Origin of the sequence: Streptomyces venezuelae, from assembly GCF_008642375.1 — a bacterium.
Taxonomy (GTDB): domain Bacteria; phylum Actinomycetota; class Actinomycetes; order Streptomycetales; family Streptomycetaceae; genus Streptomyces; species Streptomyces venezuelae_G.
In genome coordinates this window covers 8,451,243-8,558,202 of the sequence record NZ_CP029194.1, presented here as the reverse complement: position 1 = coordinate 8,558,202, position 106,960 = coordinate 8,451,243, and the positions used below count along the sequence as shown (strand labels likewise).

Annotated in this window: 97 protein-coding genes, 1 tRNA gene and 14 pseudogenes (1 of these 112 running past the window's edge); 53 read left to right on the top strand and 59 right to left on the bottom strand. The window is 69.7% G+C overall.

All coding sequences use genetic code 11. The annotated features are described in order from the left end of the window. Nucleotides 1-167: 167 nt before the first annotated feature. Nucleotides 168-260, top strand: a pseudogene (locus tag DEJ46_RS38910) (IS5/IS1182 family transposase); the annotation flags it as partial. A 321-nt stretch (nt 261-581) separates the two neighbouring features. Here the strand turns inward: DEJ46_RS38910 and DEJ46_RS38905 are convergent. Continuing rightward, complete coding sequence (locus DEJ46_RS38905) at nt 582-1,472, bottom strand: hypothetical protein (RefSeq protein WP_150273946.1); 891 nt, start codon at nt 1,470-1,472, stop codon at nt 582-584. A 565-nt stretch (nt 1,473-2,037) separates the two neighbouring features. On the opposite strand from DEJ46_RS38905, the gene DEJ46_RS38895 reads away from it, so the two are divergent. Together DEJ46_RS38895 and DEJ46_RS38890 are read left to right on the top strand one after the other, a co-directional pair. Next, entirely contained in the window at nt 2,038-2,457 is a 420-nt protein-coding gene (locus DEJ46_RS38895; RefSeq protein WP_150273944.1) for a DUF6233 domain-containing protein, read from the top strand. Then, nucleotides 2,443-2,522: transfer RNA gene (locus DEJ46_RS38890), tRNA-OTHER, on the top strand. The genes DEJ46_RS38895 and DEJ46_RS38890 overlap by 15 nt, the downstream gene beginning before the upstream one ends. 5 nt (nt 2,523-2,527) lie before the next feature. On the opposite strand, the gene DEJ46_RS38885 is transcribed toward DEJ46_RS38890, so the two are convergent. Beyond that, complete coding sequence (locus DEJ46_RS38885) at nt 2,528-2,716, bottom strand: hypothetical protein (protein ID WP_150273942.1); 189 nt, start codon at nt 2,714-2,716, stop codon at nt 2,528-2,530. 568 nt (nt 2,717-3,284) lie between these two features. Between DEJ46_RS38885 and DEJ46_RS38880 the strand changes: the two are divergent. After that, nucleotides 3,285-4,147 (top strand): annotated as a pseudogene (locus DEJ46_RS38880) (IS5 family transposase). 15 nt (nt 4,148-4,162) lie between these two features. Here DEJ46_RS38880 and DEJ46_RS38875 read toward each other — a convergent pair. The 3 genes from DEJ46_RS38875 to DEJ46_RS38865 all read right to left on the bottom strand — a co-directional run bounded on the left by DEJ46_RS38875 (nt 4,163) and on the right by DEJ46_RS38865 (nt 5,674). Next, a complete protein-coding gene (locus DEJ46_RS38875; RefSeq protein WP_150273940.1) occupies nt 4,163-4,462 on the bottom strand; it encodes a DUF6506 family protein in 300 nt (99 codons plus the stop codon). Nucleotides 4,463-4,713: 251 nt separating this feature from the next. Next, the gene (locus DEJ46_RS38870; RefSeq protein ID WP_150273938.1) at nt 4,714-5,019 is read right to left on the bottom strand and encodes a hypothetical protein; all 306 of its coding nucleotides are present in this window, start codon (nt 5,017-5,019) and stop codon (nt 4,714-4,716) included. Between the two features lie 247 nt (nt 5,020-5,266). After that, a complete protein-coding gene (locus DEJ46_RS38865) occupies nt 5,267-5,674 on the bottom strand; it encodes a hypothetical protein (protein WP_150273936.1) in 408 nt (135 codons plus the stop codon). A gap of 1,011 nt (nt 5,675-6,685) precedes the next feature. On the opposite strand from DEJ46_RS38865, the gene DEJ46_RS41020 reads away from it, so the two are divergent. The 6 genes and pseudogenes from DEJ46_RS41020 to DEJ46_RS38825 form a co-directional block, all read left to right on the top strand. Next, nucleotides 6,686-6,931: a DUF6188 family protein gene (locus tag DEJ46_RS41020; protein ID WP_223835552.1), complete on the top strand. Its 246-nt coding sequence runs from the start codon at nt 6,686-6,688 to the stop codon at nt 6,929-6,931. An 823-nt stretch (nt 6,932-7,754) separates the two neighbouring features. Then, nucleotides 7,755-8,351, top strand: a complete 597-nt coding sequence (locus DEJ46_RS38850) for a hypothetical protein (RefSeq protein WP_150273934.1) — start codon at nt 7,755-7,757, stop codon at nt 8,349-8,351. Nucleotides 8,352-8,391: 40 nt separating this feature from the next. Then, nucleotides 8,392-9,162 (top strand): transposase, encoded by a 771-nt coding sequence (locus DEJ46_RS38845; protein ID WP_150273932.1) that lies wholly within the window; start codon nt 8,392-8,394, stop codon nt 9,160-9,162. 1,398 nt (nt 9,163-10,560) lie between these two features. Beyond that, nucleotides 10,561-10,758: a hypothetical protein gene (locus DEJ46_RS38835; RefSeq protein WP_150273931.1), complete on the top strand. Its 198-nt coding sequence runs from the start codon at nt 10,561-10,563 to the stop codon at nt 10,756-10,758. Nucleotides 10,759-10,987: 229 nt separating this feature from the next. Next, nucleotides 10,988-11,800, top strand: coding sequence for a universal stress protein (locus tag DEJ46_RS38830; protein ID WP_150273929.1), 813 nt, complete (start codon nt 10,988-10,990; stop codon nt 11,798-11,800). A gap of 134 nt (nt 11,801-11,934) precedes the next feature. After that, nucleotides 11,935-12,560, top strand: a pseudogene (locus DEJ46_RS38825) (IS5 family transposase); the annotation flags it as partial. Here DEJ46_RS38825 and DEJ46_RS38820 read toward each other — a convergent pair. The 3 genes and pseudogenes from DEJ46_RS38820 to DEJ46_RS38810 all read right to left on the bottom strand — a co-directional run. Next, complete coding sequence (locus DEJ46_RS38820) at nt 12,524-12,853, bottom strand: hypothetical protein (RefSeq protein ID WP_150273925.1); 330 nt, start codon at nt 12,851-12,853, stop codon at nt 12,524-12,526. The pseudogene DEJ46_RS38825 and the gene DEJ46_RS38820 sit on opposite strands and share 37 nt — an antisense overlap. A gap of 180 nt (nt 12,854-13,033) precedes the next feature. After that, complete coding sequence (locus DEJ46_RS38815; protein ID WP_150273924.1) at nt 13,034-13,510, bottom strand: SRPBCC family protein; 477 nt, start codon at nt 13,508-13,510, stop codon at nt 13,034-13,036. Nucleotides 13,511-13,841: 331 nt separating this feature from the next. Then, nucleotides 13,842-13,970: pseudogene (locus DEJ46_RS38810) on the bottom strand (IS5/IS1182 family transposase); the annotation flags it as partial. Between the two features lie 95 nt (nt 13,971-14,065). On the opposite strand from DEJ46_RS38810, the gene DEJ46_RS38805 reads away from it, so the two are divergent. The 3 genes from DEJ46_RS38805 (at nt 14,066) to DEJ46_RS38800 (ending at nt 18,726) form a co-directional block, all read left to right on the top strand. Then, entirely contained in the window at nt 14,066-15,655 is a 1,590-nt protein-coding gene (locus tag DEJ46_RS38805) for an MFS transporter (protein ID WP_150273922.1), read from the top strand. A 620-nt stretch (nt 15,656-16,275) separates the two neighbouring features. Beyond that, the gene (locus DEJ46_RS39465; protein ID WP_190623129.1) at nt 16,276-16,434 is read left to right on the top strand and encodes a hypothetical protein; all 159 of its coding nucleotides are present in this window, start codon (nt 16,276-16,278) and stop codon (nt 16,432-16,434) included. Nucleotides 16,435-17,808: 1,374 nt separating this feature from the next. Further along, nucleotides 17,809-18,726 carry an NADP-dependent oxidoreductase gene (locus DEJ46_RS38800; RefSeq protein WP_190623336.1) on the top strand — a complete coding sequence of 306 codons (918 nt, stop codon included), beginning with the start codon at nt 17,809-17,811 and terminating at the stop codon, nt 18,724-18,726. 788 nt (nt 18,727-19,514) lie between these two features. Here DEJ46_RS38800 and DEJ46_RS38795 read toward each other — a convergent pair. The 3 genes from DEJ46_RS38795 to DEJ46_RS38785 form a co-directional block, all read right to left on the bottom strand. Further along, nucleotides 19,515-20,837: a sensor histidine kinase gene (locus DEJ46_RS38795; protein ID WP_150273918.1), complete on the bottom strand. Its 1,323-nt coding sequence runs from the start codon at nt 20,835-20,837 to the stop codon at nt 19,515-19,517. A 16-nt stretch (nt 20,838-20,853) separates the two neighbouring features. After that, nucleotides 20,854-21,612, bottom strand: coding sequence for a two-component system response regulator CseB (cseB, locus tag DEJ46_RS38790; RefSeq protein WP_150273916.1), 759 nt, complete (start codon nt 21,610-21,612; stop codon nt 20,854-20,856). 65 nt (nt 21,613-21,677) lie between these two features. Beyond that, nucleotides 21,678-22,688 carry an endonuclease/exonuclease/phosphatase family protein gene (locus DEJ46_RS38785; protein WP_223835415.1) on the bottom strand — a complete coding sequence of 337 codons (1,011 nt, stop codon included), beginning with the start codon at nt 22,686-22,688 and terminating at the stop codon, nt 21,678-21,680. Between the two features lie 1,256 nt (nt 22,689-23,944). On the opposite strand from DEJ46_RS38785, the gene DEJ46_RS38780 reads away from it, so the two are divergent. After that, on the top strand, nt 23,945-24,478 hold the full coding sequence (locus tag DEJ46_RS38780) for a hypothetical protein (protein ID WP_150273915.1): 534 nt from the start codon (nt 23,945-23,947) through the stop codon (nt 24,476-24,478). 220 nt (nt 24,479-24,698) lie between these two features. Here the strand turns inward: DEJ46_RS38780 and DEJ46_RS38770 are convergent, their stop codons facing one another. From DEJ46_RS38770 to DEJ46_RS38760, 3 genes are all read right to left on the bottom strand, one after another. Further along, nucleotides 24,699-25,019 carry an MmcQ/YjbR family DNA-binding protein gene (locus DEJ46_RS38770; RefSeq protein ID WP_190623127.1) on the bottom strand — a complete coding sequence of 107 codons (321 nt, stop codon included), beginning with the start codon at nt 25,017-25,019 and terminating at the stop codon, nt 24,699-24,701. 515 nt (nt 25,020-25,534) lie between these two features. After that, a complete protein-coding gene (locus DEJ46_RS38765) occupies nt 25,535-25,921 on the bottom strand; it encodes an EF-hand domain-containing protein (protein WP_223835414.1) in 387 nt (128 codons plus the stop codon). Nucleotides 25,922-26,160: 239 nt separating this feature from the next. Continuing rightward, on the bottom strand, nt 26,161-28,458 hold the full coding sequence (locus DEJ46_RS38760; protein ID WP_223835413.1) for a molybdopterin-dependent oxidoreductase: 2,298 nt from the start codon (nt 28,456-28,458) through the stop codon (nt 26,161-26,163). A 221-nt stretch (nt 28,459-28,679) separates the two neighbouring features. On the opposite strand from DEJ46_RS38760, the gene DEJ46_RS38755 reads away from it, so the two are divergent. Further along, nucleotides 28,680-29,066 carry a GNAT family N-acetyltransferase gene (locus DEJ46_RS38755; RefSeq protein WP_150273909.1) on the top strand — a complete coding sequence of 129 codons (387 nt, stop codon included), beginning with the start codon at nt 28,680-28,682 and terminating at the stop codon, nt 29,064-29,066. Between the two features lie 150 nt (nt 29,067-29,216). Continuing rightward, complete coding sequence (locus tag DEJ46_RS39460; RefSeq protein ID WP_190623125.1) at nt 29,217-29,408, top strand: hypothetical protein; 192 nt, start codon at nt 29,217-29,219, stop codon at nt 29,406-29,408. Between the two features lie 28 nt (nt 29,409-29,436). On the opposite strand, the gene DEJ46_RS38745 is transcribed toward DEJ46_RS39460, so the two are convergent. Next, nucleotides 29,437-30,336: an aminoglycoside phosphotransferase family protein gene (locus DEJ46_RS38745; protein WP_150273907.1), complete on the bottom strand. Its 900-nt coding sequence runs from the start codon at nt 30,334-30,336 to the stop codon at nt 29,437-29,439. 378 nt (nt 30,337-30,714) lie between these two features. Between DEJ46_RS38745 and DEJ46_RS38740 the strand changes: the two genes are divergently transcribed. The 5 genes and pseudogenes from DEJ46_RS38740 (at nt 30,715) to DEJ46_RS38725 (ending at nt 35,884) form a co-directional block, all read left to right on the top strand. Further along, nucleotides 30,715-31,836, top strand: a complete 1,122-nt coding sequence (locus DEJ46_RS38740; protein ID WP_150273905.1) for a hypothetical protein — start codon at nt 30,715-30,717, stop codon at nt 31,834-31,836. 142 nt (nt 31,837-31,978) lie between these two features. After that, on the top strand, nt 31,979-32,557 hold the full coding sequence (locus DEJ46_RS38735) for a hypothetical protein (RefSeq protein WP_150273904.1): 579 nt from the start codon (nt 31,979-31,981) through the stop codon (nt 32,555-32,557). Nucleotides 32,558-32,757: 200 nt separating this feature from the next. Further along, the gene (locus DEJ46_RS40820) at nt 32,758-33,168 is read left to right on the top strand and encodes a hypothetical protein (RefSeq protein ID WP_317852213.1); all 411 of its coding nucleotides are present in this window, start codon (nt 32,758-32,760) and stop codon (nt 33,166-33,168) included. Between the two features lie 627 nt (nt 33,169-33,795). Further along, entirely contained in the window at nt 33,796-33,918 is a 123-nt protein-coding gene (locus DEJ46_RS40655; RefSeq protein ID WP_263411775.1) for a hypothetical protein, read from the top strand. Between the two features lie 1,037 nt (nt 33,919-34,955). After that, nucleotides 34,956-35,884 (top strand): annotated as a pseudogene (locus tag DEJ46_RS38725) (IS5 family transposase). Nucleotides 35,885-36,339: 455 nt separating this feature from the next. On the opposite strand, the gene DEJ46_RS38720 reads toward DEJ46_RS38725, so the two are convergent. Further along, nucleotides 36,340-36,855, bottom strand: coding sequence for a hypothetical protein (locus DEJ46_RS38720; RefSeq protein ID WP_223835412.1), 516 nt, complete (start codon nt 36,853-36,855; stop codon nt 36,340-36,342). Between the two features lie 109 nt (nt 36,856-36,964). Further along, the gene (locus DEJ46_RS38715) at nt 36,965-38,554 is read right to left on the bottom strand and encodes an ISL3 family transposase (RefSeq protein WP_223835411.1); all 1,590 of its coding nucleotides are present in this window, start codon (nt 38,552-38,554) and stop codon (nt 36,965-36,967) included. Nucleotides 38,555-38,911: 357 nt separating this feature from the next. Between DEJ46_RS38715 and DEJ46_RS38710 the strand changes: the two genes are divergently transcribed. Together DEJ46_RS38710 and DEJ46_RS38705 are read left to right on the top strand one after the other, a co-directional pair. Beyond that, nucleotides 38,912-40,798, top strand: a complete 1,887-nt coding sequence (locus DEJ46_RS38710) for a hypothetical protein (protein WP_150273900.1) — start codon at nt 38,912-38,914, stop codon at nt 40,796-40,798. Between the two features lie 317 nt (nt 40,799-41,115). Next, nucleotides 41,116-41,598, top strand: a complete 483-nt coding sequence (locus tag DEJ46_RS38705; RefSeq protein ID WP_150273898.1) for an NADAR family protein — start codon at nt 41,116-41,118, stop codon at nt 41,596-41,598. 40 nt (nt 41,599-41,638) lie between these two features. Here the strand turns inward: DEJ46_RS38705 and DEJ46_RS38700 are convergent, their stop codons facing one another. The 3 genes from DEJ46_RS38700 to DEJ46_RS38690 form a co-directional block, all read right to left on the bottom strand. Beyond that, nucleotides 41,639-42,763 carry an IS630 family transposase gene (locus tag DEJ46_RS38700; protein WP_317852226.1) on the bottom strand — a complete coding sequence of 375 codons (1,125 nt, stop codon included), beginning with the start codon at nt 42,761-42,763 and terminating at the stop codon, nt 41,639-41,641. Between the two features lie 83 nt (nt 42,764-42,846). Next, nucleotides 42,847-43,500, bottom strand: coding sequence for a twin-arginine translocation signal domain-containing protein (locus DEJ46_RS38695; protein ID WP_190623123.1), 654 nt, complete (start codon nt 43,498-43,500; stop codon nt 42,847-42,849). A 342-nt stretch (nt 43,501-43,842) separates the two neighbouring features. Continuing rightward, entirely contained in the window at nt 43,843-44,313 is a 471-nt protein-coding gene (locus tag DEJ46_RS38690; protein WP_150273894.1) for a peptidylprolyl isomerase, read from the bottom strand. A 603-nt stretch (nt 44,314-44,916) separates the two neighbouring features. Between DEJ46_RS38690 and DEJ46_RS39455 the strand changes: the two genes are divergently transcribed. The 8 genes from DEJ46_RS39455 to DEJ46_RS38655 all read left to right on the top strand — a co-directional run bounded on the left by DEJ46_RS39455 (nt 44,917) and on the right by DEJ46_RS38655 (nt 48,771). Next, the gene (locus DEJ46_RS39455) at nt 44,917-45,075 is read left to right on the top strand and encodes a hypothetical protein (RefSeq protein ID WP_190623120.1); all 159 of its coding nucleotides are present in this window, start codon (nt 44,917-44,919) and stop codon (nt 45,073-45,075) included. Nucleotides 45,076-45,168: 93 nt separating this feature from the next. After that, nucleotides 45,169-45,429 carry a hypothetical protein gene (locus DEJ46_RS38685; protein ID WP_150273892.1) on the top strand — a complete coding sequence of 87 codons (261 nt, stop codon included), beginning with the start codon at nt 45,169-45,171 and terminating at the stop codon, nt 45,427-45,429. A gap of 402 nt (nt 45,430-45,831) precedes the next feature. Further along, nucleotides 45,832-46,194 carry a hypothetical protein gene (locus DEJ46_RS38680; protein WP_150273890.1) on the top strand — a complete coding sequence of 121 codons (363 nt, stop codon included), beginning with the start codon at nt 45,832-45,834 and terminating at the stop codon, nt 46,192-46,194. 538 nt (nt 46,195-46,732) lie between these two features. After that, on the top strand, nt 46,733-47,095 hold the full coding sequence (locus DEJ46_RS38675) for a helix-turn-helix transcriptional regulator (protein WP_150273888.1): 363 nt from the start codon (nt 46,733-46,735) through the stop codon (nt 47,093-47,095). An 82-nt stretch (nt 47,096-47,177) separates the two neighbouring features. Further along, the gene (locus tag DEJ46_RS38670) at nt 47,178-47,645 is read left to right on the top strand and encodes an STAS domain-containing protein (RefSeq protein WP_190623118.1); all 468 of its coding nucleotides are present in this window, start codon (nt 47,178-47,180) and stop codon (nt 47,643-47,645) included. Nucleotides 47,646-47,722: 77 nt separating this feature from the next. Beyond that, the gene (locus DEJ46_RS38665) at nt 47,723-48,001 is read left to right on the top strand and encodes a hypothetical protein (protein ID WP_150273884.1); all 279 of its coding nucleotides are present in this window, start codon (nt 47,723-47,725) and stop codon (nt 47,999-48,001) included. Nucleotides 48,002-48,026: 25 nt separating this feature from the next. Further along, nucleotides 48,027-48,377, top strand: coding sequence for a hypothetical protein (locus tag DEJ46_RS38660; protein ID WP_150273882.1), 351 nt, complete (start codon nt 48,027-48,029; stop codon nt 48,375-48,377). Between the two features lie 4 nt (nt 48,378-48,381). Continuing rightward, complete coding sequence (locus tag DEJ46_RS38655) at nt 48,382-48,771, top strand: hypothetical protein (RefSeq protein WP_150273880.1); 390 nt, start codon at nt 48,382-48,384, stop codon at nt 48,769-48,771. 410 nt (nt 48,772-49,181) lie between these two features. Here DEJ46_RS38655 and DEJ46_RS38650 read toward each other — a convergent pair whose 3' ends face one another. Together DEJ46_RS38650 and DEJ46_RS39450 are read right to left on the bottom strand one after the other, a co-directional pair. After that, nucleotides 49,182-51,386, bottom strand: a complete 2,205-nt coding sequence (locus DEJ46_RS38650) for an FG-GAP repeat domain-containing protein (protein WP_150273878.1) — start codon at nt 51,384-51,386, stop codon at nt 49,182-49,184. A 152-nt stretch (nt 51,387-51,538) separates the two neighbouring features. Beyond that, on the bottom strand, nt 51,539-51,679 hold the full coding sequence (locus DEJ46_RS39450; protein WP_190623116.1) for a hypothetical protein: 141 nt from the start codon (nt 51,677-51,679) through the stop codon (nt 51,539-51,541). A gap of 631 nt (nt 51,680-52,310) precedes the next feature. Here DEJ46_RS39450 and DEJ46_RS38645 point away from each other — a divergent pair. From DEJ46_RS38645 to DEJ46_RS38635, 3 genes and pseudogenes are all read left to right on the top strand, one after another. Then, a pseudogene (locus DEJ46_RS38645) lies at nt 52,311-52,786 on the top strand (DUF4265 domain-containing protein). An 88-nt stretch (nt 52,787-52,874) separates the two neighbouring features. Then, nucleotides 52,875-53,084: pseudogene (locus DEJ46_RS38640) on the top strand (transposase); the annotation flags it as partial. Nucleotides 53,085-53,096: 12 nt separating this feature from the next. Continuing rightward, nucleotides 53,097-53,495, top strand: coding sequence for a DUF6188 family protein (locus DEJ46_RS38635; RefSeq protein ID WP_223835410.1), 399 nt, complete (start codon nt 53,097-53,099; stop codon nt 53,493-53,495). Nucleotides 53,496-53,759: 264 nt separating this feature from the next. Here DEJ46_RS38635 and DEJ46_RS38630 read toward each other — a convergent pair whose 3' ends face one another. Continuing rightward, nucleotides 53,760-55,022, bottom strand: coding sequence for a PQQ-binding-like beta-propeller repeat protein (locus DEJ46_RS38630; RefSeq protein ID WP_150273876.1), 1,263 nt, complete (start codon nt 55,020-55,022; stop codon nt 53,760-53,762). A 409-nt stretch (nt 55,023-55,431) separates the two neighbouring features. Between DEJ46_RS38630 and DEJ46_RS38625 the strand changes: the two genes are divergently transcribed. Beyond that, complete coding sequence (locus DEJ46_RS38625; protein ID WP_150275173.1) at nt 55,432-55,689, top strand: transposase; 258 nt, start codon at nt 55,432-55,434, stop codon at nt 55,687-55,689. A 71-nt stretch (nt 55,690-55,760) separates the two neighbouring features. On the opposite strand, the gene DEJ46_RS38620 is transcribed toward DEJ46_RS38625, so the two are convergent. The 3 genes and pseudogenes from DEJ46_RS38620 to DEJ46_RS40390 all read right to left on the bottom strand — a co-directional run. Further along, entirely contained in the window at nt 55,761-56,201 is a 441-nt protein-coding gene (locus tag DEJ46_RS38620; protein ID WP_150273874.1) for a DUF6086 family protein, read from the bottom strand. 65 nt (nt 56,202-56,266) lie between these two features. Next, nucleotides 56,267-57,053, bottom strand: a pseudogene (locus DEJ46_RS38615) (IS5 family transposase). Further along, nucleotides 57,025-57,270 (bottom strand): annotated as a pseudogene (locus DEJ46_RS40390) (hypothetical protein); the annotation flags it as partial. The pseudogenes DEJ46_RS38615 and DEJ46_RS40390, both read right to left, overlap by 29 nt. 213 nt (nt 57,271-57,483) lie before the next feature. Here DEJ46_RS40390 and DEJ46_RS38605 point away from each other — a divergent pair. After that, nucleotides 57,484-58,371 (top strand): PhzF family phenazine biosynthesis protein, encoded by an 888-nt coding sequence (locus DEJ46_RS38605; protein WP_150273872.1) that lies wholly within the window; start codon nt 57,484-57,486, stop codon nt 58,369-58,371. 344 nt (nt 58,372-58,715) lie between these two features. Here the strand turns inward: DEJ46_RS38605 and DEJ46_RS38600 are convergent, their stop codons facing one another. From DEJ46_RS38600 to DEJ46_RS38590, 3 genes are all read right to left on the bottom strand, one after another. Then, nucleotides 58,716-60,224, bottom strand: coding sequence for a SulP family inorganic anion transporter (locus DEJ46_RS38600; RefSeq protein ID WP_150273870.1), 1,509 nt, complete (start codon nt 60,222-60,224; stop codon nt 58,716-58,718). A gap of 14 nt (nt 60,225-60,238) precedes the next feature. Further along, the gene (locus DEJ46_RS38595) at nt 60,239-60,820 is read right to left on the bottom strand and encodes a carbonic anhydrase (RefSeq protein WP_150273868.1); all 582 of its coding nucleotides are present in this window, start codon (nt 60,818-60,820) and stop codon (nt 60,239-60,241) included. A 68-nt stretch (nt 60,821-60,888) separates the two neighbouring features. Then, nucleotides 60,889-61,266, bottom strand: a complete 378-nt coding sequence (locus DEJ46_RS38590) for a hypothetical protein (protein ID WP_150273866.1) — start codon at nt 61,264-61,266, stop codon at nt 60,889-60,891. 652 nt (nt 61,267-61,918) lie between these two features. On the opposite strand from DEJ46_RS38590, the gene DEJ46_RS38580 reads away from it, so the two are divergent. Then, nucleotides 61,919-62,260 (top strand): DUF5713 family protein, encoded by a 342-nt coding sequence (locus DEJ46_RS38580; protein ID WP_150273864.1) that lies wholly within the window; start codon nt 61,919-61,921, stop codon nt 62,258-62,260. A 371-nt stretch (nt 62,261-62,631) separates the two neighbouring features. Here the strand turns inward: DEJ46_RS38580 and DEJ46_RS38570 are convergent, their stop codons facing one another. Continuing rightward, complete coding sequence (locus DEJ46_RS38570) at nt 62,632-62,919, bottom strand: hypothetical protein (RefSeq protein WP_150273862.1); 288 nt, start codon at nt 62,917-62,919, stop codon at nt 62,632-62,634. 593 nt (nt 62,920-63,512) lie between these two features. Between DEJ46_RS38570 and DEJ46_RS38565 the strand changes: the two genes are divergently transcribed. After that, the gene (locus tag DEJ46_RS38565; RefSeq protein WP_150273860.1) at nt 63,513-63,812 is read left to right on the top strand and encodes a hypothetical protein; all 300 of its coding nucleotides are present in this window, start codon (nt 63,513-63,515) and stop codon (nt 63,810-63,812) included. An 810-nt stretch (nt 63,813-64,622) separates the two neighbouring features. Here the strand turns inward: DEJ46_RS38565 and DEJ46_RS38560 are convergent. From DEJ46_RS38560 to DEJ46_RS38540, 4 genes and pseudogenes are all read right to left on the bottom strand, one after another. After that, nucleotides 64,623-64,811, bottom strand: a complete 189-nt coding sequence (locus DEJ46_RS38560; protein WP_150273858.1) for a hypothetical protein — start codon at nt 64,809-64,811, stop codon at nt 64,623-64,625. Nucleotides 64,812-65,176: 365 nt separating this feature from the next. Further along, nucleotides 65,177-65,419: a hypothetical protein gene (locus DEJ46_RS38555; protein ID WP_150273857.1), complete on the bottom strand. Its 243-nt coding sequence runs from the start codon at nt 65,417-65,419 to the stop codon at nt 65,177-65,179. A gap of 25 nt (nt 65,420-65,444) precedes the next feature. Further along, complete coding sequence (locus tag DEJ46_RS38550; protein WP_150273855.1) at nt 65,445-65,636, bottom strand: hypothetical protein; 192 nt, start codon at nt 65,634-65,636, stop codon at nt 65,445-65,447. Between the two features lie 861 nt (nt 65,637-66,497). Continuing rightward, nucleotides 66,498-66,753 (bottom strand): annotated as a pseudogene (locus DEJ46_RS38540) (transposase); the annotation flags it as partial. 153 nt (nt 66,754-66,906) lie between these two features. Between DEJ46_RS38540 and DEJ46_RS38535 the strand changes: the two are divergent. The 4 genes and pseudogenes from DEJ46_RS38535 to DEJ46_RS40375 all read left to right on the top strand — a co-directional run. Further along, a pseudogene (locus DEJ46_RS38535) lies at nt 66,907-67,710 on the top strand (IS5 family transposase). Between the two features lie 613 nt (nt 67,711-68,323). Continuing rightward, nucleotides 68,324-68,926, top strand: a complete 603-nt coding sequence (locus DEJ46_RS38530; protein ID WP_150273850.1) for a DUF485 domain-containing protein — start codon at nt 68,324-68,326, stop codon at nt 68,924-68,926. Then, the gene (locus DEJ46_RS38525; protein ID WP_150273848.1) at nt 68,923-70,542 is read left to right on the top strand and encodes a cation acetate symporter; all 1,620 of its coding nucleotides are present in this window, start codon (nt 68,923-68,925) and stop codon (nt 70,540-70,542) included. The genes DEJ46_RS38530 and DEJ46_RS38525 overlap by 4 nt, the downstream gene beginning before the upstream one ends. A 229-nt stretch (nt 70,543-70,771) precedes the next feature. Beyond that, a pseudogene (locus tag DEJ46_RS40375) lies at nt 70,772-71,064 on the top strand (transposase); the annotation flags it as partial. A 12-nt stretch (nt 71,065-71,076) separates the two neighbouring features. On the opposite strand, the gene DEJ46_RS38515 reads toward DEJ46_RS40375, so the two are convergent. Both DEJ46_RS38515 and DEJ46_RS38510 read right to left on the bottom strand, forming a co-directional pair. After that, the gene (locus tag DEJ46_RS38515; RefSeq protein WP_150273846.1) at nt 71,077-71,583 is read right to left on the bottom strand and encodes a hypothetical protein; all 507 of its coding nucleotides are present in this window, start codon (nt 71,581-71,583) and stop codon (nt 71,077-71,079) included. A 358-nt stretch (nt 71,584-71,941) separates the two neighbouring features. Continuing rightward, nucleotides 71,942-72,529: a 3'-5' exonuclease gene (locus DEJ46_RS38510; protein ID WP_150273845.1), complete on the bottom strand. Its 588-nt coding sequence runs from the start codon at nt 72,527-72,529 to the stop codon at nt 71,942-71,944. 517 nt (nt 72,530-73,046) lie between these two features. Between DEJ46_RS38510 and DEJ46_RS38505 the strand changes: the two genes are divergently transcribed. From DEJ46_RS38505 to DEJ46_RS40370, 3 genes and pseudogenes are all read left to right on the top strand, one after another. After that, complete coding sequence (locus DEJ46_RS38505; RefSeq protein ID WP_150273843.1) at nt 73,047-73,421, top strand: hypothetical protein; 375 nt, start codon at nt 73,047-73,049, stop codon at nt 73,419-73,421. A gap of 193 nt (nt 73,422-73,614) precedes the next feature. Further along, nucleotides 73,615-73,974, top strand: a complete 360-nt coding sequence (locus tag DEJ46_RS38500) for an ArsR/SmtB family transcription factor (protein ID WP_150273841.1) — start codon at nt 73,615-73,617, stop codon at nt 73,972-73,974. A 19-nt stretch (nt 73,975-73,993) separates the two neighbouring features. Further along, nucleotides 73,994-74,435: pseudogene (locus tag DEJ46_RS40370) on the top strand (LuxR C-terminal-related transcriptional regulator); the annotation flags it as partial. A gap of 387 nt (nt 74,436-74,822) precedes the next feature. Here the strand turns inward: DEJ46_RS40370 and cimA are convergent. Both cimA and DEJ46_RS38485 read right to left on the bottom strand, forming a co-directional pair. Continuing rightward, nucleotides 74,823-76,391: pseudogene (gene cimA, locus DEJ46_RS38490) on the bottom strand (citramalate synthase); the annotation flags it as partial. A 654-nt stretch (nt 76,392-77,045) separates the two neighbouring features. Next, nucleotides 77,046-78,308, bottom strand: coding sequence for a DUF418 domain-containing protein (locus DEJ46_RS38485; protein WP_190623112.1), 1,263 nt, complete (start codon nt 78,306-78,308; stop codon nt 77,046-77,048). Between the two features lie 360 nt (nt 78,309-78,668). On the opposite strand from DEJ46_RS38485, the gene DEJ46_RS39440 reads away from it, so the two are divergent. The 4 genes from DEJ46_RS39440 to DEJ46_RS38470 all read left to right on the top strand — a co-directional run bounded on the left by DEJ46_RS39440 (nt 78,669) and on the right by DEJ46_RS38470 (nt 81,920). After that, entirely contained in the window at nt 78,669-78,833 is a 165-nt protein-coding gene (locus tag DEJ46_RS39440; protein WP_190623109.1) for a hypothetical protein, read from the top strand. A 172-nt stretch (nt 78,834-79,005) separates the two neighbouring features. Beyond that, nucleotides 79,006-80,790 carry a vWA domain-containing protein gene (locus tag DEJ46_RS38480; RefSeq protein WP_190623106.1) on the top strand — a complete coding sequence of 595 codons (1,785 nt, stop codon included), beginning with the start codon at nt 79,006-79,008 and terminating at the stop codon, nt 80,788-80,790. Between the two features lie 22 nt (nt 80,791-80,812). Beyond that, nucleotides 80,813-81,643 carry a hypothetical protein gene (locus DEJ46_RS38475; RefSeq protein ID WP_150273836.1) on the top strand — a complete coding sequence of 277 codons (831 nt, stop codon included), beginning with the start codon at nt 80,813-80,815 and terminating at the stop codon, nt 81,641-81,643. A gap of 40 nt (nt 81,644-81,683) precedes the next feature. Next, entirely contained in the window at nt 81,684-81,920 is a 237-nt protein-coding gene (locus DEJ46_RS38470; protein ID WP_150273835.1) for a hypothetical protein, read from the top strand. Nucleotides 81,921-81,931: 11 nt separating this feature from the next. Here DEJ46_RS38470 and DEJ46_RS40365 read toward each other — a convergent pair whose 3' ends face one another. From DEJ46_RS40365 to DEJ46_RS38445, 4 genes are all read right to left on the bottom strand, one after another. Further along, nucleotides 81,932-82,216 carry a hypothetical protein gene (locus DEJ46_RS40365; RefSeq protein WP_223835409.1) on the bottom strand — a complete coding sequence of 95 codons (285 nt, stop codon included), beginning with the start codon at nt 82,214-82,216 and terminating at the stop codon, nt 81,932-81,934. After that, nucleotides 82,213-82,512, bottom strand: coding sequence for a hypothetical protein (locus DEJ46_RS38460; RefSeq protein ID WP_150273833.1), 300 nt, complete (start codon nt 82,510-82,512; stop codon nt 82,213-82,215). Before DEJ46_RS38460 ends, DEJ46_RS40365 begins: the two co-directional genes overlap by 4 nt. Nucleotides 82,513-82,597: 85 nt before the next feature. Then, on the bottom strand, nt 82,598-82,867 hold the full coding sequence (locus DEJ46_RS38455) for a hypothetical protein (protein WP_150273832.1): 270 nt from the start codon (nt 82,865-82,867) through the stop codon (nt 82,598-82,600). A gap of 369 nt (nt 82,868-83,236) precedes the next feature. Further along, nucleotides 83,237-83,803 (bottom strand): TetR family transcriptional regulator, encoded by a 567-nt coding sequence (locus tag DEJ46_RS38445; protein WP_150275171.1) that lies wholly within the window; start codon nt 83,801-83,803, stop codon nt 83,237-83,239. 136 nt (nt 83,804-83,939) lie between these two features. On the opposite strand from DEJ46_RS38445, the gene DEJ46_RS38440 reads away from it, so the two are divergent. Both DEJ46_RS38440 and DEJ46_RS38435 read left to right on the top strand, forming a co-directional pair. Then, entirely contained in the window at nt 83,940-85,355 is a 1,416-nt protein-coding gene (locus tag DEJ46_RS38440) for an FAD-dependent monooxygenase (RefSeq protein WP_223835408.1), read from the top strand. A gap of 352 nt (nt 85,356-85,707) precedes the next feature. After that, a complete protein-coding gene (locus DEJ46_RS38435; protein WP_150273828.1) occupies nt 85,708-86,145 on the top strand; it encodes a DUF5959 family protein in 438 nt (145 codons plus the stop codon). Between the two features lie 214 nt (nt 86,146-86,359). Here DEJ46_RS38435 and DEJ46_RS38430 read toward each other — a convergent pair whose 3' ends face one another. After that, nucleotides 86,360-87,106 (bottom strand): phosphotransferase family protein, encoded by a 747-nt coding sequence (locus DEJ46_RS38430; protein WP_150273826.1) that lies wholly within the window; start codon nt 87,104-87,106, stop codon nt 86,360-86,362. A gap of 512 nt (nt 87,107-87,618) precedes the next feature. Beyond that, nucleotides 87,619-89,058 carry an FAD/NAD(P)-binding protein gene (locus DEJ46_RS38425; protein ID WP_150273824.1) on the bottom strand — a complete coding sequence of 480 codons (1,440 nt, stop codon included), beginning with the start codon at nt 89,056-89,058 and terminating at the stop codon, nt 87,619-87,621. Nucleotides 89,059-89,255: 197 nt separating this feature from the next. Here DEJ46_RS38425 and DEJ46_RS38420 point away from each other — a divergent pair, with 197 nt between their 5' ends. After that, the gene (locus tag DEJ46_RS38420; RefSeq protein ID WP_150273822.1) at nt 89,256-90,368 is read left to right on the top strand and encodes a helix-turn-helix domain-containing protein; all 1,113 of its coding nucleotides are present in this window, start codon (nt 89,256-89,258) and stop codon (nt 90,366-90,368) included. Between the two features lie 101 nt (nt 90,369-90,469). Here DEJ46_RS38420 and DEJ46_RS38415 read toward each other — a convergent pair whose 3' ends face one another. The 6 genes from DEJ46_RS38415 to DEJ46_RS38390 form a co-directional block, all read right to left on the bottom strand. Continuing rightward, the gene (locus tag DEJ46_RS38415) at nt 90,470-91,303 is read right to left on the bottom strand and encodes an aldo/keto reductase (RefSeq protein ID WP_150273820.1); all 834 of its coding nucleotides are present in this window, start codon (nt 91,301-91,303) and stop codon (nt 90,470-90,472) included. A gap of 158 nt (nt 91,304-91,461) precedes the next feature. Then, nucleotides 91,462-93,837: a hypothetical protein gene (locus tag DEJ46_RS38410; RefSeq protein WP_150273818.1), complete on the bottom strand. Its 2,376-nt coding sequence runs from the start codon at nt 93,835-93,837 to the stop codon at nt 91,462-91,464. Further along, nucleotides 93,834-97,391 (bottom strand): hypothetical protein, encoded by a 3,558-nt coding sequence (locus tag DEJ46_RS38405; protein WP_150273817.1) that lies wholly within the window; start codon nt 97,389-97,391, stop codon nt 93,834-93,836. The genes DEJ46_RS38410 and DEJ46_RS38405 overlap by 4 nt, the downstream gene beginning before the upstream one ends. 34 nt (nt 97,392-97,425) lie before the next feature. Further along, complete coding sequence (locus tag DEJ46_RS38400; RefSeq protein ID WP_150273815.1) at nt 97,426-98,391, bottom strand: hypothetical protein; 966 nt, start codon at nt 98,389-98,391, stop codon at nt 97,426-97,428. Between the two features lie 11 nt (nt 98,392-98,402). Then, on the bottom strand, nt 98,403-99,020 hold the full coding sequence (locus DEJ46_RS38395; RefSeq protein WP_150273813.1) for a hypothetical protein: 618 nt from the start codon (nt 99,018-99,020) through the stop codon (nt 98,403-98,405). After that, nucleotides 99,017-100,252, bottom strand: coding sequence for a hypothetical protein (locus tag DEJ46_RS38390; RefSeq protein WP_150273812.1), 1,236 nt, complete (start codon nt 100,250-100,252; stop codon nt 99,017-99,019). Before DEJ46_RS38390 ends, DEJ46_RS38395 begins: the two co-directional genes overlap by 4 nt. Nucleotides 100,253-100,386: 134 nt before the next feature. On the opposite strand from DEJ46_RS38390, the gene DEJ46_RS38385 reads away from it, so the two are divergent. Further along, nucleotides 100,387-101,346: a hypothetical protein gene (locus DEJ46_RS38385; RefSeq protein ID WP_150273809.1), complete on the top strand. Its 960-nt coding sequence runs from the start codon at nt 100,387-100,389 to the stop codon at nt 101,344-101,346. Here the strand turns inward: DEJ46_RS38385 and DEJ46_RS38380 are convergent. From DEJ46_RS38380 to DEJ46_RS38340, 9 genes are all read right to left on the bottom strand, one after another. After that, the gene (locus tag DEJ46_RS38380) at nt 101,229-102,539 is read right to left on the bottom strand and encodes a baseplate J/gp47 family protein (protein WP_150273807.1); all 1,311 of its coding nucleotides are present in this window, start codon (nt 102,537-102,539) and stop codon (nt 101,229-101,231) included. The genes DEJ46_RS38385 and DEJ46_RS38380 overlap by 118 nt on opposite strands. 3 nt (nt 102,540-102,542) lie before the next feature. Then, nucleotides 102,543-102,941 (bottom strand): hypothetical protein, encoded by a 399-nt coding sequence (locus DEJ46_RS38375; RefSeq protein ID WP_150273806.1) that lies wholly within the window; start codon nt 102,939-102,941, stop codon nt 102,543-102,545. A gap of 14 nt (nt 102,942-102,955) precedes the next feature. Beyond that, nucleotides 102,956-103,300: a hypothetical protein gene (locus tag DEJ46_RS38370; protein WP_150273804.1), complete on the bottom strand. Its 345-nt coding sequence runs from the start codon at nt 103,298-103,300 to the stop codon at nt 102,956-102,958. Further along, nucleotides 103,300-104,997, bottom strand: coding sequence for a hypothetical protein (locus DEJ46_RS38365; RefSeq protein WP_150273802.1), 1,698 nt, complete (start codon nt 104,995-104,997; stop codon nt 103,300-103,302). The genes DEJ46_RS38370 and DEJ46_RS38365 overlap by 1 nt, the downstream gene beginning before the upstream one ends. Beyond that, nucleotides 104,994-105,356, bottom strand: a complete 363-nt coding sequence (locus DEJ46_RS38360; RefSeq protein ID WP_150273800.1) for a hypothetical protein — start codon at nt 105,354-105,356, stop codon at nt 104,994-104,996. Before DEJ46_RS38360 ends, DEJ46_RS38365 begins: the two co-directional genes overlap by 4 nt. Before the next feature lie 125 nt (nt 105,357-105,481). Further along, nucleotides 105,482-105,982: a hypothetical protein gene (locus tag DEJ46_RS38355; RefSeq protein ID WP_150273798.1), complete on the bottom strand. Its 501-nt coding sequence runs from the start codon at nt 105,980-105,982 to the stop codon at nt 105,482-105,484. A gap of 3 nt (nt 105,983-105,985) precedes the next feature. Continuing rightward, nucleotides 105,986-106,255 (bottom strand): hypothetical protein, encoded by a 270-nt coding sequence (locus DEJ46_RS38350; protein ID WP_150273796.1) that lies wholly within the window; start codon nt 106,253-106,255, stop codon nt 105,986-105,988. 2 nt (nt 106,256-106,257) lie between these two features. Beyond that, nucleotides 106,258-106,650 carry a hypothetical protein gene (locus DEJ46_RS38345; protein WP_055645540.1) on the bottom strand — a complete coding sequence of 131 codons (393 nt, stop codon included), beginning with the start codon at nt 106,648-106,650 and terminating at the stop codon, nt 106,258-106,260. Nucleotides 106,651-106,671: 21 nt separating this feature from the next. Beyond that, on the bottom strand, nt 106,672-106,960 hold the end of the coding sequence (locus DEJ46_RS38340; protein WP_223835407.1) for a hypothetical protein. Its footprint extends 845 nt past the window's final position; 289 of the gene's 1,134 nt are visible here — the last part of the coding sequence; its start codon lies beyond the right edge, outside the window; the stop codon is at nt 106,672-106,674.

Sequence of the window (106,960 nt, the reverse complement as noted above, 5' to 3'; positions counted from 1 at the left end):
GGGAACGACGCGACGACATCCATGAAGCCTTCCTCGGCCTCGCCACATGCCTCATCACCCACCGACACGTCCAACGCCTTTGTTAGGACCTCTAAGAACGCCTAACACAATGAGGTGGATCGGTTCTGGTGGCCGTGTCCGGTCGGCGGGTTCGGTGTTGTCCGGCCATGGGGGCTTCACCGTGGATCGTGTCGGATGACCTGTGGGAGCGGATCGAGCCGCTCCTGCCGAAGCGGGAGAGACGGTTGTCCTGGCGGCACGAAGTCATGCTCGACACGGGCGTCACACCTCGGCCCGGACTCGCCGAAGCCGTCACCAGACTTCAAGCCGCAGGAACCGCTCAGGTCTACATGGCGACCGTCACTGCATCGCAGAGACGCTTCATCCTTGTCCTGTCGGAAGACCTCACCCAGTGCGTCGCCTGCTGGTGACGACAACTCATTGTGTTAGGACCTCTTAGGTCCGGGCGATCATGGCGCTCTCGACGGAGTCGGATCGGGCCAAGCGAGCAGGTTGGCGCGAAACGGCCGGGGTCCGGCAGCGAACTGCGCTGCCGGACCCCGGCCGTGCTCGGTCTGCGGTCAGTAGCAGGTGACGTACAGGTCGACGCCGTGCGGCGTGTTGTTGCCGGTCGCCTGGACCTGCCAGCCGTCACGGCCGCCGCTCTCCGCAGCGGTCAGGGGCCTGCTGGTCACCAGTGTGTCGTCGTACCCGGTGACAGCCGCTCCGCCGCCGACGACCTTCTTGTCAGTGGCGCACTGCAAGACGCCGCCGGCGACGTCGTCGGAGGTCGTGTGGGTGTAGCGGGTCGTCGTCAGACCGGCGATGGGATCGGCGCAGATCGCGTAGCCGTCGACCCGCAACTGCTCCGCATGGACGTCGTAGCCGGAGACGATCCACTGGTTGGGATTGGCGCTCCCGGCCGGGCCGGGGTACGACTGGTTCAGGTTCCGAGTCCCGCCGTAGACCGTTCCGCCGCCGCCGAAAGCAACCTTGCCGGTGGGGCAGGTGGTGACGAGCGGGGCGTTGCGATCGATGGTGAAGTGGTACTGCTCGGCCACCTCGTAGCCGGCCGGGGCGTAGATGCACACCGCGTGGACCGTCACGGTCAGCGGCTTCGGCCCGCTGCGGGCCGACGCGGTCCAGCCGTACGCCCCCTGGGAGTTCTGGGCGGGCATGCTCTCGACGAGGGCCACCATGTTGGAGTACAGCGGCTGGCCGACCGTCGCAAAGGCGCCACCGGAGATGGGGACCTGCCCCGGGGGGCAGCTGACTGTCACCGCCTGGTCGTCGCCCACCGAGGCGGTCTTCTTCGCCATCACCATGCCGCGGAAGGGACCCGACGCCGGCGGTGTACCGTCCGCCACCGTCACCGCGTGCGAGGCAGGAGCACTGGTGACCATCCCCGCCAGCGTGCCGGTCACGACCGCCATCGCCGTGACGGCCGACCTCAGCCTCTTCAAGATGCGCATGGAACGTCCTTCGCGTGTACACAAACACATGACAGAGAGTGATTGTTCCACAGCGCACTGTGCTCGGCCGACGTTTCACAGAAACCATGATCGGCCGGACAGGTCCTAGGCCGACAGATGCTCATCGCAGTCGGCACGGGCCGCGGCCCACTCGACCTCGTCACGGCTCGGCGCGAATAGATGCAGCTCATGCGCGGTGACCAGCCGCTTGAACCGCGGATACCCGGTCCTCTCGATCGCGGTCACAACCCACCCGTCCCGGACGAAACCCAACGTCACCACTAACGACACTGAGCCGTACGGCTGACGGGCGAGGCTGTCAGCACCCCAAGATCATCCCGTGGCGGGCTTCTGGTGTACCTGGCCCATGCCCCCTAACGAGCGATGGCACCACACCTGTTGCATCCGATACCGTCACTCCTACCAGCGCTGAGCTGCGCGAACACGTCTAAGCATGCTCGCACGACACGGACAGCCCGAGAGAACCCGCTCTGCCAGACCCACCACGCCGAGGTCGCCGAGCTACAGAAGCCCAAGCGCGCCCTCGCCGCCCCGGCGTGACCTGATGTCCGAGCTCCCGCCAAACCTGCCACGGCTCCGGGCTCTGGAGCACTGGCTCGTGCTGTCCCTGGACCGGGTCCGGGCCCGGATCGCGGAGGTCGAGATCAGCGAGGCGGCGATGTGCCCGGTGCGCGTCCTGCCGCAGGGGGCCCGGGTGGGTGATGTCCTACCTGCGCCAGGGCGGCCGCCCGGTTGCGGACAGCGTCACATCGGGGACTGCAAGCTCGCCGGCCCCCAGAAGAGGCCGCTCAGCAGCGACGACGCCCGCCGCGCGCTCACCGAGGGCGGGATCCGCGCCTGCGAGATTTGCAGGCCCGACTCCGAGCTCGGCATCCTCGGACGTTCATCGATCCGGCCACCCGATACTCAGGTGCTCCGGCCACTGCTGCTCGGTACGCTCCCGCAGGCAGACGCTGTCGTCTAGTGGCTGAGGACGACGCACACCCGTTCGCCGGATGCGTTACTCGGGTTCGAATCCCGGCGGCGACTGCTCCTCACCACAGAACGCGCGCCCCAGCGTCCAGCGACCAGGAAGCCCGCTTCCGCGCGGCCTCCTTCGCGGCGGTCTTCTTCGTTGGCTTGGGCATCTCGTGCACCGTGGCGTGCCCGCCGTCGCCGCCGGTCTCGCCGCGGGACGCCTTGGCCTTGGCCACCGACTCCTCCAGCGCGGCCAAGAGGTCCATGACCAGCCCGGTCGGCGCGCCCTCGGCTCCAGGGGGCGGCGGGTGCGCGGTGCTCGGCCTTCGCCTCGATGACCTCGACGAGTGCCTCGCGGTACTGGTCGGTGAGCACGGCCTCGCCGACGTCGGCCAGGTGCTCCACGGACATGGCCTCCAGGAGGGCGATCGCCTCGCTGATCTCCTTCTCGGAGAGGTCGACGTCGTCGTGGGCCAGCTCGGTCGGGTCTCGCACTTCGTCGTCCCAGCGCATCGAGTGCAGGAGCAGCGCGTCGCCGTACGGGCGCATGAGGCCGAGGCGCTTCCTGCCCCAGACAGCGAACTTCGCAACCGCCACCTGCTCGTTCCCGTGCCCGCTAAAGGTTGTCCCGTAACTCCTGGGCCCGCTTGCCGGTGCCTGATTCGCCCCCATCTGGAACGTGCTGGTGGAGGTACTGACCGGGACGAACGGGGGTGAGGGGTCCGACAGTGGCGATTCACTGGGCCTCTGATCGAGTTACGGGACACCCCTTAGGGGCCTGTCCGAGGGATCATGTGACCTGTCCCGGGTTCAAGTCGTTGGCATGTTCATGGGGTGGGAGATCTCGCGAATGAGGAATGGTTGCGGCTGAAGCAGCATCTGCCGAAGCGCGGGCAGCGGGGCGGACGTTGGGAGAGTCATCGCAGGGTGATCAACGGGATTCTCTTCCGACAGCGCACCGAGGTGCCGTGGCGGGATCTGCCTGCGCGTTTCGGCAAGTGGAAGGCTGTGTACGAGCGGCACAGGCGCTGGTCTGCGGACGGCATGTGGGACAGGATCTTCAAGGCCGTCCTGGGTCGACACGGACGCGACGGGCTGCATCGACTGGTCGATGGTGAGCGTGGATTCAACGTCCTGCCGTGCTCACCAGAACGCCGCCGGAGCACGCAAGAAGCCACCCCGGGTTCCGGGAAGACGGACGCCCGGCAGCACCTCCCGATGAGGGGCTCGGACGCTCCCAGGGCGGGCTGACCTGCAAGATTCATCTGCGGTGAGGGGGTTGCCGGCCTCTCGCCTTCCTCATCACGCCGGGTCAGTGGGGTGACGCACCGCAGCGCGTTCCCGTGATGGAGCGTGTCCGTGTCGCCCGTCCGGACAGTGGGCGCCCCGGACCCGGCCCGATCATCTCGGCGGTGACAAGGCGTATTCATCCCGGCGGAATCGCCGCCACATCAAGCACACCATCCCCGAACCGAAGAAGCAGCGGGCCAACCGCCAGCACCGCGGCAGCAGGGGCGGCCAGCCCACCGGCTTCGACACGACGATCTACAAGCGCAGGAACGAAGTGGTACGCACGATCAACGCGCTCAAGAACTCCCGGGCGGTCGCGACGAGACACGACAAGAGGGCCTACATCTTTCACGGCACCGTCACCGTCGCAAGCTATTCGGCTCTGGCTCCGGTCCCTATCGAAGTGAAGGAGCCGGCTCCTGTCACGAGAAAATCGCGTGCACCTGATCGACCGCTTCGGGTCCGTAGCCAACCAAGCCGACGGGGACTGCGCCGTTGATCGCCTCGATCACACGCCCGGCCCATACCGGCCCGAATCCCCCGCACAGTTCAATCAGCTGCACGCCCTCGCCCACCAGGCGGCGCGCGGCCTCGATGCCCTCCTCGGGCTTCTCCACCCCGACGAACACACTGCGGCACGCACCCGTGTCCACGACGCTGACATCACCACCTGCCGCGCTGCCGTCCGCCGTGTAGATGAACCCCCAGTGTGTGAGCGCCATACGTATCGACCTCCTGTGATCGTCAGAGCCACCAGCCAAGCAGAGCCAGGGCGGGAATGGCCTGGAACGGAGACAAGCCGTGAGTGATCTACGCCGCACTCCGGATGCCCGCACCGTCCGAGTACAGCAACACGGCCCGCTAGCGCATGATCCGCCGGACAGCTCCCAGTCTCCCGCCATCGCACGGGCGGGAGTCCGAGGCGTGATCAGAAACGCGACGAACGCTCCTGACCAGCAACGATAGGCCTTGTCTAGGGTCCAGGCCGCGCGGACACGGCCGACGACATCGACTGGCTGGTACCGGTCGACTCCACGCCCGCCAGGTTCAAGGCACTGACCGCTTGCTCCCGGTCATCGCTGCCGGCTACATCGGCCAGCCAGGGCAGGGCCGCAAAACTGGCCGAGTACACACTGCCTTGGTGGCACAGAGCCGACCACAGGTTGCTCCAGCGTTCAGCGTTCGGCTCCGATGCGATCCGGTCCAGTAGCGCGGGGATGTCTTCCGCGGAGCCGTAGGCATGACTGAGTTGCGACCAATCCGTCATGCGGGAATCCAACCAGGTCAGTGAATCGGAGCACCTAGCACACCCTCCTTGCACGCAGCTGGGGGAGAGATCAGGTAGACGGGTGCGCTCACAGCCGCCGTCGGGTGAAGACCGGTGCCGCCCGGGATGGACTCATTGGTCAGCATCAGCTGAAGCGGGCCGCGCCTGGTCGGCTGGAGCTTCACCCGTGCGAAAGTCTCAACCAGCTGACTAGCCCACGGCATCGCTCATCAGAGACCAGTTGGTGGCCGCAGGGCGATCAGCCTGTCACCTTCTCGCACTCCTGGTGGGCCTTGAGCGCGACAGCTCCGTGATCCAGCTGCTCCATCTTCTTCATGGCCGCAGCGCGTTCGGCGTCACCGCGAGCCTCGTCGGAGGCAATGGCTGCCTGAACGACGACCTCCTGCATGCCCGTCATGGCGTCGGACAGCTGGTCCCACCGCATATCTTTGCTCGCGGCCAGCGCGGCCTCGTCATCGAACCGAGCCGCCGCCGCCCTGGCCTGTATCTCCTCAGGAGCCTCTGTGTCCGAGTCGTCGCGCTTCTCGCCGTACGCGTCGTAGGCCGCACAGGCCTTGACCGCGTGCTCCCTCGCCTCTTCCTCCGCGGATGTGCAGGAGACCACCAGGCTCCCCATCACCAGCACCGACATGACCAGCCGCTTCATCAAACCCCACCCCAACCGCGATGCTCCATGCATCGCAAAGCGGAAACTGTATCGACGTAGCGGGAAGCTCCGACCAGCGACTCCAGATCTCGGGATGCCGCCGGCCGCGGCACGGGCAGCGGGCCAGGAGTGGGCCCGCTGCTGGCGCACGGGTGCCGGTCTTGTTGTCCGGGGCACGGGTCCGCGGCGTATTGGGTGGCGAAGGAGATGGCGAGCGCTGCCGCGGCGGCCAGGTGGACTCGGATGCCGAGTGTGTGCGGGCTCCGGCGCTGGCGACGATCGCCTGCGTGGCCGTGTAGGTGAGGCAGCGGTGCAGGCGCGCCTCGCGGCCGTCGGCCGTGCCATGAGTGGTCTTCTGCTTCGTGACCGGGACCTCATAGGTGACCTGGTGGTCGTCGGAGGCGCCCTTCACGCGGACGCAGAGGTTGGACTGGATCCAGAAGTTGCCCCTGACGCTTCCGGCACGGGGCAGGCCGAGCAGAGCGGCGAAGCCGGCGGGACGATGCGTCATGCTGGGGTTCTCCTGATCTGGGTGGGGGAGCGGGCGGCCGGCCTTGGCCGGTGCTGCTGCCCCCGGCTGCGCGGGTCCCGTCTCGGCCGGTGTGAGTCGGCGACGGGCGGCTAGCGAGGCCGGGTGGGGGAGCGTCCCTCCTTGAGGGCCTGACTCCTCCAGTTCAAAGCCCGGTTCTGGAAGTTCACGCCACAGACCCGCAGATCCCGTCAAACCCGGTTTTGCTGTCCTGTCTCACGCAATTGAGCCGTTCTCTCAACCAACCCAGTCGATTGAGCTTCTGTCTCAACGAACCCAGTCGCGCGGTTGCGCGCGCCGAGGGTGCTGGCCACAGCTGGGAATCGCATGGCCCTCGGCCTTCGGATCAGTCAAGGTGCAGCAGTGAGTACTGAAGAGAGTCCCCTCGAACACGAGGACCGGCGGATGCTGAACCCCCTTCGCGGAACGAGCGTCACGCAGATCACCGTGGACTTCCGGCCCGTAGTCGTCATCGGCTCGGACTGGGAAGTCGTACTGGAGCACCCGTCGATCTCTCACACGATTCCGTTCGAGCTTTCCCGTCCGTGCGTCTTCACCCGGAGTCCCAGGACGTCGCAGCAGCTCTGACACTCTTCGGAGCGCAGGTCCTGTCAGCGGCAGCGTTCAAGTCCGGCACGCTGAGTCTCGTCTGCGGCAACGGCCGTCACCTGACCTGCTCGCCTGATCCGCCCTTCGAAGGGTGGCAGGCCACGGGCCCGTCTGGATGAAGCCTCGCAGCGCTCCCTGGAGGCGAGCTCGCCGTCTGGTCCGGCTCTGGAACAGGGGAGTCCTAGGTCGTGCCTGACAAATGATCACCGAACGTAGACGTGGAGCTCGGCGCAATGTTCTTGCTGTGCTGACGTCGGCCAGCGATTCTGGGTCGATGCCAGGACAGGGGAAGAGGAAGCGGCGGCAAGAGGCGGGGAGGCAGCGGCTGGCTGCTCGCACTGCGCCGGACGCCGGACAGTGGGAAGTAGCCCTTGAGACAAGGGACCAGGCAGAGGTGCGTACGCACTTGCGGCGACTTCGGGAGGCGGGGACCGACGAAGCGCTCATCCGGATTGACACGCTGTGTCGACGTCCAGTGGAGCAGAGCACCTATCGGCTGAGCCAGTTCGTGGAAAACACCGCTCGCAAGTCGGACCGCGAAGTCTCTGACCATTGATCCCGTGACGGGTCGAGGTGAGTTAGACGCCGTCTCATTTGGTGATGAGCACGAAGCCTGGCGATACGGAACGTGACGCCCGAAACTATGCCTCGCGCGAAGGGGGGCGAGCACACGCGTCCTGGACTCGTGCAGGCAGTGATGGAGGGTGGCCAGGTTCAGGGGGAGATGGAATGCGTCAGCGCCGACGATGGCTGCCTTCGTCAGAGGGCCACCAGCCCGGAGGGGCTCGGTTCGGCCAGAATCGCTGCTGCCTCGACGAGGCGGAGGCAGAGGAGGGGCTCGCCATGCCGGGATCGTCTAAGGGCTGTCCCGCAATGATCGGGAGGCCCCGTCGGGCTCGAAAAGACGCGATGCCGTGCGAGCAGTGTGTGTACGGTGCCGGAGTGATCGACTTTGACGGCGCTCGGTTGGGTGCAGAGGCCGCGCGGCGGTTGGCGGAGGCGGACTGCTGTGAGATAGCTCCAGGGCTCACGGAGGATGAGTTCAGCCGGATCGAGGCGACCTACGGGTTTGAGTTCTCCCCGGAGCATCGTGCCTTCCTGGCCGCCGGGCTGCCGGTCGCCTCACCTCCCGAGGAAGGCGCAACGTGGCAGCAGCCCTGGCCCGACTGGCGTCACGCTGATGAAGACGACCTGCGCCATCGGCTGGAGTGGCCGGCACGAGAAGTGCTGGGCGATGTCGCTTATGGCAGCTGGCATCCGGCCCTGGGGGTGCGTCCCACAGCCACTGAGGAAGCCGTTGAGGTGGCCGGAGCGGTACTTGCACGAGCGCCACGACTCATTCCCGTCTACGCGCACCGCTTCATACCTGCGGGGCGCGACACTCTGAGGCATCCGGTCCTGTCAGTGTGGGGAACCGACATCATCTGCTACGGCCACGATCTCGCCGACTACATCGACCGCGAGTTCGGCGAGGTCGACGAGGACGCGCCTTGGGCTCCGCAGGCATCCGTGCCGTTCTGGAAGGACTTCCTCGGCTGAGATTGCCCACGGCTGCTGCCGGGCACAGATGATCTCTGTCGTGTCTGGTGTGATCACGGCCTCAGAGCCGTCCTGGATAGCCCCGTTTTCCGGGCTGAGCCCGCGTGCCTTCGGGAAGCTGGTGACGGTGCTGCGGCGCGAGGGTGCGGACGTGGTCCGCAGGGGCCGACCCTGGAGCCTGTCTCTGGAGGACAGGACCCTGCTGGTCACGGCCTACTGGCGCACGAACCTGACCATGCGCCAGCTCGCACTGTTGTTTGGGGTGTCGAAGTCGGCGGCGGACCGGATCATCGACCACCTCGGGCCAATGCTTGCCCTCCAGCCCCGCAAACGGTTCGCGAAGGACACCGTGCTCATCGTGGACGGCACTCTGGTCCCCACCCGCGACCACGCCATCGCTGAGCGGTCGAAGAACTACCGGTACTCCACCAACCACCAGGTCGTCATCGACGCCGACACCCGCCTGGTCGTCGTGGTCGGGCGGCCACTGGCCGGCAATCGCAACGACTGCAAAGCGTGGGAGGAGTCCGGCGCCAAGGCCGCTGTCGGCAAGACCCTCACGATCGCCGACGGCGGCTACCCGGGCACCGGACTCGTCATCCCGCACCGCCGGCAGCGCGGCCAGGCCGAACTCCCGGACTGGAAAGAGGAACACAACAAGTTCCACAAGCAGGTCCGAGCCCGTGTCGAGCACGTCTTCGCCCGGATGAAGACCTGGAAGATCCTCCGCGACTGCCGCCTCAAGGGCGACGGGGTCCACTACGCCATGCTCGGCATCGCTCGGATGCACAACCTCGCCCTCGCCAGGTAGAGCAGCGAGCCGCACAGCGGCCAACCGTGCCCAAGGCGATACGAAGATCATTTACGGGACAGCCCTTAGCTGGTCGACCGCCTTGGAAGGGCACGGCAAGCTGACGCGCAAGCGCCTCGGGGTGAACACCGCGGCAGCCCCTCAGTCAGCAGCTGACCACCCCCTGCCTCATCCCTCCGGACAAGACGGAGCAGCAAGCCCTTCCGGTTATCGACCTGCGGCCGTTCCGGACGCTTTGTATGCCACTGCCCGAGTCGTCGAAGGCCAAGTAGGTGAGCTCGAAGAGCAGGAATACCCCCGAACGTTCCACACCGCGTCGATCGTCGATCCCACGAGTGAGAGCGTCATCCTGTGTCGCGCCGATCGCCTCTGGATCGCCTTCGCACAAGAACGCCGGAACTGGTACGCCGAGGAGTTTCTCCCCCCTCCACCGTGGGCCTCCACCTTCGCTGAAGCAGGCTTCATGGTTCTGAGTAGCGAGCAGCTCGCCACGCCTCTCTCCGACGTGGACACATCAGTGCTTGCAAGGAACGAGTGGCGACAAATCCACTCCTACGGCATCACCACTCTGGGCGGAACGCTCTTCAACGCTTGGGCCTCATGACCAAACGGAATCGTTGAACGACAAGCTGAGGCCCACGCTCGTACGTTGAGAGCCCGGGTCAGGTCCCGGTCGGCCGCGCGAGCGGCGTCGAGTTCGGCCTGCCGCACTGCCGGCTGCCGGCACTGCTCGGTGACGGTCTACTCCAGGCGCGTGAACTGCAGTTCGACCACATCAGTCGAAGCTCGAAGGCCCGACTCGCGCCAGGCGCTCTCGCTCAGCTGCCGCGGTACATGTCCCTCCAGTTGCAGCAGGCGGGCGGCCAGACGAGCAGCCCGCGCATTGGCGTAGACAAGGTCCGCCTGGAGCGATGTCCCGCTCGGGGCAGTGCCAACTCCGGTCGACTGGGCGCAGTAGATGCCGCTGGCGTGCAGCTCGGTGGCGGTAAAGGAAGGTCGGGTCGATGCGAGCTGTGCGGGCGATGGCCGATGCAGTCGGGGGTCTGCCGTCGCGAGCAACAGGTTCGATGGGTTCCTGACATGACGTCGGCGGCCTTCTGTGCTTGCCTCGCGGCCGTCGCTCAGGGGAGAGGTGCTGTCCTGTCCCTCGTGGGGCGGATGTCAGGCAGAGGCTGCCGAACACGAGGCATTGCGATCACGACGGTGCGCCCGGGTCGGCACCCCAGGCGCGGGCGGACAGAGGCACCCCGGACTGCCGGTGCGGACGGCGGAGCCGGCATGGGAGTGAAGGTGTTACGCAGGCAGGCACGCCACCGAACCCGCCCCGGAACCCGAGCAGCCTGAGCAGCCGGAGAGGAGTCGGCACGCGATCTCGCTGGCCGAGCTGGCCCACGGGGCGTGACCGTCCGCCCGGGTGCGGTCGCCGACACCATCGAGAGGCACATCCGTACCGTCGCCGGGGTGCTCGGGATCCAGAAGCACTCCGTCTGTTGGTACCTCGACCCGGCCGACCTCGCGGACAGCATCGCCGAGCAGTGGCAGACGGCCGGGAGCAGCAGCGCGCCCGGTCAGGTGCGAGGCGACCGTGGGCTCTGATGTGCGGCGCGGCGAAGCGGCGCATGCCTGCGGCGGCGACCTGGGCGGGATGCCGATGTCGAACCAGATCGTGAGACACATGTGGCGGAGGTCGTAGACGCGGCCAGGCCGTGGGCCGGTCGCCGCCATGAACACGTATCCATGGCGTGGTGCGGTGGCCCGCAGGAGTTGCAGCGACGTGTCGGCGAAGCCAGGCCGGGAAACCCGAGTTGAACGGGAGCAGCCAGCTATGGGCAGACCGGTCGTGGTCGGTGTGGACGGTTCGGCGATGAGCCTCACCGCGGTGGAAGCAGCCACAGCGGCGGCGGCACGACGCGGTGCGGAGCTGCGTGTGGTGCATGCAGAGGCGCCGATCAAGCCCAGGCTCGCGGTGCCGGACCCGGCTTCCAGGACTCTGGTCCACGATGCTGTCGCCCACGCCCGTGCCGTGGCCCCTGGGCTCGTGGTGACCGGGGCCGTGGTGACGGGCGATGTGGTGCACGTGCTGGAAGTCGAGTCGCGATCCGCGCAGCTCATCGTCGTCGCCTCCAGAGGTATGGGAGGCATCGCGGGCCTGATGCTGGGATCCACACCGGTGTCCTTGGCCTCCCGGAGCCACTGCCCGGTGATGACGGTCCGCGAAGCGCACCGGACCTCCGCTGACGCGGGGCCCGTCGTCCTGGGGATCGACGGCTCTGCGGACAGCGACAAGGCTGTCGACGTCGCCTTCGCCGAAGCCGCGCAGCGCCGGGCCCCGCTCATGGCGGTTCACGCACGGCAGCCGGACAAGGCGCCGGTCGGCGCGGCTCCCGAGTCGGCGGAACAGGTGCTGGCCCAGGCGACCGCCGGCCGCGCCGACACCTACCCGGACGTCACCGTCAGACACGACCTGGTGGACGCCACGGCGCGCGAGGCCCTGCTCCACGCGAGCGAGGCGGCTCAGCTGCTGGTTGTCGGTGCTCGCGGGCACAGCCGCCTGGCCGGATTGTTCCTCGGGTCGGTGAGCCAGGCCGTGATGACGCACGCACACTGCCCCGTCGTCACCGTTCGCAGGACGACCTGAGGGCCCACTAAGAACTCCTAACGAAATGATCTTCGAGGTGGTTGGATCACTCCGGGACTGATGATCCGGGGGTGTCGGGTGGCTCGGCCGAAGCCAGGGGATGTCGATGACGAGCTGTGGGCGGTGATCGAGCCGAGTGGACGGAGGCCGGTGTGTGGCCCAGGCTGCACGAGGTCCTCCTGGCCAAGCTCCGCAGCGTGAACGCCCTGGACTTCTCCTGGGCTGCCGTCGACGGCTCTCACATCCGGGCGTTGAAGGGGGCTCCAAGACCGGACGAAGCCCTGTCGACCGGGGTAGAACGGGCAGGAAGCACCACTTGATCACCGATGCCACCGGCATCCCGCTCGCTGTCACCTTGACTGGGGGCAACCGCAACGACGTGACCCAGCTCGTTCCGCTGCTCGAAGCCGTTCCGTCGGTGCGGGGCAAACGCGGCCGGCCCCGGCGCCGCCCGGACGTCGTGCTCGGTGACCGCGGGTACGACCACGACAAGTACCGCCGTCTCGTGTGGGAGCTTGGGGGGAAACCGGTGATCGCCCGCCGCGGGACCGAGCACGGTTCCGGGCTCGGCACCCGCCGCTGGGTCGTGGAGCGCGCATTCGCCCATCTGCACTGGTTCCGCCGCCTCCGAATCCGGTGGGAGATCCGCAACGACATCCATGAAGCCTTCCTCAAGCTCGCCTGCTGCATCATCTGCCGACGGCGCCTGACGAAGCTCATGCCTCAGTCGCCGCGGTCCGAGCTGAAGCCACGGTCCTGAATCACCGGAAACGTCTTCTCCGCAGCGGCAAGCCACGCATCGATCTCGTCGTGGGAGGACCGGATGGCGCTGATCAGCTCCATGAGGGCGTCCAGCTTCTGCCTGCCGACGTTCAGGCGCAGCTCCTCAAGCGAAACTTCCTGGTACGGCATGCTCAGCTGCCACCAGAAGCGCATCAGGTAGCGACACTCCTGCGGCTCCCGGTCATCCGCGAGGCGACTGTGAACGACTGCTTGGACGCACTGCCGCTGGGCATCATCGCGAAAGCCATCCCGCAGGTCAGTCAAAGTCACGGTCGGACAGTACCAACCGCGCTCACCAACAGGCGCTGTGAGGTCATTCCGTTAGGAGTTCTAAGGGGGGACTGATTCTCCGCCGTCGCTCCAGGTCGCTCGGTACCGGACGGGCCGGCCGCCCGCCGAGGTCGGACCGACCCTTGGCCCTGGGCGTCGGATCAGCAGGGGAACGACGCATCACCGGCCGGTGGCCTCCGAGGGCAGATCGGCGATGCTGCCGTGCTGTTCGCGGACGGCGATCCGGGCGAGTTTCGTCAGCATCATGCCGTTGCGAATGGAGACGACGTAGTCGACGGGGAGCCCGTGCATGCGGGTGCCGGGGCCCCGGAGGGGGTGCCATTCGAGGAGGAAGAGCGTGTTCCCGCCCCATGGGATCAAGTTCATGGCGATGCGGGCCGCGCCGAAGGGATCCGCTTTCGCCTCCAGTTCCAGACGGCGACCGGGCTCGCAGATGCGGACGACACAGGTGTCGTCGAGGGTGAGGGGGCCGACTCCCACCCGGACCCGGAGCCGGGCGCCCACCTCTGGCCAGTGCGGGTCGGCTGCGATGACCTCTTGCGTTCCCGAGACCCACTCCCCGTAGCGATGTCCGTTGGACAGCAGGCCCCACACGCGGGACGGCGGGCTGAGGATCAAGCGGCGATTCCGGGACACTGCGACCGCCTTCCTTACTCCGGTGGGGAGCGGTGTGCGCAGCCTCGGCTGACGCTCTCCGCGATGCTCCTTACCAGCCTGCACACTGTGCCTCGCATCGGCCACCGCGCCGCCCACAGGGCGGTGAGGACCTGTCCCCTCCTGCGCCAGGCTGTTGCCGTGACCACTCTCCCGTGGCCATCTGGCCCGGAGGCCGAGATCCCCGGCCCGCACCGTCGGGCGGTCCGCCGCCGGGGCACCCGACCGGCGGTCCGCCGCGCGAGCGGCCCGAGCCGCCCTCTGTCCCCGTGCCCTGCGCGCGATCCTCCACCGCGCCCTGCGGCTAGAACTCGATGCCCTCGAGCACCTGGCGGTGATCCCGCCACCGGCCACGGGCCCGACCGACGGGCGGCAGCAGTGGTTCGATCACCGCCCACGCAGCGTCAGAAATCTCCCCGTCTCTCACAACCGGACCAACGATCCGATGGTCGGAAAGACAACCCAGGCACCACCGCCGCCCCCGGGGCGGAGGTGCCTCGGCATGCACACACGGCACCCCGGGACGATCATCCGAACATGGCAGGTACTTCCCCACCCCCCACGCCGACCTGGGCCGTCCGCAGCGAGGCGCCCCGCCAGAAGCTGGCGCTCACAGCCATGCTCTTCGCGGTGTCGATGACCTTCATCGACCAGACCATCGTCTCGATCGCCGCCCCGAACATCACCGACGAGCTCGACCTGACCGCCTCCGGCATGCAGTGGGTCGTCAACGCGTACCTGCTCTCCCTCGCCGCGTTCTTCGCGCTCGGCGGCCGGCTCTCCGACCTGTTCGGGCACCGCCGCGTCATGCTGATCGGCACCCTGGTCTTCGTCATCTCCTCGGTGCTCTGCGGCTGTGTGCCCTCCGGCGACCTCGCCCAGACCTGGCTGATCGTCTTCCGCGCAACCCAGGGTCTCGGAGCTGCCCTGATGTTCCCGGCAGCGCTGGCCGTCGTCATCGCCGTCTTCCCCGTCGACCGTCGCGGTCGCGCCCTCGCGCTCTTCTTCGGACTCTCCGGCGCCCTCACCGCCGTCGGACCCCTGCTCGGCGGCTGGCTGACCGCGTGGACGTGGCGGGCGATCTTCTGGGTCAACGTACCGGTGGCCGTCGTCGCGATCGTGCTCGCCGTGCTCGCCCGCATCCCCGAGAGCCGCCGCCCCGAGCGCCTGGACATCGTCGGCGCCGCGCTGGTCGCCGTCGGCATGGGCCTGAGTGTGCTGGGCTTCCAGCAGGCCTCGTCCTGGGGCTGGGGCAGCGTCGCGACCTGGGCCTGCATCGTCGGCGGCCTGCTCGTCCTGGTGCTGTTCTTCGGCTACGAGCGGCGCACCGCCCACCCACTGATCGACTTCGACGTCTTCCGGGACCGGGCCTTCACCGTCGACAGTCTCGTGTTGTTCTTCGCGATGCTCGCCTTCGTACCGGTGTTCTTCTTCTCGTCCGTGTACGCCCAGGTGTCGCTCAGCGCCTCTCCGAACCAGGCCGCGCTCTTCCTGCTGTACTTCTTCATCGGCTTCGGCCTCGCATCCCAGTGGGGTGGACGGATCCTCGACAAGCGCGGCGCCCGCCCGGCCATGAAGCTCGGCTGCGCGCTCGGCGCGGTCGGGTTCTACCTCTGGGCGCAGAAGATGACCGATCTGTCGATGCACGACCAGTGGCCTTACGCGGCCATGGCGGGCGCCGGCATCGGATTCCTGCTCGCGCCGGCCTCCACCGACGCCGTCAACCGGGCTATCGACGCCTCGTACGGCGAGGTCACGGGGATCACCCAGACGGTCCGCAACTACGCGGCCGCCATCGGCATGGCCGTATTCAGCACCGTGCTGTCCCATGTCTCCACGGACCGCATCACCGCCACGCTCCAAGACCGCGGGCTGCCGCCGTCCGAAGCCTCGGCCACCGCGGAGAAGGTCGCCGAGGCGGTCACCGGTCACCCGGACGGCCAGGGTCCCGCCGGTGACGGGCCGGTAGCGAAGGCCCTGCAAGGGGCGGGGGACGCGATCCGGATGGATTTCGCGGAGGCCAACCAGTGGGTGTTCTACGGCATGGCGATCGCCCTGACCGTGGCGTTCCTGTGCTCGCTGGCCCACCCCGGGACGCGCGTCACCGTGCGCACTCCGGACAACTGACCCGCCTTCCGCGCTCAGCGCCGACCTCTTCCTCGACAGGAAGCCGTGTGGGCCGCCGCCCGATCGCTCCGTACCGTCCTCCCGCCCCGTCGTCGGACCGTTCTCGCCCCACGCTGCCGGACCGTCCTCGCCGCCACGGTGCTCGCCGCTGTGACGGCGGCCGCGCCCAGACTGCCGTCTCTTCCGGGCACCACCGCCTCCGCGGCCGCGACCCCTGCCCCCGTCACCCCTTCGGCGGCCCTCGCCCCGTCCGAAGCCTTCGATCCGGCTCCCGCCCGAGCGATCCTGAACCGCCTGCTTCCGTCCCGGGCGTCTCAGTTGCCGGGGTGCGGACGCCTGAGGTCAGCACTGCGACGTCGTCGGCGAGGGTCTGCTTCGTCCGGATCGGCGGCTGGCGCCGGGGACGGCGACTCGCCGGTGCGGCGTGGCCGGGTGTGGTCGTCACGGGCGGGGGCCCTTCGGTGGGACGGGGCGGAAGTAACCTCCGACACCGGGCCCTGCACCCCGAGGCCCGCCGACGATTTCGCACCGCACGCCATTGTGGTCACCCGCCGTACGCGCGCACCGTTTGCCCTGCGCCCGCCCCGTCGATCCTGGGCGGACCGGGACCCGCCGAGTGGATGCCGCCACTTCCGGAGGCGCACTGCCGCTACGTCAGCGAGTGGACGGCGCCGAAGCTCCGCCGGGGCCTGTCCGCGGACCAGGCCGAAGTCGACGCGCTGACGGTGTCCCCCGAGGCCTGCGAGACCACCGTCGTCCGCTACACGCCCGCGTCATAGGCCTGCTGGAGGGCTGAACGCCCTAGGCGCGCAGGTGCCCCGCACAAGATGCGGGGGCACAAGGGAGATCGGTCGGTTTGACCGGTTCGACCTACCACGGCTCACCACCGTAGCGTCGCCATAGCCGGGCACCGGCCCGGACCCACTCCCCCGAGGTCGACCCAGGCGCGACACCACGCGGGCGAGCGACAACTTCACGCTGAGGGTGACAGGCTCGTTGACGAGGGGGCTCCCGAAGTGTCCCAGACCTCGGTGACGCCCTGTTCGGTTCGGGTGTCACCCACACCTGAACTTCGTCGCCGCAATCCAACCAACCCACTACAGTCACTCACTGCGACGCGACGCACCCAACGTTGCCCCAGGCGTACACAGCGGCCGCCGCGCGGTGGAGGCCGCGCCGTGGCTGCGCGGGGGGGGGAGCGAGACGAAGAACTTTTCGGCGGTCGACACCGGTGAGATCCGCTGGACCGACAAGACCAAGTACGACCGCCGCGCGAGCACTCCCTGAAGGTCTGGAAGCACTCCGGCTCGAAGATCACGTTCGCGCCGGACGGCGCGCTGACCGTCAACGACCTTGAGTTCCGCGACTACCAGGGCTCCTCCGCCGACGGCGCGCCAGTCGCCTCCTACGCCAATGGCTCCGGTGCCGGCGCCACGGACTACGTCTCCTGCAACACCACGAAGATGGACGGCCAGGGCCGCGACTTCCAGAATGCCGCGGCCGCGAGCGCGAGATCGGCCACGCCTTGGGCCTGCGCCACAAGGCGTGCCGCTACGCCTTCCTGATGAAGGCACTGATCCAGGACCCGCCCATCACCGGCCCCCAGGCCGTCGACAAAGCCAACTACCGGAAGCTGTGGGGCTGAGATGACCAACCGCACTGGATCGTCGCCGGCGCCGCCGCGCTCGCCCTGGGCCTGTCGGGCACCGCGTACTACGTCCTGGCGCCGATGACACGGTGACAACGTCCTCCGTGTGCCTGCCGGCGACGAGCTCACCAAGGACGGGCGCCCTCCGCTTCCCCCAGCAGCTTGAGAGGGTGGTTGGGCCAGTCCAGATCGTCGTCGTTCCGAGAGTCCTGGTGGTCCTGAATCAGCGCCCTGACGATCGTGCCAGTAGCCGTTTGTTCCTCTGCGAGCATCCAGTCCACCGCCGTACCCAGCCGGGTCCTCGCCGGGTCAGCACCCGCACCTACCGCTGGTCCTCCTGAACCACCTCGATCCTCACCAGGCGATGGTCCGCCAGGGCCGCGCACCAGGCTCCCACCCGCCCCTACTTCCTGGCGAGCCTTGCAATGTGTCCGGGGCTCACCGTGCTCAGATGGAGCGGGGACCGAACGGTACGGGAGAGGCGTCGCGGATGTCCGAGGGCACTATGAGGGCGATGACGTATGAGACCTACGGTGGGACGGAGGTGCTCCGTGAGGCCCGGTTGCCGCTGCCGAAGGTCGCCCCTGGCGAGGTTCTCGTCAAGGTCCGATGTGCCGGGGTGAACCCGGTCGATTGGAAGATCATGGCGGGCGGGCTCGACAGCCTGATGGATGTCTGTCACCCGGTGGTTCCGGGTTGGGACGTGAGCGGCACCGTGGAGCGGGTCGGCATCGATGTGCCTGAGTTCGCGGTCGGCGACGAGGTGATGGCCTACGCCCGCAAGGACTGCGTGCACGGCGGTACCTTCGCCGAGTACGTCAGCGTGCCCGTACGCGCTCTCGCCGCCAAGCCGGCCTCGTTGAACTGGGCGCAGGCCGCCGGACTGCCGCTGGCCGGCCTGACTGCCTACCAGCTCCTCACACGTCTGGGGACGACCACCGACGACACCGTTCTCGTGCACGGCGCGGCCGGCGGCGTCGGGTCCCTCGGCGTGCAGCTGGCCCGGGCGCGGGGAGCGAGGGTCATCGGCACCGCCTCCCCGCGCAACCACGATCGGTTGCGAGGGTTCGGCTGCGAGCCCGTCACCTACGGGGACGGACTGACCGAACGCGTTCGTGCCCTGGCTCCGGAGGGGGTCTCGGTTGTCGCCGACTTCGTGGGCGGGGTTCTGGACACCACCCTGGCTGTTCTGGCCGAGGGCGGGCGGCATGCTTCCATCGCCGACCACACCGTCCTCGGCGCCGGCGGCCAGTGGATGTGGGTCCGCCCGGACAGCGAGGACCTCGCGGCTCTGGGCAGGCTCGCGGACCAGGGCAGCCTCACGGTCGATGTCGCCGCGATGTTCCCGCTCTCCGAACTCGCCGCGGCCTTCACCCTCAGCCAGGAAGGCCGCACCTCGGGGAAGATCGTCATCGAGGTCTGACCCCGGACCGAGAACCCGGGTCGACGAGCCCGGAAGCAGACACCCATTCCAGGGCGCGGTGGTCGCGGCCCGGCCCTGGTCGAAGGCTCTGCCAGAACATGACCCTGCAGCTCGTCGCCTACGCCGGGCAGTACCTGATCGCGGTCTCCAACGAGGAGTGACCCACTCCGAGGAGGACAGCGCCTCCTCTGGCAAAGAGTCTCCTTGACGGTCTCCTGGTCGCTCGCGACGGCGCTCCATCCGGTCTGGTCGAGCAGGCGAGCCATCGGCTCCATGGCGTTCGCCGGGCCACGTCATGGTGAGGCGACTGCTGCTCGAAGGGGCCCGGCGTCGGCCGCGCCGCGGGCGTGCGGCTGCCCGGCCCGGTGCTCGCCACTCCGAGCCAGGGGGTGAACCCGACGAGCAGCGGCCCGAGGGCGAGGGCGATGAGAAGAGGGGAACGGCGCAGTGCTCCGGCATGGGCTCTGACACGCCTGGGCTGCAATCGGGCCTCCTGGGCGAACCGTGAACACTTCGGGCCCTGAGAACAAGGGCCAAGGCAGCGCAACTCGACTACGGAAGGGAGGAGTTGTCCGCCATGAAGCGCTCCGGCCCGATGTGAGGAGGCGTGACCAGGAACCACTGACCGGGAATGTGGCGGCCGGACGGTCGACCCCGGCGATCCCGGTCTCCTCCTGGCATCTCAGTGGCTCCGAAGTGGGCCTCGATGGAGTTGACCCAGGACGCGTAGGTCGGTGTGACGTACGCCCGGCCTTGTTGCGCGTCGCCCACCTGCGGCTCGTCCAGTTTCAGGTGGGCGGAGAGGCCGTCGCGGAACGTGCGGTCCGGACGCTCGTGGGGCGCGTACTCGATCCGCTCTGGTCAGGCTGGACCGGGGGCAGGTCGAGGGTGGCGGTCGCGCCTGCGCCGGGAGCGTTGGCGAAGGTCAGTCGGGCCCCGAGGACACCGGCCTGCCCCAGTGCGATGGTGAGTCCGAGGCCGTGGCCGCGTCCCCGTGCGGAGGTTCCCGTGCGGAAGCGCTGTGGTCCTTCCTCGAGGAGCGTGGCGGGAAAGCCTGGCCCGTGGTCCCGTACGGCGATCCGGGTGCCTGTGACGGTGACCTCGACGGGGACTGCTCCGTGCCGGTGGGCGTTGGTCACCAGGTTGACCACGATCCGTTCCACCCTTCGCGGGTCGGTCTCCACCACCTGGGCGTCCCTGGTCGTGACGAGGGTCTGCGTCCCGGTCCGGCGCACGACGTCGGCGACCAGATCCCCCAGTGGTACGACGTCGGTACGGGCCCGTTCGGCCCCGGCGTCGAGCCGGGAGATCTCCAGGAGGTCCTCGACCAGACCCTTCAGTGCCGAGGCCCGGTCGCGTACGAGTTCAGCCGCTTCGTCGTCCTGCGGGAGCAGTTCCGCGGCGGTGGACAGGCCCATCAACGGGGTGCGCAGTTCATGGGCGACGTCTGCGGTGAATCGCCGCTCGTTCTCCAGCTTGCGCTGCAGGGTTTCGGCCATCACGTCCATGGCGGCCGACATCTCGGTGATCTCGTCACGGGCCCGGCCGCGGGGGCCGATCCGCGCGTCGAGGGCACCGTCGGCGATGGCCCGGGCGGTGCGGGAACCGTGGCGCAGCCGGCGGTTCATCGGCTCGGTGGCCAGGGCGGCGAGCGGCACGATGACCGCGAGGGCGGCCAGCACGGCTTTGATGATGCTGCGGTCCAGAAGCTGGAGGCTGCGTACCTCGGTACTCATGTCCGTCCGGGCGACGAGTACGCGGTTGCCCTCGACGGGCATGGCTGCCCATAGCCAGTACCAGTTGGGGGGCTTTTGGTCGTACCAGGTCGCGTACAGATCGTTCGGGTTCTTGGCGGCCAGGGCGTGTGCGAGGGGCGCGTCCAGCTGCTGAGGGGTACGGATCTCGATGTCGATGGGCGCGGTGCCCGTGCGGGCGTATTCGCGCTCTGCGGCGGTCAGGCGGGCGGCGACGCGTTGTTCGCCGGTCCGGTCACCGCGTTCGGATATGGCTTGGTGGACGAGTACGCCGATCACCGCGGCCACCGCGCAGCAGGCGGTCGCGGTCAGGGCTGCGATCTTCCAGCGCAGGGCGCGTGGGTTGAGGAGTGCCATGTGCCGGGTCGGCCTCTCAGTCGCGGACGAGTTTGTAGCCGAAGCCGCGGACGGTCTCGATCCGGCCGGTTCCGATCTTCTTGCGCAGGCGTAGTACGCACAGGTCCACGACCCGGGTGTCGCCTTCCCAGCCGTAGTCCCAGACGTCGCGGAGCAGCCGTCGGCGGTCCAGCACGGTGCCGGGTGCCGCGGCGAACTCGAGGAGGAGGCGCAGTTCGGTGGGGGTCAGCGGCACGGGCCGGCCGTCGCGGTGTACTTCCAGACCGATGGTGTTGACGGTCAGGTCGCCGAAGACCAGCACTCCGGGGGTCACCGCGCCGGCTTGGTCCGTGCGTGCGTGGGTGTCCGTGGGGCGGGTGGGCGGCTTCCCTGCTTGTTGGGGTGGCTGGAAGCTCGCGCGCCGCAGCAGCATGCGGATGCGGGCGACGAGGACGGCGGTGTCGACGGGTTTGACGACGTAGTCGTCGGCGCCCGCTTCCAGGCCTGCGACGACGTCGAGGGCGTCGCCTCGCGCGGACATCATCAGGATCGGTACCGAGCTCTCCTCTCGGATCCGCCGGCACAGCCCGATGCCGTCGAGTTCGGGCAGCATGACGTCCAGGATCAGCAGATCATGAGTGCCGGCCCGGAAGACCTCCAGGCCGGCGAGTCCGTCCGCGGCCACCGTGACCTGATAGCCGTAGCGCTCCAGGAAAAGCTGGACGGCGCGGCGGATGACGGCGTCGTCCTCGACCACGAGGACGCTGACGGGACCTGATACGGGGATGACCGACATGCCACCTGTCTATTCATGCGCGATCATATGTTTCGTCATCTTAGTCACCTGCTCGGGCGGTCCGGTCACAGCCGCAGCGAGGCTGCGACGGGGAGGTGGTCGCTGCCGGTGGCCGGCAGCGACCAGGAGGAGGCGGGGCTCACTCCCCTGACGAGGATCTGGTCGATGCGTACCAGCGGGGTCGATGCCGGCCAGGTGAAGCCGAAGCCGGCACCCGCTTCCCTCTGCGCGGAGCGCAACTGCGAGGTCAGCGGCTTCAGCGCGGTGTCCTCGCTCGTCCCGTTGAAGTCGCCCATCACCACGACGCGGGGTAGCTGCTCCGCAGCCACGGCCTCGGCGAGGTTCCTTCCCGCCTCGTTGCGGCGGGCGGTGGCGAAGCCGGTGGTCGGGGTGACACGTACCGACGCGAGGTGAGCGGCGAATACGGCGACGGGGCCTTTCGGGGTGTCGACCGTGGCCCGTACCGCACGGGTCCAGGGCATGATCGGCACTGGTTCCACACGGTGCAGCGGGTACGTGCTCCACAGTCCGATGCCGAGGTGCACCGAGTGGTACGGGTGACTTGCGGCCAGCTCACGCTCGTACACCGGTGTGGCCTTCGCGGACAGCTCTTCGAGGGCGAGCACGTGCGCCCCGGACCGGGCGAGGGCACGCGCGGTGCGCCCGGGCTCCCGGTTCGCCTCGTCCACGTTGTGCGTGAGCACGATCAGGTCTCCGCCGGCGGAGCTCTTGTCGACGACTGCACCCCCGAAGAGAGAGACCCAGACGACCGCGGGCGCGACGACGGCGACGGCCGCGAGCCGGGAACGTCGAACCGCCGCCAGTGTGAGCAGGACCGGGACGCTCAAGCCTGCCCACGGCAGGAACGTCTGGAACAGGCTGCCGAGCTGGCCGACCTCGTTGGGAATCTGGGCGTGCAGCATCATCAGCAGGGCTCCGCCCAGTGCCGAGGCGGCGATCAGCCGGCCGCGACGGCCCGCGGGGACGCAGCCTGCGCGCGACCGTGCACCGTCCCGGGGCAGGTCGGCGGGCACCGCCCGGGTGGCGGCATCGGGGCGGTGGGGAGTACTCAGCATGACAACGGCCTCCTGCCTCACGTACACCGGCGATCGGGTACGGGCACACAGTCGCGTGACCACGCTTCCAGCCGGTCCGAGCACCGCTTCGAACGCCCCACGGCTGTGTTTCAAGTGGGTATCGACGCAAGCTCGCCCCCGGCCCGGCCACCGGAGGCGGCCCTGGCCCCGGTCCCGGCCCCGGTTCCGGGCACGGTCTGATCCGGCTCCTGGCTGCCGCGTCGAGAGCCCGCTTGCGCGCGGTGCCGGGATCGCGTTCCGCCTGCCCGGCTCCCCCACCGATGCGAACCGGAGACGCTGCTGTCCCTGCGCGAAGCGGTGGATTCGGCTTCGCCCGCACTGGTCGAGGCACTCCTGGACGGCAGGATCCGGAACACGTACAACAGGTCCGAGCTCCTGGACATGAGGGATCTCGCACGCCGTTGGCACGGGAGGGGGGCGAAACCGCATCGCGGCGACTCACGGGCTCCCAGGGCGCTCTTGCACGTACCCGGGTTCAGGACGACGACTACGGCGTCGACGAGTACGTGCTCGGCGGCAGGACCGTTCGCGACGGGCACGCGGAGATCCTCAGTCGCTTGGAGGAACTGCCGGGTGTCCGCACCTCCTCCAAGGAGCTGATGGCTCGTGCCATGAACCACCACTCGGACCACCCGGCATGGGGCAATGCCACCATCCTGCTGGCCGGCCGTCGCAACGGGAGACCTCACGGTCCTCACCGAAGTACTGGTCGCGCTCGGGGAGCACCCCGATCCCCGGGCCGACGCGGCCCTCCTGGCCTATGGCGACCGCTCTGACGCCGGGGTCTGCTTGTACCGATGACGGACGTGGACGCGGTGATACGGCGGAGCGCCTGCCTCACGGTTGCCGAGGGCAGGGACCGCGATGTCGTCTTCGCCGACGCCATGGCCGCGTTGCTGGACGACGCGGACCGACCGCCGAGTCCGGCTCGTCGCCGTGTACGGGCTCGCTCTTCACGACCACGAGCGGTGTGTGGAGGGGGCGCGTCGGCTTCCCCAGGCGCCGCCCGGCACTCCGTACGAGCACGAACTCGACGCGGTGTGTCGATACGAACTGCGCTGCAAGGGCCGTTGACGCCCCCGCCTGGGCGCGGGCCTCATATACGGGGTGGGGAAGCCGGAGCCCGTGCTCGCAGCGTGGCCGTGCAGTTGATGCGGGCTCGGGGAGGCCGGGTGCCGCGCGGGAGGAGTCCGGCGGCGCCGGCGTTGTCGGTCCCCGGTGCTAGCGTCGCGATCATGGCAAACCGTTCGTATCTCTACTCCGCAGACTCGATGCCGGACGATGCAGGCATCCCTCAGCAGATCCGATGCGTATCCGAGCACAACGGGGACATCCCGCTCGCGCACAAGCTCATGGTGGGGCGCGGAACGACCATCGTCCCGTCCATGATCTGGAACCCTCCGATCGGCATCGCCGCGGACTACGCCGGCGGCGCGGGCCTGCTCCGCGACCTCCTGCGCGTGGTCGGCAAGGGTCTCGAGGACGACGCCGACTTCGCCGCATGCGTTGCCCGGACCACGGCGCACCTCGAGAAGCAGCAGGCGAAGTACTTCGTCCTTGAGACCGGGGAGATCGTCTCCATGACGGGCGACGATCCGGCAGCGAGCGTGCGGCATCTGGCGTCCGAGGACATCCCCGACGCCGTCGCCAGGGCGGAGGCCGCGATCGCCGGCCAGAACGACGACTGGCTGGCCTCGGTGCGGGCCGACTGGGAGAGGCACTTCGCGTCCTTCTACAGCGAGGTGCTCTACTTCTCCTTCCCCAACTGACCTCCGACGGCACGGTGCCGGACGGCCCAGGCCACAGGCCGTCCCCGTGCCTGCGTCAGGGTGCGGACGACCTCTCCTGACACGAACCGCCGCACCGGATTCGCAGCGAGGGGCACGCCAGGCAGGTCGACGGAGCCGGCGCGGCGTTCTTGCACGCCGTCGGTGGAGAGCACCGGTCCGTCACCGGGTGGCACGACTCCCCCGCGGCCCGTCAGTTCGGTCAGTCGAGCGGCGGCAGGAGGGGGAGGCGGACGGCGAGGAATTTCGGGGCCATCTCGCGGTAGCTGTCGGTGGCCAGTTCGGTGAGTTCGGTCCAGTCGGTGTGGTCACCGAGGACGGCAACGACGACGTTGTGGCCCCAGTCGGCGCGGCGGAAGGGGATCCCGGGGGCGGTCAGGCCGAGGAGGTCGTCGGCGGGTATCCGAAAGGTCATCACGACCGGGCCCTGATCCGCGGTCGTGTACGCGGCGTAGGCCGGGGAGCGTTCCACGTCCGTGGTGCGGACATGGGCGAACGTGCGTGTGCGGATGCGCCGGCGCATGCCGATCCAGGCCGGTTCCTCGTACGACTCGGGCAGCGGTCTGCATGGGGATTGGCTGCGGTCCGGTCGACCAGCCTTGTCAGCTCGCCGTGGCGCAGTAGAGGAGGCGTTCCATCGTTGCCACCGGCAGTGCGGGGTCCGGGACTGCTGCGTGGACGAGCCTGGGGGTCCGGGTTCGTGAGCAGGCCCTCGATGACGTCCGGTGGTGAGGCCGGGTGGGACGCGATCGGACGGAGCGCCTTGCGCGCGGGTCCGGTGTCCCATGCCATCCGGCGGAGCGGCTGGGCGGGGCAGACAGGGTTGTGAGCGATGGCGCCGTCCACATCCCTCACCTGCCTCTGAACGGACCCGTCACCCTCGTCGTGCGGGTGGAGCGCCGGGACCGGCGAAGGGTGTGACGCCGCCGGAATTCGGATCCGGGATTCCCGCTGGGGCGGACCGGCGGGTGTCCTGGGCCGCCGGCTGACGGCACCACGCTCGCGCGCGGATGCTCCTGCTCCGCGAGCGTGGTTCCGTCAGCCGGTGACCCTGCCGAACAGGTGGTTGGCAGGGGCGTCGGGGTCGTTGCCGTAGAAGAACTCCGTGACCGCTCGGTGGAACTCGGCGCGGTCCAGCGCACCGGAGCCGTCCTGGTCCAGAGCGGCGAAGACCGCGGCGCAGTCCTCGCCGGGGACTCCGGCGACCGCGTCGAACATCTGCTGGAACTCGGCTCGGTCGATCTTGCCGTCTCCGTTGAGGTCGACCAGGTCGAAGAAGCAGTTGGTCACCGGCTCGATCTGCTGCGGGTACAGGGCGGGGTCGGTCAGGACCCGCCTGAACCCTTCGGTCATCTCGCGCAGATCGACCTTCCCGTCGCCGTCCTGGTCCATGGGGGCGATCACGTTGGTCCAGAACCCGTCCATCCCATCAGTGAGCATACGGGCGGTCTCCGAGTCCGGCGCGGCGCCACGGGCGCCGATGTAGCGCTCGCTCCATGCGGACGTCTCGTTGGGTGATGAACCCGTCGCCGTCGACGTCGGCGCCCCTGAACCACTGGCCGTACTTGAGGTCTTGAAGTGCAGTCACGACCACGTACGGTATTCAGTCCGTCACTCAGACACAAACGGGCTTGTGGAGGGCCTCTCGGCGGCCCGGGCCGGTGTCAGTGTTCGAGGTCTGGGGGTGAGAACGCCTGTACCTCGGGAAGGGGGTCGTCGTAGCGCTCGACGTCGACCAGTGCGCTGAGCGCACTCGGGCCCTGGGACAGGCGTGAGCACGGTCGATCGGCCGTGAGAACGTTCGGGTTGCCGTGGCGGTCCAGTGTTCCGCTCAGGCCCGGCCGGACCGGGTCCCACCATGCTCCCGTGGCCAGTTGTACGACGCCCGGCATGACGTCGTCCGACAGAACCGCGCCCGCGAGACAGCTGCCCCGATCGTTGTGGACGCGGACGACCATGCCGTTCTCGATGCCACGCGACGCGGCGTCCGAGGGGTTGATCGTCACGGGTTCACGGTCGCGGATCTTCGAGCTGAGGCTGTGCCCGCCGTTGTCGTACTGGCTGTGCAGGCGTGAGGCGGGCTGGTTGGAGATCAGGTGCAGCGGGAACCGGGCCGACAGGTCGGCATGGAGCCACTCCACCGGCTCGTACCACGTCGGATGCCCGGCGCAGTCGTCGTAGCCGAACGAGTCGATCTTCTCGGAGAAGATCTCGATCCGTCCCGACGGAGTCGGCAGGGGGAATCGCTGTGGATCGGAGCGGAGTGCCTCGAAGCTGCCGGGGAACGGTCCGGTCAACGGCGGCAGCTGTGCGGTGGAGTTCCGCCAGAACTCGTCGAATCCCGGCAGGGCGGCATCGCCGCCGAGCTCGGTCCTCGTCTGCTCGTAGAGGTGCCGGACCCATTCGAGCTCGGAACGCGACTGGGTGAACTCCTGCTCGTATCCGAGCCGGGAGGCCAGGGTGGCGAAGATGTGGTGGTCGGTGCGCGACTCGCCCTCCGGCTCGCGGACTTTCGGCATCGCCACGAGGTGGGGGTCGGAGAATCCGGCGGCGAAGTCGTCGCGCTCCAAGGTGGTGGCGACGGGCAGGACGATGTCGGCGAACTTGGCCGTGGTGTTCCACCAGGCTTCGTGGACCACCACCGTGTCGGGGATCTGCCAGGCGCGGGTCAATCGATGCAGGTCCTGGTGGTGGTGGAACGGGTTGCCTCCGCACCAGTAGATCAGGCGGAGTTCGGGCAGTGCGAGGCGCCGGCCGTCGTAGTCGATGGTCTTCCCCGGGTGCAGCAGGGTGTCGGCGATCCTTGCGACCGGGATGAAGTCCGCGACGGCGTTGGGGGCCTTGGGCACTGCCGCCACGGAGGGGCGGCCCGGGGCGACGCCGGTCGCGTCCATCGTCGCGTAGCCCGCGCCCCAGCCGCAGCCGGGGCGGCCCATGGAGCCCGCCATGGCGGCCAGTACGACGGACATCCAGATCGGTTGTTCGCCGTGGTCCGCCCGTTGCACCGCGTAGTTGACCATGATGAGGGAACGCTGCGTGGCCAGGCGGCGGGCGAGGTCGGTGATCGTGTCGCGGCTGATGCCCGTGATCTCCGCCGCCCAGGCGGCGTCCTTGGGGATGCCGTCGAACTCGCCGCCGAGGTAGGAGGCGAAGCGGTCGAAGCCGACGCAGCACCGGCGGAGGAAGTCCTCGTCGTGCCAACCGTTGACGAGCATCGTGTGGGCGATGCCGAGCATCGCGGCGGTGTCGGTGTTGGGGACGACGGGCAGCCACTCGGCGTCGAGGAAGCCGGCGACGTCGCTGCGGATGGGGCTGACGTTGACGAACCGCACCCCGGCGTCACGGCACCGGCGCTGCAGGTCCCGCGTCTGGTGCCTGGCCAGCCCGCCGGGGTTGATCTGGCTGTTCTTGAGGGCCAGCCCTCCGAACGCCACCACGAGCTCGCAGTTCTCGGCGATCTCGTCCCACATCGGCATCCGGGACTGGTAGCTCCACGGATGCCCGCCGATCACATGGGGAAGGATGACCTCCAAGGCCGCGGTGCTGTACGTGTTGCGGGAGTCGGTGTATCCCCCGCCCAGCGCCAGAAACCGCTGGAGCTGGCTTTGTGCGTTGTGGAAGCCGCCGGCACTTGCCCAGCCGTAGGAGCCGCCGAACACGGCGCTGTCTCCGTGCTGGGAACGAACGCGGTGCAGTTCATCGCTCACCAGTGTGATCGCGTCGTCCCAGCTCACCTCGACGAAGGCGTCCGCGCCTCTGGCCGTGTCGTGGACGCGCGGCAGGCCGTTCAGCCAGCCTTTGCGCACCGCGGGGCGCAGCACGCGGGCGCTGTCGTCGGCGGCTTTCACCATTCCGGGGCCGATGGGTGACGGAGCCGGGTCGTCGCCCCTCGGCTCGATGCGCACCAGCCGGCCGGAATCGACCACCGCGATGAAACTGCCCCAGTGCGTCGCAACCGACATGCGTCGTTCCATGTGCGTCGACTCCGTCCCTGAAGTTCCGCTGCTCCCGGACAACGGACGTCGGTCGGCGGTCCGCGGGACAGACACTTCCCCTGCGGTCTCCCGCTCAACCCCGCCGGTGGGCGCGACGCAGGACTGCGATCATTGAGAACCATGAACTGCTCAGGAAATTCCGAGCGTTCACGGTGCGTCCCGCGAGTGGGGCGGAGGCGGACGCGCTGATGGAGATCGACGCAGTAGCTGCCGGAGGGGACGCCGGGCGGCAAGCGAGTATCCGGAGGTGGTGCGGGCAGGGGCTGGTGGTCGTGGCGGAGGACGCGTCCGGCCTGCTCGGGTCCTGCGTGGTCGAGTACACGTTCTTCGAGTACGGCTTCGTCACGGTGGTGATGGTGGCCCCCTCGGCACGCGGAAGAGGTGTGGGGCTGCGGTTGCCGGACGCCGCGGCGGACTCGTGCATGACCTCGAAGCTGTTCACCTCGGCCAACGTCTCCAACCAGCCGATGCAGCGATTGCTCCGGCGAGCCGGCTGGGACTCGGTCGGCCTCGTCCACGGCCTCGACGAGGGCGACCCCGAGGTGTTCTATCTCCGCCGGACGCCGGCCGGGTAGCCGCTCGGCGCAGAGGCGCCGGCCATTCGTTCGACGTGACCGGGGGTTCCTCGCGTCGTCGTGGATCAGAAGTGGGTGGCGATGCCGAAGGCGCGGCGGAGTTGGGCCATGTCGTGGCGGTCGGTCGCGTTCCGAGGGCTCGTAGCCCTGGTGGAACCTCTGAGGCCACTGCCCGTGGGCCTCGACGGGCTGCGGCAGGACCGCATCCTGGAGGATGCCCTCGCAAGCGGCGCGGCCCCTCTCCACCTCGCACACGTCTTCTCGATCGGCGCCAAGACAAGCCTCCGCTACACAACCGCCGTCGCCACCTCGGCCGCCGAACTCGACCCGCGCACCCCGTGAAACGGCGGTGTGTCTTTGTCCCGCTTGGCTAGCCGATGAGGACCTCGGTGATCTGACGGGTGGTTTGCGCGGCGACCCGGGGGTTGACGGCGGCGTAGTGGGTGTAGGCGTTCAGGGCCGTGGCCAGCGCCCAGCCGCGGCCCCGGATCCAGGTGGCGTCGTCCACGCCGAGCGCGGCGCGGAAAGCGGCCCGGCTCCGGGCCGACATCAGGGTGAAGGCGATCATCAGGTCGCAGGCCGGGTCGCCGATGCCGAGTCCGCCGAAGTCGATGACTGCGCTGAGGCGGCCGGCGACGGTCAGCAGGTTGCCGGTGTGGAAGTCGCCGTGGAACCAGACCGGTGGGCCGTCCCAATCGGGGGCGCTCAGCGCCGCCTCCCACAGCTCGGTCATGGCAGCGGCGTCGAACGGGCCGTCGACCTCCGCGATGGCGGCCCGCGTAGCCCGGTCCCGAGCAACCAGCGGCCGCGCGGTGAGGTCCTCGCGGGCGTTCTGGGCAGAGATCTCCCCGGGCTCGAACCGTTGGAGAGCCGTCAGGAACCCGGCCAGTTCGACAGCGGCCTCGGACGAATCGCCCAGTGCCTCTGCAGTCGCCACCTCGCCGTCCAGCCAGCGGGAGACCGACCAAGGCCACGGATAACCAAAGCCGGGCTCCCCCACCCCCACTGGCACGGGGACGGCCAGTGGCAGGTGCGGGGCGAGCCGTGGCAGCCACTCGGACTCCTTCCGGGCCTGCCTGATGGCACCGGCATGGCGGGGCAGCCGTACGGACAACCCCTCGCCCATCCGGTAGATCACATGGTCCGAGCCGGCCAGGTCCAGCAACTCCAAGGGCAGCTCGGCCCACTGCGGGAACTGCGTATCGACCAGGCGCCTGACCAGCTCGGCATCAAACGCGGGACTGGCGTCTGTGACTCTCCCGGGTGTCAAGAGCAGCTCCTGCAGTCGGCCCGCCCCGTGCGGCAGGCAGTTGGAGCCATCACAGTGCGCCGCGGGGCGCCTGTCGACCGGATTTCCCCATCGTCGTCACCGCTGCGGGACACTCCGCGCGCCGGTTCCTCAAAGCCGGCCCAGCGCGCCCCTATGAACCCACGGATCCATCCCTGGAAACGCCTGCAACGAACGCCCCGGCTCGCGCTTGATGCTTTTCCCTGGCGGGACTTCCCTCATGAGCTGACCCTCGAATTGCACGGGCTCGAATGAGAAGCCTCCGCTGCGGCAGCCGCGCCAGCCCCCACTGCCCTCAACACCCCCCAGGACACGTCATTGGCCGTCATGCTGAAGATCCAGGCCTTGTGAGGGCACACGGTGGTGCTGAGCGACGTGCAGCTCATCGACAGCCATGCGGTACAGGCGCTGTTCGAGACGGAGGACTTCCGGTCCTTCGTGCGCGGCTGCCCGTCGTTCCTGCGCTGCACCACCGCCGCTCCGGCCGGCAGCGACCCCTTCGCTCTGGTCACCACCGGCCTGCACCGTGCCCTGGAGCGCGGGGAGGCGAATCCCGGGCCACTGTTCGCACGGGGTACCGCGCTGGGCGCACGGTACGAGGAGGGCGGGGTGATCCGGCGCAGGCTGGAGGCCGTGGCCCGGACCCTGCATCACTTCTCCCGCGAGGCGGGAGTGCCGCTGGGCACGAGCGCCGTGACGCGCCCCTGCTCGTACCGCGACGTGTTGGAGGAGGTGGCGGAGCTGCCGGGGCTCCCCGGCCACGACTACGCCCCGGTGGAACGCACCCTCGCCTATCTCGACGAGCACGTGGAGCCGTCGAACCGGCACCGCAGGGCGGTGCTCTTCGCCCAGCTCGACGCGACGGACCCGCCACACAGGACGGCGATGTGGAACACCGCGACGCAGGCCTGGAACGCAGCGGTGCAGCGGACGCCGGGCACCGACGGGGCGTCCCCGCGGTCGCTCCCGAAAGCGGCCGACATCGGGCTCTACCTCGGGAGTCCGACGGACGCGCTCGTCGAGCCCGTCGGCCCCCGGGCCACAGCCCCTGCGGAACACGGGATGGCCCCGGGCAACCTGGCGGCGGTCGCCGAACTGGGCTGGCAGGACATCGCGAAGATCCATCAGGACGAGGTCGTGACCCGTCGGCGCGACGCCTTCCAGGCGGCGCTGCGCGCCGGGGACGCGGCGGCGGCCGACGACGCCCTCCCCGCGCTGCTCCGGGCGGTCCGGCGGAAGCTGCCGGCCTCCGGGGAGCGGCCCGGGCGGCTCGCCTGGGCCGCGGCCGAGACCGGCCTCGGGCTCGCCGGCGTGGGGCTGGCGCTCGGCACCGGCGAGACCCTCGGTCTCGTGGGACCTGCGCTGGCGTTCGGCCTGGCGGCCGAGCGGCTGCTTCGGGGCGGCCGCAACCGGTCGCACATCGTCAACACGCTGATGACGGCAGGTGGAAGAGGGACCTGGGCCCGGCGCGGCGAAGCCTGACAGGGCGCTGGGTGCCGGGCGGTCGAGCGGTCGGCGCCTCCGCCCTGAAACACGCCTCAGGCGGCGCTGAACCGGTGGGCGCGGACGCCGCGCTCGTACGAGAGGCAGCGACGCTGTCGGTGGCGGCCGGTACGTTGCGATCATGGGTGTCTATCTGGTGAGTGTCACCGCGCAGGACTGGTCACAACTCGGGGAGGACGGGTACGGGGACGTCGCCGCCGCGCTGAACACCGAGCTGGAGCGGCGCGGGCGGCCCCCTTACGAGCTGCGGCAGGTCGCAGGGGAGGCGCCGGGCTGGTTCGAGGAGAAGGTCAGCCCGTCCATGGACGGCTTCGTGGCACTGTGCAGGACGCGGCTGACCGATGCGGAGGTGTCGGCCCTCCTCGACTGGAGTGTTCTGGTGCCGTTCGCATTGGAGGAGGAGATCGTGCTCCCCGTCGGCACCGCGTACTCCGGCGAAGAGACGGTGGTCGCCGGGGCCCCGCGGGTGCTCGCCCTGGCCGAGCGGCTCGCCGACGCCGTCGAACTGCCCGTGGACGCGATACCGGCGGGCGAGAACCTCACACTGAGCTTGTGGTTCCTGGAGGGCGGGGCGGAGCGGACCGCCCGGGCGCGGCCGGGACCGTGGGCCGAGGACCGGGACGCGGCCTTCTACGTGGCTCTCCACCTGCGCGCCGCGCAGTACTCCATACGGCACGGCTGCCCCATGACCTACTCCTGAGCCACCACGGGGCCGAGGGCCAGGGGCCGTGTCCGCCGCCCGCCCGAACCCGTGCCCTACCGGAGCACCGCCACGTTGCATTGCTCCCGAAAACCCAGTGGCAGGGAACGCGAGGGGCCCCTACGGGCATCGGGAAGGAAGGACACCGCCGGGGCAGTGGGTGGCGGAGCAGCGGCGGGAGTACGGGGGCGGGGAGATGAGTGGGCAGCCGGGCCGGGCGGCTGGAGCGGCTCGGGATGGTGTGGTCGGTGACCGATGAAAGGTTCCAGGAGAACCTGGAAGCCGCGAAGGTGTATGACGAGGAGTACTGGACGCTGTGTGCGCCCCGGTCCGCGGCGATGCTGGACCGGCCGGTGGGGCAGTGGCTCGCGAACCTCCGCCGCCCCGGTGCCTTGGACGGCAAGCCTGAGTGGAGGGCGGTGCTGCGCGAGGTCGATGAGGACTGGAACCCGTCATGGCCGCCGGAATGGCAGCGGCACTACGCGGTGGTGCGGGAGATGCACGCCGAGGAGGCCATCCTCGCGTACGTCGAACCCGGCGTCACCGTCCACGGCAAGGACATCGGGAAGGGCTCGCCAAGCAGCGCCGGCCCGAGGTGTGGGCTGCCCTGACCGACGGACGACGCGAACGCCTGCAGGCCTTCGGTGTTGTCCTTCACACCCCGGCGCCAGAAGCACCGGCACCCGCGAAGCCGTCCACGACCGTGAACGCCTTCGAACGGGGCGTTGCGGCCCTGGCCGCAGTACCTGTCCCGGGGAAGGGCACATGAGGGTCCCAAGGGCCCGCACAGAGCGCCGGGCGCGCCAGCGCCGATGGCGGAACGGATGGCCGCGTCCCGGTCGTTCTCGGCGTCGACCATGCGGCGCGTGGCGTCCTCGACGGCAGTAACCGGCGAAACCCGGAATCTACGACCCGGTGGGACCGGTGCCAAGGAGGCGCGTGCCTTTCACGTCGGCGTGCTCCTGGTGCTCGTCGTCGGACCGGCGCCCAGCGGGTGACGGGTGGTGCTCATGACGACCGTGCCTCGCCGTTCCGTACCGCCGGTGCGGGGTATGGCTCCGGAGCCGTTTGCTCCGCCGGAACGGCGGTATTGCAGAGGCATGGCGAGAAGACTTTCCTTTCCGGTCCCGGTCCTCACCGTCGATAACCCCCAGAGGATGGACCGACCTGTGACTTCCAGGTGGGTCGTTTGGGGCGACCTACAGGTCTTCCCCGGCGAAGCGTTCTCTTCTCTCAGCGTGAGCGCGGCCGAAACCGGGGCCGCCGAGGTCATCGGCGCACGCCTGACGGCCATCCAGAAAGGGAGGGACCCCGGGTCCTGGTACCTGGTGGCCTACGGGACCGCGATCTCGTACGGATAGGTCAGGGCGGGCGGAGCGCGCAGCAGCCGCGCCCGCGCTGACATCTACTCTGCGTAGGACAGATAGGAGTCAGGGCCATCCCCCGGGTGCGGGGAGCAGACTTCGTGATCCGCAGTTCTACCTCAGCCCTGGTCGCGTCTGAACCACTTTCACCGAAACCGGCAAACCGGGCAACGCATCGTGGAGTGGGGCGGCTTCCAGCCGCGGGACAAGTCCCGCACCCACGGCTGCCGGCTCTCCTTGACGATCTGCTCTCTTCGAGTACACGGGGGCCACCCTTGCCTCCACACTGACGCGGTCGGCAAGGCGCTCGATCTCCCAGAGGTAGTCCAGGTCGCTGAGCTCGGGTGAGGTCATGGCCCGAAGCTCCGCACCATGCCTTCGACAGCGACACAAGATATCGATCCGCTATGCAAAACCCTGCGCACAACCCTTCCAAGAGCCCTGTCCTGTGATCGCCGAGACGCGCCCTCCGAACGGGTGGGGTTGGTGGCTCTCATGGCGAAGGTGGAGGCGTCTTCCCTAGGTTCTGTCCCGTCGATCATGGGTTGTGGGAGGATGCCGCCCATGACTTACACCCGAAGGGGCCGTGCCTCGTAGAACACCAGCTTCACTTCGGCTGCGGGAACGCGGCTGGGGTAGACCCTGGGCGCGGTATCGCGATGTCCCAGGTCTGTCGGGAGCGGCGAATGCCGCTGTCCGTGTGCTCGAACGGGAGCGATCGTCTCCGGGCATCGTGGCGGTGGCGCTGCGCGTGTGGTCCGTGCGCGTCTAAGGCACGAGGCGCCGGTGGAGACAATGGGAGGCGGAGTTCACCTGCCTCTGCTGCGGTGAGGGTTGGGCCCGGGACAAGCTGCAAGATGCTCTGTTCATGCTTCTGCCAAGCGCCGCCAGCGAACTTCGGGTGCAGGTCGAGCGCCTGGACGCGGTGCTCCTCGGGCGAACGCATCACGAGCCGATGGAAGACCCGGAGTTGGCGTGGTGGCATCGCAGGTGCTGACCGTACCCATGTCGTCTACTGGTTCGTTGGCTCTTGCGTGACTGGTCGGGGGGATCTGACAGAGGCGGAGTGGCAACGTCTGGAGCCGCTCCTGCCCACGGGCAACAATCGCTGCGGCCGGTGGCGCGATCATCGTCAGGTGGTCAACGGCATCCTGCACCGGGTGCGAACCGGGGTGCAGTGGCGTGACCTGCCACGCTACGGGCCGTGGAAAACCGTCTCCGAGCGCCACCGGCGCTGGTCGGCCGACGGAACCTGGGGACGGCTACTCCAGCAGGTGCAGGCCCAGGCCGATGCCGCCGGTGGGATCGACTGGGACGTCTCGGTTGATTCCACCTCGATCCGTGCCCACCAGCATGCGGCCGGCGCGCGGAAAGCTCCGCCGCCCGCCGCGTCAAAAGGGGCGGCCGCGATGGCACACCAGAGCGGAAGACCGTGGGTGAGACTGTGCGCCCGCCTGGCGGAGGTGGTGCAGGAGGTGAGGCGCTCGGTCGTTCCCGAGGAGGCTTCACCACCAAGATTCACCTGAGCGCGGACGGGCGTTGCCGCGTGCTTTCACTGTTGCTGACGGCAGGCCAGTGGGCGGACTGCACGCAGTTCGAGCCAGTCATGGAACGCATTCGGGTGCCTCGATTCGGGCCGGGCCGTCCGCGCACCACACCGGACAGTGTGAGCGCCGATAAGGCGTACAGCAATCGCCGGACCCGCCGCTACCTGCGGCGACGAGGCATCCGCCAGGTCATCCCTGAGAAGAGCGACCAGGCCGTGAACCGCGTACGCCGGGGCCGGGCAGGAGGGCGCCCACCCGGCTTCGACAAGGAGCGGTACAAGAAGCGCAACACCGTGGAACGGGCGATCAACAAGCTCAAGAACTACCGAGCTGTGTCCACAAGGTACGACAAGCGCGCATACGTCTATCTGGGCACTGTCACCGTCGCAGCAACCGTCATCTGGCTCCGGACATGATCGGCGGGAGAACCTAGGGAGAAGCCGGGCTGTGCGCGTCGCGCGAGAGGGTGGCCGCCAGGCGTTAAGGGCTGTCCGGCCGATCATGTGCGGAGCCAGATGACGGGGGGCGGCTGCGTGCGCGGGTTGTTGATGGCCCGCTCGACGGGGTTCCGGGGCGGCCCCCTACAGCAGGAATTTAGTCACAGACGGTATTGAGCCAATGATCGTGCGTCATTGCTGCGTGGTTGATCTTCCTGCCAGAATGCGGCGGGTCGCACGAGCGCGGCCTTTCACGTTGTTGGCTTTATCGAGCAGTAGCGGGTTCTGGCACAGATCTTGGGGAGCTGTCACGGAGGGTGTCCAGACCGCTTCACGTGCGCTGACTCGTCATCGAACGGGTGAGACTGGCCCCTGCATACTGGCCGGATGGACGCCCGTCAGCCGTGCCTGAGCTGTGGTCACCGCGCGTTCGATCACCCACCAGCAGGCAGTGTGGAACGCAAGCGTCTGATCGTCCGCAGAACCTCGGTCCGGTTCTTCGCGACTTTCAACCAGGTGGGAAGTCGCTCGACCAGACTCATCGGGGCCCAAGGCACAAGCTCTCCGCGCTCACGAAGCTTGGCCCCCACGTAGGCCTCCAGCAGATCGAGATGACGCACGTTATAGGCCCATAGGACGTGTCCGCAGCAGCTCGTCTGCAACCACACCGGTAGCTGGAAGTAAGGATCGACAGGGCTGCCCACGACAGCAGTGTCGACCTTCCGATCCTTGAAGAAGCCGCACTCCGTGCACCGCAGCCGCCGATGGAGATCCAGGCTCCCGTAGCCGGCAGCCTTCTCATCTGCTGGGATCTCGGGGTGGGGCGTGACAGTGGCGCACCCATCACACCGGGGACAGTGCACCAGAACCTCATCGAGGAAGTCGTATCCGTACTTGCGTTCGCGTCGATCTCGAAACCGGTCGTCGGACGCCTCTACATTCCCGCTCACTTGGTCAGCCTGCCAGAACCCGACTCGCTGCCCGGCAGGAACCCATCTCGCTCGTCGTTGGCACCGACGGACTGCTGTCCTCGCAGCAGGGGGCCCTGGACTGAGCGGGTCACTGGAGCAGGATCATCTTGCGGAGTAGTTCGAATCCGGCTCGACCATAGAGCTGCCGCTTGATCTTCTTGATGCGGTTCACGGCGCCTTCGATGCTGCCCGAGCTCCAGTCCAGGGTGAGGCCGGCGGTCACGGCGTCGAGGTCTCGGAGCAGGTGGAGTGCGAAGCCGGTAAGGCCGGGCAGCCGGCTGGCGTCGACCGCGTCGATCCAGGCAGGGAGCGTGGCACCGAGGCGACCGCTGAGGATCTCTCCGAAGTCGCGGACATGTCCGGCGGCCGTGTCCAGTTCGGGACAGCGGGCCAGGACCTCCTTCAGGCCCGCCCGGTCTTCCTCGCTCAGGGCGGCGGGGTGGCGGGTGAGCCAGCCGGTCACCTGCCGCACCGACGGCGGCCGGGGCGGCGCGCTGGCCGGAGCCCCGCGGAGGGTAGCGATGTGGGCGCGGACCATGCCATAGGTGACGGGAGCCTGCTCGGCGACCAGCTCGCCGTGGAGTCGGGTGACGCTGGTGCATCCCTCGGCGAATCGCCGTTCCAGGTAGGGCTTGTAGGGGTCCAGCCGGCTGGGCCGGGGCCGGTTGTCGCGGATGGTGTCCAGCCAGTGTGCGGCGTTCGCGTACCGGAGCACGGTGTTGAGGCCCCAGCCCAGGTGCCGGGCGATCGCGCGGCGTGAGTGACCTTGGGCGAGCATCTCGTGGACCAGGGCATGTGCGGCTTTCTTCCGCTCGGCCCGCCGACCGACCGGCTCCGCGTCTTTCTGCGGACCGGAAGCTGGTCGGGGGTCCTGTGACAGGCGGTTGCTGGGCGTCGGAGCGCGCAGGCAATCGCGGTGGGCGGCGACGCAGGTCTCCACGGCGCGGCCCAGGCCCTGCCATAGATGGAACCGGTCGGCGACCTGCAGAGCCTCTGGGGCACCGCGGCGAGCACCCTCGGCATAGGCGCCAGCCCGGTCCCGGCAGATGATCTCCACGCCGGGATGGCGGATCAGCCACGCGGCCAGCGGCCCCGCTTCACGAGTCGGGAGCACGTCGACCACACGATGGTCTTCGACGCTGGTCAAGACGGTGGAGTAGGTCTGGCCGCGGCGGATCGCGAAGTCGTCCACGCCCCGCACACGCGGAGTACTGAACCGTGGATCGGGCAACGCCATGACCCTGCGTAACAAGGTAATCCTTCCTGCGCCGAAGCCCAGCTGGGCAGCCAGCCGAGCGCCGGCCCGCCCCGCCAGCACGAGTCCCACCCGCTCCAGGGCGTGGTTGAGCCGCGTGGTGAACCGTGCGTACGGCGCGGTGAGTCGCGAGAACGGCTCGGCGAACGTCCGGCGCGGGCAGCCAGTCGACGCGCAGATGAAGCGCCGGACCGTCAGCCGGATCACAAAGCCCTGTTCAGCGAGTGGAAGGTCCTTCAGCCTGCGCTGGTAGCGGTCGTGGACTCGGTCCGAGGAGCGGCCGCAGTCCGGACACGCTGCCGCGGTCGCGCGGCCTCTCGCCGCCACCTCGACTGTGCCGAACGCGGTCGTAGCCGCCTCGACCTCCACCTCGTCGATCCCGTCGAACACCAGCGAATCCCAGAACGGTGCGTCGGTCTGCATGACCAGCACCATCACCGTCCACAGCCAGCCAGAGCAGCGAACGGAATGCACCTGAGGGAGCGGCACTTCCGGCCGTCAGACGCCAAGGCGTACGCCGTCTCGCGCGAGCCAGTCCCTCGCAATCGAACATCGAGGTAACGCTCCGCGACGGCTCCCCAAGATCTGTGCCAGAACCCAAATCTCGTCGACATGTTGAGGCCCGGTGATCACCGATTGCTGCCCAAAGTCATCGACAAACGCTGTCCGTCTTCATGAGCGAAGCCACACGTTGTCAATGGTGAGAGGCGTGGTTAGCGTATGGCCCCGTGGCGGACGGAAGACCTGAGCCCGTACGTGCCGACAGCGGACGAGGAACTCGTGACGCAGTTCGGGATGGACAAGCTGGTGCACGCGGAGGTGGACCCGCGCACCGGGGTGTTCCTCTGCACGATCACACTGCCGGCTGTGATCGGCAACCATCTGGCCGGGCCGACTTTCCAGCCGCGACTGCGGTTCCATCCGTCAGCTGTCGACAGCGGCTTCGGCAACGGGTGGTCGTTGAACCTGACCTGCTTCAACACCACGACGGGCAAGCTGACGCTGCCCTCGGGCCGGAGCTATCTCCTGGATCCCGACCTCTCGGAGCATGACCTTGTCACCGAGGAAGGGCAGGTCCGTGTCACCAAGGACGGGGACCGCTATGTCGTGGCGCACCGTGACGGTGTGCGCGAGGTGCTTGTGGCGGCGGACGACCACAGCGGGCGGGCCCTGCCGGTGGAGATCTGGGACCACGGCCGATGCGTGCGCCTGGAGTACACGTCGCTGCCGTCGAGCGCCATGGCTGCGCTCTCGTCGGTCACGGAAGAGTCCGGCTACCGCCTCATGGAGTTCGATCACTCTTCGAAGGATGAGGTTCACGTCACGGTCGCCCCTGGCGACTACGCCCTGGAAGCCAGGTGGACGCTGAACCTCCGCGACGGCCGTCTGTCGGCCTTGCAGCTGCCGACGGAGGACAAGGCGTCCTTCGCGTTCGACTACGACTCCCGCCCCGGCTGGCTGGTGATCAGCGGGCTGACCACGCCGCTGCGGACCCGCCACTCCGTGCTCTATGGGGGTGCGGGCCACGCCTTCCCGAGTTCGAGCGTCCCGAACCTGCCCCGGGTGACCAGTCACGAGATCAGCGGCACGGAACAGCCCCGCACGACCCTCTACACGTACCCCGACGGTCCGAACTACCTGGGCCACGGGCTGAAGGTGCAGTGGAATGGGCAGGACGATCCGCTCCAGGGCCACGAGGCCCTGCCTCCCGAGACGTACTACAACGGCCCCACCGAGACCGAGACGGTCGAGGGGGCCGAGGGGCGGACCGTCACCCGCACCTACAACGCCTTCCACCTGCTCACCAAGGAGGAGACGGTCCGCGGGGACAAGACGGAGACCAGGGAAGTCGTCTACTACGCCCTGCCGGGGGTGCCGACCAAGAGCCAGCCGCCCCAGTACCGGTCGCCTCGTACCATCACGCGCTCCTGGTCCTCCAAGGGCGACCCGGCGAAGAACCGTCAGGAGAGGGAAGAGTTCGACGTCGACTCCTACGGCAACACGATCTCGGTCACCCATCCGGACGGCAGGCGGGAAACCTGTGAGTTCTACCCGGCCAAGGGCGACACGGGTTGCCCGGCGGACCCGCTGGGGCTGACGCGGTTCCTCAAGGCCACGACCACGTTCCCGGCGTCCGAGCAGTCCGGAGCGGTGCCCGTGACGAGCACCCGCCACACGTACACCTCCGTGCCGACCCCCGCCACAGCGACGGGTGAACAGGCGGCGGTATCGGTGGTTGCCGCTGACGACGTCACGGTCGAACTCGTCGGCGGCCAGGAGGAGAAGGAGCTATCTCGCGTCCGGCGCGATTACCTCACCGGCGGCCCCTTCGCCGGACAGCTCTCACGGGAGACCGTGACCGAGTCCGGGCGGGCGACCAGCACCACCTACGTGTACAAGCAGGAGGAGAACAAACTCCTCGCCACCTCCACCACCACCTCGTATGAGGGCAATATCCGCACCACGGCCATCACCCGCCTTCTGTTCAACGGGCTCCTGCACGCCCGCATCCAGGGCGACGAAGAGGTCCGGTGGGAATACGACGCCCTCGGCCGCGTGATCAGGGAGACCACCGCGCCCTACACCCCACAGGAATACGCCCGACTGTGGCATTACATCCTGCCGAGCGCCGCTGGCGAGGTCGGACAGGTTCGCGAGACGAAGTAGAACTGAATTCCCGCGAGGGGCTGGCTCAAGAGACAGAGCTGGCCCCTGCGGGGCTTGGACATGTTCCGGCTCCTCCTCGCAAGGGACACGCTCACTCTGAGCTACTTGTCCCCCTGCCGTAGCTACCCGAGTACAGGGCCGACGCCGCAGGTGATTCCCCCGACGCGCGCAACATCAGCGGCTAGCTAGTGCTGTGGCCGGGAAGGTTCGCCGGGTCGCTGGTGCGCTGAAGGGCCGGGCCTGGCGAAGAAAACTGGTTGCGGCGGCTGGGGCATGCCTGACACGGTGCGGTTTTCCATAACACCCGTGAGGCTCGCATGACGATTTACTTCTATGGCGCCGATGAAGTCCCTTATGGATGTTTCTCGAACTTCTCCGATCACGGCTTCGACCTCGACGGGGTCTGGTGGCCGACCTCGGAGCACTACTTCCAGGCGCAGAAGTTCAAGGGCACTCGTCACGCGGATCTCGTCCGGCGTGCGCGCACGCCGCTGCGGGCAGCGGAGTTGGGCCGTGACTCGTCCAAGCCTCTGCGGAGGGACTGGGAGCGGGTCAAGGACGACGTGATGCGCCGTGCGGTGGCAGCCAAGTTCCGTACGCATGCCGATATCCGTGACATTCTGCTGTCCACAGGCGACGAAGAGATCGTCGAAGACACCACCACCGATCACTACTGGGGTCGGGGCAGGACCGGGAACGGCAAGAACATGCTCGGGCGGATTCTGGTGCGCACCCGTAGCCAGTTGCGTGCCGAACTCGCCGAAGCCCTCGACGGCGATGGCCGCCGCCCGAGGCGGTGATCCGGGAAGCGTGTGCGGTGTGCCGCATGCGCAGGCTGGCTCAGGCCACGGCCTCGAGGATGGGCCGCCCTCCCCAGCGGATGCCTTTCTCGCTGCGGATGCGGGCGCGTTCTCGGCGTTGTGCGGCGAGTATGTCGGGGTGGCGGGCGTTGGAGTTGCGCCAGCGCAGGTAGGCGTGCAGTGCCCGGGTCTGCACCGTGTGGTTGGGATAGTTCGAGTTGGCGATGGTGAACTGCCGCAGAGGTCCGAAGTGCGCCTCGATCGGGTTGGCCCACGAGGCGTAGGTCGGGGTGAAGCACAACTCGACCTTGTGCTTCTTCGCCCAGCGGCGGATGTCGGCGCCCTTGTGGGCGGACAGGTTGTCCAGGATCACGTAGATCGGGGCGCCGTCGGGACGGGCGGCGCGGATCGACTTCAGCGCGGCCAGCGTGTTCGCGGCACCCTTGCGGCGGCGGTTGACGCCCCACAGACGGCCGTCGCCGACCGAGTAGCAGCCGTGGAAGTAGCGCACTCCGTGCGTGCGGTGGTAGGTGGCGGGCACCCGGTCGGGATGATTCCGTTCGGCCCAGCACGAGCCTGCGGTGGGCCGGATGCCGAGCGGGCCGAACTCGTCGAAGGCGAAAACCCGGTCGGGGAAGCGGTGAAGGACCTCCTCGATCCGGTCCAGCTTCGCCTCGCGGTCCGCGTCGGGGTATTCCTTCCATGTCTTGGTGCGCTGGAAGGTGACACCGCGGCGGGCGAGCAGACCGCGTAACGCCTCGCGGCCGATGCGGATCACCCGGCCGTGGACTTTCCGCAGGTAGACGACGAGTTTGCGCAGCGACCAGCGAGTGAAGGGCTGGCCGAGCTTGGTCGGGCGGGTGGTGGCCGTCTGGATGACGAAGTCCTCGTCGTCACGACTGAGCAGGCGGGGACGGCCTCCCGCCCACTGAGGGTCCAGACAGGCCAGGCTGATCTCGTTGAACCGGTGGATCACATCACGCACGGTGTCCTCGTCGGCCTGCACCAGCTGGGCGATCACCGGCACGCGGTTCCCGCCGACCGAGGCCAGCAGCATCATCGCGCGCCGGTAACGCACCGAGTTGGTACTGCCGCGGCGCACGATCTGCTGCAGCTTCCGCCCCTCCTGGTCAGTCAGTCTGCGCACACGGACAGGCTCGGCCACCGCACCTCCAGCGGTCGGATCGGACGTCACCGCCCATCCAACCGCCACGACGGCCAACCCGGCGAACCTATGTGGTCAGATCACTAGCCGGCCTTGCTCATGATGGCGTTGAAGCCCTCCAACGTGCCGGCCACGTGGCCCTGGGCGTCGTAGAGCTGTACGGGCTCCTGGAGCTTGCACAGCTGGTCGACCGGTGGGAATTCCTTCACGTCGGTTGCCTTGAGCGTGGCGTACGTCGTCGGGTCAGTGGCAAGCATGCTCGTGGTCTGCCCCGTGGCCTTGTCGATGACATCGACGGTGAGGGACAGGTAGATGAGCATCTCGAGTCCGCCAGCCCCGGAGGCGGCCTGGAGGATGCTGAGCGGCGTGGTCGTCATATTCGACATGGCCATGGTGATGAGGGTTCCGGACTTCGGGGTGCTCGGGCTGGTGTCCGCCTCCATCCGGAAGCCCTGGACCTCCATGACAAGGCCGTCGGTTTTGCTCGTCTTGACCTGTAGGTTGATGCCGCCCTTGAAGGCGAGTGTGAGGGCCCCGAGGGTGTTCAGCTTCAACAGCACGTTGGCGGCGTACATGCTGACAGGGACGTCCGTGCCGGGCGGCGGCAACGGGATCGTGCCGTGCTTCTCCGGGGCGTCCGACGCGAGTGCCCTACTCGGTGCGAGGGTGCTGGCGCCGATGGCTGCGGCTGTAGCCGCCGCACCCCTCATGAACCCGCGGCGGTCGATGTCAGTCATGTGCCTCTCGTTCCCTTCTCCGCGACCGCTGCCGGGGCCACCGCTGAGCGTGTGAGCAGAGCCAGAGGCAGGGTCTCCTTGATCACGTGTTGCGTAACGAGGGACGAGTCCGTCGGACACCTGGGAATCAGGGGCGGGCAATCTGGCACATGCCGTACGGCCCGAGATCACGTGCACCAACTCGCCCCGCACACTCGTTACGCGCGGAGAATGCCTTCTGGGCCCCGCTGGCTGATGCAGGCACCCAGCTTCTGGAAGGTAGTCAGGCGCAGCACGTTGAGACCGCATTCGGCCACACCGCGACACGGCCACGGACCCGTCACATGGCCGGCCGGACAAGACCTAGTTGCTGTCCTGGGGGGCGCCGTTGGCGATCTCGTCGGCGGTGGCGTCGCGGATGGCGAGGACCTTCACCTCGAAGCGCACCTTTTGCCCGGCCAGAGGGTGGTTCGCGTCGATGGTTACCTGGTCGCCGTTGATCGCCGTGATGGTGGCGACCTGGGTCTCGCCGTCGGACGTGGAGAACTCGACCTGCGCGCCCACCTCCAACTCCGCTCCGTCGAACGAGTCGCGGCTGACGGTGCTCACAGCCTGGGGGTCGTGATCGCCGAAAGCGTCGGCCGCCGCCAGCGCGATGCTCACCTCGTCGCCGACAGCTTTGCCTGCGAGTCCTCGCTCCAGGCCGGGCATGGCGCTGCCAGCCCCGTGCAGGTAGACCATCGGGGCCTCGCTGTCGGTGCTGTCCTGTGCTGCGCCATGCTCGTCGTACAGCGTGTACTCGATGGAGACCACCTTGTTGGCTTCGATCGTCATGAGGCTAAGTCCTTTCGTGCAGGAAGTTCGGCGGGTAGCACAGCGACGTCGCGCTCAACGAAGGCGCTTCGGCGTCCCGTGCTTTTGCCCGGTAGCGGGCATCGATCCCCAGCCTTGTGGATCACGGTCGGAGCCATCTAAGCGGCACCGGAGGCTGCCTGGGACAAGTAGGCAAGGACACCACTCGATCTGGCTGATCTTCACCGCTCGGTGGCCCGGAACTGGACTACCGAGAGCTGGATGAGCTCGTGCGGCCCGTACCTCGGACGGCGTCATCTCCGCCCCTCGAAGTGGATCAGGGCCCCGTCGCTCAGCGGGTCCTTCTTCTTCCGACACCGCCCGATGCCGTACGCCTGCGGGTAGCGATGCCGTCCGAGTTGACAGCCGGCGGCGAGCTTGCGACTCCAGGAACGCCCAGACTGCCGATCCGTACCACCACCCTGGCACACGAGCGTCGTGGGCCGACCATGCCCTAGACGTGCTGTAGCCCTCCGCCATGCCTCAGCAGCCCACAGCCATGATCGGCCGGACAAGTCCTAGGCTGCAGCGGCACGAGGGGTGGCGACTGGGCACCCCTGTGGCGACAGGTGCTGGAGATCAGGCGTGAGCAGCAACGTCTTGGAAGGCAAGCCTGTACGGGACCGGATTCCGGAGATCATCCGCGACAACGGGGAGGAGCCGGTCACCTACACCGCGGATCGGGCGGAAGCCCAGGACGGCGTCGGCAACGTCGGGGTCGTCCCGGTGAAGCCCGGCAAGTAGCCGCTTGCCTCTCGATCGTTGTCAGTGGTGGCTCGTAGCGTCGCTGGAAGGAGGCCGGGAACCGCCCCGGTCAAGGCGATGCAGGGAGCGGTCATGGGTGAGATCACGGTCGGCGCGCGGGACAGTGACCTTCTTCTGCCGGACCCCAACAGCCCGTACGGCGTCCCGTACCAGCGGGCCTATGCCGAACTCTCCGTCTCGCACCGCGGCCGCCCGGTCGCTGAGATCGTTCCGTTGCTCCGCGCGGCTGCCGACGCCGCGCTCCTCGGATTCACCGGCGCCGACCTCGCCGAGCAGGCGCAGGCGATCAGCAGCGGCGCGCCGTACGGCCTCCGGGTCCGCGTCACCGGGTAAGGCGCGCTGGTGCGGTCAGCTGCGCTGCCGCCCGCCCGGCTTCTCCTCGGTCGGCGCCCGGTAGCCAGGCCGCACCCTGTAGCCGATGGTGAAGTGGTGGCGCATCGAGCGACCTCCCTGAGGGTCAGAACCCGCAGACTGCACTCCCGGCAAAGACGTCCGCACGTCGGCGTAGCGCCGGGGTCGCCCCGGCGGGCACGTCACGTTGGTGACGCCCTGGCGCCCTGGGCAACAGCGCTGACGGCCATTGCGGCAGCGATCGGCCTGTTCTTCAGCGCCCTGGTGGCGTCGTCGAGCGTGGATGCAACACGCCGGCAGCTCGATCAGGACAGGCGGCAGCAGGCGGGACGGGTCGCCCACTGGACAGAGCCGGTAGGCGAACTCTCCGAAACAGTTGTCATCGTGAACCGCTCACTGGATCCAGTGAGCAATGTCGAGATGTTGTTCTACGCACCAGACGCAGGCATTGATCCGGCAGAACACGAATGGCTCTCCCTGGGGCTGGATTCGTGGACCATGCCGCCCTGCACCCAGCTGATCATCGCCCCGGGCCCCATCGACGCCTTTCTGCTGGGCTACGGAATCGAGCAGGGCGGGGCGCCGATCCGGGCAATCCGGTTCGTCGACAGCGATGGGCGGCCGTGGGAGCGCGACGAGGGAGGGCTCCGCACGGCCGAGTACAGCGAGTCGGCTTGGGCTTCCGGCAGCGGCATCCTCTCCAGGGGGGCGGTCCGGCGAGAGCCAGCTGAGCACTGCGACAAATGATCAGATACTCCTGGCAGTGCGTTGTGGACCTGCACCAGGAACGCCTGTGGACGCAGGGGCGTGCGATCACGGACCGCGTCTGCATAGCCTGGGAGCTGCAGGGTCTCGCTGCTCGTGCCATCGAACGCGGGTCGCTGACCCGCAGTTCGTTGCCTGTCTCAGACCGATGGCTAGGCGGCTCCGTCCCACGAATCTGACCGTTCCTCGCAGCGTCGGGCGATCGGACCCGCTGCTTCACGGTGATGGGGATGAGGAGCCGGGCCCGGATACGGCGACGCCGGCGGCGGTCCGTGAGGGCGGGCCGCAGTCGGAGTCGGAGTCGGAGTCGACAACAGGTGACTGCCTCGACGGCCGGCCGTCTGCATGAGACTTCCGGAATGCGCCGGCGGCGGTGTCCCGCACAGTGGAGCAGCCTGTCCGGTACGGCGTGGCCGCGTGGTGGGCGGCTACAGGGCCGGAGGAGGGATACGGAGGGTGCTCACCGGAATGCGGATTCAGGTCTGGTGAAACGCGAGTCGCAAAACCTATAATTTCGGGCATGGAGCCGGTGGAATCACGCACCAGCTGGACGTTCGTCACGAACCACGCCCGGATTCTCGCCATGATCTTTCGCGATCCGGAAATTCGGCTGCGTGACCTGGCCGAAGAATGTCGGCTGACCGAGCGGGCGGCGCAGGCCATCGTCACGGATCTGGAGACGGCCGGATATCTGACGCGGGAGCGTCATGGCCGGCGCAACCACTACGAGGTGACGCCCGGGACCTTGTTTCGCCATCCGGCCGAGGGTCGCCATGAGATTGCGGACCTGCTGCAGCTGCTGGTCGACCTCGACCAGTCGGCCGAGGCCGAACCACGCGCCACTGAGGACGGTGATCACGATGAGCGTCGCGCACCCGGCTGACCCGCGGAGCACGTCGGCATCGGCTGATCGCCTCCGCCCGTACTGCCATTCCTTCCTCTTCGGGGCAGCGAAGGGACAGGCCATGATCACACCTCCCCCGCGTCTGACCGCGACGGCGGCAGAGCGTGTCAGCGTCACTATGTCACCGTCCGTCGTCGCCGTGGTCGTCGAGCCGGGGCCTCAGCGAGTGCTGGCCCGCGTGTGCGGTGAGATCGACATGGAGGACGCCGACGAGCTGCGCCGGGACCTCATCGCGGCCCTGGACTCCAGCGCTTCCGGCCTCGACATCGACCTGTCCGGCGTCACCTTCTTCGACTGCTCAGGCCTGCACATCCTGCTCCGCCTGAACCGGCTGGCCCTGCGCGCCGGGAAAACCCTCGTGCTGACCGCCCTCAGCCCGCGGGTCGCGCGCCTGCTGCAGCTGACCGGAACTCACCACGTGTTCACCGTCCGCGCCCGTCCCGCGCCGGAGGCGGCCGGCACCGGCGCGCCGACGCCACTGGACCACAGGACGCCGGGACTGGGCCGGCCCCCAGGCATCCGCAGGTAGAGCGTGCCGCCCCCTGCCTCGCCCACACCTAGCGTCCTGCGGCAGGGAGCGGCCGGAAGGAAAGCACAGGAGGAAGCATGCTGATGCGGCACGCGATCGAGGACGGCGTCCTGCACTTGGCACTCCTGCACGACCTGGACGTACCCAGCCGGGCGGCAGCCGCGTTGCAGGTCGAAGCGCTCCTGTTCACCCACCGCCCGCGACACGTACGGATCCAGCTGTCCGCACCCGACCCGTCACCCGCCTCCCTCAGCGTGCTCACCCGGGCCCGGCGCCTGTGCGAGGGCCTGGGCATCCCGCTGACCGTCGTCGGCCCCGCAACGCCCCGCCCGCCGCACACCCCGGCAACTGCGTAACAGGCCGACACTGTGGGAGAGCGCCATGGCCCACGAGCTCCTCGACACCGTACGCACAGTGCTCGCCACCGCCGGATATGGCCCCGACAGCGGCCTGCACCTGCACGAACACGCCTACGGCGTCATCGTCACCTGGCCCGCCGGCCACCTCGTCCAGACCACCATCCGCGCACACGCCACGGACACCAACCCTGCCGCTCTGGTCGAGCTCTCCCACGGCCCAGCCGCCGTGGCCACCGCCCTCGGCACGGTCCTGAGACAGGCCGGCCTCAGCGCCGTCCCCCACCCCGACGGCTTCGTCCTCACCACGCGGCCCATCGTGAACACCGCGCGTCCACAGGCCCGGCGTTCTACGGCGAGCGTGGGGAAGAGCTGAGACCTTGGCGGCACTCGAACGAGCGCTCCAGAAGCATGAATCTCAGGAAGGTGGCCAAACGGCGCGACGAGACCGGGCTCTCACCGCAGGTGGGACCCGGGCGTGCATCACGGGCGACGCCCTGGCCAGCGTCAACCCGATCTACGGCCAGGGCCTGACGCTGGCGGCCCTGGCAGCCAACTCGCTCGGCGCCTACCTGCGCACCAATCCCGACCTGCGCAAGCCCACCTGGGACAACGTCCGCCTCGTCGAAGCCGTCGTGGACGGAGCCCGGCAGTTCTCCACAGCCGCCGGCCTCGCCCAGCCCCACGTCGGCCCCTACCCTCGCGGCTATCGCGCGCAGAAGTGGGTCGCCGGCAGGCTCACCGAGGCGCCGTGCTCGACGCCGCCGTGAACACCCGGTACATGCAGGTCGTGAACATGGGCTGCCGCCGAAGGCGCTGACCCACCCTCGTTTCTGGCTCGGGCCGTCCGCGTGCTGCTCAGCCGCTGTGGCGGCGCGGGGGCTGTTCTGTGCGCAGCTCGGCGTGCCGACTGCGCACCGCGCGGGTAGGCCCGAACACGCTGGCTGTCCGAGGCACTCGTCCATCCGCGACGAACGGCGCTTCCGCCAGGCCTGCGACTGTCGAAACGCTGTCGCCGGGGAGTGCGCATCCACACACACTCCTCGGCAGCGTCGGCCAATGCCTTGCGGCTCACGGAGTCGACTTCACCGGTCCACTGCCGCTGCCGGAGTCAGCTCTGCTCGTCCGGCTCCGGTTCGGTGAAGTCGTGCATGCAGTCGCTGCACAACACGGGCCGGCCTCAGAGCACGCTGTTGAACTTGGTGCCCTCGCCCGCGTAGAGGTTCGTCGTCATGCGCGTGAACGGCGCTGTCGCCGAGCCGGTGGACCGGTAGACGTAGGTGCCGCCCGATCCGTACGCGATCAGGTCCGGCCGCCCGTCGCCATTCACGTCGCCGGCGCCCACGAGCTGGGAGAAGGCGCCCCAGCCGGAGCCCACCTTCACACGCGTGGAGAAGCCGGTGCCGTGCCCCTGGTAGAGCCACAGGACACCGGCCGCGTCACGCGCGACGATGTCGCCGTACGCGCTGCCCGCGATGTTGCCGACGGCCGTGAGCTGGTTGTAGATGCCCCAGCCGCCGCCGACCTTTGTGCGGGTGCCGAACGGGGCCGTGGCCGAACCCGTGCCCTTGTAGAACCACAGCACGCCGGCGGCGTCCGTCGCGAGCAGGTCCGCGCGTCCGTCGCCGTTCAGGTCCGAGCCACCGGCGAGCTTGTTGTAGATGCCCCAGCCGCCACCGATCTTCACGCGCGTGGCGAAGGTGCCGTCGCCCTTGCCCTGGTACTGCCACAGCACGCCGGTACCGTCGAGGGCGATGAGGTCGCCGTGCGTGCTGCCGGCGATGTTGCCGACGGCCTCGACCTGCTTGTACGTGTTCCAGCCCGAGCCCACCTTGGTGCGTCCGGCGGTCCTGATCTGGCCGGCCACCGGCCGGTCACGCAGGTCGTCGCGCCACAGCACACCGGAGGCGTCCCGGGCGAGGACGTCGGTGGAGCCGTTGTTCGTGAAGTCGTGCGGGTTGACCGTGCGGACGACGTTCATGAGCCAGCCCTGGTAGACGGGCTCGCCGGTGCCGTCGAGCAGCGTCGCCTCGGCCTCGATCCCGTACGACCCGTTCGGCGCGTCGGCCCCGGCGATGACGCCGTCCCAGTCGAAGGAGAACCGGGTGCCGGACGCGGTCAGGCGCTTTGTGAATGCTCTACCCGTCGCGGTGTGCGTGAGCGTGACGTCCAGGTAGGCGTCGGCACGCGAAAGCGTCCAGCCCAGGGTCACCTTGCCGCCGGTCTGGTCGAGGTTCACCGCGCTGGGGACGTGAACCTCGTCGATCGCCAGACGGGTGCCCGTCTCCGCCACCTTGGTGACCGTCGGGGTGCCGTCCGCACCGGGCTCGACACGGAACAGACCGTCGCCGTCGGCGTCCCGGCTGCCCCGCAGCGCCGCGCTGCCGTCGGCGGAGGGTGCCGACTCCGTCGCTGTGACGTCGAGCTCGCGGGTCTCGCCGGTTGCCAAGTTGACGGCCTTCACGGGCGTCCAGTAGGCGCCGTACACCAGCCAGTCGCCCACCAGCTCGTAGCACCAGTCGTCAATGCTGTCGCCCAGGACGGTCTTCTTCTCCTTGCCCGTCGTGCGGTCAACAGACGTGACGTACGTCTGGTGGCCATCCGTCTCGGCGACCCAGGCCACCTGCGAAGCCGAGAAGGTCAAGTGGCCCCAGTCGCTGTTGTACCCGGCCTCGGCAGAGGAGAAGGTCTCGGTCACCGTCCCGGCCGCCACGTCGATCAGGGCCCGGTGGCCAGTTCGCGCGTCCGGCGGACCCGCCGCGTACCTCACGACAACGGTGCCCCCGAGGACCGTCGAGCCGTCTATCTCGATCGCATCCACCGGCAGACCCGTGATTTCACGAGTGGTCGTCGTGGTCCCCTGCTTGGTCACGACGACCAGTTCCTCCGTGTCGTCCCCCTTTCGGATGCTCGTGAGCACACTGGTCGGGCTCAGCGCGGCGACGTATCTGCCGCCTAGCGCGCCGAGGTCGATGTCCACACCCGGGGCCGCCGGGTCGGCCATGTTCCACAAGGTGATCGACCGCATGGCCGCGGGCCAGCTGTCATCGCCGACGACGGCCACGTCGTTGCCCACTAGGGCGTAACCGCCGTCCTTCGGATGCCGGAGCCGCTTCGATGCTCCTCCGTCGTACGGCGTCCAGACCAGGTCCGTGATGCTGTCGGCCTCGTCATAGTCGTACGTGAAGAACCCGGTGGTGCCCGCGCCCGCGAGGTAGGAGTCCTCGGGGTAGACGGGAAGCGTGGCGTCGGCCTGCCCGGCCGAAGCCGACGTCGTCGCGAAGGCCGCCGGGGCGGTGGCCAGCGTGCCGGCGCTAAGGGCGGTGGCCGCGAGTACGGCCGTGATGGCGGCGGCGAGACGGCTGCTGGTGGAACGGAACCGCAAGGTGGAGCTCCCACAAGTCTGAGTCGGACACGGAGATGCCGTGTCCGACTCAGACTCGTGAGCAGCTCGAATGGTTGTACGGGAGGTTCGGGGTTTCGCACCAGTACCCGGCCGGGCAGGCACGTACTCGGCGCTCAGTTGGAGCCCGGGGTCTACGACTGCCGCAGCAGGCCCTGGATCGTGCCCGTGAGGCGGGTGCGCTTGGTGGGTGTGAGGGCGCGTACCTGCTCGGTGATCTCGCGCAGCTCCCGCTCCTCCGGGTCCGCCTCGGGCTCCGGCATGGGCTTCGCCAAGGGCTCCGGTCTGGAGCGGCCCGGCGATCCTGATGCAGCAGCGTGCAGCAACCGCCAACGGCCTGGGCAGAGCCTTGGCAAGCTGCTGCCAGCGCGCCGGATGCGGGTCTCCCTCGCGGGCCCCGCCGACGGCTGCACGCTCGACGCCGCACTACTGCAGACCATCGCGACCCTGGTGGCATCCTCGTCTGACGTGCCAGTGCCGCGCTCAGTCGGCGGGGAGCCGTCGTGCCAGGCCTGCGGCGAGCTGACCAGCGGCCGCCCACGGGGCGTGAGGTCGAGCGCATCCAGCAGCCGCATGTAGCCGACCGCGTCCCCGGCCTCTGCTGCCGTCAGCAGGGCAGGAGGAGGTCGTCCAGATAGTTCCCGGCCACTGCCTGTTCATCACTCTCCGCACAAGGACCAACTCGCGCTGAGACCTCCAGGACACCACCAAACTGAACCGCCGCGTCTTCGCCTGACACAGCCGCACACGACCTGACGATCAACACCAGCCCCGGCTCCGCGTCAGGGCTGGCTCGCGCTGGCTGCCGTGTCCGCTGGAAACCCCTGGGTCCAGGCCCGTGGACGTGGTGTGGATGATGGCGCGGTGACGAACATCAGTGACCGCCACCTGAAGGTCCACTTCCGAATGGACATAGACGAGGACGGCTGGCCGCCGGCGAGCGTCGAGAGCCTATGGGCAGTGGACCTCGGCGACGGCACGGTGCGGCTCGACAACACTCCGTGGTTCGTCCGCGGCGTCGCCAGCGGGGACATCATCCAGGCGGAGCTCGATGGCGACGGTGTTCTCTGGGCCGGGAAGGCGGTCCAGCCCTCTCAGAACTGCACCATCCGGCTGATCGTGCTCAAGGACAACGGCTCAGCCGCTGCCCGGCAGAGCGTGTTGGAGGTCTTCACCGCCTCGGCACGACCGGCGAGGGGATCGAGCAGTACCGGATGGTTGCCTTGGACGTCCCGCCGGAGACGGACCTACCGCGAATCCGCAAGCTCTTGGAACACGGTGAGGCACAGGGGTGGTGGCACTGGGAGGAAGGTGTGTCACCGCTGCCTGGGAAGCCACGGCTCTCGTTTGAGGAGGCTACGGAGCTGCCTGGGGCCTCATAAGGAGTGGCGGCGCGCCGGGCCACCGGTGGCTGGTTGCCGTGCCCGTGGTTTTCTGAGGGGCAGCCTTGCGGCCCGTCGCGATATCTCCTTCTGCAATCCGGCAGCCCCTGGCAGCGCGGCTCCAACGAGAACACCAACGGCCTGCTCCGACAGTGCTTCCCCAAGGCACTGACCTGAGCGTCCACACACCCGAGCACCTGGAGACAGTGACGCCACCGAACTCAACAGCCGCCCACGCAAGTCGCTCGACAGGGAAACCCCAGCTGAGCGCCTGTCTAGACTGCTCACGACGCGATGAGCCGCTGGAGGTGTGGTGAAAGTTCCCGCAGGGCTGGTCGGTGCCCGTGTCACGTGCACCGCTTTCGACAACCAGGTCCGGATCAGCTTCGCTGATCACGAGCCCGACGGCCGCATCCGCGTCGATGGCGAACTCGTCATCGAGACGCCGATAACCGTCACCGATGCGGCCGGCACCCAGGCCATCCTCTCGCCTGGTACGGGAATGGCTTTGGCACCGCTCCTCGGTCTGTTCACCAGGGCCGTCACCAAAGCCGAGGTCACCGGGCTCGGCACCCTGTCCCTCGGCTTTGACGACGGCACGCGACTCAGCGTCGATCCAGATCCCGGCTACGAGGCTTGGAGCCTCACCGGCTCAGGACTCGAATCAGTCCTGGTAGGCCCAGGCGGCGAAACCGACTGGCAGCACTGACCACTTCACCTGTGTGGCAACGATCCCAGGAATCCGCCAAGGGGTGGGGCACGTGGGAGACGCACCAAAATTTGACCTTCCGGTTTGACCTCCCGCTGCTCACGTCAGCCACACCCGCGCACTGAGGGTGACGGGCTCGTAACGACGGGCCGATCACCCCGCCGGCGTAGGCGATGGCGAGGACCTTGGGTACTGGTGCAATTCCAGGACAACTCCAACGCCGCGCGCCGCCGCCAGGACACTCACTGCCCCGGCGGTACAGGCTCAGCCGCTGGTCTCCCGTGCGGTGGCTGTGGTCTCGTCCGCGCGGCCCGTTCCGCCGGTGTCGATGAAGACCCCGGCGAATCCGTTGAGGAGATCGGGGATCTGCGACGGCGCGCCGGGCCGGTCCTGGCCGGTACGGGCGTCCAGTGTCAGGGAAGTCCCGTTGAGTCCCGCGTAGACGACGCCATGCCAGGCCGCGTGGAATCGAGGAGCGTCACGGTCGCTCGTCGGCAGTTCCCAGAGCTTTGCGCCTGTTCTTGCGTCCAAGCCGAACATTCCGAACTGCCCGAACTCGTACTTCCCGCAGACGATGGTCTCCGACTCGTCATGCGAGCACGTGTCCGGGACCGGACCTACATCGGGTGTGGCCACAGTGCGTCCCGTGGCCACCTCCAGGAGGCGGGTATGGTTCGCCGAAAGATCCTGGCCCTTGGTGGCCAGGACATACCGGGGGCCCGCGGCGACGAACTTCAGGTCAGACTCCGCATCGCTGCTCCATACCTGCCGGCCGCTCGCCACGCTCAGACCGACGATCTGCTCTTCCAGGTACTGCGTCGACAGGACGGTCGCAATCACTCCGTCTGCGACCGCGAGAATGGTGCTGGGGGCGTTCTGCTTGGCCCACAGCGTCGCGCGGGTTGTGAGATCGACGGACCACAGATTGCTGCCGTACATGATGACCGCGATGTTGCGGTCCACGGCGATCACCCGCAGGTCCACCCCGGCCTCGAATCCCCTCTGCGCCGGAATCTCGATGTTCCAGGCCTTTGCCTTCGTCACCGCGTCCGCCGCGACCAATTCGATGGCGAATCTTGTGCGCTGGGTTCCGGTACCCGGTATCTCGATGGCCGTGGCCGTCATCACCAGACGACGGCCGCTGACATCGGCGACGACCGGGGGGCCCAGCTTCGGCTGCGTGCGGGCGCGCGTCCCTTCCGGCCGGGAGACCGTCTCCTTTCCTGAGGCGACATCGACGGCGATCAGCCCGTCCCAGGCCGAGACCCACGCGGTACCCGCGTCCAGCGCGACCGCCCAACCCGGTAGACGTACTTCCCGCTCACCGAAGGCGCTCACCGGATCGTGGCTGCGCAGCGGTATGCGCGAGGGGGTGCTCTCGACCGCCTTCGGCGGTATGGACACCGAGGCCTGACCAGTACCGCGAGGCTCAGGTTCGCCGCCCGGTTTCGAGCAGCCCAGTAAGACGACAAGACCCAGAGCCGTACAGCCTGCCGCGGCAACGCGACTGTTGTACCGCAGACGCATCAGTTCCCCCTCATTCCCTCAACTTGCCTGCAGAGTAGTGAGTTTGGGTCAGGACGTCTGCACGGCCATCGCGAAAGGAGGCGCCCAACCAGGTGCGACCCCATGGCCTGAGGCCGCGCAGACTCGACTCGCAGTCGACTCTCCACGCCACCGGCGCACCACGTCCGGGGCCGAGCAAGGGAGGCACGGCGAAACGGCTGAGCTCAGCCGCCGGCCAGGGCCACCCAGCCACCCCAGCAGGCAGCAGAGGCTCCATGAATGCGGCTCTGACCGGAGTTCCGTGAATTCCCAGGTCAGAAGCCGTGTGGCGGAGGCCGCTCCACTCTCGGGTTGAAGACCTGGCTCCGCCAGGTCGCGGTCGAGCTCGGGGGCCGGGTGGGCGAACGGCTGTGCCGTCGCATGCACCTCGCTGCAGGACGCACTCGACTGCTGGAGCTACTGGTCTCTCCGACGGTGCCGGAACGGTCCCCCGCGGGTTCTCGGTGTCGACGAGTTCACCTTCCGCAAGGGCCACACCTACGGAACCATCCTCGTCGACCCGAAGGCCAGCCCCGTCGTGGACGTCCTGCCCGGCCGCACCTCCGAGACCTTCGCAACCTGGCTGCGCGACCATCCCGGTGCCGAGATCATCTGCCGCGACGGGCCTCGGCCTACACGCGAGCGATGAGGACGTCGTTTCTTATGGCGGGCTGCAGCAGTGAGGGATTGCGATCGGTTCGTCGGACGCGGCTGCTCTGGTCAGCGGGGCATGCGCCGTCCCAGCTCCCGTGCCTTCTCTCGCAGGCCTGCAGCCCAGGCTGCGCCTTCCGCGGGGGCGGACAGCCCAGTGACAGTAGAAACCTGCACGTCTTCGAGTGGTGCTTCCGGGGCGGCTCCGTGCAGTGCCCAGTCCACCTTGATCGCGGCGCGTTCTGCAAGAACGAGCACTGTGGCAGTGAAGCCTTCGGAGAGCGCGAGCCAGATGGCGTGGCTCGTTCTTCGGTGCTTCGCCAGAAGGGCGTTGACGAAGATTTCCAGGGTGTCGGGGATGATCTGGCATTCGTCGTTCTCCATCGGCCCGATGCCTGAGGGGAGTTCCAGCTCCGCTTCGAAGACCGCTACCTGGCGCTGGAACATACGGGAAGCTCCATTGGACGGGTTCCACAGTGTCTCGTCGCCGATGTCGAAGTACTGGCTCATCGCGGCACCTTTCAGCTGGTCATGACAGACCAGCGTATCCAGCCGGATCGTTGCCGTCGTCAGCGTTACGTCTTGGCCGGACGCCGGTGGCAGATGAGGGCCGTGGCTATGCCGACGAAGGCCAGGAAGTGTTCGGGCTTGCGTTCGTATCGGCGGTGGAGGCAACGGCAGCCGGCCATCCAGGACACGGTCCTCTCGACTACCCATCGGTGACGGCCGAGCCGCTGCGAGGATTCGGTTCCTCAGCGGGCGATGCGGGGCCGGATGCCGCGCTTGCGAAGCCATCTGCCCAGGTGGTCGCAGTCGTAGCCGTTGTCCGCGTGCAGTGTCGCCGGGCGTCGCGGTCCGCGCCGGGAACAGATCGGCGGGATACCCCGCGCGAGCGGTTCGGGCCCTGGCCGTCATGCATGTTGGCACCGCCACATGCCTAGTGACAGAGGAAGTCCGTTCCGGTCCGTGATCAGGTGGATCTTCGAGCCCGACTTGCCGAGTCGGTCGGATTCGGTCCTGTCAGAGGCCCCCCTCGCGGACCGGATGCTGACGGAGTCGACAGCGCACCGCGACCAGTCCAGCTTGCCGCGGGCACCGAGTTCGTCGAGAACGACACGGTAGAGCCGGGCCCCAGACGCGGGCTCGGCCCCATTGGGCGAAGCGCCGGTAGACCGACTGCCGGCTCGGACCGAACACCGGTGGGGGCTGCCGCCAGGTGCAGCCCGAGGCAGCCACGCAGATGATCGCCGCCAGGACCTCGCGGTCACCCGCCCGACGCCTGCCCCCACCCTGCGGACGCTTCACCACCGTCGGCGGCACCACCCGCCGAAACAGCACCCAGAACCCTGTCTCCGCCGGCACAGGCCACGTGCTCGCTTCGCCGCGGCGCCGGCCGAAGCACCCCGTCTGTGCCGACGACGAAAGTGAACGGTTCGGCCAGTTCCGCCGCCGATTGCTCCACGATCCCGTCACAGGAGTCAGCTGCCGAGCCAATCCGACGCCCGCCGTCACCCGGCCGGACCGCAGCCTTCAGCTCGATCGGTCCGACATATCGGTAACTCCGCCCCCGCTCACGCACGTCAGCCAACCTAATTCGCTTCCGACACACGCCCTGGGGGCTGTCCGGCCGATCATGGTCGTGGACGGTCCGACATGGTCGTGGACGGTCCGACATGTTCGATGGTGCACCGCCGTCTGAACAGCGCCCGCGTGTAGGTCGCGTCCGGGCACGGGGCTCAGAAACAGTCCCCACCTGGGGAATTACCTCGGAGCTCGGCGTCGTTCTCCCGGCATGAACTCTGTACGGGAAACCCCTGACGTCCTGCGTTACACCGCCTTCTCCGACGATCCCGAGGGAGGCAATCCCGCCGGAATCGTTCTCGACGCCACGGGCCTCAGCGACGAGGAGATGCTGGCGATCGCCGCCGAAGTCGGATACAGCGAGAGCGCGTTCCTGACCGCGCCGTCCGAGGGAGCGGGATCCGGCGTGTCGGACGCCGGGCGCGCTTTCACCATCCGCTACTTCAGTCCCAAGGCGGAGGTGCCCTTCTGCGGTCACGCCACCGTCGCGACGGCCGTGGCTCTCGGCGAGCGCATCGGCCCCGGAGACCTGGTGTTCACCACGCGGGCCGGGACCGTGCCGGTCACCGTGACGCGGGAGGGCGGGGTCTTGCGAGCCACACTCACAAGCGTCGAGCCGCACGTCGAGGAGGTCGCGGCCGATGACCTGGCAGAGGCACTCGCCGCGCTCGACTGGCCGGCCGGCGACCTCGATCCCGCCCTGCCTCCCCGCATCGCCTTCGCGGGTGCCCGCCATCTGGTCCTTGCCGCCGCGAGCCGAGAGCGCCTGGCCCACCTGGCGTACGACTTCGCCCGCCTGGAGGCCCTCATGCACCGGCTCGACCTGGTGACGCTGGAGTTGGTCTGGCGCGCCTCTGCGGAGGTCTTCCACGTCCGCGCCCCGTTCCCGGTGGGGGGTGTGGTCGAGGACCCGGCGACAGGGGCGGCGGCCGCCGCCTTCGGCGCGTACGCCCGTGAGCTCGGACTCGTGCCCGAGGCGACGGTCCTCACCCTCCACCAAGGAGAGGACATGGGCCGCCCCGGCGTCCTGACGGTGGAACTGCGGGCGGGCGACCGGCGGATCAGGGTCGGCGGCGCAGGGACCCGCATCCCGGCCTGATCCACACCGACAGGCCCTCACCGATCAAGTTCGCTGACTACGTGCCTCGCCATGCGAGCACCTCGTTCCTGGCGGCTGCCATGCCGGGAACGAGGCGTGGTCACGGGGTTGCTGGGTCCGGCCTCCGGCAGCCGACATCATCACCGTCCCGGCAGAAGCCGGCCTCTCACCGCGGGAAGCGACCGCCCCAGGTGGACTCCTTGTGCCACCGGGCGGGTTCTGTCCGGATCCGGCCGACGAGGGGCGCATTCCGTGAACCTCTGACGCCTTCTCCAGGGCTCTCGCAGACCCCACGCGAACGGGGGACGACGCGGCGCGCGTCGTCCCCCGTAGGCCCTCCGGTTTCAGTTCCGGGTTCTCACCGAACCCGCGGCGGCACCCATATGCCGGTCCGGCGCGGCCGTGTCGGCGCGGACGGCCTCGGCGTCGGCGCCGCTGTGCCGTTCGGCCCACGACTCCAGCGCCGCCCGGCAGGCGTGGTCGAGGTGATGGACCCCGGCGAGGTCCAGTACCACCCGGCGGTTGCTGGGCAGGGCTTCCAGGCTGTCGAGTATCTGGGGCAGCCGCAGGAAGGTGACCGTGCCCTGGAGCCGCACGAGGACCGCGTCGCGTCCGTCGTCACTGTGCTCGATCCGCAGGTGAGAGGCCTCCCAGGCAGCCTTCGCGACCGACAGCACGAGACCGATCAGGACCCCCTCGAACATGCCGACCACGACGATCGCCGACGCCGTCGAAAGGAGGACGAGGGCCTCGCCCCGGTGGCGGCGCCAGAGCGTCAGGACGCCCTTGAACGGGATGAGCTTCCAGCCGGCATGCACGAGGATCCCGGCCAGTGCGGCCAGCGGGATGTACGCGAGTACGGCGGGCAGCAGAGCGACGAAGAGCAGCAGCCAGACACCGTGGAGGACCCGGGACGCCTTCGTCCGGGCGCCCGCCTCGACGTTGGCCGAGCTGCGCACGATGACCGCGGTGAGCGGCAGGGCGCCGAGCAGGCCGCACAGGGTGTTGCCCGCGCCCTGTGCGACGAGTTCCTTGTCGTAGTCCGTGCGCGTTCCCGTGTGAAGCCGGTCGACCGCCGCCGCACTGAACAGCGACTCGGCGGAGGCGATCAGGGCGAACGCGATGACCGTACCGAGGAGGGCCGGGTCGGCGAGGGAGGAGAGGGATTCGGCTCCCGGCAGGTGGACGGCATCCAGTACGCCGCTCACCCGCACGGTCTGCACCGGAAGGTCGAAGGCGGCGGTCGCGAGGGCGGCCAGGAGGACTGCGACCAGGGCGCCGGGCACCGCTCGGGCCCGGCGCGGCATCCGCCGCCAGCCGACGATGAGGAGGACGGTGCCGGCGCCGAGGGCGAGCGACACGAGGGCCGTGCTGCTGCCCAGGGTGTCGACCAGGGCGCCCGGCAGGCCGGCGAGCTTGTCGAGGCCGGACTCGGGGGCGGTGATGCCCGCCGCGGCGTAGAGCTGTCCGGCGATGATGACCAGGCCGATGCCCGCGAGCATGCCCTCGACGACGGAGAGGGAGATCGCACGGAACCAGCGGCCCCAGCGAAGGAGGCCCATGGCGATCTGCAGCAGGCCGGCCGCCAGCACGATGACGCCGAGCACGGGGAGCCCGAACGTGCGGACCGCCTCGAGGACGAGCACGGTGAGGCCGGCGGCCGGACCGGAGACCTGGAGGCTGCTGCCTCGCATCAGGCCGGTGACGATGCCGCCGACGATGCCGGTGATGAGGCCCAGTTCGGCGGGGACGCCGGAGGCGACGGCTACGCCGATACAGAGCGGGAGGGCGACGAGGAAGACGACGAGCGAGGCGGCGAAGTCCTGCCGTGGGAAAGGGAAGGAGCGCGGCATCCGGACGTCCTTCATCAGAGCGCCTCGAAGGCGTCGGACCCGGGGCGGTACTCCAGGACGGCGCCGGTGTGCACCTCGTAGTACCAGCCGTGCACGCGGAGGAGGCCGTCCGCCAGCCTCCGTTCGACGCACGGATAGGAGCGCAGGCGGAGCAGTTGGGCGAGGACGTGGCCGTGGACGGCGTCGGTGACGGCCGGATCGTCGGGGCGTCCTGGGGCTCCGTCGGGGGCGGCGTGGGCGAGCCAGTCCCGTACGGCGGGCACGGCGCTCAGGTCGTCGCCGCGGACGAGGGCGCCCACCGCGCCGCAGTGGGAGTGACCGCAGACGACGACGTCCTCGACACCGAGGACCTCTACGGCGTACTCGATCGTGGCGGCCTCCCCGCTGGGGTGGCCCGTGCCGTACGGGGGCACGATGCCGCCCGCCGTGCGCAGTTCGAAGAGCTGACCGGGCCGGGCGCCGGTGATCAGGGCGGGTACGACCCTGGAGTCGGAGCAGGTGACGAACAGGACGCCCGGAAACTGGCCCGCGGCATGCGGGGTGAACTCCTCAGGGCGCTGTCCGAATCGGCGGGCATTGTCGATGAGGGGCTGCATGAATGATTCCTCCTGGCGCGCGTGGGGCGCGTCGGGCTGACAGGTCGGCGCAAGGGCGTGCCGCCCTGTCAGCAGAGGAACACCTGGAGGACAGAGGAATCGTGGGCGGCGAGCGGTCTCGGCCGGGTGTCCGGGCCGCCGGCCGGCAGATCCGTGAACGGAGCGGCGCGGCTGACGAGCGGCGGCGGACCGGGAGGGCCCGCGGACGCGGTGACAGCTCGCCGCCGGTCACGGTGGCCGACGGATCCCCTGGGGGCATCGGCCTCGCCTTCCCCGGCGTGCACGGACTCGTACGTCACGACCGACGCGGCATGCTGGACGCGGGGCTGCTGAGGCTGGGAGGCGGGCCCGACAGGGGTGGGCAGGAGGCAGGTGCCAGAGACCAGGGCAAGGACGAGAAGGAGGGTCGCGCGCAGGGCCACCGACGTACGCACGAACGGCACCATGAACACTCTTCCCTCCCGTCACATCATCATCGGGATTTACCAAAGCAAGCCCAAGGGCAAGTCAATGAAGAGTAATGCGCCCATGTGGACAGCACCCTGCAACACCCTTGCCGTACGAGCGTTTTCGAATGGAATCAGCCTGATGTTGACGCGAACGGCAGCGTCGTCATCGGTCCGCGTCCCTGGCGTCCGTCAGGTCGGAGGCCGCCGGCACGCGTTCTTCATGGCCTGTGCGATCGACCACCCAGCGCGCGTCCGTCGGCCAGGACCCCGTATCAACGATCTGCTCCATGAGCCTGAACGCCTCACAGATGGGGACGGTGTCCTCATCCGGGTGCTCGTCGTCCTGCCCGAAGCCGGCGAGCGCCCGGACGAACTGGTCAGCCACGCCTCTGGCCGGCCGCTGTCGACCCTCGACCGAAGAGCCGCCACCACCACCGCGGACGACACAGGCACAGGGCTGCCGTCATCGATCGCCCAGGACTCGATCACGAGCACGACGATCTCACGGACGGATCCAAGAGACAGCACCTACAGTCGAGCCTGCTGTGAAAGTGCTGGTCACGAGCGGTCTGGCGTGCAGGGCGGCGTCGTTGTCAGTGATGTCGTGCATGATCGGCGCGTCAGTTCTTCTACGGGGACGGGAAGCGCCATGCCGATCACAAACCAGCAGGTAGCAGGGCACGCGTTCCTGCGGCAGATGTATGCGGACTCCTACTTCCCCGATCACGTCGTCGACCTGGGCAGGGCGATCCTGTTGCGGCTGTGCGAGCGGATGGAGGATGAGCAACCGTCGGATCTGGAGGCCCTGTATGCGCTCACTCAGGCCGCGACGGAGGAATTCAACCGTCTGGAGGCGGAGTTCGAGGCAGCCGGGAGTGAGATCGAGACGGTTGCGCGCGAGGTGATCGCTGAGGACTTCTGGTTTGTCGCGTCGGCATACGGGTTCACGGACGCCGATGTCGAGGAGCTGATCGCCACCCGGGAGTGGTGAGCGACGGCCGGAGGCGGGCAGAGCCATTCGTTGAGAGCTGCGATCAGGGTCGCCTCGTGGCGGACAGCGAGCTTGTCGTATCTCGTGGCGACCGCGCGGTGGTGCTTGAGGCGGTTGATGCCGCATTCCACGGTGTGGCGCTCCTGATAATCGACCCTGCCGAACTTCGGCGGACGGCCGCCGTGAGAGCCGAGCATCTTGCGGTCGCGCACCTGGTCGGCCTTCTCCGGGATGGTGCAGCCGATGCCGCGTCTGCGCGGGTAGGCACGGTTCCCGCCGTCGGGGTCGGTGTCGACGCCGGCGGGAGGCTCCTTCTGCAGCGCCCCTTTTCGTGCCCGGGGGATCTTCCTGCCGGACAGGTCCCAGAGGCCCTATTTGAGGGTGTGGGCGACCTCGTTGAGGTCGACCCCGCGGGTCAGTGGGGCCGGGCCGGCCGTGTACGTCGCGACGGGCGTGCCCGTCCCGTCCACCAGCAGCAGGCTCTCCGGATACCCGGACGCTCCGGTCAGCAGCAGGGTAGGCGGATTGCCGAGGCCGTCGGCGTACACCACCGACACGACCCCCTGAGCCGGTGGCTTCCCACCACTGTCCCCGGTCACATCCGAGGCGTCCATGATCCTCAACTCCGGGCTCTCCGACCCCGGCTTCTTCTCCGTCACGGCCACTCCTCACCTAGGAAGTAGGCAGTGTCCCGCACGAGCCCCCCTTCCGATCGGATGCAGCGCCACCTTCACCCAATCGGTTCAAGATCCGCCGGACGGGCCCTGTCAGCGCTCGTGTGAAAGTGGCTCCGGCAAGAATTTCGTAGGCGAAGATCATCTCGATGACACGATCGGCCGGTCCGCGTAGCGGCGGCGGAGGTGGGCGCTTCGAGCCACGCCGAAGGGCCAGCACTCCTTGCAGTTCCTCGTAGCCGCTCGTCTCGACTCGACTCGGTGGCGTCACGTCCCGGCATCGGCTCTGGACGGGGCGATCGCCCACGTCTCACAGGGATTGGGCAGCGGCATGGGCTGGGGCTCTTGAGCGGCCGAACCCGGGGGCGTGGCCTATGAGGGCCGAACAAGATCGGCCGCGCTGGGACTGGACACCGCTGCAGAGCGTCGGTCCCCTCCAGTTCGGCATGAATCCGCAGCAGGTGTCGAGCGCGTTGGACGAGGAGCCAACTGCCCGTCTCGGCCGGTGTCCCTTCGGGTCGCCCTGGGAAGGCACCGGGGAGTGGATCCTGCACCACGACCGGTTCGACCAAGCCGGCGTGACCGCTCACTATGCCTGCGGTCAGGGCCGGCTCCCCACCCTGGGCGCCGGCACCGTTGACGGGCTCGCCGGGTCGCAGGCGGAGTTCGAGGGCATCCGGCTGATCGGCATGCCGGTCCAGGCCGGGGACGCGTCCCTGATCGAGCAGTTGGAGGAGAGCGGGCTGGGCGTGGCCTTCGGCTGTGGACGAGATCCCGGTCCGACCGGCCTCAACATGCATGTACGAGCCACGCGAGCCGGCGACACCATGGTCAGCGGGGCGCGGTTCTGCCAAGCGGAGTGGGAGGACCACGGGTGACCCGCATGGCGGACCGTGCGCTCCAGCGCGTGCCACACGGTGCGGCCTACTCACGATCCGGCGCCCTTGAGGACCGCGGCCGTTCCCGGTTGTCGCCATCGGGTGGCCCCGGCACCCTGCTCGGCCGAGGCCGCTGAGGCTGAGCACATAGCCGGGGTCTGCCGCTGGTCTTGTGATGCCGGGCGGTTGATCGGCTTCTGTCCCCGTACTGTCACCGAACCCGATTGCGAACGCCATGCGGCGGCTGCCAGGGATGTTCGTGCACGCGGCTGCGCCACGGTGCTGAGAGCCGACGGCGCCGGCGCGGGAATCACGCGCAGTCGGGGTAGTCGGCGATGTGGCTGGTGTGCAGGGACGGCGCCGTCATCCCCCCGCTGCGTATCCCGTCGACGGCGCCGCGGTCCACGGCGCCACCTGAGTCGGCGCTTGCACCCTGCACCGCGCCGTCACTCACCAGAGCGCCAAGACCTTGTGGGCGGCCTGCGGCGGAGGCGAGGCGACAGTCGCCGACGTGCACGCTGTCCGGGACCACGTCGCCGCCCTTTTGGAGGTACGACAGTACGAGGCCCGGCTCGTCGGGCAGGGGTCGGCGGGCCGGGAGCTCGCGGAGGCACCCCAGTTCGGCGCTGATTCACCGCCCATCCGCTCCAGGTCTTGCAGCTGCACCCGGTGGAGGAACTGCAAATTCTCCAGCTGCGGGGACGACAACTCTCCGCACACGTGCTCGATTTCAAGAGTGGCGGGCTGCCGGGGCACGGTGTGGGTGACCCGCAGCCTCTGATTGGCCCGACGGAATCCGCACTTATCTGCTCAACGCCAACCGGTGTACCCGTCGGGGTGCCCTCCGCCGCCCTCGCCCCGCGTGAGGCCGTAAAGGATCAGCCCCAGCACGATCAGCGCGAGCAGCACGGTCCAGAACTTGTCTGGGAAATCTGGGGAACTCGGACGCCGTGGGGAAACGTCGCCCGGACTCTCGGTGTCGTGTTCCTCGTCGCTCATCCCCGCCCCCGTCCATCCATACTCATGGCACCGCGCCATGCGGCCGGAGTCAAGCCTCCCGGCGCCCCGGGGACCGATGCCGGTCGGTCGGCTGCTGTGTCACTTGCCGCGCGGTGGATCAGTAGTGATCCACGGTGCCGCCCAACGCCCGTCAGGTCATCGAGTTCGACCGCGCCGAGCTCGGCATCGAACTCCTTCGGTGACCAGGAGCCGTACGCGGCCAGCGCCTCACGAGGTTCGGCCAAGGTACGCATGGGCGGTGCAGAACCGACCGGGCTCGCATGCTCGGGTTGAGCGGTCACAAGGACCTCCCCGGGCTTGTCGTCACGTCCACCGCCCCGCGTACGTGGGCCACCGGCAGCGAGTCAGGTGCTCTCGACGGAGTCGTCGACCTCGACGTACGTGACGATCAGGATGCTCCCGAGCACGGTCGCGTAGAAGATCACGCGGATGCCGTCGCGCCGGTAGTCCCGCAGCGCCGACGCTGTGGCGTGCTGCTTCACGTCGGCCAGGGCCTCGGCGATCACACTGAGCGCCGCATCGAGGCGGGCGGCCTGCTCCACCGTCAGAGCACCCGCCTGCGTCTCGGCCGGCTCGATGAACACCATCCTCGGCCGCCGGCCGCGCGGGTGCTCAGGCAACTTCAGAGGCCTCGCTGCTCCGCTCGGGAAGGCCCCTCTCGGCCGGGACCCGGCACCCGTTGAGGTCGATGCCCTCGGCGGCGAGGTTCTCGAGGACGCACGCAAGCGCAGGGTTCCCGGGAAACTCGGCGCGCGCGGCTTCGCGAAGCTCACGCTGCTCGGCCTCGAAGACCAGGTGCGCCATCGGATCCTCCGGCAGTCGGGTACAGCCCGAGGCTAGCGCAGCAGACCGCCGCCGGGGACCAAGTCAGTCGGTCTTGGAGGACTCGCCCTGGGGCGGAACCACGGGCCTAACGGCGCCATCACCGGCAGCCGACTCCCTTCCCGACTGCTGCGCGTAGTACCGCTCCGCGAACCACCGCTCCGCCCTTCCCCGCATGGCTTCCTCGGTGTGCCTGCTCCCTGTGGCGTTTGCCGACAGCCGGCTCCACGGCGACCAACTCCCGCAATGGATCAAGGCGGTCCGCGCCGGCAACGTTCCCAGCCTGCATACCTTCGTCCACGGCCTCGAACGGGACCTCACCACATTCACTGCCGGCCTCACGCTGCCGTGGAGCTCCGGCGTCGTCGAAGGTCACGTCAACCGGATCAGAATGATCAAGCGTCAGATGTACGGCAGGGGGGCTTCGGCCTGCTGTGGAAGCGAGTGCCCCTTGCCTGAGCACAGTCGGAGGCAGAGGCCGCAGAGTCCTGAACCGGCGGACCCGGCCGGTGCCACACCGGCAAGCATCCGTGCGATCGGCCGACCGGGCCGGCCTCGCTCCCCGGCCGTCGGCGGTCCATGACGGGCCGCGGGCCGTCCTGACCGGAAAGCAGGGGACGCCGCGCCCGGAGAGCGTCGGAATGCCCGGGGAACCGGTCGTCTCCCTGCCGATCGTCGACGTGGATGTCCGCACCACCTGGCCCGATCCGCTCAGCGACCTTGTCGACCGGCTCGCCGGCCAGGCCCGTCGCGCAGATCACGCCCCGGAGTCACTCTGCTCACGAGAACGGGTTCTGGCCCCAGCCGGGCGAATCGCGCCGTGCATTCGGCCGGCACCTCTTCGCGAAGACGCTGCCGGACTCCGGCCTTGTGACAGTCCCGCAACCGCCTCCAGCACGTCAGCCGAACCGAATCCGGGGTCCTGAGGCGAGTGTTCCCACTGGATGCCGGTGTGCAGGACGAAGAGGATCCCGCACAGCACCTGCCGGTCCGGGAGCGGCTTGTGGCCTGGGTACCTGAACCGTCGTTCCTTCTTCGGCAGCAGCAGCTCGATCCACTCCCCCAGGTCATCCGACACGATCCAGGGCGAAGACCTCATTCCCGGACAACGTCCGCCGTACCGACCGGACACGGCTACCAGGACCGCTTCGCGGCATTGCGTTAGAGGTCCTAACAGAAGCCATTGATCATGTGACTGTCGGCTTGGTTGTTCGTTGGTCCGTTCGTGGCGAAGCGGAACACCCGGCCGTGGATCGTCTCGGACGAACTATGGCTGCTCATCGAGCCGTTGCTGCCGGTCCCAGCACCGAAGCTGGTGGCGGGACGGCCGCGCGTGCCTGACCGGCAGGCTCTGTGCGGGATCCTGTTCGTGCTGCACACCGGCATCCAGTGGGAGTACCTGCCCCAGGAGCTCGGCTTCGGATCCGGCATGACGTGCTGGCGGCGTCTTGCCGCGTGGAACGAGGCCGGAGTGTGGGACCGACTCCACGCCGTCCTGCTGAAGAAGCTGCGGTCGGCCAAGCAGTTGGACTGGTCCCGGGCGGTGATCGACTCCAGCCACGTCCGGGCCGCCCGCAGGGGCCCAAAAGCGGTCCCAGCCCGGTCGACCGAGCACGGCCGGGCAGCAAGCACCACGTCCTCGTCGACGGGCAGGGCATCCCGCTCGCCGTGTCGCTGACCGGCGGAAACCGCAACGATGTCACCCAGCTGATGCCCCTGCTCGCGAAGATCCCGTCCGTCGGCCTGGTCGGCCGGCCCAGGCGACGACCAGACACGCTGCTGGCCGACCGGGGCTACGACCACGACAAATACCGCCGCCTGGTCTGGGCCCGGGGCATCAAACCGGTGATCGCCCGACGCGGCGTCCCGCACGGCTCCGGCCTCGGCGTCCACCGCTGGGTCGTCGAACGCACGATTGCCTGGCTGCCTGGCTGCCTGGCTGCATGGCTTCAGGCGTCTACGCGTCCGCTGGGAACGACGCGACGACATCCCTGAAGCCTTCCTCGGCCTCGCCACATGCCTCATCACCCACCGACACGTCCAACGCCTTTGTTAGGACCTCTTAGGCCTTCCAAACCGTGAGGACGCCGAGGCCCCGCCGGAATCCTGCGGGGAGGCTCCGGTCGCGGTGGCGAAGAGCAGCATGAAGGCGAGAGCGAAGCCGATGAGGAGGATGCCGGGCAGCCGGTGGTGGCGTAGGGGCCGCCGGCCTCGACGCCGGTCAGGAGCGTAAGGCCGACCGACGCGACCGCCAGGCGCGGCGCGATCAGGCCGCGGGGCGGCGGCCGGTGCTGCAGGCGGGCCGAGACCTGGGCGGAGGCGTTCCTGCCGTCGGCGGCAGGCCGGGCCGATCCGGGCCGGGGCGGGGCGGGGCGGGGCGGGGCGGCCGAGGGCAACCACGCGACCACATCGTCGGCCCGCCCGGCGTACTCGCGGGACCGTTCGCCCCGAGCGGTCTGCCCGGCGCCAGGGCCCGATACTCAGCCGTGACCTGCGGAAAGATCCACGACGGGTTTCCGCCGGTTTCGTCGTCACGCGCACAGGATCGTCACCGAACCGACATACCGAGCGGTCGGAAACCCCCTTACGCAGGAGCTATACCCATGAGTAACGTACGCGGACCACCAGCGCCACCCGCCCGTCCCCCGGGGCGGCAAGGAGCAAGATCGATGTCGTACCACCAGCCTTTCCCCGGCCCACCGCCCGTACCCCAGCACCACAATGCCGGGCGGCACCGCCAAGAGGCGGCGTCGCAGTCCTGGGAGGGTGGATCGCCGTCCTGGGACACCGATCCACAGGCAGCCTGGGACTCGCCCCCGCGAGCGTGGGACTCCTCGCCGCAGGGCTGGGACTCCGCGCAGCAGCCCTGGAGCGCGTCCCCGCAGCCGCAGCAGCCCGCCGCCACCGGCGATCGTGATGATCTGCACCGGCTCGGATCGGCTTACCGCAGGCTCCGCCGTGTCGCCACCTTCACCGCGCTCGGCTACTTCGTCATCTTCCTTTTCCTGTCCGGCTACGCCCCCTCGATGATGACCAGCACCATCACCGGTGGTCTCACCACCGGTCTGGTCCTGGGGCTCCTCCAGCTGCCCGTGGCGCTGGCTGCGATCGCGCTGTACGAGCGGATCGCGCGCAAGAACGTCGACCCGCTCGCCGCGGCGATCCGGGAGCGCGCCGAGCAGGCAGCCGCGGCGGCCGAGCCCCGGCCAGAACGCGTGAGCCGCTCCGGACGTCCCGTGTGGCAGCAGCCCACCGGAGGTACGCGCGCATGACCAGCTTCAGCTCCGAGGCCCAGACCATGTCGCTGATGGCGTTCATCGCGGTCATCACCGTCACGCTGCTGCTGTGCGTGATGACCGGCCCCGATCGTGACGACCTGGGTGATTTCTACACCGGCTACCGCTCGCTCTCCCCCGTGCAGAGCGGCCTCGCGATCGCCGGCGACTACATCTCCGCCGGCACCGTGCTCGGCACCATCGGCATCATCGCGCTCGTCGGCTACGACGGCGTCACGCTCGCCCTCAGCACCGTGCTCTCGCTGGTCCTGATGATGTTCCTGCTCGCCGAACCGCTGCGTAACGCCGGCCGGTTCACGATCGGCGACGTCTTCACCCGGCGCCTGCCCGGCCCCGCCGTGCGGATCACCACGGCAGCGGTCACCCTGACCGCACTGCTGCCGCTGGTGATCTTCCAGCTCGCGGGCGCCGGCGATCTCCTCTCCGTCGTCCTCGGCTTCGACGCCGACGGCTTCAAGACCGGGGCGATCGTGTTCCTGGGCCTGCTGATGATCGCGTACGCGGCGATCGGCGGCATGAAGGGCACCGCCTTCATCCAGATCGTCAAGACCGTCACCCTGCTCGGCGCGTCCCTCGCGATCGCCGCGCTCATCCTCAACCGCTTCGACTTCAGCCTGCCCTCCCTGCTGGACGCCGCCAAGCACGGCAGCGGGGCCGGAGACTCCTATCTCGCCTCCGGTCTGCAGTTCGGCGGCAACGAACTCGACATGATCAGCACTCAGTTGACGGTCGTGCTCGGCGCCGCGGTGCTGCCGCAGATCACCATGCGCATGTTCACCGCGCGCAGCGCGGCAGCCGTGCGGCGCTCGATGTCCTGGGCCGTGTCCACCGTCGTCGTGACCTGTCTGCTGATCGCCGTGATCGGATTCGGCGCGGCGGCGATCGTCGGCCACCAGGGGATCGTCGCCGGCGACCCGCAGGGCAAGACAGCGTTCCTCATGGTCAGCCAGGCCGTCATGGGCACGGACCAGACGACCGTCGAGACACTGCTGTTCACGGCCGTGGCGACCGCCATCTTCCTCACCCTGCTGGCCTCCGTCGCCGGGATCACCCTCGCCTGCGCCAACACCCTGGCGCACGACCTCATCACGCACGGTCTGCGCCGCAAGGCGCAGCTGAAGGGCTCCACAGAGATGGCCATCGCCCGGACCGCCGCGGCGGGCGTCGGGCTCGTGGCGATCGCTATCGCCGCCGGTGCACGGCATCTGAACCTTCAGGCACTGCTCACCCTGTCGTTCTGCATCGGCGCGTCCGCGGTCGCACCGGCCCTCATCTACAGCCTCTTCTGGCGGCGCTACTCCCGTACGGGACTGCTCTGCACCCTCATCGTCGGCAGCGTCTCCGCGTTCATCCTCATGACCGGCAGCAACCTGGTGTCGGGATCGCCCCAGGCGATCTTCCCGGACCAGGACTTCAACTGGTTCCCGTTCACCACGTCGGGCATCCTCTCGGCCCCGCTGGGCTTCCTCGCGGGCTGGCTCGGCACGGTGCTCAACGAACGTGACCCGGCCGACCAGCGCATGCAGTACGAAGCGGTGGAGGAGACGATCCTGGCCGGCACACCCGCGGCGAACAGCGCCTCCGCGTCCTGACGCGCACGTCCCGACGAAACGGCGCCCGGCCTGAACTTCCAGGCCGGGCGCTCCTCCACCACTCCCTCTGCTGCCCGTTACGCGCCGTCGGCGCGTAACGGACCTGCGGTCCTCGCGGTCGGCACGACCGCCGTCGCCACGCCGGCAGCCGGGCCGAAACCGGCATACACACACAGGGGCCATGCCGAGCCCACCCCCGGGGAACGGTCGGCCGCTCGCGACGCCATGACTCACCAACGCCTGGGCAGACACCGGTTACCACACCAAGGCCATCGACCACGGCGCCCGCCTCGGCATCGACCTCGAAGTCGTCCACCGGGATCCCGGTCAGAAGGGCTTCAAGGTGATTCCGCGGCGCTGGGTCGTGGAGCGAACGTTCGGCTGACTCATGCACCACCGCCGCCTCGCCCTCGACTACGAACCCAACCGCACCGTTCCGAAGCCATGATCGAGCTGGCGATGGTCGACCTGATAGGCCGCCGGCTGACCAGGGAATCTACGCCGAACTGGCGTTACGCCTGAACCCCGAGTGCGTCAATGGAACGGGTGGAGGCGCTGGATCGGACCGGGAGGAGCGAAGCTCACCCCATTCTCGTCGAGTGCGTTGAACACGGTCGCGCGACCCGTCTCGAAGGCGAAACTGATGTCGATGTTTCCCTCAGCGGCGTCCCCACCTGTCCATTCGAGCAGTTCGGCCCCCATGAGCGGCAGCCCCCGCAGAGCCTGCAGCCCCGGAAGAGGTTCGGGCCGCCACTGGAGGTCGAAGCCGGGCCACCGGACTGGACGGGTGGGGTCGATCATGTTCCACGTGAGGGATAGATCGCCCAGCTTCTGATGGTTGATTTCGACCTGCTGGCCATCGAAGTCGAACAGCACCGGGCAGTCGCAGAACCACTCGTCATCCCTGAGGTCCCAGACCATCCAGACTCGCGTGAGATTGCGGCCAGCAAGACCACGCAGACGATGCCCGTGTTCCTGTACGACGCCACCACGGCTGTCCAACCATGCCGGTTGGTAGCCCGCGATGCCGAAATCGAACATGACCTCATCTTGCCAGAGGCGCCATTCCTCGAATCAAAGCAGCCCCGAGCGGCGACCGACCGTCGACTTCTCAAACAGCCCTGCTGGGACAAAACACTCTTTAAGGTGCGGTGTATTCGCCAGGTCGTGGAGTGGATTCCGGCGGCGCGCGACCGCGCCTGGCATCCGCGATGGGGACACGATCATCCCGACCGCGCCGGACTCCAGTTTGGCGCCTGGCGCAACCAAGGAAGAGATGTTCGCCGCTCTGCGTCGTGCGCAGCGCCCCGCTACCTCGAACGGGCGGCCTGCCCTGCCCGGTTTCCCTCGACGTGTACGTAGTCCGCCCGTCCGAGGAAAGCCTCCTGCGACGCAACTCTCAGGAGAGCGGGACCGTCATCGGCCAGGCCTCGCGGGTCACAAGGTCGAGGACGAGTGCCGCGATGTTCCACGCGTCGTCCTCGCCGCTGTGGTGGCGGCCTTCGAGGGGCAGGTCGGCGATGCGCAGGGCGTAGGCCATGCCGGGCCTCTTGCGGAGCCCGTGGGCATCAGCGAACACGGCCTTGGCATTGGTGTGGGTGCGGTCCGTCGGGTACCCGAAGGGGTACGGGACCCCGTCGGCCTGGCACTGCCGGGCGAACTGCCGGCGGTCGTACTCGCCCCAGCTGGCCCAAGGGCGTACCCCGGCCTCGTACTCGTCGGAGAGAATCCGGCATGCCTCGGCGAAGGTGACACCCTGGTCCACCTCTGCCTGGGTCAGGCCGGTCAGTGCGGTGCAGAAGTCGCTCACCGTCGACCGGGCCGGGCGGACCAGGATGCGGTGGCGGGACACGCGCCGGCGGGCCGGCAGGTCCACGACGGTGAGGCCGATCTCGATGATCTCGTTGACGGACCCGGGGGGCGGTTGTCCGTCCCAGCAGGTGGCTTCCACGTCGATGATGTTCAGCAGGGCGGATTTATGGTGCATGGGGGCGAGGGTAGGGATGTGAGGCGGTTGCGGCACCTGAGTTTCCGGCTGCCTCATTGCCTCCATCAACATCAACGGCCTTTGCGCGCACGGGCCTTCCGTCTCTTTGCCGGCGTGCTTCCCGGAAGCCTCCACACGACCTCGACGCCCTGCACCTGATGACGGGGGATGGCGGCATGGTGAGGTGCAGGAAGGAGAGGAAGCGACCGTCCTTCGGTGTTCCGGCGGGGATTCTTCTGATGGTCACGTCCACGGGCTGGGTTGCCGGCTTCCGCACCGTGGAAGGCGGAATGGTGTGCGGGCGTCTGGACCTGCCGGTCCATGCCGACCCGCAGGACGCAGGCGCCGGGCTTCGTGGCTCCCACGGCAACGTCGGATGCCGGATCACGGGGACGGATTCCGGCCCGGATTTCCGAAGTCCCTGACGGCCCCGCCGTCAGTGGGTAGCGTCTGCTCTCAAGATCCGGCTGTGGCGTGAGGTCGGCCGGGCGGTCGCGAACGCAGAGAGTGAGTACAGATGTTGACTGTGGAGACGTCTCTGAAGGAGGCGATGACCTCGATCGAGGGGAGTCTGGGGGTGGCGCTCGTCGACTACACGAGCGGCATGGCGCTGGGAACCCTGGGCGGGGGCAAGGACCTCGACCTGTCGGTGGCCGCGGCGGCGAACACCGACGTGATCCGCGCGAAGGTCCGCGCGATGGAGATGCTGGACCTCAGGGACGAAATCGAGGACGTGCTGATCACCCTCGGGAGCCAGTACCACCTCATCCGGCTGCTGGGCGGTCGTGGGGGCAACGGTCTGTTCCTGTACCTCGTGCTGGACAAGGCACGGGCGAATCTGGCCATGGCCAGGCACCAGCTGAAGCGCATAGAGGCGGAACTGGAGCTCTAGTCCTTCCCTCTTGCCACCGGCTTCGTGCGCCCATGAGTTGAAAGATTCTTCAACTCGACACATCTGAAAGTGATCAGCCGGGGGGCGTGCCGGAGCCGGGAGGCGGGAGAATGACAGGAGCTGGGCATGGAGAGACCGGCAGGTCTGGCCGGTAGCCCTTGGATGCGTCGTACCCGGGCGGGAGTGTTGTCACATGCAGGTGCCGCTGTACCAGGCGAAGGCGGAGTTCTTCCGCATGCTCGGACACCCCGCCCGGATCCGCGTACTCGAACTGCTCCAGAACGGACCGGTACCCGTACGCGATCTTCTGAACGAGATCGACATCGAGCCGTCCAACCTGTCCCAGCAGCTCGCCGTTCTCCGCCGGTCCGGCATCGTCGTGTCCGTCCGTGACGGCTCGACCGTCAATTACGCACTCGCCGGCGGCGACGTGGCGGACCTGCTGCGCGCCGCGCGGCGCATCCTCACCGAAATGCTCGCCGGACAGACCGAGTTGCTTGCCGAACTCCGGGACACCGACACGGCGGTACAGGCGAGTCCGCCCCGGCGATGACCGAGCCTGCCGGCGTCTGGCCCCCGTCGCGATCACCGCACGGCCCGGGGCATCACGTGTGGTGATCGTCTCGATGTGTGACACCGACGCCGACACGCTGCCCACCGTCGACTTTGGCGTAGCCGGCTTTGGCGCAGCCGGCTGCCTCCTCAAAGACACCCACCCGGGGACCTGGCCACCGCAGGTCGCACCGGCGCCATCGGCCCCACCACCCTGGCACCGGCCGCCGCGGACCGGCTGATGAATCGCCTGCGCACCCCGGGTACAGCCATGACCCACCGCGAGCGCGCAGTCCTTGCCTTGGTCGCCGATGGCCTGTCCGACCAGGCCATCGGCGCCCGCCCACACCTCACCGAAGGAACCCCGTCGAGTCCCCACCGGCCCGCACCGACGTCAAGCTCGGTGTCGGCTCGCGCACCACCGCCGGCGCCACCGGACTCGGCCTGTTCCGACGCCAGTAGGCTCCGCACCCGCACAGCCTGGCCCATTCCCCCCCGGTTGCCCGCCCGAGTCCGGACGACATCCCCCCTGATCACCGGGCGGAAGGCAGCGCGCTCACCGGGACCCTGTCACGAATCGGCGACATCCAGCACGTCCACCATGCGGTTCAGCCTGCCGCGCGCACGTGCCAAGTGGGCCCGGGGCAGACGGATCTCGGCGGTGGCCCTGGAGGCGTCCGCCACTCCGTAGGACAGGGCCAGCACGGGCATGCTGCTCAACGTAGCGGCGATCCGGCCCAGCGCTCCGCGGCTGTCGCGGAGCGCCACGCTGAGCGTGCACGCCGCATCGTCCCGGTCCAGCTCGCCTGTACGCGAGGTGGGGCAAGGGTGTGCATCTGCTCCGCGGCGAGCGCGCAGGAGCCCGTAGGTGAGGGCCTCCTGAAGTGCTTCGCAGGACGCGGCGAGCAGGTTGTCCGCGACGCCGACCGTGGACCACTCACCGTGGCCGTCGCTGGTGGTGACCAGGACGCGGGTCGTGGACGCGGTGCCGTGGCGGCCCTCCAGGATGCGGACCTTGTAGTCGACCAGCTCGAACGAAGACACTGCCGGGTACTTCGACCACAGCGCCTGGCGCATCGCCCGGTCGAGGGCGTTGACCGGGCCGTTGCCCTCGGCGGTCGCGACGATCCGCTCGCCCTGGGCGCGGAGTTTCACCGTCGCCTCAGCCTGGCGCGGCACGCCGGGCACATCCTCCGTGATCACCCGCCACGAATCCAGCTCGAAACAGCTCTCCGTGCTGCCCTCGACCTCGCCACGCAGCAGCAGTTCGAAGGAGGCGTCGGCGGCCTCGTACGTGTAGCCCTGGAGCTCGCGCTCCTTGACCCGCTCGACGACGCGGGCGACGAGGGCGCGGTCGTCGCCGAGGTCGACGCCGAGCTCCTTGCCCTTGAGTTCGATCGAGGCGCGGCCGGCCATGTCGGAGACGAGCATCCGCATGGTGTTGCCGACGAGCTCGGGGTCGATGTGCTGGTAGAGGTCGGGGTCGACCTTGATCGCGGAGGCGTGGAGACCGGCCTTGTGCGCGAAGGCGGAGACGCCGACGTACGGCTGGTGCGTGGAGGGCGTGAGGTTGACGACCTCGGCGATGGCGTGCGAGATCCGGGTCATCTCGGCGAGCGCGCCGTCGGGGAGGACCTTCTTGCCGTACTTGAGCTCCAGGGCCGCGACGACGGGGAAGAGGTTGGCGTTGCCGACCCGCTCGCCGTAGCCGTTGGCGGTGCACTGCACGTGGGTGGCGCCCGCGTCGACGGCGGCCAGGGTGTTGGCGACGGCGCAGCCGGTGTCGTCCTGGGCGTGGATGCCCAGGCGGGCGCCGGTGTCGGCGATGACGGTGGAGACGACGGCCTGGATCTGGGCGGGGAGCATGCCGCCGTTCGTGTCGCAGAGGATGACGACTTCGGCGCCGGCCTCGTGCGCGGAGCGGACGACGGCCTTGGCGTAGTCGGGGTTGGCCTTGTAGCCGTCGAAGAAGTGCTCCATGTCGACGAAGACCCGGCGGCCCTGGGAGGTCAGGTGGGCGACGGTGTCGCGGACCATCTCCAGGTTCTCCTCCAGCGTCGTGCGCAGCGCGAGCTCGACGTGCCGGTCGTGCGACTTGGCGACGAGGCAGATCACCGGGGCGCCGGAGTCGAGCAGCGCCTTGACCTGCGGGTCCTCGGCGGCCCGGGTGCCGGGGCGGCGCGTGGCGCCGAAAGCGACGAGCTGCGCGTTCTTCAGGCGGAGCTGTTTCCGCGCGCGGGCGAAGAATTCGGTGTCACGTGGGTTGGCCCCTGGCCAGCCGCCCTCGATGAAGCCCACGCCGAAGTCGTCCAGGTGCTGGGCGATGGTCAGCTTGTCCGCGACGGTGAGGTTGATGCCCTCGCGCTGGGCACCGTCGCGCAGCGTGGTGTCGAAGACGTGAAAGACGTCGTGTGTCATGGCGGGCGTTTCCTGTCCAGGTCTGCCGGGCCCGGTAGGGCCACTGCGTCAGGGCTGCTGATGAAGAAAACAAAAAAGACCCCTCGCGGAATGCGAGAGGTCTGCGTGCGGGCGGTGAGCCGCCTTGGAGGATCGCCCCCAGGTCAGTCCGGTGCCGGCACGCTGGCGCTAATAATGAGCTGGCGCTGCATGACGGGCATTCTCACACGAGCCGGCCACCACAGAGAGGCCATCTCAGTATCTGGTCAGACCGTCCAGGATGACTGTCAGGCTTCCCCGCCTCATCGAATGTCGCGGCATGGCCCACGTACCGAGGCCATGGCTTCGGCGCGGCGCCCCTCTCGCAGACGTCCCGGAGCAAGGGCCAGGTCCCCTGCACAGGCCGGCCGGGCCGCTCGCAGCGTTTCGACCGGCGCGGACGCCCGGGACTGGGTGGGGTGAAGCTCACTGTCCCGCGGGCGGGCGATCAGGCTCTGGTCTCGCCTTCGACCTGCTCTCCGCAGTCGGGGAGGCTCTGTCCGAAGGAAGCACCCCTGGTCCAGAACGGGCCGGGCGCCATCCGCCCATGAGGGAGACCGCAGTGAGCGCGCGCCCTGTCCTGAGCGGCGAACGGGCCGCCTCGTGCATCAGAGCACCCCGCCTGCGGCCAGGCGCTCAGCGTCGCAGGGCCCACTTCTGTACGGACTCCAAAGGGCCGGTGGAGAAGCGGCGCAGCCAGAGGGTGGACGCTGCCATGAGCACGAGGCACACCGCCGCCCACAGCCCCATCACCCACCACGGGTGGGCCGTGTCCCCAAGCCGCGCGGCGAGACCGAACCCGATGCCGTACGAGGCGACGACGCACAGCACGTTCTGCAGGACGTATCCCGACAGGGCGGTGCGGCCGACGTTGGTGAGGCCGATCGTGAGTGGTCCGGGGCGGCGCACGCGATCCAGTGCGGCACCGATCAGACCGATGTAGCCGATGGCGACCAGCGGCCCCGCGCAGTAGCGACCCACCAGGAAGTACGACTCGCCGCCGATGGCCGTCAGCACGGTGAGCGGGATGCCGAGTCCCAGGCCCCAGACGAGCATCCGGCTCCGGATGCGCCGGCCGGTGTCGTCGGCACCGAACGCGCCCGCCCGCAGCAGCCGAACGCCGAGGAGGAAGAGGAACACGAGAAGGCCGAAGGAGAGGATCGGCTCGATGCGCATCGCGATCATGTTCTCCAGTCGGAAGGAGATCTGCTCCAGGTAGCTGCCCTCCGCGTAGAGGTCGACGACCTGCTGGGACACTGCATCCGCCGTTCCCTTGTCCTCCCCGTCGTCGGGTGCGGCGGCCAGTGCCACGGTCAGCAGACCCATCAGGGCCAGGTGCAGTCCGGCCGCCCACCACATGACGCGTTCTCGCGTCCGTTCGGAGCGGGTCAGGACGTGCGCCACGACCAGGGCGGTGACCGCGTACCCCATCAGCACGTCCCAGGCGAAGACGAGCACGAAGTGCAGGGCGCCTTCGACGAACAGGAAGAGGGCCCGCCACCTGTAGCGGCCGGGCCAAGGTTGTCCGCGCCTGGCGGCGGAGTCGTACTGGATGGCCAGGCCGGCGCCGAAGAGGATGGTCAGCATCGAGAGGAACTTTCCGTCCGCAAGGAACCGGAAGGCGCTCTCGGCCGCGGCCGGAAGAGATCCGAAGCCCGTTCCGCCGGTGCCACCCGATTGCAGAACGCCCCACTCGGAACCGGGCCCGGTGAAGATCCAGACATTGGTCATGAGCGTGCCGAGGATCGCGGCGCCGCGCAGGACGTCGAGCAGTGTCAGTCTGCCCCCGGTGGCGACGCGCGCGCTCTTGGCGGCGACTTCCGACGCGGGAGCAGCAGCGGGCCTCGAGCGAGGCGAACCCGCCGGCGCCGAGGGGCCATTGAGCGGTAACTCGGTCATGCTCCCATCGTCGAGGTTCGCGGTTCGGAGCTCGACGTGATCACGGACGAGCCCGCTCTCCATCGAACGGCGTACGAGGAGCCACGGGATGTCATCCTCACGGGCGACCGCAGCGGTCGCAGTATCAAGCCCGTGACGCAGTGGTCGCCGCTGACGTACCGGCCCCGCCCTCATCGCGTGCTCCGGGGCGGGAAGAGCGGTGCGGACATCGCCGGCAGGGCGTCGGACACTGCCGCGCGGTGGACGAACTCCCCAGCCTTCGGTGTCCATGTCGCCTACACAGAGCGCGCCGGAACTCTCCGCGCTCACCGCCCTGTCGGCACCTGGCCGCACAAGACGGGCCACAAGTGTGGCTACGCCATGGATCTCGCCGCCCTGCGGCGCCCTCCCAGCAGCTGGCGCACCCTGCGCCTGGACGCCGGCCACGGTTCGCCCGACCCCGCCGCCGCGGCGGCCTACTTCACCGAAGTCGGGTTGCACGGCTCGCTCTGGGGCCTGCCCGACCGGGACCCCCGCCCGGCGTGAAAGACCAGCCGGAACGCTGCATGTGTGCGTGAACTGCCCCTGACTGACTGCTTGTTGATCAGCGCCTGAGGGTTGCGATCAAGTGAGGATCGTTCAACAATCCTTTTGTGCCATCAAGTTGGACGGCCATGGTTGCGACGGGGCAGGGGTGCGCCGAGACGAGGGGGCGGACGTGAGCAGGCATCCGTACGGATCACGGGGCAAGGCGTTGTGGTGGACGGCCGGGGTGGGGCTATTGGCGATCCTGGCCACGTTCTTCGGGGTCCGGGCCGCGACGGGGGGCGAGGAGCGAGACTGCTCGGTTCAGCTCACCGTGAACTCGTCCACGGAGAAGGCGGAGCTCCTCGCCGACCTCGCCGAGGAGTACGGGCACGCGAGACGCGAGTTCGGCGGGGGCGAGTGTGCCGACGTGAGGGTTCTGGAGCAGAGCTCGGGTGTGGCGATGGAGGCGCTGGCGGCCGGATGGGACGAGAAGCGTGACGGTATGCCCGAGCCGCAGGTGTGGACGCCGAGTTCGTCCCTGTGGCTGACGCTCCTCACCGGCAAGGCCACTGCCGCCGACCGGTCCGTGACGGTGGCCGAGCCTGTGTCGCTGGCCACCAGTCCGCTGGTCATCGGTATGCCGCGGCCGATGGCGCAGGCGCTCGGCTGGCCGGACAGGCAGGTCGGCTGGAAGGACGTCCTCTCACTCACCAAGAAGGGCTGGGGTGCTTTCGGGCATCCCGAGTGGGGGGCCTTCCACCTGGGGAAGGACAACCCTCGCACCTCCACCTCGGGTCTCGCCTCCACCGTCGCCGCCTTCTACGCCGCGACGGGCCGCTCGGGCGATCTGACGGAGGCCGACGTCCGGGATCCGAAGGCCCGGGAGTTCGTGGCGGGCGTCGAGTCCGGGGTCCTGCACTACGCATCCGACGCGACGGTCTACATGTCCAACCTCGCCGAGGCCGACGCCGCCGGCACGGCACTCTCGTACACCAGCGCCGTGCCCGTCCAGGAGCAGCTGCTCCACCTGTACAACCAGGGCAGCCCCACGGGCGATCCGGAACGCATCGGCAAGGGCAGGAAGCCAACTGTCCCGCTGGTGGCGGTGCATCCGGCCGACGGCACGCTCATGATGGACCACCCGTTCATCGTGCTGCCCTCCGCCACTGACCGGCAGAAGGCCGCGGCCGCCGACTTCCAGGACTTCCTCCTGGAGAAGTCTCAGCAGAGGCGCTTTCAGCAGCTCGGGTTCCGCGACCACCAAGGCACGGCGGGCGCGGAGCTGGCCGCGTCGGTCGGACTGCGGCCCGCGGAGAAGCTCACGCCGATCGACCCGCCGGCCCCCGCCGTCCTGGGGCGGATCCTCGACAGCTGGGACGACCTGCGCAAGAAGGCCCGCGTCGTCATGATCATGGATGTGTCCGGCTCCATGAACCAGCCCGCCGGAGAGGGACGCAGCCGCCTGGAGGCGGCCAAATCCGCCGCCGTCAAGGCACTCGACCTTTACCACCCCGACGACGAGGTCGGACTGTGGGCCTTCTCCACCGAGACCGGAGGACAGGCGGAGCCGTACCGCCAGATCCTCCCACCGCGCCGCATCGCCGACGGGAAGGCGGGGCTCGTCCGAGCCATCGGCGGACTGCACGCGGAGGGCGGCACGGCGCTCTACTCGACCGTCCGCGCCGCGCAGCGCGCCGTGCTCGCCGAGCTCGACACCGACCGGATCAACGCCGTCGTCCTGCTCACGGACGGCAGGAACGAGTACCCGGCCGACAACGACCTCGACAGCCTGCTGCGCGACATCGACGCGAAGAACCTGGAGCGCTCCGTCCGCGTCTTCACCGTCGCCTTCAGCGAGCAGGCCGACTTCACCGTCCTGCAGAAGATCGCCAAGGCCTCCAAAGCGGATGCGTACGACGCCCGCGACCCGGCCGTCATCGACAAGGTGATGCGCTCCGTCATCAGCAACTTCTGACATCCCGAACGGAATGATCACCATGACCGGACGCGTCCGAAACCCCCGGTCCGCCGCCGCCGCCGCGGGAGCCGTCCTGGGCGCGGCCGGAGCAGCGACGGCCGTCCTGGCCGGAGCCGCGCTCTGGAGCGTCCCCCTGATCGGCCTCACGATCGGCGTCCTCACCTGGGGCACCCACACGGCGGTGACCTACCTCGACGGCGCCTCGACCCAGGCACCGGCACCGGGCGCGCCGTGGTCCGCCAGGGGGGCCGCGCCCTCGGCCGAGGCGCCGCCCGGCGGTCACCGGCCGGTGCCGGCCGACACACGCCCCTGGCTGACCCGGGCGTCCGCTGCATCGGCCAAACTGGACCGCCACCGCCGTGACGCCACCGACCCGACCCTCGCCCAAGCCCTCGCGAACGCCTCCGAGAACATCCGCTCCGCGGTGGACCAGCTGCGCGCCCGCGCGGCCGCCGTGGGCGTCATCGACGCCACCACCGCGGGCACCGACCGTGAGGCACTGCGCCGCGACGAACACCGGCTGAAGAAGGAGGCCACCGCGGCTGCCCCCGGCCCGGTCCGGGAAGCCAAACTCGCCTCCGCACGCGCCGTCGCCGAACGGCGGGACTCCCTGACCCGCCTCGCGGACCTCAGGGACCACATGACAGCGACCCTCGAGACCACGGCCCTGCGCCTGGAAGCGGCCGCCGAACGCGGCTCCATGATGGTCTCCCTCAGAGCCGCCGACGAAGCGGGCACCCGCCCTCTCGACCTGACGGCCCTCGGCGACGAACTCGAAGCCGTCCAGGCAGGCCTGGACAGACTCGACGAGATCACCCGTCTCCTGCGCGACGAGGGCACCACTCCGTGAGGCCCGCTCCCCCTCCTGCCCGTGACGGAAGGAAGCCCACATGGCCAGACTCGACGACGACCAGCTGAAGCGGAAGGACCGCACCTGGAGGACGGCGAGCTGGACCGCCTTCGGCGCGTTCCTGGCCGCACTGGTCTTCTCGGCCGCCGAGGTGTTCCCGGCGGCCATCCTCTTCCTCATCGTCTGCTTCGGTTCCGTGTTCGTCCGCACGGTGGCCGGCAGGGCCGTCAACGAGGAACTGCTCACCCGCGCACAGGAGAGCCGCCGGCGGTCGTGAGGCCCCGCGCCTCAGCCGCCGTCCGGGGACGGCTCGCCCAGAGGTCCCCTTGGGTGTGCCCACCTGACAGGCGTACGTGCAGGCACGCTGTCGCTGTGGGGAGCCGGCGAGCATGCGGTGACGTGCCCGCGGGCGACGGTGCGGATGAGGCCGTCGTCCTCGCCGTACGGCTCGGAGTGCCCAAGGGGGTCTTCCTGCGCGTCGACGAGGCAGACAGCGAGGTCCTGGCGGGCCTCGTCGGGAAGCTGCTTGTAGATGTCGAAGACGTCGGCGGGGAAGTGGAGCCGGTAGGTCACGCGGCGCCCCGGCCGGGCTCGCGGTCGGGGCGGTGGCCGGCGTCGCGCAGGACATCACCGGTGTGGTCGACCGTCGTGTCACCGGGCACGGTAGCGCCGGCGTGCTGGGCGCGGGCGGCGGCGATGCGGGGAGCGGCGGCCAGGAGAGTGTCGGCGGCCGCGGCCCACCGGTCGAGGACCGCGGGGAGCTCGCCGATCGGGGTGAGGTTCACGTCCGCGAGGAGCTGCTGCCTCGAGGCCGAGTGCGGCAGGGCGTGGTGGAGCCTGTCCACCGTCCACGTCTCACGTGCCGTCACGTCTGCCTCCCCGGGGCGTCGTTCCTTGTCGCTTGCCAGCGTACGCGGCCGTGCGCGGTCCGTGGTCCACGCCGCGTATCGGCGCCTACGATCCGACCGAGCAGTACGAACGTGCGGCTGCGGGAGCCGGTGTAGCGGATCTCGGCAGATGCCTCGTCCACTGCGAACGGCTCATGCTGCGCACGGTGGTGTATGCGCTGGTCCGACGTGGCCAGGGCATGTTCGTGATGGTGACGTACCCACCCTCGTCGCCGTGATGGTGGGTGGTCAGGTGCGGCAGGTGGAGGTTCGAGTCGGTCGGCCGGGCGAGGTCGCGGGCGCGGCGCTCGAGGTGGCCGCTGCCGGTCTTGGTCATGCTCGGCTCCGCAGCGGGATCCCACGCTTCCCGCCGGACGCCGGACGCCGGACGCCGGACGTCGGACGCCGGACGCCGGACGTCGGACGCCGGACGTCGGACGCCGGACGCCGGACGTCATAGGAAGGCACTGCCGGGCAGGACGATGCATCAGCTGTGCTGCGAGGGACCCGGTATCGGTTCTTGTCCGGCGGCGCCGCCCTCGTACTGCGTGGGCGCGGGGCGACAGTGGAAACGGCAACTCCACGCCCGGCGGCGCGACTCCTCGTACAGAGCGTCCAAGAGTGCACCGCGCCGGGCGGAATTCTGCTGCGGCATGCAGAGAGCGCGAAGAAGCATCCGCCGTGCCTCTATGGCAGGCCCCTCCCGTCACCCCACCGCCGACGGATCCGTCAGATACCGCTGCACGGTCGGCCCCAGCCAGGCCACGATCTCCTCACGGGGCATGTCCACCGCACGCGGCAGCCGCAGCACATAGCGGGCGAGCGCCATGCCCAGGATCTGGGAGGCGACGAGCGACGCGCGGTCCGCGGCCTCGGCGGGGTCGGGGCAGACACCTGCCGCGATCGGCCCCAGCTGCTCCCTGAAGATCGTCCGCATGCGCTCCGCGCCGGCCTCGTTCGTGACGCCGACCCGCAGCAGCGCGGTGAGCACCTCGTCCTGCTCCCAGCGGTCGAGGAAGTGGGTGACGAGCACGGCCCCGATGTCCCGCGCGGGCAGCGCGCCGACCTCGGGCAGCCGCAGGTCGAACTCGGAGGCGGCGGCGAACAGGCCCTCTTTGTTGCCGTAGTAGCGCATCACCATCGACGGGTCGATCCCGGCGTCCCGGGCGATGGCCCGGATGGTGGCGCGCTCGTAGCCGTCGGCGGCGAAGCGCTCGCGGGCCGCGTCCAGGATCGCAGCGCGGGTGGCATCGGAACGGCGTGGTGCGGTCATCATGCCAACGACTGTAGGCCAACAGGTGTTGACATGCCAGTCGGAGCGCGGCATGGTTGCCTACGAGCGTTGACCAACAAGCGTTGGCATAACACAACCGCGAGCCGGCACCGCCGGTCGCACCGGGGAGGCAGTCGTGCAGCACACGAAGACCGACACGGACGTCCTGGTCGTGGGCTCGGGCCCCACCGGCCTCCTGCTCGCCGGCGACCTCGCCGCCGCCGGACGGCGGGTCACACTCGTCGAGCGCCGCCCGCACGGCATCAGCAACATGACCCGCGCGTTCGGCGTCCACGCCCGCACCCTCGAACTCCTCGACGCCCGCAACCTCGCCGACGAGCTCGTCGAGACCGGCATGAAGCTCACCGGCATGCGGCTCTTCGGCCATCTCTCGCTCGACCTCGGCCGGCTCGCCAGCCGCTACGCCTTCCTCCTGATCACCCCGCAGTCCCACGTCGAGCGCCTCTTGGAGCGCCGCGCCCTGGCCGCCGGCGTGGAGTTCCGCCACTCCACCGAACTGCGCGGACTGCGTCAGGACGAAGACACCGTCACCGCCGAACTCGCCGACCCCGGCGGCAAGAGAATCACCCTCACCGCCCAGTACCTGGTCGGCGCCGACGGCCACCGCAGCGGCGTCCGCAACGCGCTCGGGCTCCCCTTCCCCGGCGTCTCCGTCATCCGCTCCATCGTGCTCGCCGACGTCAAGCTCGCCAAGGAGCCGGAGGGCCTGCTGACCGTCAACGGAGGGGGCGACTCCTTCGCCTTCATCGCCCCCTTCGGCGACGGCTGGTACCGGGTCATGGGCTGGAACCGAAGCCGCCAGGTACCCGACAGCGAGCCCGTCGACCTCGACGAGGTCGCCGAGATCGCACGCCAGGCGCTCGGCACCGACTACGGCATGCACGACGCCCGCTGGATCTCCCGCTTCCACAGCGACGAGCGCCAGGCCCCCGCGTACCGGGCCGGCCGGGTCTTCCTCGCCGGCGACGCCGCCCACGTCCACTCCCCCGCCGGCGGCCAGGGCATGAACACCGGCCTGCAGGACGCGGCCAATCTGTCCTGGAAGCTGATCTCGGTCCTGCGCGGCGACGCCCCGAACCCCGAGGGACTCCTCGACAGCTACCAGAGCGAGCGGCACCCCGTCGGCAAACTGGTGCTCCGCAGCAGCGGCACCATAGTCCGTCTGGCCATGGCCCACACGCTCCCGCAGCGGGCCGCACGCACGCTGGCGGCCACCGTGCTCAACACCCTGCGCCCGGCCTCCGACAAGGCCATGAACCAGCTCAGCGGCATCGGCATCGGCTACGACACGGGCGTCGCCGCCCCGCACAACGGCGGTCGGCGGGCCCCCGACGCGGCGCTCGACCACGGCCGGCTCTACGAACTCCTGCGCGACGGCAACTTCGTCCTGATCACCCCACAGGGCACCGACGCCACCCCGGCCGACGCACCGCAGGCCCCCGGCCAGGTCACCAACGCCGCCTGGGCCGACCCCTCGCGCCGTACGACGATGCTGGTCCGCCCCGACGGCTACGTGTACTGGGAGGGCTAGAAGCCAGGCCATGACGTTACGGCTCGGGCAGCGTGCCCAGGTACGTGAGCTGTGGATTCGCCGGACGGGAGGAACGGGAGGAACGGCAGCCGACAGACAAGCCGTTCACGAAGACCGGAGGCTCTGCTGACCGGACACTCTGTCACCACCCGTGCAGTCCGGGGGGGGCGCTCGGGATCACTGAGAAGGCCATGGCCGCCCGGCTCCGCCGGTACGACAGCCACCGCTCCAGAGGCCGGCGCCCTCACGCGCGAGAGGCCGGCCTCGCCGCTCCGGCCGGGGCAGTCGATCGGAATCGGTCGGACAGTGAAGTAGTTTTCCGTGGTCGTGTAGTCGAGGGACGGGAGTTGGCATGGAAACACAAGGCCCGATTGACTTGATCCACCTGGCGGGCATCGAGGGCAACAGCGTTGTCCTTCGCGTAACAGGCCAAGAAATCGGCACATCTCAACAGGACCCCGCCGTCCTGGTCGGCGAGATCTGTGTCGGAACAAGCTTCGTCAACGGAAGCCTCAAGACTTGGATCTTCCCTCTGGACCTCATGGAGTGGGAGACGGCTCTCAGCACTCTGGCCGGTGGGGAAAACATCGCCTGGAGGGAGAACAAGAGAGCAACCGAACTCCACGTTGACCTCGAGGAGGGTCTCGAACGTGCCACGGTTTCGGTTGCCGACCGCTCGATGTCCCTGGCGACCGTCAAGGTCACCATTGAGTTGGCTGACGGCTGGCTCGAAGACCATCGCGCCCGACTGGACAGAGTCCGGCAGGCGTGGCCCCTGCACCGCAATTGAGAACGTCTCCTTCGCCCCCTGCCCCGCAAGCGTTCACGCGGCAGGGTTGCGCAGCCACAGAACGGGCGAGGCGAGGTGCAGCCCGGCCCAGTAGCGGCCGGCGACCTGTCGAACCGCGTTGCGACCGAACGGACTTGCTTGAGCCGACTGAAGCAGCGCTCCCCACCACGTTGCGGCCCTCGAGCATACGGAGAGCAGTGGTACCCGCGCAGCCTCACACCCGGGATCTCAGCACGTCGACCTCACAGCCCGGTGCGAACGGGTCGAAGCCGTGCTCGGTCAGCCAGCGAACTGCCAGCAGGCTTCGCAACGACCACCACGCGTGGATCACATCGAGGTCGATGTCGGTGCCGTAGCCGGCGAGGACGTCGTCGAGGTGTTCCTCGTGTCCGAGCGTGAAGGTGGCGAGGTCGTACAGAGCATCGCCCTGGCCCGCCTCTGACCAGTCGATGATGCCTGTCACCTCGTCGCCGTCGACGAAGACGTGCGCGATCTGCAGGTCGCCGTGCGTGAACGCCGGGGTCCACGGCCGGAGCGCGGCCTCGGCGACCCGGCGGTTACGGCTGACCAGGCCAGCGGGCAGGAGGCCGTTCGTCACGAGCAACTCGCACTCGTCGTCGAGTTCCGCCGCCAGTGCGACGATGCTCCGGCCGGCCCGGCCGGGCCGGGGCGGCAGCGGCGCGTCGTGCAGCTTCCGGATGGCGGCACCCGCCGCGGCCCAGGCCGCCGACGACCCGGTCGACGGCCCGCCGAGGCGCCCGAGCGTCGTCCCCCGGAGCGCAGCGATCGCGAGCACGGGCGGCTTGCGCCACAGGACCTCCGGGGTCGGGACCGGCGCGAGGGACATCGCCTCGACCTCGGCGTCGATACGCGCCTGGTCGGCGTCCACCTTCAGAAACACGTCGCCGACGCGCAGGGTCGCGCGCTCGGAATGGGCGACGACGACTTTGACCTCATCCATGGGCGATCAGTATCCCGGAGGTGATCGCCGACGTCGCCGGAGTTATCGCGTGCGATGACGCAGCTGATCGTGTCCCGCTACCCGACAGCCTCGTGCACGACACTGCCCCTTGACCAGGTCAAGCCCCGTACTTCTGTGAGGAGTCGCTACTGGGCGGCCCGCACGTTCAGGGCGAAGCAGTCACCTACGCTTTTGCCGTGTGCCTTCGGGTTCATCGAGAAGCTGATCAGCTGGGAGCCATGCGGTTGCGGTGCGAGCGTGTACCTCGAGGGCTGCCGTCCTCGCCCTCACCTTTCACCACTCCGTACGCAGCGACAGCTCCGGCTCCATGGCCGCCGCCGAGCGACTTGAGCAGCTCGCAGGCGGCGACTACGCGTCATACACCGAGGGCCTCCGACATTCCTTGGTCGGATTCGCGTCCCCGAGCCACCGACACGCCCTGCCTTCATGCACGTACGACGGAAGGACCACCCCGGCGGGAAGCCCGTTCGACCCGCGCATTCCGTGATCGGTCAGGACGTGGCTCCTCCGTCGCCGGCCGCGACGATCGCCTGCGCGGCCCGTGCCGCTTGGGCTGCTATGCCCGCAATGCTTGACGTAATGAACGGACCACCCCCGGCGAGGTCTCCCACCACGTGCAGGCGCGGGTCAGCCGGAACCAGCCCGCCGTTCGGGTGCAGCTCGGCGGAGCCGTCGGCCAGCAAGGTCGTGACCAACTGCCCGGCCCCCCGAGGGATCGCCCGCGGTGGCGGGTTCACGGCGTTGATGACGGCGTCGAAGGTGCCTTCGCCGTCGTCGCGGCGTACCCGGATCACACCTTCCGCCGCCTCGATCTTGCGGACGCCCGCGGCGACGGTGAGTTGCCCGGAGTCCAACAGCCGGATCATGGTGGAGGCGTTCACCGGGACCATCGGTGAGGCCACGCTCGTCGCCATGCGGAAGTGCCGCTGCAGCCGCACGCGGTCGGGCTCGGGCAGCAGCCGCCACGCGTACGGTCCAAGGCTGTGTGCTGTCTCCTGGAGGACCCGGCGGCCGATCCTGGAGTCGTCGACAGCGTCCAGTTGCGCCCGCAAGCGCCGGACCGGATCTTCGGTCGTGGTCGCCAGCAGGTCGGCCACGAAGCCTTCGAAGTCCTCTCCGGCCTCGCCCAGTTCCGCTCGCAGCAGCCCGATGAGGTCCTGGAGAGTGACGGCACCGTGCTGCCGGTGCAGCGCCGCCACCCGCTCGGCGGTCACATGCTGCGGCCTGTGCTCGACCGGGCGCTGCCAGACGTGGGGCAGCACACCGCTGCGGGACAGCAGCGTGATCGGCCCGGTGTGCCCGCGCGCGGCGAGCGACACGGCCACGTCGACCGCGGTCAGACCGCTCCCGATGACCGCGACGTCGCTGCCGGCCGCGACCCGGTCGAGTGTGCGTGCCAGCGGGTACGGATCCTCCACGAAACCGGAGGAGCCGCCGAGACCGTAGTGGTCCCGCGGCGTCCCCCCGCCCACACACAAGGCCACGTGGTCGGCCTCGTGCCCACGTCCGTCCTCGGTGCGGAGCGACCAGTCGGCCCGAGACCGGGCTGCCGCAATGACGCGGGCGGGGACGACCCGTACCCGCCAGCCGACTTCACGCAGGGTGTCCAACGCCGTCTCCGCGGCGTGTGCCAGGTACTCGCCGTAGAGGGCGCGCGGAACCAGCGGCAGGCCCAGCCGTTCGTCGAGGTGAGCCGGGCCACGCGTGCCCAGCCAAGCCGCGTAGTGCCCGAAGTCCAGGTGGCGGATCGACATGATGGCCGGTGGTGCGTTGACCAGCACCGTGTCCAGGTCAGGGCCGTACGGGCGGCCACGCCAAAGATGCGGGGACGGCTCGAACACCGTGATGGCGCCAGGGCTGTCGGCGGTGGCCGCAAGGCTGTCCAGCAGACCGGCCGCGGCAGCACCCGCTCCGACGATTGCGATGTCCATGGTCTTCGTTCTTCCCTTCACGTTCCGGGCCGCTGCCGAGAGGGAGCTGCGGCCTCATCGAGACTCGCCGCCTCCAGTGCCGAGGCCCATCCCCCGCGAGGGGTGGCCGGCCGGAAATAGCCCCCTCAGACGGGGGGTTGGTGCAGGAGCGGAGGGCGGGCATGCTGGCCTGCATCCAGACCACGGGAGGGATCTCCATGTCCGATGCCCGCCGTCACGCCGAGGCGCTGTCAGGTCACGCCACGGTGCTGTCGGGTACGGATCGGGTCGCCGACACACGCGAACTCTTCAGCCGGACGTCCGCCAAGCTGCGACGGCTCGTCCCGTTCGACTCGGCCGTATGGGCGGCCACCGACCCGGAAACCGGTCTCATCACCGCGCCGATGCTGGTGGAGAACCTCGGCTCCGGCGAGGGCTGTGCCGAGTACTGGGAAAGCGAACTTCTGGAGGAGAACGTCCTCCCGTTCCGGGACCTTGCCCGCGCCGCCGTCCCGGTGGCCGGTCTGCGCGCGGCCACCGGCGACCTGCCCGCGCGCAGCGCGCGCTTCCGCCGGCTCCTCGGGATCCAGGGCGTGGACGACGAGCTACGGGCCGTACTGCGGATCGGCGTCCGGCCATGGGCCGTGGTGAGTCTGTTCCGTATGAGCGGTGGCGCCCCGTTCGGCCCGGCCGAGACCACGCTGCTCGCCGGTCTGTCCGGTCCGCTGGCCTCGCGGATCCGCCGGCTGGCCCGCCCGTCCGCCTCCTCCCCCGGCGGAGGAACTGACGCACCCGCGCCCGGACTGGTGCTCTTCGATCCTTCCGGCGAGCCGACGTCGATCAACGAGGAGGCGCGGCAGCACCTCTCTCAGCTCCCTGAAGGTCCTTCCGTCCCCTCACAGTTGGGCCTGAGGCTGCCGATCTGGGCGGTCGCCACTGCGCTGCAGGCCCGGGCGATAGCCCGGGGCCGCGACCGGGCTGGCGGTGCGAGGGTGCGCATCCGGACCGTCGACGGCCGCTGGTTGACCTGCCACGCCTCCTGTCTCAGCGGACCCGCTGGGCAACCCGGTCCCGTGGCACTCGTCATCGAGGCGGCGGCCGCCACCGACCGGGCGGTCCTCATCGCCGAGGCGTACGGCCTGACACCGCGCGAGCTGGAGATCACCCAGCTCATCACGCGCGGGCTGCCCACCACCGAGATCGCGGCGACACTGTTCATCTCCCCGCACACCGTGCGCGACCATCTCAAGGCCGTCTTCGGCAAGGCAGAGGTCTCCAGCCGAGGCGAACTCGTCGCACGGCTCTTCGGCGAGCACTACCGGCCCGTGTGAGCACCTCACGATCAGACGTCGAAGCGGCGGCACGTCTCGAAGTCACCGACGCACTGGGGGACATTCGTCGGTGCGCGGTCGGAGTGGAGCCTTGTGAGGAGCTACTCGGCCAAGCGGTCGAGGCGGTCGAGGCGGTCCTGGCCCAGGTGGAGATGCCGCGCACCGAGATTCTCCTCCAGGTGGGCGATTCGCGCGGTGCCCGGAATCGGGAGAACGACCGGAGAGCGGTGAAGGAGCCATGCGAGCGAGACCTGTGCCGGCGTGGCATCGAGTTCGGCCGCCACGGCGGCTATCTCGGCCGATGCGTCCTGCGCCGCTGCGGCGACCGGCCGCCACGGCAGAAACGCGATCCCCGCCGCTTCGCACGCGGTGAGCACCGGCTCATGCTCACGGTCGAGCAGGCTGTACCTGTTCTGCACGCTCGCGACGTCGATGATCTCCCGCGCCTGGTTCAGTTCCGTGACGGTGACCTCGGACAGTCCGATCCGTCCGACCTTGCCCTCGGTCTGGAGTTCCCGCAGCGCCCCGAGCTGATCTTCCAGGGGCACCTCCGGATCGATGCGGTGCAGTTGGAGCAGCTCGATCCGCTCGACGCGCAGCCGACGGAGGGCGTGTTCGACCTGACCGCGCAGGACGTCCGGCCGTGCGTCGAGCTTCCATCCGGCCGAGGAGGCCGACCGTGCGACACCGACCTTGGTGGTGATGAGCAGCCCCTCCGCGTAGGGGTACAAGGCCTCGGCGAGGAGCTCCTCATTGGCTCCCCAGCCATACATGTGGGCTGTGTCGATCAGCGTGACACCCAGTTCGACGGCTCGCCGGGCGACCGCGAGAGAAGCCTCGCGAGCGGGACCCTGATCCGTCGGCAACCGCATGGCTCCGAACCCGAGCCGCTGAACCCCTAGACCCCCACCGATGCGAAACATGGTCGATGTCATGCTGTCTCCGCCCCCCTCGGTCAAGCACCAACGCTAACAGTGCGGTTGGCCTTGGTGCGATCCGAAGACCGCGCTCACGAACTGGGCGTGACGGGCGATCCGTCCGGACGGCCGGGGGTCAGGGCGTCCGGCCGGGGGTCAGGGCGTCCGGCCGGGGGTCAGGGCGTCCGGCCGGCTCTCCGGCGCTCCCTGAGCTCGCGCGCCGCCTCGCGCTGGATCCGGGCCGCGCGGAACTCCCTGGGGTACATGGCCTCGATCTCGGCGGCGGTCTTGCCGAAGTGTCGCCAGTACGTCTCCCCCACGAAGACCACCTCGCCGGCCTCGCGGAGGAGGATCATGTACAGCATGTTCTTCGCCATGTGATGGGCGCGTTCGACGCTGGCCAGGTCGAAGACCACGAGCCGGCCGGGGGCCCGGACGACGAGGTCGGGCTTCAGGTCGCCGATCAGCCGGGGTACGCCGTCGTTGGTGAACAGGGGCTTGAGCTGCCGTTCCAGCTCGGCCACCCCCGGAGTGTGCTTCACATAGGTCTCGATCTGCATGTCGAGGATCTCGGCAGGGAGCCTGGCGAAGGCGCGCAGCGAGGTCTCGCTGACGACGGTCAGGCCGCCGGCGGGGAATCGCACCCGGACCAGGCGGGCGAAGGCGGAGTGCAGCTTCGTGCCGCGCACGGCGTTCGAGAGCTCGGCGCTGCCGGGTACGGTGCCGAGCTCGGCGACCGCCTGGGCCACGAGGTCCTCCAGCGCCTCCACGCTCAGCACGACGGCGCCCGCGCCTCCCGCGCCCACCGGCGGTGCGGTCGGAGGCTCGTGAGGGGGCGCCTTCCGCTTCACCTCGTCGAGCATCCCGGCCAGCTCCTCGATCTCCGCCGGGGTGAACAGGCGTTCGCTCTCCAACACCTCGCGGACCTCGGTGGCGGAGAACACCCAGGTGCCCTTGACCTTGGCCCCGGCGGCGAGGATGTCGTCGCCCGCGCCCAGGCTGAGCAGGACCCCGTCCGGCGTGACCAGTGTCGGCCGCTCGGAGAGAAGGAAGCGGATCACGTCCATCAGCCGCAGCCCGATCCGGTCGAGGACCGCCACGCCGATCCGGTTGAAGGCGACCACCGCACGGACGGCGCCCTTGCCGATCCTGGGCAGGGACCTGATCAGCTCGGGCAGGGCGAGCAGGGCCATCAGCACCTGACCGATGATGCGTCCCGCGTCGAAGAACTCCAGCTGCTCCAGCTTCTCCACGAAGGCGTCACCCAGCTGGCGCAAGCCCTGCTCGGCGGTGACCAGCGGATGCTGGACGCTGGCGACGAGTGCGGTCCACAGCTGGTGTCCTTCCTGGGCGAGACGCTCCGAGAACGGCGAGCCGGCGAGGATGCCGAGGAGTTCCAGCGCCTGGTACTCGAACTCGCCCACTCCCCAGAGGATCCCGGCGAGCACCTGCGCCCCGTCGGCCGCGTCGGGCTCCCAGTTGGCGAAGATGTACGTCCAGGGCACCTGCCGCTCGTGCAGGAAGGCCCGAACCGCCCGCACACGGACCAGGGCGAGGGTCTCGCCCAGCTTGCCGAGTCTGCGCAACTCCTCGAAGCAGGCCATGAGTTCGTCGTGGTCCAGGCCCTTGAGACGGGCCTTCATCGTCGCCGTCACGACCGAGCCAGGCGCGCCGGACAGGCCGCGTTCGAGATCGGCGGCGATCAGGGCGGCGACGGCCCGGAAGTCGCCCGGTCTGCGGCCGACGATCGTGATCTCGCGGAGGGTGGTGAAGTCGCCGGTGTACGCGAGGACGCCGGCCGGTACGGATGCGGCGTCCCTGGTGATGACGCGGAGCCCGGTGTCGTGGCGGCGGCCGTCCGCGGCGACGCGGTGCACGGCATAGCCCGCGCCGGGTACCGCCGCGGCGACCAGGCCGACCCGTTCGCGGGCGATCGGATCGAGGTAGAAGGCCCCGGCGCCGAGTCGCACGGCGATCGTCCGGTCGTGGTCGGTGCCGCCGAGCGCGGGGACCAGCCGGACGCTGACGGACCCGACCACGACGTCGTCGACGGAGATCCGGCCGAGCAGCGCGTGCCGGTACTCGTGGCCCATGCGGCTCCGGAGGGCCGCGAGCCGTTCGGGCGTCCAGGGCCGTTCGCTCGCGGGCGGTGCGGCGGAGCGGCGGAGCTCCGGCGTGGTGCGGGCGCCGCCGCCCAGATTGCGCCCGCCCGTACCGGCGCCCGCCCCGAGGCCGAGGCCGCCCGCAGGTCGTCCGACGGGCGGGGCGCCGCCGCGGTCGCGATGCAGCCGCACGGTGACCGGGCGGCCACCGGAGTCGTAGCTCGGCACCCGGTAGCCGTCCTCGGAGGGCTCCGCCCCCTCCCGGCGGGCCTCGTCGTGCGCCGCCGGCGGGGGCGTTCCCGCGAACCGGCCGCCCGCCGCACGCACCGCGTCCGTGACGGCCTGGCGGACGGCGGCCTCCAGGAGCCGGGCGTTCTCCGGGGCGATCCCCTCGGGCCGGGCGGGCAGCTCGGGCGGGTGGAAGCAGCGCTCGGGACGGCCGGTGTTCACCGCACCCTCCTTCCGCCGACGATCAGGTAGACCGTGCTGACGTCGTCGGCGGTGACCTCGAAGACGATGTCGGGGTGGCGGGCGCTGAGCCGGGAGAGCACCCCTGCGCGCTGCCCGGCGCCGAGTGCGGAGGCGCAGATGGAGCAGACCTCCTGGTCGACCCTGATGTAGACGGTACGGCCGCGCGCGGCGGCCCGTTCGGCCTCGGTCAGCCGGGCCAGACGAGCGTCGAGCTGCTGGCCGAGATCCTGCTCGGCATGCCCGTGGGCCTGCGGGACGACCACGTCGTCCGGCGGCCGGATGGCGTGGGCGGGGTCGTACGAGCCGAGGGCGCGGGGTGAGCCGCCGGTGAACAGCTCCCCGGCGAGGGCGGGGATGTCGGAGCGGGCGACGGCCACGGTGCCCTGGTACCCGGCGGCGGCCTTCGCGGTCGGCTCCACCCACTGCACTCCGGCCCGGGTGGTGCGCTTCTCGTATCCCGCGTGCTCACGGGTGGACGGTTTGCGCAGCCCCTCCGCCTCCAGCCGCCGCCGCTCGGCCTCGACGGCGGCGCGCGCCGCCACCAGGTCCTGGCGCAGCTGCTGCTGTACGGCGGGGTCGGTGGGGCGCTCGGGCTGGTAGGGGCGCTTGGGGACGCGCCCCTGCTCGTCCAGGAACTCCTTGGCCACGGGGTCGTGGGCCGCGTGGGCGCGCAGCACTTCGGGGCGCGCCGTCTCGTACCACTGCCGGTCCAGGGCCGCTTCCCGGTCGGTGAGCGAGGCCTGTTTCAGCTGTGCCCAGCTCGGCCACACGGAGGCCGGACCGGGCCGCGCCGCCGCCGGGACCGCGTGGGCGGCCTCGGCGGCTGTGATCGGCACGGGTGCGGGCGTGGGTGCCTCGTGCCCCTGCTCGATGCGCGCGGGGACGCGCGAGGCGGTGCCCCTCGGGCGTGCCTGCGCGTGGGCGAGCCCTTCCGCCGCCTCGTCGACGCGTTCGCCGAGCGCTCGGGTCCAGGCCCTCGCCTCCGCCTCCGGCAGGCTCTGGGCCAGGGTCTGTTGCATCCGTCGCCGGGTCAGGGCCATGGCTTCGGCCCAGCGTTCGGCCGTGACGCCCTCGCCGCTGAGGAGGCGGGTGAGCAGGGCGGCCTTGACCAGGGTCGGCCCGGCCCGGGTGAGGAGTCCGTGCAGGAGCGGGTCCACGGTGAAGGCGCCGACGATTCCGAGGGCCGCGCCGAACTTCATCCTCTGCACGTACGTGTCGATGTCCGACCACCGTGCGTCGACGACGTCGTAGGCGAAGACCGCCAGGGCCGCCGCGGCGGAGCCGCCCACCGCGCCGGTGACGAGTCTGCCCGCGATCCAGGAGGCGATCCGGGCGCGCAGGGAGGCGGTGCCGATGCGGTCTCCGAGCAAGGTGCCGAGTCCGCTGCCGATCTTGTAGCCGACGGCACCGAGATAGCCGTCGACGGCGGCCATGACGAAGCCGCCGACGGTGACCTCCTCCTCGTGGAGAAGGACCTTGACCAGGTGGATGCCCTCCGAGGCCCCGATGCCGAGGCCCACCGCGCGCAGTCCGCCGCCCAGCCGGATGAGGGAGGCGACGACGCCCGCCTCCCAGGCGAGGGCGAGGCCGCCGATGGCGAGCGCGGCGAAGGCGGCGATCCGGTAGGCCTCCCCGGCCCGGCCGAGCCGCCACTGGACGAGCCGGGCCTCGAACTCGCCGACCGGTTCGAGCACGGGTCCCGCGACGCACTCCCACTGCTCGCCGCGGCCCGCGACGCGCGAGACGATCTCGAACCGCACCGCGTACGAGGGCAGCCCCTGCTCCTGGACGGCGAGCACCTCACGCAGTCGGATGTCGAACTCGACCTCGACCGTCTCGAAGTCGTCGGCGGTGATCCGTGCGGCCCGCGCGGTCCGCGCGACGGTCTCGGCGGCGAACTCCTCCTCCCCGTAGACGTGCTGATCGCGCCCGGAGAGGATCTCCTCAACCATCCGCCGGCGCTGGGCGAGGAGTTCGGCGCGCCACGCCTCGGCCCGGCCCGGCTTGGGCCGCGTGACGGTGGTGCTCTTCCGGTGGAGGAAGTCGACGCGCCCGAGGAGCTCTCCGGCGAGCACGGACCCGTCCGATCGCCGGTCGAGCCGTACGGCTCCCTCTCCGGAGCCGCCGACCGTGTAGGCGTGGGCGGTCGTGGCCGCGCGCTCCTGGGCGAGGGCGGCACGCAGGGCGCGGACCCGCTCGTGCTGCGCGTACGGGCCGCTCTCGCACTGCTGGAGCAGCCGGACCCGCAGGGCGAACCGGCGGGTGGCGTCGGCGGCGGCGAAGAACTCCGGCAGCTTCCCGTGCCGTCCGATGCTCTCCAGCACGTACCCGAAGAGGCTGCCGATCCGTCCACTCGCGTGCTGCTCGGTCTCGTCGAGCAGCACGCCGAGGGCTGCGGCGAAGCCGTCCTCGCCGATCAGCGGCACGAGGCCGGCGGCCATCCGCCGGGCCGTCGGCCGGAAGTACGCGGCGTCGAGGGTCCCCGGGGCGAGATCGAGCGAGGCCCGGCAGTAGAGCACCCGCTCGCCCTCCTCCGCGGGCCACTCGAGGTGCCGCAGCGCCGCGCCGGGCACACCGGGAAAGAGGCCCCCCTCGGAGACGAAGAGCTGGGCGGCGGGTTCACGGCGTGCGGGGTGGTCGCCCGCGTACCGGTCGAGCAGCAGGAAGAGCGCGTCGCAGTCGATGCCGGCCGGGGTGCGCACCGGGTTCGACGCGGGGCGCAGGACGGCCGGCTGGACCCGGACGAGGACGGTCTCGCGCGCGTACTCCTCGGCGTAGCGGCTCCAGGGGATGCCGGTGGCCCTCTCGAACACGAACGCGTCGACGCAGAACCCGGCCTCGCGCACGGTCATGCCGACCACGAGGCCGGGGCCGAGCGCGGCGACGTCGCCGATGTCGACGCGCGGCAGCCGCATGGAGGTGAAGACGACGTGCCCCGAGGGCACGCCCGGGATACGGGCTGCGATCGTCCCGCTCTCGTCGGCCGCGGTGAGGCGGCTCAGGGCGGCCTCCGAACCGGCGACCGCCCAGGCCGGCACGGTCTGCGTTCCCTTCTCCCGCGCGGAGCTCCGGACCACCAGCTCCTCCCCCAGCGTGTGCGGTACGTAGGCCTTGTTGAGCCGCACCAGCCAGACGTCCACGTCACGGACCGTGCCGCCGAGCGAGCGGTACAGCACGGCCTCGGGGAACGGCTGCCGCAGCAGCTCCTCCACGTACCGGAGGAACCACCCGGCCTCGATCCGCGCCCGCGCGGTGCCGACGACGGTCCAGGGCTCCTTGCCGCGCACGGGCACCTTGGTGGAGCGCCCGGCGCCGGCGTACGAGGGCAGCGCGTACCCGCCGTCCACGTCCCGCCCCGGCTCGTGGACCTCCCGTGCCCCGGCCCCGTCGGCCCGCACCGCCGCCCGGTGCCCGTGCCCGGCCTCCCGCTCGGCCTGCGCGAGCCGCCCGGCGACGAGCACGGTCAGCCGCCGCGTGAGCACGGCCAGCTCGTCGGGGCCGGGCTCGCCGGTGAGGGTGATCCTCACCGGCACGTGGACGTGGATCTCCAAGGGGACGCGGCCGCGGCTACTCGGTGACCAGCGTCAGGACGCGCAGCCCGGAACCGATCATGTCGCCCCGTTCGGTCCAGAGGCCGAGGTCGAAGACGTGCAGGCTGCCGAGCGGCGCGTCCTCGGGGATGCGGACCACGATGTCGGTGGGGATCTTGTCGGGTCGGTCCTCGGCGAAGGTGAAGGGCGTGTCGAATCCGGGGATGAGCTCGGACCGCACGTCGAACCCGGGCGCCACGGTGCCGAGTGTGAGGGGGACGGGCCCCCGGGAGGTCATCAGGCTCAGGCCTCCCACGGAAGACCCGTGGCCGCTCGGCACGATGCCCCCATGGGCCCGGAGCACCTCGAGCTCGCCGACATCGGGCTTCGTCGTGACGTGGTCGGCACGGAGGACGAACTCCTGCGACCCGCCCCGGGGCGGGAAGGTCGTCGTGGGTACCTTCTGGTTCGTGCCCTGACTCTGCTGGACCTTCACCAGAGTGATGTTGCAATGGCCTTGATGCGCGTCGGCATCGGGGTTCAGGGTGCCCACGGTCCTCGTCACCTCCGCGCCCTCACCGTTCACCTGGTAGGTGTTGGCCCGAAGGCAGTAGTGCTTCTCGGTCACACCGTCGCCGAGGCTCGGGGCATCCCAAGGTGTCATGCGGAACGTGCCCATCTGGCCCGGGTCGATCGTCTGCGCGCTGCCGGCGTTTCCGAACCAGTCGAGCGCGCGCTCCTTGGTCATGTCGCCGAAGCCCGGGTCGAACACCCACGCTTGCGCCTGGACGTTCGTCATCGGCACGGGTCCCTTGTTCTTCACGCGCACGATGACGGTGTTCTTCTTGCCGGCGTGTGCCGACGTGCCCGGGGCCCCTCCCTCGGGCTGGATCCGGATGTTGGCGTTCTCCCAGGACTTCGTGGCCCGGTCGGTGGGGTACGGCCGCAGCGTGCCGTCGTCGGCCGCGTCGTCGATGGGGATGTAGAGGTCGTTGCCAGGCATGGGAGCTCCGTTCAGTCGACGTTGTAGGAGAGCTGGATGCTGGTGATGTAGACGCTGCCGCCGGGGGTGGCGTCGACGAGGCTCGCATCGACGAAGTAGTTGAAGCGGGCCATGTCCACCCGGTCCTTGCCGGGCGGGACCGGCTGCGCTTCACCAAAGGCGCCGCCGGAGCATTTCACCTGCGCGATCGACTCAGGCCGGCCGATGGTGACGAGCGAGGTCCGGTACAGAGTCACGTTCAGGCTGCCGTTACCGGTGTTCTGGCCGGTGGCCCGGAGAGTGAGCAGTTGGCTGCCGTCGGGGGGCGCGACGGTCAGGATGCCGGAGAGGCTCGTGTCGGTCGCACCCGACCTGCTCGCCACCCCGTCCCCGTCGAGCACCCAGGCCACCTTGTTCTCCACGGGTGAGAACGTCGGCGCCAGCGACAGCAGCCGCTTCACCGTCGGCCGCTGCCCCACTGCCTTCAAGCCCGTGTCGATCTGCCCCACCACCTTCGACAGGTTCTCCAGGTCCTTCTGGATCGCGTCGAAGCGCACGTTGAAGCCGTTCTGGCCGCTCGCGGCCACGCGGTCGCGGTTGTCCACCCACGCCACGTGTTTGAAGGTGGGGCTGAAGCTGATGTCGGTCACGGGTTCCCTCCGGGCAGGTGACGGGTGACGACCTCGACGCCCAGCGGGCGCAGGTCGTCGAGGAGGTGGATGATCAGGGATCGGGTGGCGGGCGGCAGGGTGTGGCCGGCGAGTTCGGGGCGGAGCCGGACCGTGAACTGGTAGGCGCCGGATCTGTCGCCCATCCGGTAGGAGGCCTGGACCCAGGCGGGGCCGCCGTGTTCGCCGCGTACGGACATCGTGCCGGGGGCGGTGGTCAGGAGGGCGGCGGCGCCGTCGCCGGTGGACCAGCCGAGCGCTCCGGCCGCGCCGATCTCGGCGGGCGAGGGCGTCACGGTGAGGGGCACGGTGGTGCCGATCGGCAGGACGTCGCGGAAGAGCCCGGGTGCGGTGACCCTGACCGGGTCCTGGTGCTCCTGGGCGACCGTCACGACTCCCCCGGCGACGCGGACGTAGCTGAAGCCGGCCCGGTGGGCGAGCGCGCCGAGCGTTCCCAGGGGCAGGCCCGGGTGGCTGAGGCGCAGTTCGCGTGCCTCCTTGGCGAGTTGGCCCGCCGTGGCGCTCAGGTCTCTGCGGACGACCAGTTTGCCGGTGGTCTCCGGAGGCACGAGGGCGATCAGTCCGTCGAGGTGTTCGGCGACCTCCCTGCGCATCCGACGGTTCTCCGCGTCGGTTCCGTATTCGGTGTGGGCGGGGTCGTCGTGGCGCACGAGGAAGGCGGGGTGGAGGCCCTCGCCGGGCGGCATGGGCGCCGGCGGGGCCGGGTCGAGGGTGCCGTCGGCGCCGATCGCCGTGTTGTCGGCGACGGTGACGGGATGCACGACGATCTCGCGGGTGGCGGAGACTGTGAGGTCGGCGAGTCGGAGTTCGGCGACGACGACGACCCGGCCGGCGGCCTTGCCGCGGAGGACGACGGAGGTGCCTTCGGTGGGTCCGGCGAGTTCGCCGCGGCCCGCGCCGCAGCGCAGCACGTACCAGCGGACGAGGGAGCCGGGGGGCGGCGCGAGGGGCCGGACGGCGAGGGTGATCGTCCCGTCGACGGGGAGGCTGCCGACCCCGGTGTCCATGCCGAGCAGTTCGCCGGGGGCGCACTCGGCGTGGACGAGTCCGTCCGTGCGGTGGGTGACCAGGTCGAAGCCGCACCAGTGGGCGAGGGCCGCGATCCGTGCGCTGGGGACGGTGTCGTGGCTGAGGAGGATGGCACGGCCCGTGGCGCGGGCGTCCGCGGCGCTCGGGTCGTATCCGGCGTGCACGACGGACTTCGAGACGAAGAGGTTGAGCCGGGCGATGGCGGCGGCGACGACGGGCTGGACGAGGAGGGGTCGGGGGTGCCGGGGAGGGGGCGGGAGTCGGCGGCGTGGGGGGACAGGGCGACCAGGAAGCCGGGATGGAAGACCTCCTCGACGGGAGGCCTGCGCAGGCCGGTGCCGAGGGTGCCGAGCAGGTCGATGCTCTGGCCGGGCGGCAGGTCGAGGGGGGCGACCCGCAGCGGCAGCAGGCCGCGGCGGAGTTCGGCGTCGGTGTCGTCGAGGACGAGGGGGTCGGCGACGCCGTCGATGGGGCCGACCGCGTCGTTGAGGGCGGCGGTGAGACCGGCGGGGGTGGGCAGGGTCCAGCGGCGGGCGACGGTCAGGCGGCGGCGGTAGGCCTCGTCTGTCTCGCCGGGGGCACGAACGACGCCGAGGCCGGCGCCGTTGCGGTCGAGGTGGGCTCCGTAGGCGTGGGCGAGGGATCGCTGGGCGGCGGTGCGGGCGAGCTGTCGGCGCAGGTGGTCGCGTTCCCAGCCGACGGCCCACAGCAGCCGGCCCATGGTGCCGAGAAGGGCGGTGAGCCGCCACCACTCCTCCTGACCGCCGGCGAGTGCGGACTGGATGCCCGTGAGGATGCCGGTGCCGTCGGGCAACGGGACGGAGGTGCCCGCGGTGAGCCCGTCGGGCAGCGGCAGCGAGAGCACGGGGCCGCCCCGTACGCCGAAGGTGACGGTGGTGCCGGCAGGGACGTCCTTGCGGGCCTGGAGGATGTACAGCGGCCGGGGGGTGACGCCGAACCGGACGGTGTGCAGCTGGAAGTCGTACGGGGCGACGGCCGTGCCCCGCACCACGAGAGGAAGCCGGTCGGCGCCGCGGGCGAAGGGCGCGGTGAGCCGCGCGGCCATGTCGGCGGCGGCGAGCCGGGGCGGGTCGGGCGCGACGGCCCGGGCTGCAGGGGTGGCCTGGGCGGTGCGGGTGCTCATCGGCCGACCACCTCGATGCTGCTGAGGGCGGCGTCGGCGGCGAAGACGGCCATTTCGGTGGGGCCCATGGCGAGGGACTCGCCGACGGCGGCCTCGACGGTGCCGAGCTGGTAGGCGACGCCGCCGAAGCCGAAGCGGCCGAAGGCGGGCGGGCAGCGCCGCAGATGGAGCCTGCGGACGTCGTCGACGCCCGGCTGGTCGGCGAGGGCGCACATCACGCGGGCGTAGAGGACGTCGTCGCCGAGCCGGAGGCGGCCGATGTCGGCGGTGAGGCGGGCCCGGATGCGGGCGATGACGGTGGGGCCGTCGAAACCGGCGGCGAGGACGATCTCGGCGCGGACGGCGACGTCGATGTGGTCCGCCTCCAGGATGTTGACGTGGACGCCGATGGGGCGGACGCGGTCCACGGCCGCCTCGACGAGCTCGTACACGCCGGTCACGGAGCCGGGGGCGGGCAGGGTGCGCCAGGGGCGCAGGCCCCGGTGGGCGACGGCGACCTCGGCGAAGTAGGGCTCACCGACCCGGCGTTCGTCGCTGAAGGTGCGGCCGCCGAAGTCGAAGCCGCCGAAGTAGGCCTGGGAGACGTCGATGCCGCCGAGCGGGTCGGTGACCCGGGCGTCGAGGACGTCGGGCACGCCCAGGGCGGCCTGGCGGACGCTCTCCACGGTCCACAGGGCACGCGGGAGGGCGATGATCCTGGCCCGGTAGGCGTCGTCGTCCTCGGGGATCAGCTCGCCGAAGGGTGCCGGGTTGGTGACGACGAGGGCGGCGGGCGGCCAGTCGGCGAGGTACTGGGCGCGGTGCGCCGGGTGCACGTCGTCGACGGTTCCGGCGGCGGCCGGTGCCTCCCCGGGGTCGACGGCGAGGACCCGTACGGTCTGGGCGGGGGCGGTGGCGGTCAGTTCGACGGGGGCGGTGGTGGCGAAGGCCCGGGCGGGGTCGCCGTCGCCGAGCAGGACGGTCGCCTCGGGCACCACGTAGGTCCGGCCGGGGACGCCGCCGGTCAGGGTGAGCGAGACGGTTCCGGCCCGGCGGGCGGCGTGGCGGGCGAGTCCCGCGTCGTCGCCGAGGAGTTCGAGTGCGGCGCCGTCGGCGGTGGCGGTGAACTGCCCGTAGTAGAGGGCCTCCATCCGCTTCCACAGTTCGGCGTCCTCCTGGGCGACCACTTCCAGGATCTTGCCGAGGGGGCTGGTGGGCGACAGGTCGACATCGGCACCGAGGGCGGCCCTCGTGCGGGCCTTGCTCTCGGCGAGGATCACGTCGAGGCCCTTGAGGACGAAGCCGTCGGGGGTCACGCCGTACGCCATGGTTCACACCTCCACTTCGGCGGTCAGGGCGGTGGTCCGGCCGTCGAGGGCCTCGACGAGGACCCGGACGGTCAGGACCCGGACGGCGGGGTCCTCGGTGAACGTGACCTCGGCGACCTCTCGCACCCGTGGGTCGGCGGCCAGGGTGCGGACGATCTCCAGGCGCAGCAGGTCCTTGAGGACGCGGCTGCCGCCGGGGTGGGTGAAGGCGGCCCCGGCGCTGAGTCCGTAGCGGTGGTCGCAGCGGTCGCTGCCGTACGGGGTGAGCAGGCGCAGGGTCAGTGCCTGGACGAGGTTGGCGAGGCCGCGGACCTCGGCGAGCCCGCCGCCGCGGACGACGAGGTCACCGTCGTCGAGGAGCAGGCTGTGGCCGAGGGGTTCGAGCGGTGCGGGGCTGGGCATGGGCGGGCGGCTCCTCAGTCCGTACGGAGCAGGGTCTGGCCCGGGTCCTCGACCTGCCAGGCGAAGGGGAGGACGGGGACGGCCTGGGTGGCGCCCTTCGCGGTGGCGAGGGCGACGGCTGTGCCGCTGACCTGAAGCAGGCGGCTGGCTCCGACGCTGACCGCGGTGACCTTGACGCAGGGCGCCTGCCCCTTGCTGACGTCGGTGTTGGGACAGGCGGGGACGGTAGCGGCGAGCAGGTCGGTGACGAGCAGGGCGGGGGCGCCGTCGACGGTGAGCGTGCTCTGCGAGGCGGTGGTGAGGAGGGTGGCACCGTGGGCGCACTTCAGGACGGAGGCGGTGGTGAGGACTTCGGCCATCACGTCACCTGTACCGAGGCGCCGTCGAGGGACAGGCTCACGGTCCCGTTGGTCAGCTTGATCCCGCTTCCCTTCGTGCGGACGGTGACGGCACCCTCGGGGTCGATCTCGATGGTGGTGCCGGTGTGGTGCTCGATGGTGACCGAGTCGTCGTCGGGCGGGGTGGGCCGGGTGCCGACCTGTGGGAGCTTCGGTGTGCCGACGAGGATGTGCAGGCCGCGGGCCTGGATGACCCGGCCGCCCTTGGCGTCGGTGAGGTCGTTGACGCCGGGGCCGGTGGGCTGCCCGTCGGAGCCGGTGCCGGTGGGCAGGGCGAGCCAGTAGTCGCCGGGTTCGGGGGCGGGCGCCCGGGCGCCGGGGGTGCGCGGCCAGAGCCAGCCGACGACGGCGGCGTCGTTGACGAGGTTGCGGTTGTGGGCGAGCAGGGCCCGCATGCCGGGGTAGACGGGGGTCATGAGCCCGCACGGTCCGAACGCGAAGGGCGCGGCGACGGGTTTGTCGAGCAGGACGTCCTCGCCGACGGGGCCGGTGACACTGGGCAGGCTCATGGAGGGCGGCGGGGACTGCCCGTAGCGGAGCGAGACCTGGTGGCCCGTGGCCCGGTAGGCGCTGACCTCGCCGACGTCGACGGAGGGGCGGGCGAGCAGGGCGCGCTCGGCGCCGGCGTCGAGCCGGTCGGTGACGGCCCGGACCCCGTCGACGGCCTCGACGAACTCCCCGGCGGCCGCGGCGACGAGCTGGACCTCGCACACGTACCCGGTGCGGACGCCGAAGCGGTGCACGAGCCGGTTGACGCGCAGCGGTCCGGCGGGGGCGTCCTGGATGCGGCGGAGCGTGGCGACCTGGCCGACCCGCAGATCGGGGTGGCCGAGGACGGTCAGGTTCATCGAGTTGCGGGTCGGGGGGCGCTCCTCCCCGGGTGCCACCACGAGGGTCTCCTCGCCCTGCGTGTCGCCGTACGCGACGAGGTTGACGTCCGGGTCGAAGGCGACCGGGGCGGGGTCGTCGGTGCCGACGGCGGGGCCGATGAGGACGCGGCGGTCGCGGATGACGACAGGGGCGCGGGCGGTGTGGGCGAGCTCGCGCAGCGCGTCGAGGGCGGTGGGGTTGCGCACGGTGTGGTCGTTGAGCTCCGTGGCCAGCGCGGAGCCCTCGGCGACGGTGAGCCCGGCGGCGTTCACGACCTTTTCGGCGAAGTCCAGTGCGTCGGTGGCCTCGGCGCGATGCTCGCCCGCGGGGGTCATGCGCAGGGCGTAGCCGCCGGCGTCCTGGCCGGTGAGCCGGACCCTGCTGAGGCCGTCCTCGGCGACCCAGGAGGCGAGTTTGACGACGCGGCCGACCATGACGGGGTGACGGCCGACGCTCCGGTCGTCGAAGTAGCCGAGTCGGACGGTGGCCGAGAGCGGCCGGCGGGCCAGGGCGGTGCGCAGCGTTCTGACCGCCTCGGCGGGCAGGTTGACCAGGACGGCCTCGAAGGTGCTCGCGACGGCCCCCTCGCCCATGGTGACGGTGATGTCGGCGTCGAGGACGAGGGAGCCGCCGAAGACGTCGTTGGAGACGTTCAGCGGCAGGGTGGTGAGACCGGCGAGTGCCGAGAGGGGACCCGCCGCTTCGGCGACCGTGCCGAGGAGGCCCGCGGGCCCGTCGGCGGCCTCCTCCTCGGCGAGGGTGAGGCTGTAGCGGATGGCGAAGCTCATGGGGCGGACACCCCCGCGAGGACCTTCGAGCCGTAGCTGCCGGTGCCGTTGAGGTTGCGGACGTCGACAAGCGCCTCTCGGAACACGAGCCGGAGCTCGCCGGCCGGGCAGGCCAGGTCGCGGACGGCCTTGCGGCGCAGCAGCGGGACGAGTCCGCCGGGTTCCTCGCGGGCCACGGCGACCACGAGGAACGGTCCGCCGCCGAGCAGGTCGAGGACGCCGTCCGCGGCCGCCGTCTCCTCGACCGTCTCCTCGGCCGCGTTGACGTACAGCTCGATCCGGTAGACGTGCTCGCCGAAGCGCAGCCGGAAGGACTGCGGAAAGCCTTCGTCGGCGTCGACGGGCAGACTCGCCTGCATCGGGCATCCTCTCGGGACGGGGTGGGACGGTGTTTCCGGGGTGCTTGGGCTCATCCGGGTGGCGGGGGGGCATCCGGGTGGCGGGCTTATGCGGGTGGTGGCCGGGCAAGTCCGGGTGCCCGGGCTCAGAAGAGCGGCGGGCCGGGTGAGCGGGGTACCGCTCCGGGGGCGGGTACGGAGGGGACGCCGGCACTCCCGGCGGCGAGCGCCATGTCGGCGATCTCGCCGGCCAGCGCGCTCCGGCTGGAGCGGGGCACGTACTGAAGGGTCATGGACAGGTCGAAGGCGTCCCGTTTCTGCACGCTCTGCGCGAAGCGCAGGTCGGTGATCTGCATGTCGAGGCTGAGCGTGAGCCCGCAGACGACGGGGATGCCGGTGGCGGCGAGGGCCGGGCCCGCGGCGGAGAGCAGCGCCCGCGAGGTGAGCGCCAGCACCTCCAGGGCCTTCTTCGTCGCGAACCGGTCCGGGCCGAGCAGCACCGCCTCGACGGTCAGGGTCTTCGTCGACGGCTGGGTCGCCTGGGAGAACCTGCTGCCCAGGATCCGTTCGACCCGGTACCCCTCGGTCATGGTGATGCTCTGCACGTACAGCAGGGGGATCGTGCCGACGAGCACCTTGTCCGCCACCGGCTACCCCCGGCTGCCGAGTTCACGGTCGAGTTCCTCGAAGACGTGCGCGGCGATCCGCCGGACGTGGTGCTCCTGGAGGGCGCCGACCACCTCCACCTCCACGGGGAAGTGGTAGTGCACGACCTGGCCGGCGTCGCTCCGGTGGGACACCACCGCCTCGCTGCCGGGGGCGGGCACGATGTACTCGCCCTCGTGGACGAGGGCGATTCCGGTGCGCTCGACCCGGTCACCGGCGGCGGACGGCAGGGTGTGATCGTCATCGGGCGTCATGGTCAGTCCTCCACACCGACGTTGAGGGCCATGCAGGTGAAGGTGGCCTGGGGGACGCCGTCGACGGTGATGTTGCTGGGCTGGGCGGCGCTGACCACGCAGCGGCTGAACTTGAGCGAGGAGAACGCCCAGTCGTTCCCCTTCTTCTCCGCCACGGCGATGGCGAACTCGCCTCCGTTGACCGCGAGTTCGGTGAGGTCGGCGACCGCCGAGGCGATGGCGGGGATGGTGAGCGTGAAGGTGAAGGTGAAGGGCTGGCGCACATAGCCGACGCCGTCCGCCTCCAGGCTGTGGATCACCGTGTGGGGCACGTTGAACGACGGGGAGAAGTTGGTGATCGGCGAGATCGTCCGGCCGGCGAGTTTCACTTCCAGCCGGGTGTTCCAGTCGGACATGGGGACGGCTCCTTGGTCGGATCAGTCGAACTTGAGCGTGATGTTGATGCGGTGGATCGCTCCCGCGTAGTCGACCCGCACCATGGCCTCGGCGGCGCGCTCGGTCTGGGCGTCCTGGACGAGCTCGTCCTCGAGAGGGGTGCGCTGCGGCTTGTCGAGCAGGGCGAGGATGGGGACGACGATCTCGTACTCCTCGATGACCTCGGCCCTGCGCAGGGGTTCGAGGACGGTCTCCATCTCGGCGACGAGTCCGCGCAGGCCGGAGCGGCTGATCCGGAGGTTGCCGATGGTGCCGATGAGCCGGGCCTTG

What these genes read in the sequence shown, in the direction of transcription:
- DEJ46_RS38555 (WP_150273857.1), bottom strand. Translation starts at nt 65,419, where the DNA reads ATGGTGTTCATCGAGCCGGCCGAGACGCAGGCGGGTGCTCTGACGGTG.
- DEJ46_RS38660 (WP_150273882.1), top strand. Translation starts at nt 48,027, where the DNA reads ATGGCCCACGAGCTCCTCGACACCGTACGCACAGTGCTCGCCACCGCC.
- DEJ46_RS38400 (WP_150273815.1), bottom strand. Translation starts at nt 98,391, where the DNA reads ATGCCTGGCAACGACCTCTACATCCCCATCGACGACGCGGCCGACGAC.
- DEJ46_RS38500 (WP_150273841.1), top strand. Translation starts at nt 73,615, where the DNA reads ATGCAGGTGCCGCTGTACCAGGCGAAGGCGGAGTTCTTCCGCATGCTC.
- DEJ46_RS38830 (WP_150273929.1), top strand. Translation starts at nt 10,988, where the DNA reads ATGGGCAGACCGGTCGTGGTCGGTGTGGACGGTTCGGCGATGAGCCTC.
- DEJ46_RS38865 (WP_150273936.1), bottom strand. Translation starts at nt 5,674, where the DNA reads ATGAAGCGGCTGGTCATGTCGGTGCTGGTGATGGGGAGCCTGGTGGTC.
- DEJ46_RS38485 (WP_190623112.1), bottom strand. Translation starts at nt 78,308, where the DNA reads ATGACCGAGTTACCGCTCAATGGCCCCTCGGCGCCGGCGGGTTCGCCT.
- DEJ46_RS38795 (WP_150273918.1), bottom strand. Translation starts at nt 20,837, where the DNA reads ATGGCACTCCTCAACCCACGCGCCCTGCGCTGGAAGATCGCAGCCCTG.
- DEJ46_RS38665 (WP_150273884.1), top strand. Translation starts at nt 47,723, where the DNA reads ATGCTGATGCGGCACGCGATCGAGGACGGCGTCCTGCACTTGGCACTC.
- DEJ46_RS38670 (WP_190623118.1), top strand. Translation starts at nt 47,178, where the DNA reads ATGATCACACCTCCCCCGCGTCTGACCGCGACGGCGGCAGAGCGTGTC.
- DEJ46_RS39465 (WP_190623129.1), top strand. Translation starts at nt 16,276, where the DNA reads ATGCCGCCACTTCCGGAGGCGCACTGCCGCTACGTCAGCGAGTGGACG.
- DEJ46_RS38770 (WP_190623127.1), bottom strand. Translation starts at nt 25,019, where the DNA reads ATGCGCCGGCGCATCCGCACACGCACGTTCGCCCATGTCCGCACCACG.
- DEJ46_RS38800 (WP_190623336.1), top strand. Translation starts at nt 17,809, where the DNA reads ATGAGGGCGATGACGTATGAGACCTACGGTGGGACGGAGGTGCTCCGT.
- DEJ46_RS38780 (WP_150273915.1), top strand. Translation starts at nt 23,945, where the DNA reads ATGGCAAACCGTTCGTATCTCTACTCCGCAGACTCGATGCCGGACGAT.
- DEJ46_RS38590 (WP_150273866.1), bottom strand. Translation starts at nt 61,266, where the DNA reads ATGGTGCCGTTCGTGCGTACGTCGGTGGCCCTGCGCGCGACCCTCCTT.
- DEJ46_RS38415 (WP_150273820.1), bottom strand. Translation starts at nt 91,303, where the DNA reads ATGACATCGACCATGTTTCGCATCGGTGGGGGTCTAGGGGTTCAGCGG.
- DEJ46_RS38785 (WP_223835415.1), bottom strand. Translation starts at nt 22,688, where the DNA reads ATGCTGAGTACTCCCCACCGCCCCGATGCCGCCACCCGGGCGGTGCCC.
- DEJ46_RS38365 (WP_150273802.1), bottom strand. Translation starts at nt 104,997, where the DNA reads ATGAGCTTCGCCATCCGCTACAGCCTCACCCTCGCCGAGGAGGAGGCC.
- DEJ46_RS38600 (WP_150273870.1), bottom strand. Translation starts at nt 60,224, where the DNA reads ATGCCGCGCTCCTTCCCTTTCCCACGGCAGGACTTCGCCGCCTCGCTC.
- DEJ46_RS38630 (WP_150273876.1), bottom strand. Translation starts at nt 55,022, where the DNA reads ATGCGTCTGCGGTACAACAGTCGCGTTGCCGCGGCAGGCTGTACGGCT.
- DEJ46_RS38705 (WP_150273898.1), top strand. Translation starts at nt 41,116, where the DNA reads ATGACGATTTACTTCTATGGCGCCGATGAAGTCCCTTATGGATGTTTC.
- DEJ46_RS38470 (WP_150273835.1), top strand. Translation starts at nt 81,684, where the DNA reads ATGGCCAGACTCGACGACGACCAGCTGAAGCGGAAGGACCGCACCTGG.
- DEJ46_RS38550 (WP_150273855.1), bottom strand. Translation starts at nt 65,636, where the DNA reads ATGGCGCACCTGGTCTTCGAGGCCGAGCAGCGTGAGCTTCGCGAAGCC.
- DEJ46_RS38805 (WP_150273922.1), top strand. Translation starts at nt 14,066, where the DNA reads ATGGCAGGTACTTCCCCACCCCCCACGCCGACCTGGGCCGTCCGCAGC.
- DEJ46_RS38685 (WP_150273892.1), top strand. Translation starts at nt 45,169, where the DNA reads ATGGGTGAGATCACGGTCGGCGCGCGGGACAGTGACCTTCTTCTGCCG.
- DEJ46_RS38360 (WP_150273800.1), bottom strand. Translation starts at nt 105,356, where the DNA reads ATGCAGGCGAGTCTGCCCGTCGACGCCGACGAAGGCTTTCCGCAGTCC.
- DEJ46_RS38715 (WP_223835411.1), bottom strand. Translation starts at nt 38,554, where the DNA reads ATGCAGACCGACGCACCGTTCTGGGATTCGCTGGTGTTCGACGGGATC.
- DEJ46_RS38380 (WP_150273807.1), bottom strand. Translation starts at nt 102,539, where the DNA reads ATGGCGTACGGCGTGACCCCCGACGGCTTCGTCCTCAAGGGCCTCGAC.
- DEJ46_RS39440 (WP_190623109.1), top strand. Translation starts at nt 78,669, where the DNA reads ATGGATCTCGCCGCCCTGCGGCGCCCTCCCAGCAGCTGGCGCACCCTG.
- DEJ46_RS38345 (WP_055645540.1), bottom strand. Translation starts at nt 106,650, where the DNA reads ATGTCCGACTGGAACACCCGGCTGGAAGTGAAACTCGCCGGCCGGACG.
- DEJ46_RS38690 (WP_150273894.1), bottom strand. Translation starts at nt 44,313, where the DNA reads ATGACGATCGAAGCCAACAAGGTGGTCTCCATCGAGTACACGCTGTAC.
- DEJ46_RS38895 (WP_150273944.1), top strand. Translation starts at nt 2,038, where the DNA reads ATGTCCGAGCTCCCGCCAAACCTGCCACGGCTCCGGGCTCTGGAGCAC.
- DEJ46_RS38735 (WP_150273904.1), top strand. Translation starts at nt 31,979, where the DNA reads ATGGGTGTCTATCTGGTGAGTGTCACCGCGCAGGACTGGTCACAACTC.
- DEJ46_RS38905 (WP_150273946.1), bottom strand. Translation starts at nt 1,472, where the DNA reads ATGCGCATCTTGAAGAGGCTGAGGTCGGCCGTCACGGCGATGGCGGTC.
- DEJ46_RS38435 (WP_150273828.1), top strand. Translation starts at nt 85,708, where the DNA reads ATGGAAACACAAGGCCCGATTGACTTGATCCACCTGGCGGGCATCGAG.
- DEJ46_RS38875 (WP_150273940.1), bottom strand. Translation starts at nt 4,462, where the DNA reads ATGGCGCTCACACACTGGGGGTTCATCTACACGGCGGACGGCAGCGCG.
- DEJ46_RS38605 (WP_150273872.1), top strand. Translation starts at nt 57,484, where the DNA reads ATGAACTCTGTACGGGAAACCCCTGACGTCCTGCGTTACACCGCCTTC.
- DEJ46_RS38420 (WP_150273822.1), top strand. Translation starts at nt 89,256, where the DNA reads ATGTCCGATGCCCGCCGTCACGCCGAGGCGCTGTCAGGTCACGCCACG.
- cseB (WP_150273916.1), bottom strand. Translation starts at nt 21,612, where the DNA reads ATGTCGGTCATCCCCGTATCAGGTCCCGTCAGCGTCCTCGTGGTCGAG.
- DEJ46_RS38695 (WP_190623123.1), bottom strand. Translation starts at nt 43,500, where the DNA reads ATGACTGACATCGACCGCCGCGGGTTCATGAGGGGTGCGGCGGCTACA.
- DEJ46_RS38755 (WP_150273909.1), top strand. Translation starts at nt 28,680, where the DNA reads ATGGAGATCGACGCAGTAGCTGCCGGAGGGGACGCCGGGCGGCAAGCG.
- DEJ46_RS38885 (WP_150273942.1), bottom strand. Translation starts at nt 2,716, where the DNA reads ATGGACCTCTTGGCCGCGCTGGAGGAGTCGGTGGCCAAGGCCAAGGCG.
- DEJ46_RS38505 (WP_150273843.1), top strand. Translation starts at nt 73,047, where the DNA reads ATGTTGACTGTGGAGACGTCTCTGAAGGAGGCGATGACCTCGATCGAG.
- DEJ46_RS38595 (WP_150273868.1), bottom strand. Translation starts at nt 60,820, where the DNA reads ATGCAGCCCCTCATCGACAATGCCCGCCGATTCGGACAGCGCCCTGAG.
- DEJ46_RS38510 (WP_150273845.1), bottom strand. Translation starts at nt 72,529, where the DNA reads ATGCACCATAAATCCGCCCTGCTGAACATCATCGACGTGGAAGCCACC.
- DEJ46_RS38375 (WP_150273806.1), bottom strand. Translation starts at nt 102,941, where the DNA reads ATGCCCAGCCCCGCACCGCTCGAACCCCTCGGCCACAGCCTGCTCCTC.
- DEJ46_RS38385 (WP_150273809.1), top strand. Translation starts at nt 100,387, where the DNA reads ATGGAAGACCTCCTCGACGGGAGGCCTGCGCAGGCCGGTGCCGAGGGT.
- DEJ46_RS38620 (WP_150273874.1), bottom strand. Translation starts at nt 56,201, where the DNA reads ATGAGCCAGTACTTCGACATCGGCGACGAGACACTGTGGAACCCGTCC.
- DEJ46_RS38580 (WP_150273864.1), top strand. Translation starts at nt 61,919, where the DNA reads ATGCCGATCACAAACCAGCAGGTAGCAGGGCACGCGTTCCTGCGGCAG.
- DEJ46_RS38560 (WP_150273858.1), bottom strand. Translation starts at nt 64,811, where the DNA reads ATGAGCGACGAGGAACACGACACCGAGAGTCCGGGCGACGTTTCCCCA.
- DEJ46_RS38425 (WP_150273824.1), bottom strand. Translation starts at nt 89,058, where the DNA reads ATGGACATCGCAATCGTCGGAGCGGGTGCTGCCGCGGCCGGTCTGCTG.
- DEJ46_RS38760 (WP_223835413.1), bottom strand. Translation starts at nt 28,458, where the DNA reads ATGTCGGTTGCGACGCACTGGGGCAGTTTCATCGCGGTGGTCGATTCC.
- DEJ46_RS38765 (WP_223835414.1), bottom strand. Translation starts at nt 25,921, where the DNA reads ATGGACGGGTTCTGGACCAACGTGATCGCCCCCATGGACCAGGACGGC.
- DEJ46_RS38430 (WP_150273826.1), bottom strand. Translation starts at nt 87,106, where the DNA reads ATGGATGAGGTCAAAGTCGTCGTCGCCCATTCCGAGCGCGCGACCCTG.
- DEJ46_RS38530 (WP_150273850.1), top strand. Translation starts at nt 68,324, where the DNA reads ATGTCGTACCACCAGCCTTTCCCCGGCCCACCGCCCGTACCCCAGCAC.
- DEJ46_RS38475 (WP_150273836.1), top strand. Translation starts at nt 80,813, where the DNA reads ATGACCGGACGCGTCCGAAACCCCCGGTCCGCCGCCGCCGCCGCGGGA.
- DEJ46_RS38675 (WP_150273888.1), top strand. Translation starts at nt 46,733, where the DNA reads ATGGAGCCGGTGGAATCACGCACCAGCTGGACGTTCGTCACGAACCAC.
- DEJ46_RS38350 (WP_150273796.1), bottom strand. Translation starts at nt 106,255, where the DNA reads ATGACGCCCGATGACGATCACACCCTGCCGTCCGCCGCCGGTGACCGG.
- DEJ46_RS38525 (WP_150273848.1), top strand. Translation starts at nt 68,923, where the DNA reads ATGACCAGCTTCAGCTCCGAGGCCCAGACCATGTCGCTGATGGCGTTC.
- DEJ46_RS38515 (WP_150273846.1), bottom strand. Translation starts at nt 71,583, where the DNA reads ATGTTCGATTTCGGCATCGCGGGCTACCAACCGGCATGGTTGGACAGC.
- DEJ46_RS38370 (WP_150273804.1), bottom strand. Translation starts at nt 103,300, where the DNA reads ATGGCCGAAGTCCTCACCACCGCCTCCGTCCTGAAGTGCGCCCACGGT.
- DEJ46_RS38445 (WP_150275171.1), bottom strand. Translation starts at nt 83,803, where the DNA reads ATGACCGCACCACGCCGTTCCGATGCCACCCGCGCTGCGATCCTGGAC.
- DEJ46_RS38455 (WP_150273832.1), bottom strand. Translation starts at nt 82,867, where the DNA reads ATGACCAAGACCGGCAGCGGCCACCTCGAGCGCCGCGCCCGCGACCTC.